This is a genomic window from Neobacillus terrae, assembly GCF_011393025.1.
Classification (GTDB): domain Bacteria; phylum Bacillota; class Bacilli; order Bacillales; family Cytobacillaceae; genus Neobacillus_A; species Neobacillus_A terrae.
The window spans coordinates 346,029-461,371 of the sequence record NZ_JAAOEO010000002.1; the positions used below are offsets into that span (position 1 = coordinate 346,029).

Sequence of the window (115,343 nt, forward strand, 5' to 3'; positions counted from 1 at the left end):
TATGGATAATGATATCCCGCTGATCGTTTTCTCAATTATGGAGAAGGGCAATATTAAACGTGCAGTAATGGGTGAAAATATTGGAACAATTGTGAGGGGGAAAAAATAATGCCAAAACAAGTTATCGCTAATACAAAGGATAAGATGACGAAAGCAATTCAGGCTTTTACTCGTGAGCTAGCTTCTATCAGAGCGGGAAGAGCCAGTGCATCCCTACTTGACAGAATTACAGTGGACTATTACGGTGCACCAACACCCGTAAATCAATTAGCAGGTATTTCAGTACCAGAAGCCAGATTATTGGTTATCCAGCCTTACGATAAAACTATTCTTGGCGAAATTGAAAAAGCTATTCTTAAATCAGACCTGGGACTTAATCCTAGTAATGATGGAAGCCTAATTCGAATCATGATTCCTCAGCTCACAGAAGAGCGCAGAAAAGAACTGGTTAAAGTAGTTAAAAAAGAGGCTGAAGAAGCTAAAGTAGCTATCCGGAATATCCGTCGTGATGGCAATGATGATCTGAAAAAACTTGAGAAAAACGGTGAAATTACTGAGGATGCACAAAGAGGCTACTCAGAAGACATTCAGAAGCTTACTGATGATCATATTAATAAAATTGATCAAATCACTAAAGATAAAGAAAAAGAAATTTTGGAAGTTTAAGCTGCAATAATGAGAACCCTTGCCGTCCGTATTGCCGGGCGGCTGGGTTATAAATTGTTGATCCTTCAGCGCCGCCAGCAGGCGTTTCTTTTTTGACAAGCCCTCTTTTTTTAGGGGGTTTTTTCACTATATTCAAGGGTTCTTTCAGTTAAATGTGTAATTTTATCTGTTAAATATGTCCCTTCTTATTTTGATTTCACCTACATATGGTATTTAATAGAGATATCTTATTGTTTTTTTGGTATGATTAAAACATGCTGAAAAAATAGTTACATACTTATTCAGACATTCAGGGGTTTGATCTGCTTTCGGAGGTAAGGATCAACTTTATTTGAAGGAGCAATGCTATGTTAAACAAAATAAAGCTATGGAAGAATCAATCTCAGTCTTCCACACTCCGAGAAAGAATAGAAGATATTAAGAAGCTGCCAGTGCCCCGCCATGTTGCTATTATTATGGATGGGAACGGCAGATGGGCGAAAAAAAGGGCTTTGCCAAGAATAGCCGGCCATCATGCAGGGATGAAGGTGGTACGGAAGACAACGAAACTGGCAAATGAACTGGGTATTGAAGCCTTGACACTCTATGCATTCTCGACTGAAAATTGGAAAAGGCCAAAGAATGAAGTTGAATATTTAATGAAATTGCCGGAAGAATTTCTTGGTACCTTTCTACCGGAATTAATTGAAGAGAATGTACAAGTAAAAATGATTGGGTATAAGGAACAACTGCCTTCACATACTTTAAGAGCAATTGAAAAGGCAATGGAAGATACAAAAAACAATGATGGAATGATTCTGAATTTTGCCCTTAACTATGGGAGCCGAGCAGAAATACTTGATGCCGTTAAGAGAGTCTTAAATGATTGCCAGGAGGGCATCATAGATATGAATGAACTTAACGAAGACAGTTTTTCTTCTTATTTAATGACTTCTGAATTGGAAGACCCTGATCTTCTAATCAGAACAAGCGGAGAAATAAGGCTAAGTAACTTTATGCTGTGGCAGTTGGCATATACCGAGTTCTGGTTTACTGAGGTTTTATGGCCAGATTTTGCAGAAGATCATTTAATTAAAGCAATTGAAGTGTTCCAAAAACGTCAAAGGCGTTTCGGAGGAGTATAATTATTAGCAATATTTATTCAATCACAGTGATTGTTAAAGAAGGTGTTGAAGCTTAGATGAAGCAGCGAATTTTAACAGGGGTTATAGCAGCCGCTCTTTTCCTTCCAATTGTTATATATGGAGGGATGCCAACAGTAATTCTGGCATATGTGCTGGCAACAGTTGGACTTTATGAATTGTTAAAAATGAGGAAGATTAATTTCCTGTCCATACCTGGTATACTGTCTTTTATTATTCTCTGGGTCATTATGATCCCGAAACAATATCAAGGAATATGGTCGGATTTCTACTATTCGAAAATAGAACTGGCCATCTTGGCCGTTTTTCTATATCTGATTTATACCGTCATAACGAAAAATAGGTTTACATTTGACGATGCAGCTTTTTGTATTTTTGCTGCTGTATACGCGGGCATTGGATTTTATTTCTTTTATGAAACCCGTGCTGCTGGCTTAGTTTACATCTTTTATTCTTTATTTATTATTTGGGCAACAGATTCAGGGGCCTATTTTTTAGGGAAAGCTTTTGGGAAAAGAAAGCTCTGGCCTGAAATCAGCCCGAACAAGACAGTGGAAGGTTCTCTTGGCGGTGTCATATGCGCCCTTATAGTGGCTGTCCTGTTTGTCATTTTTACTGACATTGATGCTGCATTGCTGGAACTGATGGGCATTACTGCTGTTTTATCTGTTTTTGGACAGCTTGGTGACCTGGTTGAATCAGCCTTTAAACGGCATTATAATGTAAAGGATTCAGGCAATATACTTCCTGGTCATGGAGGTATTCTGGACAGGTTTGACAGTCTTATATTTGTTTGGCCATTGCTGCACTTTTTCCATTTGCTTTAAAGGCAAGCAGCAATAGTGTTTTGTAGCCGATTTAGGTCCAGCATTTGCCGGGTTTTTGCTTTATTTTGTCTGGCATCAAATGCCCAGCGAGTTTTCACCTAAGAAATGCTTCATTAGGTATCTTGCATTAAATTGACCCTTGGTGATACTTGATGCAGCTAGTGTCAACCCTTCCCCTTCCTATGATAGGTCAACACCGAATCGCAACCGATTCTTGGATCCTTTATCACAGTGGAAGCGGGGCTCAGGCCATACGCCGCTAAAAGGGCATTTATGCTTTTCGTGTTAGGGAGTTGAGTTTTTTGAAGAAGATTAGTTTAATGGGAGCTACTGGATCTATTGGTATCCAGACCCTTGATGTCATCCGAGAGCATCCTGATATGTTCAGGCTTGTGGCGATGTCAGTAGGAAAAAATATTAATGGTGCTAGACAAATCATATCGGATTACCAGCCTGAACTTGTTTCGGTTCAGAAAAAAGACGATTGTGAAAAGCTTAAAACTGAGTTTCCCCAGATTCGCTTTACCTATGGGAGCGAGGGATTAACAGAAGTTGCTGTTTATGAGAAAGCAGATGTCTTAGTCAATGCGGTATTAGGAAGCGTTGGCCTTTATCCAACCTTGCAGGCGATAGAAAGTAAAAAAACGATTGCCATCGCCAATAAAGAAACACTTGTTACTGCAGGCCATCTTGTCATGGAAGCGGCCGAGAAGCATGGAGTTTCGCTTCTCCCTGTTGATAGTGAGCACTCTGCTATTTTCCAGGCACTCCAGGGAGAAAAATATAAAAATATCGAACGATTAATTATAACTGCATCTGGAGGAAGCTTCAGAGACAGGACCCGCGAAGAGCTAAAAGATGTTACAGTAGCGGATGCACTTAATCATCCAAACTGGTCAATGGGGGCAAAAATCACGATAGATTCCGCAACGATGATGAATAAGGGCCTTGAAGTGATTGAAGCGCATTGGCTGTTTTCAATGCCTTACGAAAAAATTGATGTTCTGCTTCATCGTGAAAGTATTATACACTCGATGGTTGAATTTCATGACAGCAGTGTAATTGCCCAGTTGGGAACACCAGACATGAGGGTTCCCATTCAGTACGCACTGACTTTTCCAGACAGGGCGCCGCTAAAAACCTCCAAAAGATTAAGTCTTGCGGATGTTGGTACACTGAATTTTAAAAAGATGGATTTTCAGCGATTCCGCTGCCTTCAGTTTGCTTTTGAAGCAGGAAAAATAGGAGGCACATTGCCTTCAGTTTTAAATGCAGCAAATGAAGCAGCCGTTGCTGCCTTTCTTGAAGGCCGAATAACATTTTTGCAAATTGAAGATTTGATTGAACAAGCATTGAGCTTTCATAATACAATTGCTAATCCAAGTCTTGAAGCTATTGGGGAAGCAGACAATGCAGCAAGAAAATATGTAACATCACTCGTTAGTAAAGCGTAAGCGCACGTTTAATCCGGTCTGAAGGTAGATGTTTTTCGTGAAAGAAGGAAATCATTTTCCTTATTTTTTAAAAAGGTGGTTTTAATTTGAGTACAGTAATAGCCTTTATCGTTATTTTTGGAGCCCTTGTGTTCTTCCATGAATTAGGCCACTTTGTATTTGCAAAACGGGCGGGAATTCTCTGCCGTGAATTTGCAATTGGCTTTGGCCCAAAGGTGTTTTCGCATAAAAAAGGGGAAACTGTCTACACAATCCGCCTTTTACCGATAGGCGGTTTTGTACGCATGGCGGGTGAAGACCCTGAAATGATTGAAATTAAACCAGGGTACCGCATCGGTTTATTATTCGACAAGGAAGAAATGGTTAAAAAAATTATCATTAACAATAAGGAAAAATTCCCTGATGCAAGAATAGTGGAAGTCGAAACAGCAGATATTGAACGGGATTTATTCATTAAAGGCTATGCCGAGGATGCTCCTGAACAATTGCAGACTTTCCGGATTAGCCCTGTTGCTAATATTGTAGAAGATGGAACTGAGACACAAATTGCTCCGATTGACCGACAGTTTGGTTCAAAAACACTTGGACAGAGAACTATGGCTATCTTCGCAGGCCCGATGATGAACTTTATCCTTGCTTTCGTTGTTTTTATCATTATCGCTTTTCTGCAGGGAGTACCATCTAATGATCCAAAGCTTGGAGAGTTGACCCCTGATGGAGTAGCAAGAGATGCTGGTTTGAAACAGGGAGATATTGTACAATCAATCGGCGGGGCTGAAATTTCCAGCTGGCAGGACGTTGTTGAAATCATTCGCAAAAGCCCAAATAAACCGTTGGAATTTGAGGTTAAACGTGGCGGCAAGGATGCAAATATAACAGTTACTCCAAAGGAACAAGAAGTGGATGGCAAAAAGATAGGAATTATCGGGGTTTACAGTCCGGTAGAAAAATCTCCTCTGCAGGCTGTTAAATTTGGATTTGATCAAACCTACTTTTGGACAAAAGAAATCTTTGTGATGCTGGGTAAATTGGTAACAGGCCAATTCTCTATAAACATGCTTTCAGGCCCGGTTGGCATTTACGTTTCTACTGACACTGTAGCCAAATCCGGAATTTATTACTTGATGAGATGGGCAGCGATTTTAAGTATTAACCTTGGAATCATGAACCTTCTTCCAATTCCGGCACTGGACGGCGGACGTTTAATGTTTTTTGCCGTTGAAGCTTTAAGAGGAAAACCAATTGACCGCCAAAAGGAAGGTATGGTCCATTTTATCGGATTTGCTCTCCTAATGCTTCTTATGCTGGTCGTTACCTGGAATGACATTCAGCGCTTTTTTCTAAAATAGAATACACAGTTTAAGTATTACAGAAGGTTCAACCCAAGCCGCTGTTCAATTAATTGTTCAGCGGCTTCCTGATGATTAATTATGAATATATTAAAGAGGTGCAATATGAAGCAAAGTATGACGCTTATTCCAACGCTAAGAGAAATTCCTGCAGACGCAGAGGTCAAAAGCCACCAATTATTGCTGAAGGCAGGGTTTATGCGCCAAAACGCAAGTGGAGTATACAGCTTTTTACCCTTAGGTAAGAGGGTTTTGCAAAAAGTTGAAAATATTGTTCGTGAAGAAATGGACGGAGCCGATGCAGTTGAGTTATTAATGCCAGCACTTCAACAGGCCGAACTGTGGCAGGAATCGGGAAGATGGTATACATATGGACCAGAGCTAATGAGATTAAGAGACCGTAACGATCGGGAATTTGCCCTTGGTGCGACTCATGAAGAAGTAATTACAAGCCTTGTAAGAGATGAAGTTAAATCGTATAAAAAATTACCTCTTACTTTGTATCAGATTCAGACCAAATTCCGTGATGAAAAGCGTCCTCGTTTTGGCTTGCTTCGCGGCCGTGAGTTTATCATGAAAGATGCCTATTCTTTTCATTCATCCAAAGAAAGCCTTGACGAGGTGTATAAAAAACTTTTTCAGGCTTATTCCAATGTTTTCAGCCGATGCGGTTTAAATTTCCGTGCCGTAATAGCTGACTCAGGGGCTATGGGCGGAAAAGATACGCATGAATTCATGGTCTTGTCAGACATTGGAGAAGATACTATTGCCTATTCTGATACCTCCAATTATGCAGCCAACATTGAAATGGCTCCGATAGTGATGGAATATAAACGTAGCAGCGAAGCTTTGAAGGAAATGGATAAGGTTAAAACGGAAAATCAAAAGACGATTGAAGAGGTAGCGGGCTTTCTTGAAGTAAGTCATGAAAACCTTATAAAAAGCCTTTTATTCAAAGTGGACGACCAGTATGTTTTGGTGCTTGTTCGCGGAGATCATGAAGTTAATGATGTTAAATTGAAGAATCTCCTGGAAGCAGGATCAGTTGAACTGGCAAGTGCCGAAGAAACAAAGACTGTTTTATCGTGTCCTGTAGGATCACTCGGCCCTGTAAGTGTAACAGAGGTAAGAATCGTAGCCGATCATGCGGTAGAGGCAGTTGTCAACGGCGTTTGCGGAGCAAATGAAGAACATTATCATTTTATTAATGTGAATCCTGGCCGTGACTTTAATGTTGAGCAGTATGCAGACCTGCGCTTTATTAAAGAAGGGGATCCATCTCCTGATGGAAGTGGAACCATCGTTTTTGCCAAAGGGATTGAAGTTGGCCACGTATTTAAATTGGGAACTAGATACAGTGAAGCAATGAACGCTACTTACCTGGATGAGAATGGAAAAAGCCAGCCGATGATTATGGGCTGTTATGGTATTGGGGTTTCGAGGACTGTGGCTGCAGTAGCAGAACAATATAATGACGAAAACGGCTTAGTTTGGCCTGCAAATATCGCCCCATATCAGCTGCACCTGATTGCAGTTAATATGAAAGACGAAACACAGGCACAGCTGGCTAATGAATTATATAAGGAGCTGCAGGGAGAGCGTTTTGAAATTCTGTTTGATGACAGACAGGAACGCCCTGGTGTAAAATTTGCAGATTCTGACCTTATTGGCCTGCCATTAAGAATAACAGTTGGGAAGAAAGCTTCTGAAGGAATTGTTGAAGTCAAAGTCCGCAAAACTGGAGAAGTAACAGAAGTTAATCGAAGCGAGCTAGCGGGAACATTGGCAAGCATGCTGAAAAGTATATAAAAATATGAGAGAGTGCCCTATTAGGTTGGGGCACTCTCTTTTCTTCTGTTGAATTTGCGAATTGAACTGATAATATGAGATAAAACGAAGGACCTTTTGTTGGAGTGAGCAGCCATATATCTATTTGAGCATGTGGCAAAAAGAAAAGAAAAGAAGTTTCAGATTTATTTAATTCTGTATGTTTTATTTATGGCTTTTAGTATATTTAGCCTTTTCAAAGAAGGCAGTTTTAAAAGGGGGATCATAACTCTTTTAATCTTTGCTGTTGTTTTCTACTTTGGACAGCGAAAAAAGAATTGGGCGGTTTTCATAATTAAAATCATTGTCTGGAGCAATGGCTTAGTCCTTTTATTGGCTGGTGCTGTTTTTCTCGTAAATTGGATTCAAGGGAATTAATTTCTTTATCATGTAGACTTCGTTGTCTGTATGAGGAAGTATGAGAGTTAGAAGTCGTAATTTTTTTGGTGATGGCTAGCGGACCCGCTTACACGAAAAAAAAGTTGCTTTTTCTTCGTGTAATTCTGTTGAATTTAAAAGGATATTTAGATATAAGCTAAAATCTGCGACACTCCAGCGGAAAAACGAGCCAGCCGAGACCCCGCAAGTGAGGTTACGAGCGAGGAGGCTCGGTGGTTCGTCCGTGGAAAGGGAGCGGATTATAGCGAATAAAAACACGATAGTTTAGGCTGGTTTTTTAAATAAAAATAGTATTAAAATTAAAATAGCCATTTTAAAGAAAATGTCGAAAAGAGCCGAAAAGGCAGCTGTATTATGCTATAATAAACTTTTGACAATAAGGTTATAACAGATAGATTAGTAAAGATGGGAGAGAGACCGATGAGCGATCATACCCAGGGCAAAAGGGAGCGATTCCAGCTTTTGCTCCAGCAGCTGCAATTGACAGAAGATGTAGTAGTACCGCATTTTCACAATGCACATATTGAAAAAATGATCGTTGAAAAAAAAGCGCGTAAATGGCATTTTGAATTTTTATTAGAAAAAGTATTGCCTTGCAGCCTTTTCAGCCGGTTTACTGCACAGCTTGAAAAGACCTTTTCCCAGATTGCAACTGTTTCCTTTAGTATCCAAGTAACAGATCAATCCTTTGATGAGGAGATTGTTCTTGATTATTGGAAAAACTGCATTGGAGAAATCGACGGAATTTCACCGCCGCTTTTAAAGCTATTACATGAACAAACACCAAGACTTCAGGGAACTAAGTTAGTTCTTTCTGTGAGAAATGAAACAGAAGGAATGACGATAAAGCATAAGTATGCAGGAATGATTACAAATATTTATCAGACCTATGGCTTCCCTTACTTTACAATAGATACAGAAATTAAAGTTCAGGAGCAGAATGAAGAATATGAAAAGTTCCTGAAGGAAAAACAAAAAGAGGACCAGGAGCGAGCTTTGCTTGCAATGGTTGAAATGCAGAAGCGTGAAGCTGAAAAAGACCAGGGCTCAGGAGATGTTCCTGATGGTCCACTTACTATTGGCCTTACCATTAAAGATGATGCTGATTTCCGCAGTCTTGCAGATATTGTGGACGAGGAAAGAAGAATTGCAGTTGAAGGCTATGTTTTCTTTGCAGAAACTAGGGAACTTAGAAGCGGCAGAACACTGTTAACCTTTAAGATTACTGACTATACAAGTTCTATCATGGTTAAAATGTTTTCCCGGGACAAGGAAGATGCTGCACAGTATCAGCGGGTACAAAAAGGAATGTGGCTGAAGGTAAGAGGAAGCATTCAAAACGATACCTTTGTTAGAGACCTTGTCATGATAGGAAATGATATTAACGAAATAAAACCACGGCAGCGCAAGGATACTGCTCCTGCAGGGGAGAAACGTGTAGAATTGCACCTTCATACACCGATGAGCCAGATGGATGCTGTTACCCCAGTGAGTGCATTGATCGGACAAGCAAAAAAATGGGGACATACAGCCATTGCAGTGACAGACCATGCTGTATGCCAATCGTTCCCTGAGGCTTTTGGCGCCGGAAAAAAGAATGATATTAAAATCCTTTACGGTGTAGAAGTTAACCTTGTCGATGATGGAGTTCCGATTGCTTATAATGATACAAAAAGGAATTTAGCTGAAGCCACTTATGTTGTTTTTGACGTAGAAACAACAGGACTTTCAGCCGTTTATGACACAATCATTGAATTAGCAGCGGTGAAGATTCATGATGGAGAAATTATCGACAGGTTTGAATCCTTCGCCAATCCGCACCATCGCCTTTCAGCAACTACCATAAACTTAACTGGTATAACGGATGATATGGTACAAAATGCCCCTGAAATTGGTGATGTACTGAAGAGATTCCACGAATGGGCCGCTGATTCCATTCTCGTAGCGCATAATGCAACCTTTGATATGGGCTTCTTGAATGTTGGCTATAAAAAGATCGGCATGGAAAAAGCACCGAATCCAGTAATTGATACGCTGGAGCTTGCCCGTTTCCTACATCCTGAAATGAAGAACCACCGCTTAAATACACTCGCAAAAAAATTCGATGTAGAACTAACGCAGCATCACCGTGCGATTTATGATGCAGAAGCAACAGGTTATTTACTATTAAAAATGCTTAAGGATGCTCTGGAAAAAGGTATCGAATCCCACGATCAGTTTAACGATAATATGGGTAAGGGAAATGCCTTTCAGCGTGCGCGCCCTCATCATATAACGCTTCTGGCTCAAAATGATACAGGACTGAAAAACCTGTTCAAACTTGTTTCCATTTCACATCTCAACTATTACTATCGTGTACCAAGAATTCCAAGATCCGTGCTGCAAAAATACCGTGAAGGTATACTTGTCGGATCCGGCTGTGATAGAGGTGAGGTTTTCGAAGGAATGATGCAGAAATCCCCTGAAGAGGTTGAGGAAGCTGCCCGTTTCTATGACTATCTGGAAGTTCATCCTAAGCCTATATATGCACCGCTGATTGAAATGGAATTAGTCCGCGACCGCACAGCGCTTGAAGAGATTATTGGAAACATAGTCAAGCTTGGAGATAAACTTGGAATTCCGGTAGTCGCAACAGGAAATGTTCATTATTTAAATGAAAACGATAAGATATACCGCAAAATCCTAATTAATTCCCAGGGCGGTGCTAATCCTTTAAACAGGCATCAGCTGCCGGATGTTCATTTTAGGACAACTAATGAAATGTTGGATGAGTTTTCATTCTTAGGCAAAGAAAAGGCAAAAGAAATAGTTGTAGATAACACAAATAAAATTGCTGATATGATTGACGCTATTAAGCCGATAAAGGATGATCTTTATACGCCCAAAATTGAAGGTGCCGAGGATGAAACACGTGACATGAGTTACGCAATGGCCCGGAGCATTTACGGCGAAGAACTTCCTGAAATAGTGGAAGCGCGGCTCGAGAAAGAACTTAAGAGTATCATCGGCCATGGATTCTCGGTTATTTATCTTATCTCTCATAAACTCGTAAAAAAATCGCTTGATGATGGCTATCTGGTAGGTTCCCGGGGTTCGGTTGGCTCGTCCTTTGTCGCAACTATGATGGAAATTACCGAGGTAAACCCGCTTCCGCCGCACTATGTCTGTCCGGCATGCAAGCATTCTGAATTTTTTAATGACGGTTCCGTTGGTTCCGGCTTTGACCTTCCTGATAAAGATTGTCCGCAATGCGGCGGAAAATACCGCAAGGACGGACATGATATTCCTTTTGAAACATTCCTTGGGTTTAAGGGGGACAAGGTCCCGGATATCGACTTGAACTTCTCAGGTGAATATCAGCCAAGAGCACATAATTACACGAAGGTTCTCTTTGGCGAAGATAATGTTTACCGTGCAGGAACCATTGGTACGGTTGCAGACAAAACAGCCTATGGTTATGTAAAAGCTTACCAGCAGGATAACAATCTCATGATCAGAGGGGCAGAAATTGACCGTCTGGCTTCCGGCTGTACCGGGGTAAAAAGGACAACAGGACAGCACCCGGGGGGAATCATCGTAGTACCTGATTATATGGATATTTACGATTTTTCTCCTATTCAATTTCCTGCGGATGACAGTTCATCTGAATGGAAAACAACACACTTTGATTTCCATTCCATTCATGATAACTTGCTGAAGCTTGATATACTTGGACACGATGATCCAACGGTTATCAGGATGCTTCAGGATTTGAGCGGAATAGATCCGAAAACCATTCCAACTGATGATCCTGAGGTTATGAAAATATTTAGCAATACCGTATCGCTGGGAGTAACAGAAGAACAAATCATGTGTAAAACAGGAACTTTGGGTATACCAGAGTTTGGAACAAGGTTTGTAAGGCAAATGCTTGAAGACACAAAGCCAACTACCTTTTCTGAATTAGTTCAGATATCTGGTCTTTCACACGGTACGGATGTATGGCTTGGAAATGCGCAGGAACTGATTCATAATAAAATTTGTAACCTGAGCGAGGTAATCGGCTGCCGTGATGATATCATGGTTTACCTGATCTATCAGGGACTGGATCCTGCCTTTGCCTTTAAAATTATGGAATCTGTACGTAAAGGAAAAGGTTTGTCCGAGGAAATGGAAGCGGAAATGCGGAAGAACGAAGTGCCAGAATGGTACATTGATTCCTGCAAGAAGATTAAGTATATGTTCCCTAAAGCCCACGCGGCCGCTTACGTTTTGATGGCAGTAAGGATTGCTTATTTTAAAGTCCATCATCCGTTGATGTATTACGCTGCCTACTTTACGGTAAGAGCAGAAGACTTCGATATTGAGGCCATGGCAAGGGGGTCCGAATCGATCCGTTCTAAAATTGAAGAAATTAATGCAAAAGGCCTGGATGCTGCTCCAAAAGAAAAGAGTTTGCTGACTGTGCTTGAATTGGCATTGGAAATGACGGAGCGAGGCTTGTCCTTCCAAAAGATTGATTTATATAAATCAGCTGCGGCCGAATTTATTATTGAAGGAAATACTCTAATCCCGCCGTTTAATTCAATACCTGGACTTGGTACGAATGCGGCAGTCAATATAGTGAATGCCCGCAAGAATGGAGAGTTCCTATCAAAAGAGGATCTGCAGCAGCGAGGAAAAGTATCAAAAACCATCCTGGAGTATCTGGATAAACAGGGCTGTCTGGGTTCACTCCCAGAACAAAACCAGCTCTCACTATTCTAAGTGGTGAGCGGCTGGAGCTGCTCCAATTCATTTGCATATAGAATATGGTTATGGTATAGTTTTATTGGAAATACTAAGAAATACTCTCGTATTCAAGAGTGGGGCAACCCGCTCTTTCGTATTGTATTGGGTTTTTTTAGCATGCTGATAGCCGTTAAAGGCATAAAACAATCCGTTTAAAAACGTAAAATAAGTAACGAGTTTACGAAAAAAGGAGGTCGGACATGAGCAAGGTAACAGAGACAGTGGAAGAACTTGTTTTACCGATTACAGATGAGCTGGGACTTGAACTTGTTGAAGTCGAGTATGTAAAGGAAGGGAAAAATTGGTTCCTCCGTGTATACATTGACAAGGATAATGGCGTGGATATTGAAGAATGCGGTGTCGTGAGCGAGAAGCTTAGCGAAAAACTTGATGCATTAGATCCAATTCCCCATAACTATTTTCTTGAAGTTTCATCTCCTGGAGCTGAACGGCCTCTGAAAAAGGATAAGGACTTTGAAAAGGCTGTCGGCAAAAGAGTATTTTTGAGAACATATGAACCTATTGATGGTGAAAAAACATTTGAAGGAACACTGGCTGAATTTGACGGCCAGACTGTTAAGGTGAACGTTCAAATTAAAACTCGCACCAAGAAGGTAGAAATCCCCTATGAAAAAATTGCAAGCGCACGTCTTGCGGTTTCATTTGGATGATTAAGAAAAGCGTAAGCACCCTAGCCTAGCTCAGGCTTGGTAAAAATTGAATATGAAGTTAAAGGGGGATAACCTTTTATGAGCAGTGAATTATTGGATGCTCTAACATTGCTGGAAAAAGAAAAAGGCATTTCCAGGGATGTCTTAATAGAAGCAATGGAAGCAGCGCTGGTTTCAGCATACAAACGTAATTTTAACCAGGCACAGAATGTGCGGATCGACTTGAATCTCGGGAACGGATCTATGAAAGTTTTTGCAAGAAAAGAAGTAGTGGATCAGGTATTTGACCCACGCCTTGAAATTTCTCTTGAAGAAGCAAAAAATATGAATCCAAATTACCAGGTTGAAGATGTAGTAGAGATGGAAGTAACGCCAAAGGACTTTGGAAGAATTGCCGCTCAAACTGCGAAACAGGTGGTAACACAACGTGTTCGTGAAGCTGAAAGAGGCATTATTTATTCGGAGTTTATCGACCGGGAAGAAGATATCATGACTGGTATTGTTCAAAGGCTTGATTCCAAATTTATCTATGTGAGCCTTGGCAAGATAGAAGCGTTGCTCCCAGTTAATGAGCAAATGCCAAATGAACGCTACAAGCCTCATGACCGCATTAAAGTGTATATTACAAAGGTAGAAAAAACAACAAAAGGCCCACAAATCTTTGTTTCGCGTACTCATCCTGGCCTGCTCAAGCGCTTATTTGAAATCGAGGTTCCAGAGATTTATGATGGCACTGTTGAAATTAAATCTGTAGCCCGGGAAGCCGGAGACCGCTCCAAAATCTCTGTTCATTCCGAAAATACCGAAGTAGACCCAGTAGGATCTTGTGTTGGTCCAAAAGGGACAAGGGTACAGGCGGTTGTAAATGAATTAAAGGGCGAAAAAATTGATATTGTTAAGTGGTCAGATGACCCGGTTGTTTTTGTCGCTAATTCATTGAGTCCTTCCAAGGTGCTTGATGTTATTGTAAATGAGGGTGAAAAGGCGACAACTGTTATTGTTCCGGATTACCAGCTTTCTCTTGCTATTGGTAAACGCGGTCAAAACGCACGCCTTGCTGCAAAGCTTACAGGCTGGAAAATTGATATAAAATCAGAAACAGATGCCCGTGATATTGGTATTTATCCTCGTGAAGAGTCATTCAGACTTTTGAAGGAAGAAGATACTGCGGACGATGATTTTGATCAGGATTTAGATTTGGATTAACGGGGTGAGGGATCGTGAAAAAAGTTCCAATGCGCAAATGTGTGGCAACCGGTGAAATGAAGCCGAAAAAAGAACTCGTTCGCATCGTTCGCACTAAAGAGGGAGAGGTTTCCCTAGATTTAACCGGTAAAAAATCCGGTCGGGGCGCTTATTTGTCAAAAGACAAAGACGCTGTCCTTCTGGCTAGGAAAAAAAACACCTTATCCAATCATCTCCAGACACAAATAGATGAATCATTATATGAAGAACTTCTTGAGCTCATAGAGAAGGAGAAACGACAATCCTAATGAGAACGAATCAATGGATGTCAGTACTTGGCTTAGCCAATCGGGCACGGAAGATCATTTCGGGTGAAGAGCTTTCCGTTAAGGAAATCCAACGCGGTAAAGCGAAGCTCATATTATTATCGGCAGATGCATCTGCAAATACAACGAAAAAAATTACAGATAAATGTAAATCTTACGAGGTTCCATACAAGATTGTGGAAGATCGCCATCTTCTAGGGCATGCGATTGGCAAAGAAGCCCGCGTAGTTGTTGCTGTAATGGATGCTGGATTTGCCAATAAGCTGGTTTCGATGCTCGATTAATTCTAGCGGGGGTGAAAGTATGACGAAAACTCGTGTATATGAATATGCGAAAAAATACAATATTTCAAGTAAAGATGTTATTTCAAAATTAAAAGATATGAATATAGAGGTATCCAATCATATGGCAACAATTGAAAATGAGGCACTCACAAAATTGGATGCCATTTATAATAAAAAAGCAGAAAAGAACGAACAGCGTCCTGCAAATACTCAGCAAAACAATGCTCAGGGCCAGCAGCAAAGGTCTGGAAATGGCCAGCAGCAAAAGCAGGGCCAAGGTCAGGCAAGCGGTCAACAGCGTCCAAATCAAAGCCAGAGACCTTCACAATCTCCTCAAAAACCGGCAGCTCAAGTAGTACCAAAGACAAAAGCACAGGCTTTTGATGACGATGATGAAAAAAATGTAGCTCCTTCAAAGGTTAAGGTAAATACTGCCGCTACCAAAGCAAAGGAAGCACAGGTTAAAAAGAGCGACCAGCCCCAAAATAGAGGCGGCTTCAACAAAGGAAAAGGCAGAAATAATAATTTTCAGCAAAGAAATAATAATAACAATAAGCGGCCGCAGCATCAAACTAACCATCAGCCGCCACAGCCTAAGAAAGAAAGAGAGCTTCCGGCAAAAATCACTTTCAGTGAATCATTAACAGTTGCTGAACTTGGAAAAAAACTTCACCGGGAGCCATCTGAAATCATCAAAAAGCTGTTCCTTCTTGGTGTAATGGCTACCATTAACCAGGAACTTGATAAAGATGCAATCGAATTAATTGCCGGTGAATATGGTGTCGAAGTTGAAGAAGAAATCAAGATCGATGTAACCGACCTTGAAGTTTACTTTACAGAAGATGAAACAGAAAATCTGGTTGAAAGACCATCAGTAGTTACAATCATGGGTCACGTTGACCATGGTAAAACAACCTTGCTTGACAGCATCCGTAACACAAAAGTAACGGAAGGCGAAGCAGGGGGAATTACCCAGCATATTGGTGCCTATCAGGTAGTTGAAAACGGCAAAAAGATTACATTCCTTGATACTCCAGGCCACGCAGCTTTTACAACGATGCGTGCACGCGGTGCAAAAATCACGGATATTACCATTCTTGTTGTAGCAGCAGATGATGGTGTAATGCCTCAAACAGTTGAAGCGATTAACCATGCCAAAGCTGCTGAAGTTCCAATCATTGTAGCGGTAAACAAGATGGATAAACCAGCTGCCAACCCGGATAAAGTTATGCAGGAATTGACTGAACACGGTCTAGTACCTGAAGCATGGGGTGGGGAAACCATTTTCGTTCCACTGTCTGCTAAAACAGGTGAAGGCATTGACTCATTGTTAGAAATGATTCTGCTTGTTGGTGAAGTGGAAGAATATAAAGCTAATCCAAACCGAAATGCAGTAGGAACAGTCATTGAAGCACAATTGGATAAAGGCAGGGGTTCTGTAGCAACATTGCTTGTCCAAAATGGAACTCTTAAAATTGGCGATCCAATCGTTGTCGGAAATACTTTTGGCCGTGTGCGTGCTATGGTAAATGACCTTGGCCGCCGCGTAAAAGAAGCAGGCCCATCTACACCTGTAGAGATTACTGGTCTTAATGATGTTCCTCAGGCAGGAGACCGTTTCGTAGTCCTTCCTGATGAAAAGACTGCCCGCCAGGTCGGAGAAGCCCGTTCCCAACAGGCATTGGTTGCACAGCGTGGAGAAAAATCTCGTGTAAGTCTGGATAACTTGTTTGAACAATTGAAACAAGGGGAAATGAAAGACCTAAACGTAATTATTAAAGCGGACGTACAAGGTTCTGCAGAAGCTCTATCTGCTTCTTTACAGAAAATTGACGTTCAGGGTGTCAATATCCGCATTATCCATACAGCAGTAGGTGCTATCAACGAATCTGATATCACACTTGCGGCTGCTTCAAACGCTATTGTAATTGGATTTAACGTTCGTCCAGATGCGAATGCAAAACGTGCAGCTGAAGCTGAAAAAGTAGATGTTCGTCTTCACCGCATTATTTACAAGGTAATTGAAGAAATTGAAGCTGCAATGAAGGGTATGCTGGATCCGGAATTCCAGGAAAAAATCATTGGCCAGGCAGAAGTCCGCCAGACCTTTAAAGTATCTAAAATTGGTACTATTGCCGGATCTTATGTAACGGATGGAAAGATTACCCGTGACAGCGGAATCCGCCTTATCAGGGATGGAGTGGTCACTTTTGAAGGTACAATCGATGCCCTCAAACGCTTCAAGGATGATGTGAAAGAGGTTGCCCAGAACTACGAATGCGGTATTACCATTAAAAACTTCAATGATGTTAAAGAAGGAGATATTATTGAAGCATTTATAATGGAAGAAGTAGAGCGTAAATGATCGTCGGCGTTGCCGAATGTGAATGCATCATTTATGACGCTCATTCTTTGAAAGACAAACGGGCAGTGCTACAGAGGATACTGAGCCGTTTGAGGCAAAGGTATAATCTTTCGGTTGCTGAGGCAGGCTATCAGGACGTATGGCAAAGAACGAAGATTGCCATTGCCGGGGTCTCCTCTTCGAAGGTTATGGTTGAAAAAGAACTTCAGAGTGCCCTTCAAATGATTGATTCGTTTCCAGAAATAGAGCGGACAATTACCGAAGTAGAATGGCTTTAAAGTTTGAGGTGAATAATAATGAGCCACAGAGCAAATCGAGTTGGAGAGCAAATGAAAAAGGAACTTAGTGACATCATTGGCCGCAAAATCAAAGATCCACGGATCGGTTTTGTCACCGTCACAGATGTTCAGGTCACAGGTGATCTTCAACAGGCTAAAGTTTATATATCCGTTTTGGGCGGCGAGGAACAGAGGGAAAATACTCTTAAGGGACTTGCTAAAGCTAAAGGCTTTATCAGAACGGAAATTGGCCAAAGAATCCGCTTGCGGAAAACTCCGGAAATTGTATTTGAATTCGATGAATCGATTGATTATGGAAACAAAATAGAAACAATTCTTCATGAAATTCATAAGGATGAATCTGATTCAAGTAATACGGAGAATGAAGAGTAATTACAGAATGGATAGACATTTGTCTATCCATTTTTTTCGGCTAATAAGAGATATACTAGTAAAGACCGTAAGCTGCAATTATAAAAAAATTAGTGTCAGCCTATCAATTTTCAATAAGGAGGGAACAACTTGGAAGGGATTTTACCATTATTTAAACCAGCAGGAATGACATCGCATGATTGTGTTTTTAGGCTTAGGAAAATCTTAAAAACCAAGAAAATTGGCCACACCGGAACCCTGGACCCGGATGTAACCGGAGTGCTCCCCATTTGCATTGGAAGAGCAACCAAAATTGCTGAATACATAACCGATGCAGGTAAATCATATGAAGGAGAAGCAACTCTTGGTTTTTCAACTACGACTGAAGATGCTTCAGGGGAGACAGTGGAAGAAAAAGCTGTAGACCGGGTTATTCCAAGAGAGGAGATTCTTGATGTACTTCAATCTTTAACAGGGCTGATTGAACAAACTCCTCCCATGTTTTCAGCTGTAAAAGTGAATGGAAAACGACTCTATGAATATGCACGGCAAGGAATTGAAGTAGAACGGCCGACTAGAAAAGTAATGATAAAAAGTATTGAACTGCTCGATTCACGATCGGAGTTTTCAGGAAGTACGATTTCCTTTAGATTCAGGGTACATTGCGGAAAAGGAACATATATCAGAACACTAGCTGTAATGATAGGGGAAAAGCTAGGCTGCCCTGCCCATATGTCCAATCTCGTAAGGATTGAATCGGCAGCATATACGATTGAGGACTGTCTGACTTTTGAACAAGTGGAAGAGAGGATGGAAACAGGCTGCATTCAAGAGGTTTTAAGGCCCATTGAAACAGCGCTTTCTCATTTGCCGAAATTAAGGATAAGTGATAAAGTAGCAGAGAAAGTGAAAAATGGTGCAGTACTGAATATTCCCGAAGAATTAAAGGAAATAGAAGGCCCGATTGTAGTAGAAGCTGAAAATGGTTTAGCTCTCGCAATCTATTCACATCATCCTGAGAAAACAGGGCTTATGAAGCCTATTAAGGTTTTACGAAATGATCAGGAGCTGTAGAGGTACTGAACAGAAAAGGTGACTTAAATCGTGGAAATCATCAAGCTAAATTTCCCTAATTATATTAATAAAACTGAAATGCCCCCGCTATCTATTGCCCTGGGCTATTTTGACGGAGTTCATCTCGGTCATCAAAAAGTAATACTGGAAGCTAAAAAGACAGCTCTGGAAAATGGCTGGAAAAGTGCCGTAATGACCTTTGATCCCCATCCTTCAGTAGTGCTTGGCAAGAGTGTACAGCATGTTGAGTACATAACTCCTTTACAGGAAAAAATCAGAGTGATTTCCGCTCTTGGCATTGATTTTCTTTTTGTTGTACATTTTACAGCTGAGTTTGCGAACCTCCTTCCACAGGAGTTTATTGATCAATATATTATTAATCTAAATGTTAAACATTTAGTTGCGGGTTTTGACTATACATACGGAAGAATGGGAAAAGGGACTATGGAAACAATACCCTTTCATTCGAGAGGCGAGTTCTCCTTCACTGTTGTACCCAAATTGACCATACATGAAGAAAAAGTTAGCTCCACTATAATTCGCCAGTTGCTGAGAGATGGCAGAACTGCCGAACTCCCTGAACTTTTAGGAAGATTTTATAGAACACCGGGCCCTGTTATCCATGGTGATAAACGAGGGAGAACGATTGGTTTCCCGACAGCTAATATTGGAGTAAGTGATGATTATATCCTTCCTCCGCTTGGTGTCTATGCCGTAAAAATGCATGTTAAAGGGTCCTGGTACGAGGGTGTATGCAATATCGGAAATAAGCCCACCTTTAAGAGCCAGGCTGAAAAACGTCCTTCGGTTGAGGTACATCTATTTAATTTCGATCAGGATATTTACGGGGAAGAAGCTATTGTGGAATGGCATCAGTTTATTAGAAGAGAACAAAAGTTTTCTGGTATAAATGAACTGGTCGCTCAAATCGAAAAAGATAAACAGACCGCACAGGAATACTTTCAGAATTACAATGCGCATTTAAAATATTAAAGCATATTGTTGATTTTGCGCTATGTTGATTGCAGCGGAAAGCAAGCGCCGAGTGCCGAAAATCAACAGTGAACTATAACCGAGCCAAATAGTAAACAAAAACATCTTCTTAATACTTGCATTTTTTAGCGAAAACCTGTATTCTTATAAACGTATTACAAAAGAACCTTTGCTTGGCAATGCGATTCACCAACGTTTGCTCAGTAACAGGGGATACGAAAATTAGGAGGTGAACAGGATGGCAATCTCTCAAGAGCGTAAAAATGAACTGATCAATGAGTATAAAACTCATGAAAGCGACACTGGATCTGCAGAAGTTCAAATCGCTGTCCTTACTGAATCAATCAACACTTTGAATGAACATTTACGTACGCATAAGAAAGACCACCACTCACGTCGCGGTCTTTTGAAGATGGTCGGTAAACGTCGTAATCTTTTAACTTACCTGCGTAATAAAGACGTTCAACGCTACCGCGTATTAATCAATAAGCTTGGTCTACGTCGATAGTCTGTTAAAGCGGGATTTTTTCCCGCTTTTTTATTAGCCTAAAAAAGATAAAGAATCTTCTATACATATATTTAAACTTCCTTGAAATTGTCCATACTAATAATAATTTGTCAAATAAAATCCAGTTTTTATGTAACAGTCAATGGCGCTATATACCTGAAATCATGCTTTGCCGTGATTCAGGCAGAGAGGGGTAAAATAAATGGAACAAAATAAACACGAATATTCCATAGAATGGGCAGGCCGCAAGCTTACTGTTGAAATAGGCCAGCTCGCAAAGCAGGCTAATGGAGCAGTTATGGTGCGTTACGGCGACACAGCTGTTTTAAGTACTGCTACAGCATCAAAGGAACCAAAAAATCTGGACTTCTTTCCTTTAACTGTAAACTACGAGGAGCGTTTGTATGCAGTAGGAAAAATCCCTGGTGGCTTTATTAAACGTGAAGGCCGTCCAAGTGAAAAAGCGATTTTGGCAAGCCGTTTAATCGACAGACCAATTCGTCCTCTTTTTGCAGACGGTTTCCGAAATGATGTCCAGGTTATCAGTATTGTAATGAGTGTGGATCAGGATTGTCCGCCGGAAATGGCTGCGATGTTTGGTTCTTCACTTGCTTTAAGTGTTTCGGACATTCCATTTGAAGGCCCGATCGCTGGGGTAATTGTTGGACGTATTGATGGTAAATTTATCATCAATCCAACTGTGGAACAAAGTGAAAAGAGCGATATTCATTTATCGGTTGCGGGAACAAAGGACGCAATCAACATGGTAGAAGCGGGTGCCCTTGAGGTTCCTGAAGAAGTCATGCTTGAGGCAATCATGTTCGGTCATGAGGAAATCAAGCGTCTAATTGAATTCCAGGAAAAAATTGTGGCTGAAATCGGTAAAGAAAAATTGAATATTGTTTTATTTGAATTAGACAAAGAACTTGAAGCAGAAGTAAGAGGAATGTGCGAAGGTGAAATGGTACAGGCTATTCAGGTTCAGGAAAAGCACGCCCGTGAAGCGGCCATAAAAGAAGTCAAAGCCAAAGTTCTGGAGAAATACACAGAGCAGGAAGCAAATGATGATACGTTAAAACAAATCAAGCAAATCCTTGATAAGATTGTTAAGGGTGAGGTTCGCCGTTTAATTACTGAGGAAAAGGTTCGCCCGGATGGCCGTGGATTAGAGGAAATTCGTCCGCTGTCTTCACAGGTTAATTTATTGCCTCGTACTCATGGTTCAGGCCTGTTTACCCGCGGTCAGACTCAAGCATTAAGCATATGTACGCTGGGTGCAATGGGTGACGTTCAAATATTGGACGGTTTAGGACTTGAAGAAGAAAAACGTTTTATGCACCATTATAACTTCCCTTCCTTTAGTGTAGGTGAAACAGGTCCAATCAGAGGACCGGGCCGCCGTGAAATCGGGCATGGAGCATTGGGTGAAAGAGCACTTGAGCCAATCATTCCTTCTGAAAAGGATTTCCCATATACTATCAGGCTTGTATCTGAAGTATTGGAATCCAATGGCTCCACTTCCCAGGCAAGTATCTGTGCTAGTACGCTTGCGATGATGGATGCTGGTGTACCTATTAAAGCTCCTGTTGCCGGAATTGCTATGGGTCTTATTAAGTCTGGTGAATACTATTCTGTTTTAACTGATATTCAGGGAATGGAAGACCACCTTGGGGATATGGACTTTAAAGTAGCAGGTACTGAAAAAGGTGTTACTGCACTTCAAATGGATATTAAGATTGAAGGTCTTTCTCGTGAAATTCTTGAAGAGGCGCTTCAGCAGGCTAAAAAAGGCAGAATGCAAATTCTTAAATCTATGCTTGCTACTCTTTCTGAACCAAAACCGCAGCTTTCCAAGTATGCACCTAAGATTTTAACCATGAAAATCAATCCGGATAAAATCCGTGATGTTATTGGGCCAAGCGGTAAGCAGATCAATAAAATCATTGAAGAAACTGGCGTAAAAATTGATATTGAACAAGATGGCACAGTGTTCATTGCTTCAACTAATGAAGAAATGAACCAAAAAGCTAAGCAAATTATTGAGGATATTGTTCGTGAAGTTCAAGTTGGTGAACAATACCTTGGTAAAGTAAAACGAATTGAAAAATTCGGAGCTTTTGTTGAAATATTCGCTGGAAAAGATGGATTGGTCCATATTTCCGAACTTGCTGAAGAGCGCGTAGGAAAAGTAGAGGATGTTGTTTCCATCGGTGATGAAATTTTGGTAAAAGTAACAGAAATCGACCGTCAGGGCCGTGTAAATCTATCACGTAAAGCTGTTCTGAAAGAACAAAAGGAAAGAGAGCAAAAAGAACAAAATCAAGAGTAACACAAAACAGGTATGAAAGGTTAACGTCTCCACGACATATGACAGTGCCTTTCACGCCGGCCGTTGTGCAGTGCTCCAGCTTGCTCTTATTGCTGCAAAATATATATGGAAGTCAGGGGCAACCCTGACTTTTTCCATGTAATAAACCTTACATAAAACGTTCTACCTTGTCCCTCTTCTTCATAATGTTTAAGGAAGGGGGATGTCTAAATGAGGAAAGCAATAAAGATAGCTATACTATTAACAGCAGTCTGGCTGGTTGCTGGCAGCCAAATAACCAATTTTTATAAGGGTGTTATAAAAGCGGAGGTACTTCCTGCTGTGAAACATGGAGACCCCTTGTACCAGGTAATTGTTAAAAACGCTCCCAAATATACGATAAACCCTTCTGATGCAAAAATTGACCGTGTTTGGAAGATGATCCCAGGCTATAATGGCATAAAAGTGGATGTGCCTTCGTCCTATAGAGCCATGAAAAAAAATGGACGGTTTGAAGAAAATAAACTGGTATATGAACAAATAAGACCCGGAATACATCTTAACGATTTGCCGCCTGCACCGATATATAAAGGGAACCCGGACAAACCAATGGTCAGTTTTGCGATAAATGTTGCGTGGGGAAATGAGTTTCTTCCTGATATGCTTGCTACACTTAAAAAGCATAATATCCATACAAGTTTCTTTCTGGAGGGAAATTGGGTAAAGAAAAACCCAGAGCTTGCCAAAATGATTGTTGAAGCAGGACATGAGGTTGGAAACCACTCCTATTCACACCCTGATTTAAAACATATGTCTGCTGAAAAAACGAGACAGGAGCTTCTTACCACAAATGAGGTAATAGAAGCTACAACTGAAGTGAAAGTAAAATGGTTCGCCCCCCCGAGTGGCAGCTATCGGGACGAGACTATTAAAATTGCCAATGATTTAAAAATGAAAACCATCATGTGGACTGTTGATACAATTGATTGGCAAAAGCCTTCTCCTGATACCATTATCGAACGTGTGGTAGGAAAAGCCGGCAATGGATCCATTGTCCTCATGCACCCTACCGCTTCAACTGCCAGGGCCCTTGATCGCCTTATCAGTGATCTAGAGAGAAAAAATTTAACAATTGGCACTATCTCTGATTTAATGAATGAAGAGAGGATTATCGAAAATAATCCGAAGAATTAGCAAAAAGTTGGAGAAAATAATTATAAATTGATTTGCTGCGAAGGCGGACAAATTGCCTATGAACAGGAGGACTTCTTTTGATCAAGAAATATACATGCCAAAATGGAGTAAGAATTGTACTTGAAAATATCCCGACTGTCAGATCCGTTGCGATCGGGGTATGGATTGGAACTGGGTCCAGAAACGAGTCACCTGAAAATAACGGGATTTCTCATTTCCTGGAGCATATGTTCTTTAAAGGTACCAAAACCAAATCTGCAAGGGAAATTGCCGAATCATTTGACAGCATAGGCGGCCAGGTAAATGCCTTTACGTCAAAGGAATATACCTGCTATTACGCAAAGGTGCTGGACACTCATGCTCAATTCGCACTAGATGTCCTATCTGATATGTTCTTTAATTCTACCTTTGTAGATGAGGAATTAAAAAAAGAGAAAAATGTAGTATTTGAAGAAATCAAAATGTATGAGGATACTCCGGACGATCTTGTTCACGATTTATTGGGCAAGGCTGTGTATGGCAGCCATCCGCTTGGATATCCTATTCTGGGAACCGAAGAGACACTAGAAACCTTCACTGGTGAAAAACTGCAGCAGTATATTCATGAGAGATACACACCGGACGATGTTGTTATTTCCATTGCAGGAAATGTTTCCGAAACCTTCATTAATGAAGTAGAAAAGTACTTTGGTTCCTATGAAGGCGGAAAAGGGGAAAGAGGAGAAACAAAACCTGAATTCCATGCCAATCGCATTGCAAGGAAAAAGGAAACAGAGCAGGCACACCTTTGTATTGGCTTTGAAGGTTTGCAGGTCGGCCATAAAGATATTTACAGTTTGATTACACTTAACAATATTTTGGGCGGAAGCATGAGCAGCCGTTTATTCCAGGATGTCCGTGAACAAAAAGGTCTTGCTTATTCAGTTTTCTCCTATCATTCTGCCTATCAGGACAGCGGTATTGTTACCGTTTATGGAGGTACAGGAGCTAAGCAGCTTGATACCCTGTTTGAAACCGTTCAGGAGACACTGGATAAGCTTAAGAAGGATGGCATCACGTCCAAGGAGCTTAATAACAGTAAGGAACAGCTAAAGGGAAGTTTGATGCTAAGCCTTGAAAGCACAAACAGCCGAATGAGCCGAAATGGTAAAAATGAGCTTCTTTTAAAACGTCACCGTTCACTTGATGAGATTACGGAGCAAATTGATGAGGTTACTGAAATTAGTGTAAATGATTTAGCTAATACTATTTTTACAGATCATTACTCTGTTTCTGTTATTGGACCTGAGGGTGAAATGCCTCAAAAATTAAGATAACCTAATTTCCAATCCTAAAACAGTCCTTTTATGGGCTGTTTTTTTGTAGTTTTTGCATGTTAACGAAGGCGGGGCGATTTTCTTGCATTTTATCCTATTACGAGTTTTTGTGCACTATATAGATGCTATAGAAAGGCAATCAAGTTTACTAAATTTTAAAGTGGCAAAATCCGCGACACTCCTCGAAAATGCATTCGCATTTCCTTCGTGCGGTGTTTTTCCAGGATGCTAATTCAATGTCCTGCGGAAAAACGAGCCAGCCGAGACCCCACAGTGAGCAACGAGCGAGGAGGCTCGGTGGTTCGTCCGCGGAAAGGGAGCGGATTTTTGAAAATATCAACAGCTGATTTTTACATGTTACAAAAAGATCATATGTAAAAAATAAGTCTCCTTCATTTAATAAGTCTATTTTTAAAAAAACACCGATAAACTAGTACTAAACAACATGGAGGGGGCTGCCTATATTGCGTTTGAGTGAATTGAGCGGCAAAGAAATTGTAGATGTGAAAAAGGCTGAGCGTTTGGGTATCCTTGGGCAGACAGATTTGGAAATTAATGAAGGAACCGGTCAAATACAAGCTCTCCTTATTCCTTCACTAAAGTGGTTTGGCCTTAGAAAGCAAGGGGATGAAATCAGAGTCCCCTGGAGCCATATCAAGAAAATTGGATCGGATATGATTATCATTGATGTAGCTGGCCAAGGACAAGAGGAATAGTTTTTTTAATAAAGAGTTTATTAACCCAGGCATGAGTCAGATGCCGGGGCTTTTTTTTTAGATAGGGTTTATATACTCACCGAAATGCCCTTACGTTCATAAGATGTTGAAGTAATAAAAGAATGTAATTAAGGATCTTTTGAAAAGAAGGTGAATGTTTTCATGCTGACAGGTATGCAGATTGCCGTTATCGGCGGAGATGCAAGACAGCTGGAAATTATCCGGAAGCTAACCGAGCTGGATGCCAAGATATCACTGGTTGGCTTTGAGCAGCTAGACCATGCCTTTACTGGTGCTGTGAAGGAAAAAATAGATGAAGTTGATTTTTCTAATATGGATGCCATCCTACTCCCCGTTCCAGGTACAAATCTTGAAGGGCAGGTTGAAACCATCTTTTCCAATGAAAAGGTGTATTTTACAGAAGAAATCTTACAAAAAACACCTGCACATTGTACGGTCTATTCTGGTATTACCAATAGTTATCTAAATGGGATTATCAGTAAGACAAAAAGAGAACTCGTTCAGCTCTTTGAACGGGATGATGTTGCCATTTATAATTCGATTCCTACCGTAGAAGGAACTATCATGATGGCCATACAGCATACAGACTTTACAATTCACGGTTCGAATGTTGCCGTTTTGGGTCTTGGAAGGGTTGGGATGAGTGTTGCCAGAACCTTTCACGCACTCGGAGCAAAGGTAAAGGTTGGAGCCAGAAAGAGCGAACATATTGCAAGAATTACAGAAATGGGCGTGGAACCGTTCCATTTAAGCGAAATAGAAAAAGAGGTTAGAGATACAGATATTTTAATTAATACCATCCCGTATTTAATCGTAAGCGCCTCGGTTTTATCCAAGCTGCCTGTGCATACTCTCATCATCGATCTGGCATCAAAACCAGGGGGAACGGATTTCCGCTATGCCGAAAAGCGTGGAATCAAAGCATTACTCGCCCCGGGGCTTCCGGGAATTGTTGCGCCGAAAACAGCTGGACAGATTTTGGCAAATGTTCTGTCTCAATTGCTGCATGATAAGCTGGATAATAGAAAGGGGAACGCTCAATGAGCTTAAAGGGTAAACGTATCGGTTTTGGATTGACTGGTTCACATTGTACGTATGATGCGGTATTTCCGGAAATAGAGAAATTGGTAAATGCAGGGGCAGAGGTCCTTCCGGTAGTAACTTTTACCGTTCAAAGTACAGATACCAGATTTGGTAAAGGTGAAGATTGGATAACAAGGATTGAGGAGCTTACAGGACATAAGGTAATCGACTCCATTGTTAAGGCGGAGCCCCTTGGACCCAGAATTCCTTTGGACTGTATGGTCATTGCTCCTATGACTGGAAATACAATGAGTAAGTTCGCGAATGCCATGACAGATTCCCCGGTTTTAATGGCTGCAAAAGCTACATTAAGAAACCAGAAGCCTGTAGTGGTCGGTATCTCTACCAATGATGCGCTGGGCTTAAATGGTATGAACTTAATGAAATTAATGGCAACGAAAAACATTTATTTTATTCCTTTTGGCCAGGATGATCCTGTTAAAAAGCCTAATTCAATGGTTGCCAGAATGACAATGCTATCGGAAACTATTGAGGAAGCAATAAATGGAAAACAACTGCAGCCAGTGCTGGTAGAAAGGTATAAAGATCAGGATTAAGATTCATTCTCTCGTAAGTTAAAAGGTTATCCTTTCGGAGGGAATATGGTAAAATAAATTAATGCTTTTTAACAAACAACAACCCAGTTAGGAAGCGAGTGTTAATTTTTATTTTTCAGGAGCTTAAAGCATCCTGTCGATATTCCCGAAGAAATAACCAAGAGATTTTTGAAACTGCAGAGAGAGTGGAAGGGGTTTTTGGAATGAAAAAGCAAAACGGATACCATGTTGCCGTTGTTGGTGCAACTGGCGCGGTTGGACAGCAAATGATTCAAACATTGATGAACCGGAACTTTCCGATTGAAAAATTAACATTATTATCTTCTGCCAGATCAGCTGGAACTACTAAAGTAATCAATGGCAAAGAATATACGATACAGGAAGCAAAGCCTGAAAGCTTTGAAGGCGTAGACATAGCTTTGTTCAGTGCAGGCGGCAGCGTGTCAAAAGAACTTGCACCTGAAGCTGCAAAACGGGGAGCAATTGTTGTAGACAATACAAGCGCATTCAGAATGGCAGAAAACATTCCTCTAGTGGTACCAGAAGTAAATGAAGAGGATTTGCACAAACATAATAATATTATTGCTAATCCAAATTGTTCTACCATCCAAATGGTAGTTGCTCTTGAGCCAGTGAGGAAAAAATATGGCTTGAAGAAGATCATTGTTTCAACTTATCAAGCTGTTTCCGGAGCGGGAGCAGTAGCGATCGAGGAATTAAGAGCCCAGACAAAAGCTATTGCAAATGGTGAAAAGCCAGAAGCAAACATCCTGCCTGTAAAAAGCGGTGAAAAGCATTACCAAATCGCATATAATGCTATTCCTCAAATCGATAAATTTGAAGAAAATGGCTTTACATTTGAAGAAATGAAAATGATCAATGAAACGAAAAAAATTATGCACATGCCGGAGCTGCAGGTTTCTGCGACATGTGTAAGGCTTCCGGTAGAGACAGGCCATTCTGAATCCGTTTATTTTGAAGTAGAACAGGATGGCGTTAGTGCCGAGGAAATTAAGGCACTTCTTAAAGATGCCCCAGGAGTAGTACTGCAGGACGATCCGGCTAACCAAGTATATCCAATGCCTGCAAACTGTGTTGGTTCAAACGATGTGTTTGTTGGCCGTATCAGAAAAGACCTGGATGAATCTCGCGGATTCCATATGTGGGTTGTTTCCGATAACCTTTTAAAAGGTGCAGCCTGGAATTCAGTACAGATTGCTGAAAGTTTAATGAAACTAGATATTATTTAAAAGAGATAGACAACACAAAGGCAGGTTTGAGGTGTAATAATGAAACTTATTGTTCAGAAATTTGGCGGAACGTCAGTAAAAGATGAAAAAAGCCGGATGCATGCCCTAAGGCATATAAAGCAGGCATTATCTGACGGATACAAAGCGGTTGTGGTTGTATCTGCCATGGGCAGAAAAGGAGATCCGTACGCAACAGACACCTTGCTTTCCTTAATTGGCGGGAACCTCAGCAAGATTAGCAAACGGGAACATGATTTACTTCTTTCCTGCGGGGAAGTTATTTCGAGTGTAGTCTTTTCCAATATGCTCCTTGAACATGGAATCAATGCTACAGCCTTAACTGGCGCTCAGGCAGGGTTCCGGACTAATGCAGACCATTCCAATGCGAAAATAATGGAGATGAAATGCGACCGCCTATTGCGGGAACTGGAGACTTCAGATGTAGTAGTAGTAGCCGGTTTTCAGGGAGCAGCCAAAAATGGTGATGTTACAACGATTGGACGCGGCGGAAGTGATACATCGGCTGCAGCCCTTGGTGCTGCCTTAAATGCGGAATGGATTGATATTTTTACCGATGTCGAAGGAATTATGACAGCAGATCCACGTATCGCTGAAAACGCCAGGCCATTATCTGTTGTAACTTATACAGAGGTTTGCAACATGGCTTATCAGGGGGCAAAGGTTATACACCCCCGTGCGGTAGAGATTGCGATGCAGGCGAAGGTTCCCATTCGGATTCGCTCAACGTATTCGGATAGTCCTGGAACTCTCGTAACTACTCTTAATAAGGAAAACAGGGGCAGTGACATAAAAGAAAGGCCTGTAACAGGGATTGCACATGTGTCCAATGTGACTCAAATTAAAGTTACAGCTAAAAAAGGGCAGTATGATCTTCAGGCAGAAGTCTTCAAGGCTATGGCAAATGAAAGAATCAGTGTAGACTTTATCAATATTTCTCCGAATGGAGTGGTTTACACGGTTTCTGAGGAAATGACCAATAAAGCAATTGAGGTATTGGAAAGCCTTGGCCATGACCCAGCCTTGGAACGTAATTGTGCGAAGGTATCAGTCGTGGGAGCAGGGATGGCTGGAATGCCAGGAGTTGCATCGAAAATTGTCGTTGCTCTTTCTGAACAGGGAGTGCGGATTTTGCAATCGGCTGACAGCCATACTACTATTTGGGTTCTGGTTAAACAAGAGGATCTGGTTAAGTCAGTAAATGCCCTCCATGATGCCTTTGAATTGGATAAAGAACATCTGGAGTACGAGAAGAAAGATTTGTAATCAGAACAAGTAATAATAAAAAGGATATCCTCCGGGCTGGTGAACAGTAATTTGTCCAATCAGCCCGGCCAGGTGGAGGGAGCAGAATAAATGGCGATTTTCGGACGAGTATCTACCGCAATGATTACCCCTTTTGATAAAAAAGGACATATTGACTTTGCAAAAACAACCCAACTTATTAACTATTTAATTGAAAATGGAACAGAATCACTCGTTGTTGCTGGAACAACTGGAGAATCACCAACCCTATCAAAAGAAGAAAAACTGGCTTTATTTGACCATGTTGTTAAAGCGGTTGATAAAAGGGTTCCAGTCATTGCGGGAACTGGAAGCAATAATACTTACGCCTCAATTGAACTGACCAAAAAGGCAGAGCAATTGGGCGTTGATGCCATTATGGTGGTTGCTCCATATTATAATAAGCCAAATCAGGAAGGGCTCTATCAGCACTTTAAAGCTGTGGCTGAGGCAACAACCCTGCCAGTAATGGTTTACAATATACCAGGCCGTTCAGTTGTAAATATTCTACCTGATACAATTATCCGCCTTGCGGAGATTCCAAATATTGTGGCCGTTAAGGAAGCAAGCGGCGATCTAAATGCAATGACACGGATTATTGCCATTACTTCTGATGATTTCTATCTTTACAGCGGTGATGACGGAATCACTCTTCCAGTACTTGCTATTGGCGGAGCAGGAATCGTTTCGGTTGCATCCCATGTAATAGGAAAAGAAATGCAGGAAATGGTTCAAGCCTTTTTAAACAAGGAAAATGAAAAGGCAGCTCTCCTCCATCAGAAGCTGCTCCCAATTATGCAAGGGCTCTTTGCAGCACCAAACCCATCTCCAGTCAAAACTGCACTGCAGTTAAAGGGATTGGATGTTGGTTCAGTCCGCCTGCCTATGGTGCCGCTAACCGAACAGGAAAGAGCTACATTGGCCTCACTTTTAAATTTGTAAATAATATACAAAGCCAGCAGGAAAAATCCCTGCTGGCCTTTCTTTAGCTAATTAGAATTTAGATCCATAAATTCTGAACGCACGACGGACAGGAGGTCCTAGTCAGGCGAAAGGCACAGGATGTGCCGTTTTGAGCGTGATAAGCAAAATTAGGGCATTCGCCAAAGGACTTGGTGTATTCCAAGTTTTTCCAAGCTAAATTTTAACGAATGCAGATGCGGACAACGTAAAGTCTGTTATTCGCCGGGTATCTTTATATTTGCGATTTATTTCCGATGGCTGTGTTATTAGCCTTGATTCGAAAACTATTAGCTATAACGAGCATGGCAATTACAGTTGTTATAAGCAGGCCATGCATGCTCGCAACCATTTCAGGCAGCGGCAGTTTTTTTAACAGAAGAGGTGCAACCAGGAATCCAAGTGCAAATCCCAGGGATTTCAACAAATTTCATACTCCAAAAATTCTTCCGCGAATCGAATTATCTGCTTTTTGAAGAATTGTGGAATAAAGCGTGGTAAATGCCGCATCAAAAATCCCAGTAAAAAAAGCAAAGGGAAAGACTACCAGGGGATTAACGGATGACAGAAAGGTGATAAAACCGGCAGACATTAGAGAAGCAGAGACAAAGCCTACTACATAAAGCCGATGCCCGTCAGCCACTTAAGCTTTGGCAGAATTATGGTGGATAGCAGAACCTACTCCCCAAAATCCCCAAATAAACCCGTAGTAGAGACTCAGCCGGACTGGATCCGTTTTTTCCGCCAGCAAGGGAATCCCGATATTGTGTGAACTTCCCGCGAAGGCTCCCACCAAAAATACAATATTTATCATGAGAAGATAGGGAGCTAATTTAATATAAGAATAAACCTCTTTAAGATCGAGACCAATGGCCTAATTTTATCTTTTACTCCATTTGCCAATGGCTTCATCTGAGTCTCCTCTTGATCCCATTTCATCTTCATTAATACACAGGCGGAAACGATGTAAGTAATAGCATCAATAAGAAGGGTGGCTTTGAATCCCAAAAAGCTGGTAATGATGCCGGAGGAGATAAATCCTGCAACCATACTTATGGAGGTCAGCCGTGAGATAAGAGAGTTCGTCTCGAGTACTTTATCTTCTCCAAAAATTTGAGGAGTTTCAGCACTGAAGCTGACGGCAAAAAAGCTTCCGCTTAACCCAATGAATAAAGAAACAGCTGTTATCATCACTGGATTAGGAAAAGGAATGACAAGGAGAATAATAGCACCCCTTAACCAGTCTGTTATAATCATAATTTTTCTTCTATCAAACCTGTCTGCCACCAGGCCGGACAAAATGCTGGAAATGACACCTCCGAAGGTGCGCAGTGCCATAGAGGCAGCAAGCCAGCCCGAGCTGTCTGTAGCGGCGTAAACAACCGCATTTAATGCGATCATATCCATAAAGGATCCCAGATCGGAGAAAGCTTTTACATATAAGTAGATTTTTCTGTTCATACTGTACATCTTTTTTTTATAAGTTGACTGTTAAAAGGAACTCTGCGACACTCCAGTAGAAAAACGGGCTTTTAAGACCCTACATCCAGGCACGAGACAGGATGCTTGACTGATTGCCCGCGGAAAGCGAGTCTATTTTTGCTTTAATTACACAACAAAGTTTAAAAAGAGCCTAAATAAAAACCAATAAAATTTAACAGTTAAATATTATTGTAAGGTTAGGGCACTTGTTTCGCAATGCGGAATTTGCCCTCTTTTATGAAATTTCTGATAAAGTTAAAAATCAAAAAATGAAAGGTATACGGTAATTGGTTGTAAAGCCTTTCAAATTTCAAGTATAATGGTTGTAACTGATTTCGATCGGCACAACATCAAAGTAGGAGGAAGCATAACTTGAGAAAGAGAAAGAATAATACCATCAAGCTTATAGCGCTTGGAGGAGTAGGAGAAATAGGCAAGAATATGTACGTGGTAGAAGTGGACAAGGATATTTTTGTCGTTGATGCCGGCTTAATGTTCCCCGAGGATGAAATGCTAGGCATTGATGTCGTAATTCCTGACATTTCCTACCTTACTGATAATAAGGAAAGAGTAAAAGCAATTTTCCTTACCCATGGCCATGAAGACCATATCGGAGCCTTAACCTATGTACTCCGCAAAATGGATGTTCCTGTATACGGAACTCGCTTAACACTGGCTCTTGCCAAGGCAAAAATGAAGGAACAGGACTTTAGGGGGAACCCGGAGTTTATTGAAGTGGATTCAAGTTCGGTTATTGAAATGGAGTCCGTTAGTGTAAGCTTTTTTAGAACCAATCACAGCATTCCTGATTCTGTGGGAATATGTTTCCATACGTCTGAGGGAGCGATAGTGCAGACAGGGGATTTTAAGTTTGACCAGGCAGCTACCAAATTGTATAAAGCGGAAATCGGAAAAATGGCTGGTATAGGAGAAAAGGGTGTACTATGCCTTCTTTCAGACAGCACAGATGCAGAAAAACCCGGTTACACAGTTTCTGAAGCAAATGTTGCACAGGAAATGAGCAAAGCATTTTTCAATGCACCAGGAAGAATTATTGCAGCTTGTTTCGCATCTGACGTAAATCGTATTCAGCATGTCTTTGATTCCGCGCTTGAAAGCGGCCGAAAAGTAGCTGTAGTAGGGAAAAGTCTTGAGCGCATTTACCATATCGCCCTTGATTTAGGCTATTTGAATGTAGCTGAAGATCTCATTATCCCAATTGCGGACATCTCCAACTATCCGGAAAGGGAAATTGTTGTTCTTACAACAGGCAGCCAGGGTGAACCGATTGAAGCTCTGCAAAAAATGGCCAAGCAAACTCATAAACAAGTAAATATTCAAAATGGAGATACTGTTATAATAGCTGCTTCTCCGTTAAAGGGCAGCGAAGTATTTTTGTTTAAAACCGTTGATATGCTTTTCCGCGCGGGTGCAAACGTGATTTCCGGAAGAAGAACCATTCACGCCTCGAGCCATGGCAGCCAGGAAGAATTAAAATTCATGATTAATTTAATGAATCCCAAATTCTTTATTCCCGTACATGGTGAGTATAGAATGCTGAAGGCTCATATGAAAGTAGCACAGGCATGTGGAATTCCGTCTGAGAATATCTATATTGCCGAAAAAGGGGAAGTTATTGAAATTAAGGATGGTAAAATGATGCCAGGAGGCAAGGTGCTATCTGGAAATGTTCTGATTGATGGCATTGGAGTAGGGGACGTAGGCAATATAGTTCTCCGCGACAGACGCCTTTTATCCCAGGATGGTATTTTAATTGTAGTTGTCACTCTTTCAAAAAAAGAGAAAAATATAGTTGCAGGGCCCGAAATCATCTCCCGTGGATTTGTGTATGTCCGCGAATCTGAGAAGTTAATGGATGATTCCGTAAAGCTGGTAAGAGACGTAGTAGAAAAGAATGTTGCAAAAGAGTCTTTTGACTGGTCCAGTTTAAAACAGGAAATGAGAGATGAGCTGAACAGGTTCTTGTTTGAAAAAACAAAAAGAAGACCAATGATTATGCCGATCATCATGGAAGTAGCAGAGAAAAAAGCATAAGGATATCGAGGAAAACGGCGGGCAGAAATGCTTTGCCGTTTTTTTTAGAGTCAGTATGGTGTTGGTAGAAAGGCTTGAGCACATTCTGCTTATAAAAAGGGGACTAAAAGTGTTCAATAATGGCTGCAGAGAGAACAACCCGCTTCAAGAAGAGTCGCCAAATTTCTAATAAGTAATTCATCATAATATTTTGTGCCAGTTGTTTCTAATTCTACAGGAATGAATTTACCCTAAAGGATAATACTAACCATATATTATGTCTGAAGGGAGAACTTAGGATGAATAATGACTATACACAAAATGACATGGAGCAGGAGCCACAAAAGGAAGAAAGGCCTGCTTCAGCTCTTATAGAAAAAATCCAGCAGCTTGGTCAGACAAATGTTCCGCAGCTTTCCAGTGATTCTAAGATCCATTGCCTTACAATAATTGGCCAGATTGAAGGTCATCTTGCACTGCCGCCGCAAAATAAGACGACTAAATATGAGCATTTGCTTCCACAACTGGTCGCTATCGAGCAAAACCCAAATATCGAAGGTCTGCTTGTTGTTCTAAATACAGTTGGCGGTGATGTGGAGGCTGGTCTTGCTATTTCAGAAATGCTTGCTTCGCTTTCGAAGCCTACCGTTTCCATTGTTTTAGGAGGAGGCCATTCGATTGGAGTGCCGATTGCAGTATCTTGCAATTACTCTTTTATAGTAGAAACAGCCACGATGACGATTCACCCAATTCGTCTTACAGGATTGGTAATAGGAGTTCCACAGACATTTGAATATCTTGATAAGATGCAGGAGCGCGTCGTAAATTTTGTAACGAAGCATTCAAATATAACAGAAGAAACGTTCAAGGATTTAATGTTTGCAAAAGGAAACCTAACAAGAGATATCGGTACGAATGTAATTGGAACAGATGCAGTAAATTCAGGCCTGATTGATGAAGTCGGCGGGCTGGGTTTAGCAATGAAGAAACTTAATGAACTGATTGATCTTCATAAATCGCAAAGTGCTGAGGGGCTGGTTCAATGATTCTATATACAGTTATGCCGCTTGAACAGGTTTTCCCTGAAGAAAGCACTGTTTACGGAAAAGTAAAGCAGGTAACATTTCAAGGAATCCCTCTCATGGTGGAAGCGGAAGATTTTCAATATGCCAGGGTTGTGCGGGTTTTAAGCACAAATCCACAGGATTTTCTGGATGAAAGATGCTGTCCGGGAACCAAAATTTCTTTTTCATTTCTGGAAGGTTTGTCCTCATAAAGGCGACATTATGGTATAATCAGGGTAGGGAGACAAAGGCAGCCATATGAGGCTGCTTTCTTCCTTTATTACATATTTATGAGGACTATGTGCGGTAAAACCAAACAAGAGAAGATATATTAAAAGAAACATAAGGTGATCAAATGGCCAAAAAAAAGCGAAGACAAACAAGAAAAAAAGATAATCCCTTAAAAAGAACAGCCCAATTTGAATTGACAGGGCTTGTTTTATTATCTTTATCCATCATTGCCGCAGCGGATTTGGGCCGGGCAGGGAAAGTTTTCATTAACTTTTTCCGTTTTTGGATGGGTGAATGGTACATAATTAGTGTGATTGGGCTAATGATAATTAGTATTTATTTAATGTGGAAAAGAGAAGTTCCTTTTTTCTTTAGCAGGAGATTAATAGGGCTTTATTTTCTTATTGGCTCTATTTTATTATTCGACCATATTTATCTCTTTCACTCTCTGTCTAAGGATGGAGCATTTGAGAATGCAAGTGTTATAAAAAGGACCTTTAATCTTTATAAAGATGAAATATACGGAAGAACCAGTACACATGAGCTTGGGGGCGGCATGATCGGGGCTGTGCTGTTTGCCATGACATACTTCCTTTTTGCTGAAACAGGGGCAAAGCTGGTTGCCGTTCTTTTTATCCTGATTGGGATTACTCTGCTTACAGGCAGGACGGTCGGGGATGCATTGGGAAGAATCCTTCCTGCCATGTTTGGCTTTGGGAAGGATCAGTGGGATGCATTTAAAACTGATGTTTCAGAATGGAAACAGAAAAGGCAGGAAAACCGCTCTGAGCAAAAAGAAGAGAAGAAAAAAGCACGGTCTGAAAAACCAGCCAGTGCTCAGGCACCAGTTACAACCATTCCTCAGGCCAATACAGAGGCTGTGGATGATATTATCCCTGAACCGATTATTTCGAGCTTTGCAGACCGTGCCTATCCGGAAGAACGGCAGCCCAAAGAAGTGCATGAAGAAGCCAAGGCGAAAAGTAAACCGGATAAGACAGAGGCTCAGGAGGAGGATAATACTCCTCCAATTACCTTTACCGAGGTTGAAAATCAGGCATATGAATTGCCTCCGTTACGATTGTTGAAGCTTCCGGGAAAAACTGACCAAAGCGGGGAATATGAATTAATCCATGCTAATGCTGCCAAACTTGAAAGAACCTTCCAAAGTTTTGGTGTTAAAGCACGTGTTACCCAGGTACACTTAGGCCCAGCTGTTACAAAGTACGAAGTGCATCCCGATGTGGGTGTTAAGGTTAGCAAAATAGTAAGCTTAAATGATGATTTGGCTTTAGCGTTAGCGGCCAAAGATATCCGAATAGAAGCCCCTATTCCAGGAAAATCAGCTATCGGAATTGAAGTTCCAAACTCAGAGGTAGCAATGGTATCATTGCGGGAGGTCCTAGAATCAAAGCAAAACGACAAACCTGATGCCAAGCTCCTTATTGGGCTGGGGCGAGATATTACGGGTGAAGCGGTTTTAGCCGAATTAAACAAAATGCCCCATCTTCTTGTTGCTGGTGCAACAGGAAGCGGAAAAAGCGTATGTATAAATGGCATTATAACGAGCCTCTTAATGAGAGCTAAGCCTCATGAAGTGAAACTGATGATGATCGATCCCAAAATGGTTGAATTGAATGTATATAACGGTATCCCTCATTTGCTTGCTCCAGTAGTAACCGATGCCAAGAAGGCATCTCAGGCTCTAAAAAAAGTAGTTAGCGAGATGGAACGCCGCTATGAATTATTCTCACATACGGGAACAAGAAATATTGAAGGCTATAATGACCACGTGAGAAAACACAATCTGGAAGAAAACGATAAGCAGCCGTTGCTTCCTTATATTGTCGTAATTGTCGATGAGCTTGCTGATTTAATGATGGTGGCCTCGAACGATGTGGAAGATTCCATTACACGTCTCGCTCAAATGGCCCGTGCTGCAGGTATACATTTAATTATCGCAACCCAGCGCCCTTCCGTTGATGTTATCACAGGTGTCATCAAGGCCAATATTCCCTCAAGGATTGCTTTTGCTGTTTCCAGTATGACGGATTCAAGAACCATATTGGATATGGGTGGAGCGGAAAAGCTTCTGGGCAGAGGAGATATGCTCTTCCTTCCTGTTGGAGCTTCCAAGCCTGTCAGAGTACAGGGAGCATTTTTATCTGATGAAGAAGTAGAAGATACAGTGAATTTCGTAATCTCCCAGCAAAAGGCTCAATATCAGGAGGAAATGATCCCTGATGATATTCCCGAAGCCAGTGGTGAAGTGGATGATGATTTATATAAGGATGCAGTTGATTTGATTGTGGAGATGCAAACTGCTTCTGTTTCTATGCTGCAGCGCCGTTTCCGGATAGGTTATACAAGGGCAGCCCGCCTCATTGACGAAATGGAGGCCAGGGGAGTTGTAGGGCCTTATGAAGGCAGCAAACCACGTGCAGTACTTGTAACAAAACCAAAAGAAGAAGCTAGTTCGTAAAAAAAGGCTGTATTCGTTTTATAGATGACAGAACGTGATCTTGTCCATTAGAAAAGGTCTTTCATACGGGGTATGAAAGACAAAAAGGGTCGAAGCACCAAAAATATCTTAAATCAATCAGCAAAGTTTTTCTAAACGCCGGCTTTTTTAGCTGGCGTTTATTTTGGCTAATAGAGTTTATATTCATAAATTCTGAACGCACGACAGAGACAAGGAAAGCTTCGTCCGCGATGTCATCGCACGAAGGAAAAGCACCAGTTTTTCCAAGGATATCCCAGTCAGGCGAAAGGCACAGAATATAAAAAGCTACGGTCAGCTTTGCCTCGCACGAAGAAAAAGCATAACTTTTTCGAGGATATGCCATTTTGAGTGTGATAAGCAAAACTAAGTTATCCGCCAATAGGACTTGACATATGGTAATTTAATAATATTTTTTTCAGAAATAAGGCTAATACCTTTTTTCTGAAACCCTACCTATTTATATAGAAATATCTAGTTAAAGGTTATAGTATTGTAAACCTTTTCATAATAGTGAAAAATGTTTAACCCAAATAAACAACTAAATGAAGGCATTTCCAAAATCTTATTATATCAAATAAAAGGATGCAGAATTACGTGAATTTTGACAATTAAAATCATTTTAGCTTTTTTCGACAAAATCAATAAATGCTATTTATTTATACCCTTAAAAATGTTATAGTATTTTCGATTAGTAGGAATGATTATACATCAGATGTCTGATGTCTTAGGAAAAAGAGCTGGAGGAACCTGCATGTCTATTAAGTCAGATAACCGACATTTGTACTTACAAGTTATCGATCGGTTAAAGCAAGATATTGAAGAAGGGAGATATAAAGAAAGAGAAAAATTGCCTTCCGAATTCGATCTTGCTAAACATCTGGGTGTAAGCAGGGCTACTCTTCGAGAAGCATTACGCATACTTGAAGAGGAAAACGTAATTATTCGGCGCCACGGCGTTGGAACATTCGTAAATGCCAAACCATTGTTTACCTCAGGGATCGAACAGCTTAACAGTGTCACGAACATGATTAAGCAAGCAGGCATGAAACCAGGGACGATTTTCCTGAGTTCATCAACCCAAGGGGCTACCGAAGAGGATATTCGCCGTTTTTCCTGCTCACCGGAAGAAGAGATTGTATTGATTGAAAGGGTTCGTACCGCCAATGGGGATCCGGTCGTATATTGCATCGACAAGGTTCCAGAACATATTTTTCCCGATAACCTTCCCAGAGGAGAAGAGTCTATCTTCAATATCCTTGAAGAAATGGCAAATCGGAGGATTACATACGCGGTGACCCAGATTGAGCCACTTGGCTATCATGAAAAAATATCTCCTATCCTGGAATGTGAGCCAGAAACAGCATTGCTCGTTTTGAAGCAAATGCATTTTGATGAGACGGATGAACCTATACTTTTTTCGGTAAACTACTTTAGGGCAGATAAGTTCAGTTTTCAGGTTCTGAGAAAAAGAGTTTAATTTTTTATTATTCTTGAAAACGCAAACAAGATTTTCTATTTAGACGTTTCTACTAAATCAAACAACATTCTCTAGGGGGAAAAAAACCTTGAAAAAGCGTAAATTTGGCCTAGCTTTATCGCTTGTCTTAGCTGCCGGAACACTGTTAGGTGCTTGTGGTAAATCAAATGATGACACTAAAAACAATGCATCCAAAGGTGAAAACAAAGAAAAAGCCTACACAGTTGCAATGGTTACTGACGTCGGTGGTGTTGATGACAAGTCTTTCAACCAATCTGCATGGAAAGGTCTTCAAGATTACGGTAAAGAAAATGGCCTGGAGAAAGGTAAAAATGGGTTTGACTACCTTCAATCCACATCTGATGCTGACTATTCCACGAACCTAAATACTCTTTCACGCCAAGGCTACAATTTAGTATTTGGTATTGGTTTCTTAATGCATAATGCTGTTGACGAAATTGCACAGCAGCAGCCAAAAAGCAATTTTGCTATCATTGATGATGAAGTAAAACAGCCAAACGTAGCAAGCGTTCTATTTAAAGAGCAAGAAGCTGCCTTCCTTGCTGGTGTAGCAGCGGCATTACAAACTAAATCAAATAAAATTGGTTTCATCGGCGGTATGAAAATTCCTGTTATCGAACGTTTTGAAGCTGGTTTCTTAGCTGGTGTTCAAGCTGCTAAGCCTGAAGCGAAAGTTGATGTTCAATATTCCGGAGCATTTGACAAAGCCGAGCTTGGTCAAACAATTGCTTCAAAAATGTATGCTTCTGGTGACGATGTTGTATTCCATGCTGCTGGTGCGACTGGAAACGGATTATTCAAAGAAGCTACTGACCTTAAGAAAAAGAATCCTGACAAAGAAATTTGGGCAATTGGTGTAGACCAAGACCAAAGCTTTATGGGTCCGGACGTAGTTCTTACATCTGCGATGAAACGTGTTGACCTTGCTGTTAAAGATGTTGCTGATAAAGCTAAAGATGGCAAATTCCCTGGCGGCCAAACAACAGTTTATGGCCTGCATGAAGATGGCGTTGGCTTAGCTCCTGTAAACAGCAAAGCTTCCGCTAAAGATGCAATTGATAAAGCAGTTAAAGAATGGACTGCCAAAATTAAAGATGGTTCAGTTAAAGTTCCGGGAACACTTAAAGAGCTAAAAACTTTTAAAGCACAATAATGAATCCATATGGAATAAGCGGGGAAATTACCGCCCGCCTATTCCTTTTTAATGAATTGAAACTTTAATTGAAGTGTAGAATCTGTGATTCTACCTTTCACTTAGAGTTTTAAAGAGGGAGGTTTCCCCTGTTTTTTTTAAGGAGAAAAGTCTGACCTCTTACTACTATGAATAATTTCCAAAAACCTTTATAAAAGGAAGTGAAAAATAATGGAATATGTTATTGAGATGCTTAATATCCGTAAAGAATTCGGCAACTTTGTTGCAAATGATAACATAACTCTTCAATTAAAGAAGGGCGAAATTCATGCACTGCTTGGTGAAAACGGTGCAGGAAAAACTACTTTAATGAATGTTCTTTTTGGTTTGTACCAGCCTGAACAAGGTGAAATTCGTGTTAAGGGTAAACCTGTTAAAATATCTAATCCGAATATTGCCAATGACCTTGGGATCGGAATGGTTCACCAGCATTTTATGCTTGTTGATAAATTTACAGTTACTGAGAATATTATTTTAGGGAAAGAAATTACAACTGGCGGTCGAATCAATCTTAAAAAAGCAGAAAAAGAAGTTCGGGATATTTCCGAACGTTATGGATTGGCCGTAGACCCTCAAGCGAAAATATCCGAAATTTCAGTTGGAATGCAGCAGCGTGTTGAAATCTTAAAAACACTTTATCGTGGAGCGGAAATTTTAATTTTTGATGAGCCGACTGCCGTATTAACACCACAAGAAATTAAAGAACTAATCCAAATTATGAAAACGCTAATAAAAGAAGGTAAATCCATCATTCTCATCACACATAAATTGAGAGAAATTATGGAAGTTGCCGATCGCTGTACTGTTATCCGTAAAGGAAAAGGGATTGGTACAGTTAATGTTAGTGAAACAAACCCGAATGAACTTGCTAACTTAATGGTTGGCCGTGAAGTTGTTTTTAAAACAGAGAAAAAAGAGGGCATTCCAAAAGAGGATGTACTTGATGTTAAGGACCTTGTCGTTAAAGATGCTCGGGGTATAGCTGTAGTTAATGGTTTAAATTTGACCGTTCGGGCGGGTGAGATTGTAGGAATTGCCGGTGTAGATGGAAACGGACAATCTGAATTTATTGAAGCCATTACCGGATTAAGAAAAGCTGAAAGCGGAAGTATTAAATTAAACGACAACGAGCTTATGGGTCTTACACCGCGTAAAATTACTGAAACTGGGGTTGGACATATTCCTCAGGACCGACACAAACATGGCTTAGTTCTAAATTATCCGATTGCTGAAAATATGGTTTTGCAAACCTATTATAAAAAGCCTTTTTCAAAAAATGGCATCTTAAACTTCAAGGAAATTTACTCAAAAGCCAAAAAATTGATTGCTGAATTCGATGTTAGGACTCCAAGTGAATATGCATTAGCACGCGCCCTTTCCGGAGGAAATCAGCAAAAAGCTATTATTGGACGTGAAGTAGATCGGAATCCGGATTTGCTTATAGCAGCACAGCCTACTCGCGGATTGGATGTCGGAGCCATTGAGTTTATCCATAAACGTTTGATTGAACAGCGTGATAACGGGAAAGCGGTATTATTGGTTTCTTTTGAGCTTGATGAAATCATGAATGTCAGTGATAGAATAGCGGTTATATATGAAGGAAGAATTGTAGCTGTTGTTAACCCTAAGGAAACGACGGAACAAGAACTTGGTCTATTAATGGCTGGCTCGAATCGGAAAGAAGCGGGGGAAGGAACACATGTCTAAACGCTTGCGTAATATTTTAACTCCACTTATCGCTGTAGTGTTAGGTATCATCGTTGGGACGATTATCATGCTAGTAAGCGGATATGATCCTGTGGCAGCCTATACAGCTTTGTGGAATGGTGCTTTTGGCGATGTTTATTATACCGGTGAGGTTATCCGCCAGGTAACTCCTTATATCTTAGCAGGTCTTGCGGTTGCATTTGCCTTCCGGGTTGGCTTGTTTAATATCGGTGTTGAAGGTCAATTTATTGTTGGCTGGCTTGCAGCGGTATGGGTCGGGGTTTCGTTTGATCTGCCTAAAATCATTCACTTGCCGCTTGCTATTATAGCCGCAATGGTTGCTGGTGGGATATGGGCGTTTATACCGGGCTTATTAAAAGCCCGTTTCCGGGTTCATGAAGTTATCGTAACGATTATGATGAACTACATTGCCTTGCACTCAGTCAATTACATTATCAATAATAAATTAAATCAAGGTTCTTCCAAAACAGGTATGATTCATGACTCAGCATCCTTACGGTCTCCGTGGCTTCAGGAAATTACGACACATTCAACCCTCCACTGGGGTATTATTATTGCCATTATAGGTTGTGTTTTTATGTGGTTCCTATTAGAAAAGACCACAAGAGGTTTTGAATTGCGAGCAGTAGGTTTCAACCAGGATGCAGCCCATTATGCTGGGATGAGCGTTAATAAAAATATTATCCTTTCAATGGTGATTTCCGGTTGCTTCGCCGGTGTAGCAGGTGCCATGGAAGGATTGGGTACTTTTGGATATATGGCCGTTCAGGGCGGATTTACCGGTGTTGGCTTTAACGGTATTGCCGTTGCTTTGCTTGGCGGCAATACAGCTATTGGGGTATTCTTCGCTGCGTTGCTCTTTGGTGCTTTAAAAATCGGAGCTTTATCAATGCCTCTTGAAGCAGGTGTACCAAAAGAACTTGTTGATATCATTATTGCCTTGATTGTATTCTTTGTTGCTTCCAGCTATATCATAAGGATAGTTCTTGATCGATTCGGTAAAAAGGAGGTGAAGTAAGTGAGCTTTATGCAAATTTTAATGATCGTTATTCCGTCCACATTATTATGGGCTGCTCCACTTGTCTTCACTGCATTAGGCGGTGTATTCTCGGAACGTTCAGGTGTTGTCAATATCGGTCTTGAAGGATTAATGGTAATTGGTGCATTCTCTGCCGTTGTATTTAACATTACATTTGCCGGCACATTTGGAGCTGCAACACCTTGGATTGCCTTATTGGTAGCGATGGCAGCAGGTGCAATATTTTCTCTATTGCATGCTGTTGCGGCAATTACATTCCGTGCTGACCATACTGTTTCCGGTGTGGCTATCAACTTACTGGCTACTGGTTTAACTTTGTTTTTAGTTAAGTTAATTTATAATAAAGGTGAAACTGATATTATCAAACAAAGCTTTAGTAAAATTGATATTCCGGTCCTAAAGGATATTCCGGTTATTGGAAAAATCTTTTTCCAAAATACTTACTGGACCTCTTTTGTAGCCATTATCGTTGCTGTAATTGCATGGTATATCATTTATAAAACTCCATTTGGATTACGTTTGCGTTCTGTAGGGGAACATCCAATGGCTGCGGATACAATGGGAATTAATGTTACCAAGATGCGTTATTTAGGCGTAATAATATCTGGTGCACTTGGTGGTATTGGCGGAGGCGTTTATGCAGAGTCGATTTCTTCAAACTTCAGCCATGCAACCATTAGCGGCCAAGGCTTCATGGCGCTTGCGGCGATGATTTTTGGAAAATGGCATCCACTAGGTGCTATGGGAGCGGCTATATTCTTTGGGTTTGCTCAAAGTATTAGTATTATCGGATCCAGCTTACCGTTCCTAAAATCAATACCAGATGTATATCTTTTAATTGCTCCTTACGTGTTAACCATTTTAGCGTTGACAGGGTTTATCGGCCGTGCAGAAGCTCCTAAAGCGGATGGAGTTCATTATATTAAAGGCAGCAGATAAGAACATAATAAAAATCCCTCCTTTTCAAAGGGGGGATTTTTTATTAATTCTATTTAATTTCTCCGGCGCTGTTAGAAAAAATTCTCCTTGCACATTCCACGCTTGTCAGAAACTTTGAATTCATGATAATGTTGATTTATAGGATTATAGAAAAAATTGGATAAAAAGGTAACAATAAAGCGCGGAGAGGGAAGACTTATGCGGTTTACACTTTATTTAAAGGATTACGAGACAGAAAAAATATTTTCATTCTTGCGCTGGATTTTTCTATTCATTTCTTGTGCTTTGTTTTACTATCCGCCGCTGGATGCCATCTTAAAATTTGATCATCGTTCCTTTCCCGCTCTCTTGATTACGGGAATTCTTTATATGGCCATTTCCCAAGCTGTTTTTATGAGGATGGATAGCAATCATAAGTATTTTCATCTTTTGATTAAATGCGGGATTGTCTTTGATTATATTGCACTAATGTGGTTAATGGTTTTAACCGGTGGAGTAGAAAGCATGCTTTTTCCTGTATCCTATCTTCTTGTCATGCACGCAACAATTTATTGGAAAACAAAAGGTTCGTTTATCTCTTCTGCTTTTGCAACTCTAGGTTATGCGGTTATATTCTTTTTTGAACAGCAGCATACTGAAAATATGTGGGTAATGTTTCTGATGAATATTACTTTTATTTGGATCATCGGACTTTTTGGAGCAATGATTGTCCTGAGAGAAAGAAAGCATATAAAAATGAAAGAAATATATCATGAACTTGTTGTTACCGACTACTTATCAGGTTTATATAATCATCGCCATTTTCAGGAGCAACTTAGGATGCTATCGGACAAAGAATCATCATTTGTTCTGATTATGGGAGATATAGACAATTTTAAGCCAATAAATGATCAATACGGTCATTTAGTTGGGGATGAAGTCCTTAGGTGCCTGGGGAAAATCTTTAATGATACCGCAGACAAACACGGTGGACTTGCCTTTCGGTACGGTGGGGAGGAGTTTGCCTTTTTAATTCCTTACTCGTCTCAAGAAAATATTCATGCCTTTGTCAACGAAATTTATCAGCATATCAATGAAAGACCATTTACAGAGAAAGGCTGGACAACAACCATAAGCTTCGGAGTGTCTATTTTTAATGGGTCTAAGACGGCCGATATCTTGCTTGCTTCTGCAGATGGTCTCCTTTATAAAGCTAAAAATGAAGGGAAAAACAGAGCCTGCTTTGAAGATGGCTCCACTCTGGAAAATAAAATTGTTCAAGTAATTCAGCCAGTATACGCTTAAAATTACCGGTCCTTTTAAGGGCCGGTTTTTGTTATCTATATTTTTACTGTTATTAATCCCGCCAGAATCCCACCCCAAGAGGGTGGAGGACAGTAAAAGGGGTATGGATAAGATCAGTATGGTGCCCCCAAATGGTTTGAAGCCTGCAAAAGGGGTAACGATAGTATCGTATACCCTCTCGTTTTAAGTCCGGGAAAGGGTTAACATTATCCGAAGTACTATGCCCCATTGGGCACAAGAAAGAAAAGTAGTAACTATTACATAAAGCTGCTTTGCCATCATCCATTTTTTTAGATAACAAACATTTTTTTTATAAAAAAGGAGTAAAAATTTGTATTGGCCTTGCATGACAAATTATAGTAAGAATAGGTTTTATTACAGTGGAAAAGATAGAGAATAACCGTATCAGTGGGCATGGCTGAAAAACTGGCATGCTTTACCCCGAAGGAGGACCGCAAATGGATGCATTGACAGAAAAAGTGTCAGAAATGCAGGGCTATAAGCTGCATGTTGTAAAGACTGACAAATATAAAACAAACAATATTGTATGGAGAATGAAAACACCACTTGCTAAAGAGGATTTAACGAAAAGGGCATTGCTTCCCCATGTTTTGCAAAGCAGTTCATTAAAATACCCTACTACAGCAAGTCTAAGATCATATCTTGATGAGCTTTACGGAGCAACTCTGTTTGTAGATCTGGCCAAAAAAGGTGAGTATCATGTCGTTAGCTTTTCTTTTGAGATAGCAAATGAAAAGTTCCTGAGCGATCCAAGCCCATTGCTCGAAAAGGGCTTAGAGTTTTTAGCTGAAATCCTGACAAATCCGAATGCCAACAATGGTGCATTTGATCAGGACACAGTTGAAAAAGAAAAAAGGACGCTCAAACAAAGAATACAATCTGTTTTTGATGACAAGATGCGCTATTCCAATATGCGTTTGATTGAAGAAATGTGCAAAGGTGAACCATATGCACTTCAGGTCAATGGTGAACTAGATGATGTTAATTCAATCACTCCAGAGAATCTTTATGATTACTTCCAAAAAGCATTTTCAGAAGATGAGATGGACTTATATGTAATCGGAGACGTGAATGTAGAAGAAGTAAAAAATGCTGCATCAAGACTTCTCCAATTTAAAGCTCGTGAACCGCAAAAGGCTCAGGCTGGAAGTACTCGCACGAAATCAGAAGTCAAGGAAGTTAAGGAAGCACAGGATGTTAAACAAGGTAAACTGAACATCGGATACCGGACAAATGTGGTTTATGGAGATAAGGACTATAATGCTCTGCAGGTATTTAACGGCATCTTTGGCGGATTCTCGCACTCAAAGCTATTTATCAATGTCAGAGAGAAAGCGAGCTTGGCCTATTATGCAGCCAGCCGTCTTGAAAGCCATAAAGGCTTAATGATGGTCATGTCGGGAATCGATCTTAAAAATTATGATCAGGCAGTGGGCATTATTAAAGAACAAATGGAAGCAATGAAAAAAGGGGATTTTACAGATAAAGAACTTGAACAAACCAAGGCCGTCATCCAAAATCAGATGCTGGAGACAGTCGATACGGCAAGAGGGCTTATAGAAATACTTTATCATAATGTCATTTCCGGCCAGGAAATTCCTCTTGATCAATGGCTTTCAGGCATGCAGAAAACTACAAAGGAAGAAATTGTAGCAGTAGCTGATAAAATTGAGCTAGACACCATTTACTTTTTAACAGGAACGGAGGCGGGCAAATAACATGGAAAAAATATCATTTGACCAGCTTCAGGAAGAATTATATTTCGAAAAAATGTCCAATGGACTGAGCGTTTATGTACTACCGAAAAAAGGATTCAACAAAACATATGCAACATTTACAACTAAATATGGTTCCATCGATAATCATTTTGTGCCGCTTGAAAAAAAGGAATTTGTGAAGGTCCCGGATGGCATTGCCCATTTTCTGGAGCATAAGCTGTTTGAAAAAGAGGATGGAGATGTATTTCAGCAATTCAGCCGCCAGGGGGCGTCTGCTAATGCCTTTACTTCATTTACAAGAACAGCTTACCTTTTCTCGAGCACTTCAAATGTAGAGCAAAACCTTGAAACCCTAATTGATTTTGTTCAGGAACCTTATTTCACAGAAAAAACAGTCGAGAAGGAAAAGGGGATTATTGGCCAGGAAATTACCATGTACGATGATAATCCTGATTGGCGCCTGTATTTTGGTTTGATTCAAAATCTCTATAAAAATCATCCTGTTAAAATTGATATTGCTGGTACAGTTGAATCGATTTCTCCTATCACAGCTGACCTTCTATATGAATGTTACCGGACTTTCTATCATCCAAGTAATATGCTTTTGTTTATTGTTGGACCTGTTGATCCAAAAGCCATTATGGACCAGGTCAGAGATAATCAAGGGAAAAAGGAATACAGCAGCCAGCCAGAAATTCAAAGGAAGTTTGATGAAGAGCCAATAGAAGCAGATCAAAAGAAACAAGTCTTAAAAATGAATGTACAAACATCAAAATGTCTGCTTGGAATAAAGGCACTCCATGTAAACCAATCCGGAGAAGAAATGCTGAAAAACGAATTGACAATGAATGTTTTTCTTGATCTGTTATTTGGAAAAAGCTCTGCTAATTATGAGAAGCTCTATAGCAGCGGGCTTATCGATGAGACGTTTTCATATGATTATACCCAGGAACAGGGCTTCGGTTTTGCGATGGTCGGCGGCGATACACGAGAGCCTGATAAGCTGGCAGAAACACTTGAAAATATGCTTATGGAAGCTAAGAAGGGCGGCATATTTAACGAAGAACAGCTTGGCAGAGCGATCAAAAAGAAAATTGGTTCATTCCTGAGGGCGGTCAATTCACCAGAATATATCGCCAACCAGTTTACACGTTATGCATTTAATGATATGAATTTATTTGAGGTTGTACCGGTACTTGAAAAAATAACTTTGCAGGATGTTGAGAAGCTTGCAGCAGAATTGGTTTCTGAAGACCGATTCTCCGTCTGCCAGGTGGTTCCTAATAAGTAATAGAAGCAGGGCGCCGTTCTCGGCGCTTTTTTTCATCGGTTAGGAAATTATAGATTTTCACCTTGTGGAAAACTCCGAACTAGGTTATTGTAATCCAGCTCCAGCGCCCAGCCCCTCGGGGTCATAAGCCAAATCACTTCAGAAATCAGGACAAGGAAAGCTTCGGAAGCATCCGCATCGCACGAAGGAAAAGCTTTAGCTTTTCCGAGGATGACTACGTGATTCGTCTTATGCCTGTTGGGGCTAACCAGGGCGCTTGCGCCTTTTGTTCATGATTAAGAAATTAAAAAGTTTTATTAAAATTGTCTAGCTCCAGCGCCCAGCGAGTTTCATCCTAGATAAGCTTCCTGGATTATCTTGCATCAAGTATGACCGTTAGGTGATACTTGGTGCAGCTAGTGTCCATACGTCGCTGAACGGGCGCTTGCGCTTTTCTTATAAGGAAGAGTGATAAAAAAGATGGGGAAATATGCATTAATCACAGGGGCTAGCGGAGGCATTGGACAGGCTGTTGCTTTAACCTTAGCCCGTGAAGGCTTCAACTTATATTTGCATTATAATAAGAACCTTAAAGCCATTAATGAGCTTCTGAAAAATCTTCAGGAATATGGGGGAGAGTATATTCCAATCCAGGCTGACTTAACAAATCCCCAGGGCTACAAACAGCTTGCTGAAGGTGTATTTTCTCTTGATGCGATGATACATGGAAGCGGCAGCAGCCATTATGGCCTTCTTATGGACCTCGAAACTGAGGAAGCTCAAAAAATTATCCAGCTCCATGTTACAAGTCCTTTGATGCTGACGAGGGAACTTCTGCCAAAGCTTATTTCCAAAAGATCCGGAAGCATTATTGTCATTTCTTCTATCTGGGGGCAGACTGGAGGTGCCTGCGAAGTGGCGTATTCAGCCGTAAAAGGTGCCCAGATTGCATTCGTAAAGGCCTTAAGTAAAGAAGTTGCATTGAATGGTATTCGCGTTAACGCCGTTGCTCCGGGTGCCATAAAAACGGCAATGATGGAGCAGTTCAATGAGGAAGAACTAAGCAGTATCACAGAGGAAATACCAATGGGCAGACTCGGCCTGCCAGAGGAAATTGCTGAGGGTGTTAGGTTTCTCGTTTCTCCGCAGTCCTCCTATATTACGGGGCAGGTTATTGGAATTAATGGCGGCTGGTATACCTAAAATGAAATTCTTTTTCCATCATGCATATTTTGAGCTCCTTTTTTGCAAAATAAGTTCGTACTACTTTAAAGGAGGATTAACAATATGTCAGTTTTAGACAACTGGAAACAATGGGAAGACTTCCTTGCAGACCGTATGCACCATGCTGAAGGTGAAGGAATGAGCAAAGGTACAATTGGTGATCTTGCTTACCAGGTTGGCGACTATTTAGCTAACCAGGTAGAGCCTAAGAATGAGCAGCAAAGAGTTCTTTCTGACCTATGGTCTGTAGCCAGTCCAGAAGAACAGCAGGCCATTGCAAATATTATGGTTAAACTTGTTTCAAATAATGGCTCACGCTAAGAGAGAGGGAAACCTCTCTTTTTTTTTGGCCTCTTCTCAAAAGACAGATTATTGGCAAATACATTAAGGTTTTGTTTTTCCTTTCATCTTGACATAAAATCATATATTATTAGGGGGATAGAGAAAATGAAGGAAATTGTCGATTTTCTTTTTCGAAATATTTCTTGACATGGAAATTTGATGCAGCTAGTACCTATCCCATTCCTCCCTACGATAAGTCAACAACGAACCGTACCCTGTGTTAGGTATACTTATGGTGCTCCTGCGCCGTCGCTTTTTCAGGGAAGCTTCGTCGTAAGCTGCAGGATGTTCCAATTAAAGCTGCTGGATGCAAGGATGGTTATCAGGCAGTAGCTTTGCTAAACCGGAGCTTCCACTTTTCTTTTAAACTGAGGAGGGGTTTTATGGAGAAAAAAGAATGGTATTTAGAATATGAGATTCAAATAAACCGGCCCGGTTTATTAGGCGATATCTCATCCCTGCTGGGAATGCTCTCTATTAATATTGTTACCATTAATGGGGTAGATGAAGGCAGAAGGGGCCTTCTGATTTTAGCTAAAGATGATGATCAGATTCAGAGACTTGAGTCAATTTTACATACAATGGATACAATAAAGCTTATCAAGCTTCGTGAGCCGAAGCTTCGTGACCGTCTGGCTGTCAGGCATGGCAGATATATTCAGCGGGATGCCGATGATAAGAAAACGTTCCGGTTTGTAAGGGACGAGCTTGGACTATTGGTAGACTTTATGGCAGAATTATTTAAGCAGGAGGGGCATAAGCTGATTGGAATTCGGGGGATGCCTCGGGTTGGTAAAACAGAATCAGTTGTTGCAGCAAGTGTTTGTGCCAACAAACGCTGGTTATTTGTGTCTTCGACTCTTTTAAAACAGACCATTAGAAACCAGTTAATTGAAGATGAGTACAACCAGGATAACCTTTTTATACTTGACGGGATTGTATCTACTAGGCGCGCCAATGAAAGACATTGGCAGCTCGTGAGGGAAATTATGAGACTACCCGCTATAAAAGTAGTAGAGCACCCTGATATTTTTGTGCAAAATACAGAATATACCCTCGATGATTTTGATTATATTATTGAACTTCGGAATAATCCCGAAGAAAAAATTACATATGAGATGGTTCATCAAAACGATATGTTCTCCGGTTCTGAATTCGGAGATTTTGATTTTTAAAAATGGAAGGTGTTATCGTGACAGAATTAGGTAATCGACTGAAAGAAGCCCGTCTGGCTAAAGGGCTTAGTCTGGATGATCTTCAGACAATGACCAAAATACAAAAGAGGTATCTCACAGGCATTGAGGAAGGCAATTATTCTTCTATGCCAGGAAACTTCTATGCCAGGGCTTTTATTAGACAATATGCAGAAGCGGTACAGCTAAACCCTGAAGAAATTTTTGAGACTTATAAATCAGAAATTCCGGCGACTCAGCATGATGAGCTTCCAGAGCAATTGTCAAGGGTTAAAACTCATAAACAATTGGCAGAACCAAGTCCCAAGGTGCTTGATTTATTGCCTAAAATATTGATAGGAATTGTTGCGGTAGGAATTGTTGCGCTTATTTATTATCTTTTCTCACAGCACGCAGACAAGAATTCCGACCAGGCAGTAAATAATAAAAAAGAACCGGCTGAGATTGTTAAATCAGATAATCTGAAAAATGATGAGAAAAAGAAAGATACAAAACCGAAAGAAAAGAAGAAGAAAGATACGACCAAGGGAAGTACTGCACCTCCAGCAGCAGAAACGCCTAAGCAGGATTTAGCTGTGGTTCAAAGTGTGGGAAGTAAGTCAACTTATGAACTGAAAAACGCCGACGCATTTGTAGTTAAAGTAGTTTCCAAGGGACAGACATGGGTAAATATTAAAAATGGCAAAGGGTATTCTTTCTTCCAGGGTATGCTGAAAGCAGGGGAAACTCAAAGTAAAGACCTCACGAAGGAAAGTGAAGCTGTTATTGTAGTTGGACGAACAATGGATACTGAAATATATGTCAATGATCAAAAATTGGAGTACGCTGTTCCGCCTAATAGTGTGGTTCGCCAGGATATTACCGTCCGGTTCGTTCCAAAACAATAGCTTTATCTTTTCACATATGTTTCTTTTGAATTTTAGTTGGAGGAAAGAAAATGAATTTACCAAATAAAATAACTGTATCAAGGATACTTTTAATCCCAATATTTATGATTCTTATGCTTGTTCCCTTCCATTGGGGAAAGGTTCATTTGCTTGGCGCTGATCTCCCTGTAACACATTTGGCCGGGGCTCTTCTGTTTATTATTGCGTCAGCGACTGACTGGGTTGACGGGTATTTGGCCCGTAAGCTCAACCTTGTTACCAATATGGGGAAATTCCTTGATCCTCTTGCAGATAAACTTCTCGTTTCTGCAGCTCTGATTATCCTTGTAGAACTTCAGTTTGCGCCTTCCTGGATCGTGATCATTATCATTAGCAGGGAATTTGCAGTTACTGGTTTGCGTTTGCTGCTTGCAGGAGAGGGCGAGGTAGTTGCAGCCAATATGCTTGGAAAAATAAAAACCTGGACTCAGATTGTTGCAATCTCTGCATTGCTACTTCATAACATAATTTTTGAAATGGTATCATTTCCATTCGCAGATCTTGCTTTATGGGTCGCAATGATTTTCACTATTTGGTCCGGTTGGGATTACTTTGCAAAAAATACGCATGTTTTCCGGAATTCTAAATAAGTTTCAGTTCTTTAAACTAAATAGGATCAAAAAAGAGGCTGGTGTTTATCGGCCTCTTTTCATTCAAATCAAGAGGTGAGTTTAATTGAATGCAGAAATTATTGCAGTAGGATCAGAATTATTGCTCGGACAAATTGTAAATACAAATGCGAGATTTCTATCTCAGCAGCTTGCCGGACTCGGAATAAACGTTTTTTACCATACGGTGGTTGGAGATAATCCGGACCGTCTTAAAAAAGCACTTGAGATTGCGGATGTTCGCTCTGAATTAATTATCCTCACCGGCGGGCTGGGTCCAACCAAGGACGACCTGACGAAAGAAACAATTGCCGGACACTTGGGGAAAAAATTAGTTATGGATGAAAATGCATTAAATTCAATAGAAGAGTACTTTAAGCGAACCAACAGAATAATGACCGATAATAACCGAAAACAGGCACTTATTTTGGAAGGTTCACATGTTCTTCCTAATGAACATGGTATGGCTCCTGGTATGAAGGCAAATGCCAATGGCCGGGTTTATATACTCCTCCCAGGACCGCCTAAGGAAATGGAACCTATGTTTTTAAAATATGGACATTCCGCTCTTCTTAATGAGCTGGAATCAGAAGATAAAATAATCTCCAGGGTGTTAAGGTTCTTTGGAATAGGCGAGTCCATGCTGGAAACTGAAATTGAGGATTTAATTGATAATCAAAGCAATCCAACTATTGCTCCTCTAGCCTCAGATGGTGAGGTTACATTAAGGCTTACTGCCAAGCACTCTGTTGTTGAAACAGCATTGGAACTTCTGGATTCAGCAGAAAAAGCAATCCAGGAGAGAGTGGGCCAGTATTTTTACGGGTATGATGACACTTCTCTGATGGAAGAACTGACAAAGGTTTTGAAGGAGAAGGAATTAACAATCTCTGCCGCAGAAAGTCTTACCGGAGGAATGTTCCAGCAGGAATTTACTTCTATTCCGGGAGCTGGGAGCCTGCTTAAGGGCGGAGTTGTCTGCTACACCAACGAAGTTAAACACGAGGTTTTAAAAGTAAAAAAAGAAACCATCGAGAATGATGGTGTTGTAAGTGCACAATGTGCAAAAGAACTAGCTGAAAATATCGCCGCTCTGACGAATGCTGATATCGGTATCAGTTTTACAGGAGTTGCAGGGCCTGATGAGCTGGAGGGCAAGCCGGTTGGAACGGTATACATTGGTATTGCCATTAAGGGACAGCCTGTCAGAGCAGAGAAGCTCAATCTTGGAGGAAGCCGTGCAGCAAACCGTGTAAGAACAGTTAAATACGGATGCCACTTCCTGATCGAGCAGTTGAAAAAAGGATAATCCAATTAAGCTCCTGGACGCCCGCATAAAGCAAGCGGCTGCAGCGAAGATCAAAAGGCAAGTTTAACAATAAACCTTTCTTATGGTGAATATCCTTCTATTAAAACCACAGAAAGCAAAGACTTGCATTCTGTGGTTTTTTGCCTTGTTTCGGAGTATTGAATCATGGATAAATATTAAAAGACAGATAATAGAGGGATTTTTAGTTTTAAGGGTTTTATTAACCACAAAAAGGAAGTTTCCTCTATAAAATCAGATGTTTTGAAGGTACTCCCTGGTTTTAAAAAAAACGAATAAATGTTCGATTTTTTGCTCGACAAAAACCCAAAAATGGTATATATTATTAATAGGTTAAAGAAAGGCGAAAGCGCCGTCTAGCAATGTATTTCGGCCTTCGCTGGACAATAATCAATCTTTTGATAGATACTAGATATTAACAGAGATAGTAACAACAAGCACAGTCTTTTTTATATATAAAAGGAGGAAACACATAGTGAGTGATCGTCAGGCTGCCTTAGAAATGGCCCTAAAACAAATAGAAAAGCAATTTGGTAAAGGTTCTATTATGAAACTCGGAGAACAGACAGACCGCAGAGTTTCTACTATCCCAAGTGGTTCCCTTGCATTGGATGCTGCACTAGGGGTGGGCGGATATCCAAGAGGACGTGTAATTGAAATTTATGGTCCTGAAAGTTCAGGTAAAACAACTGTAGCTCTTCATGCAATTGCCGAGGTTCAGGCACAAGGCGGACAGGCCGCTTTTATTGATGCTGAGCATGCTCTTGATCCTGCTTACGCACATAACCTTGGAGTAAATATCGATGAACTTCTTCTTTCCCAGCCGGATACAGGTGAGCAGGCGCTTGAAATTGCAGAAGCTCTTGTACGAAGCGGAGCTGTTGATATTATCGTTATCGACTCAGTTGCGGCTCTTGTTCCAAAAGCTGAGATTGAAGGCGAAATGGGTGACGCACACGTTGGTTTGCAGGCTCGTTTGATGTCCCAGGCTCTTCGTAAATTATCAGGTGCCATCAATAAATCGAAAACGATTGCCATCTTCATTAACCAGATTCGTGAGAAAGTTGGCGTTATGTTTGGTAACCCGGAAACTACCCCTGGTGGACGTGCGCTTAAATTCTACTCCACCGTTCGTCTGGAAGTGCGCCGTGCAGAGGCTCTAAAGCAGGGCAATGATATTGTCGGAAACAAAACAAAAATTAAGGTTGTTAAGAATAAGGTAGCTCCTCCATTCCGTACTGCCGAAGTAGATATTATGTATGGAGAAGGAATTTCCAAAGAAGGAGAAACCATTGACCTTGGTTCAGATTTGGATATCGTGCAAAAGAGCGGTTCCTGGTATTCCTATAATGAGGAGCGACTTGGACAGGGCCGTGAAAATGCCAAGCAATTCCTTAAGGAAAATCCTGCTGTTCGTCTTGAAATCTCAGGAAAAATCCGCAGCCATTATGGTCTGGATGAAGAGAAAGTGATTAATGAAACAGAAGAACCAGATCAGTTTGAGTTAATAGACTAATGTATGGAGCAAAGCCTGAACTTCGGCTTTGCTTTTTTATTGTTTAAAAAGTTTTATATTTTCACCTTATGGATAACTCTCAACTATGTTATTGTAATCTAGCTCCAGCACCCAGCCCCTCGGGGTCATAAGCCAAATCACTGCAGAAAACAGGACAAGGAAAGCTTCGGAAGCATCCGCATCGCACGAAGGAAAAGCTTTAGCTTTTCCGAGGATGACTACGTGATTCGTCTTATGCCTGTTGGAGGCCCACAGGATGTGGCGATTTTAGCCTTTCATCATCTAACCAGGGCGCTTACGCCTTTTGTTCTATACATAAAGTTGGATTATTATACATGGATTTTTTGAACAAGAGTTATTTTCTTGGGAAATAAATTCTAAATATTTAAAAAGTCAACAAGGACAAACCCTTGACAATATATAGACACATCGGTACAATTAACATGTATATTTTACATTTTTGGTAATATTACACCGTTTAAAAGTCATGGTGCTTGCAGTATGTTGAGCAAAACAATATACATGTCGACACTTAAAAAAACGTAATTAAAAGTTCATAGCAAGAGGAGGTGTAACGATGGAACCCATTACAATCATCTCCATTTTGCTTGGCCTTATCGTCGGTGCAGTTGTTGGATATCTAATACGTAAATCCATTGCTGAATCAAAAATAGCAGGCGCCAAAAGTGCAGCAGACCAAATCATAGAGGATGCAAAGCGTGACGCAGATGCTATGAAAAAGGAAGCCCTGCTTGAAGCAAAGGATGACATTCACAAGCTTCGTACTGAAGCTGAACGTGAGGTTCGTGAACGAAGAAGTGAGCTTCAAAAACAAGAAAACCGTTTACTGCAAAGAGAAGAGAATTTAGACCGAAAAGATGAAACGCTTAATAAGCGAGAAAATCTTCTAGAGAAAAAAGATGATTCTCTGAACCAAAGACAACAGCATATTGAAGAGATGGAAAGCAAAGTGGACGAGATGGTACGAGCACAACAAACTGAACTCGAACGGATCTCAAGCTTGACTCGCGAGGAAGCTAAATCAATCATTCTCGATAAAACTGAGAAGGAACTGACTCATGATCTTGCAATTATGATTAAGGAAAGCGAAAATCGCGCCAAAGAGGAAAGTGACAAAAAGGCAAAAGAAATTCTTTCACTCGCAATCCAACGTTGCGCTGCTGACCATGTTGCCGAAACAACTGTTTCTGTTGTTAACCTTCCAAATGATGAAATGAAAGGCCGCATCATTGGCCGTGAAGGACGAAACATCAGAACACTTGAAACGCTGACAGGTATCGACTTAATTATTGACGATACTCCGGAAGCAGTTATTCTTTCAGGATTTGACCCAATCCGCCGTGAAACAGCAAGGCTGGCATTGGAAAAATTAGTCCAGGACGGACGAATCCATCCGGCTCGAATCGAGGAAATGGTTGACAAGGCCCGCCGTGAAGTGGATGAGCATATCCGCGAAATTGGAGAACAAACAACCTTTGAGGTTGGAGTTCATGGCTTGCATCCAGACCTTATTAAAATTCTTGGCCGACTTAAGTATCGTACAAGTTATGGACAGAATGTACTAAAGCATTCTATGGAAGTAGCACAGCTTTCAGGTTTGCTTGCTGCAGAGCTTGGCGAGGACGAAACACTTGCCCGCCGTGCAGGCTTACTTCATGATATTGGGAAAGCAATTGACCATGAAGTGGAAGGAAGCCACGTAGAGATTGGTGTTGAACTTGCCACCAAGTACAAGGAGCATCCTGTTGTTATTAACAGTATTGCTTCCCACCATGGTGACACAGAACCAACTTCTACTATTGCCGTACTGGTAGCAGCTGCAGATGCTTTATCTGCTGCAAGACCAGGAGCACGCAGTGAAACACTTGAGAACTATATTCGTCGTCTTGAAAAGCTTGAAGAAATCTCAGAGTCTTATGAAGGTGTTGAAAAATCCTTTGCCATTCAGGCTGGCCGTGAAGTAAGAATCATTGTCAGACCGGAAGCGATTGATGATCTGGCCGCTCATAGACTTGCAAGGGATATCCGAAAGCGGATCGAGGAAGAACTGGATTATCCAGGGCATATTAAAGTAACGGTTATCCGGGAAACACGGGCCGTAGAATACGCAAAATAAAGCGGTGCATTTAGCACCGCTTTATTTTTTGCGGCCAGGGAATGTGGGTAATTCACATCCTATTGTGTTACAATTTTAATAAGGCAAATTTTAATTACGTTAGGGGCTTTAGCATGAATATATTATTTATCGGTGATGTGGTAGGTTCGCCTGGCAGAGATATGGTGAAGGAGTACCTGCCTAAGCTTAAAGATAAATATCGCCCGCAAATGACTATCATCAATGGTGAAAATGCGGCCGGAGGCAAAGGAATCACTGAAAAAATATACCGTTCATTTTTGGAATCAGGAGCACAGGCAGTAACTCTCGGCAACCATGCATGGGATAACCGGGAAATCTTTGAATTTATTGATTCTGCCAAGTACCTTGTTCGTCCTGGGAATTTTCCTGAGGGAACACCGGGAAAAGGAATTGTTTTCGTTAAAATGAATGATCTGGAAGTTGCTGTTATTAATTTGCAGGGCAGAACCTTTATGGCGCCACTTGATTGTCCATTTAGGAAGGCTGATGAATTGGTTGCGGAGGCAAGAGAAAGAACTCCATTTATTTTTGTGGACTTCCATGCTGAAGTAACGAGTGAAAAGCAGGCGATGGGCTGGTACCTCGACGGAAAAGTATCTGCTGTGGTAGGAACTCATACTCATGTACAGACGGCGGATAACCGCATTCTGCCGGGCGGAACAGCCTATCTTACAGACGTAGGAATGACAGGTCCTTATGACGGCATTCTTGGTGTGGAAAAGGAAGCGGTTATGAAAAGGTTTCTAACTTCCCTACCAGTCCGTTTTGAGGTGCCTACAGAGGGAAGGGCCCAGCTGAGTGCAGTTTATATTGAACTGGACCGTAAAACTGGCTTAGCTAAGAAAACCCAGCGAATCCTTATAAATGATGACAACCCTTTCTATTCATAAATGACAAGTACCCCGACATACACTAATGTCGGGGGTTTTCTCTTTTAGATGATGTTGTAGCTCATTGGTGATTTTTAACCATGTTGATGGGATTGGGTCTCCTCGAAAATGCATTTTGTATTTCCATCGTGCGGTGTTACTTCGAGGAGTGAGGCGAGGAATGGTGACAGGTTTCTAAAACGCCCGCGGAAAGCTAGCGCAAGAAGTGGAAAGCAACAGGAAAATTTAAAAGAGCCGTCTTTAAAAGTGAAAACTCCTAAAAAAAATATCCATACGCCTTTTTTTGACCAAGCCGGAATATGTCTTTTATTGGTCGAATATAGTAGCAGTGGAATGATATATATGCCTGATTTGGTTCATGAACTGTCATGCGGGATCGGGATTATACAAGGAGGAGCCAGGAATGGAAATATTAAAAGTTTCAGCAAAATCTAATCCTAATTCTGTAGCTGGTGCGCTTGCCGGAGTTCTCCGTGAAAAAGGGAACGCGGAAATCCAGGCAATTGGGGCGGGTGCATTGAATCAAGCTGTAAAAGCAGTTGCGATTGCTAGAGGGTTTGTAGCACCCAGCGGAGTTGATTTAATTTGCATCCCGGCATTTACAGATATTTTAATTGACGGAGAAGAACGCACAGCGATAAAACTAATTGTTGAACCTCGTTGAAAGAGAAAGGCCCGGTTTGAAAAAAACCAAAAAACTAGTTCTTAGCCTGCTTGGTATCAAGCAGGCTTTTTTTCGAATGAAAATAGATATGGAGAGCAGAAGAGGAACCGTTTTAGGCGTGTGATTCTAAGTAACTTTAAAAAGTGAAAAAAGAATGGTAATAATACTATTCTAAAATACAAGTTGATGGTTTTTAATATAAAAGTATTAAAAATAAAAACATTATTAATGACGGGGAAATATCCTGAAAAATAAGCTTTTTAGCTAGTAAATTTCTTAGCTTTTGGGAACAGGATTTGTACATTGTAAAAATATTCAAATTTTAGACAATATTTATCTTGAAAGGGTTGCAATTTCACTTCTATAGGTCTAGAATTGTAAGCGTTTAGTACATCTCCTGAAAATAATTTTTAGTCCTTTAAAGTGCTAGGTTAAAAGTCTACTTAATTTTTGGAGCGTGCTGTACAAATACAAATGTTTTTTACATATTTTCTTACGTATATAAAGGGGTGTAAGACATGATCAATCAACTTTCGTGGAAAGTTGGCGGACAGCAGGGGGAAGGAATCGAGAGTACAGGAGAAATTTTTTCCATCGCGTTGAATCGCCTGGGGTATTATTTATATGGATACCGTCACTTTTCTTCCAGAATTAAAGGCGGACATACAAATAATAAAATCAGAGTAAGCACAACTGAAGTACGTTCCATCTCTGATGATTTGGACATTCTAGTAGCTTTTGACCAGGAAACAATTGACTTAAACTATAAAGAATTACATAGCCACGGCGTTATCATGGCTGATTCCAAGTTTGATCCAAAACAGCCAGCTGATACACAAGCAGCAATGTATGCGGTACCATTTACAGAGATTGCCACACAGCTCGGTACTTCTTTGATGAAAAACATGGTTGCGATCGGTGCGACTTCTGCTGTTCTGGATCTTGATATTACTGTTTTTGTAGAAGTAGTTCAAGAGATTTTCGGACGCAAAGGCCAGCAGGTAGTAGACAAAAACATGGAAGCCATTAAAGCCGGTTTTGATTATATGAAAGATCAGCTTGGAGCAGGGGTAGAAACCATGCAGCTTGAAAAAGCAGATGGCAATAAGCGCCTGTTCATGATCGGTAACGATGCAATTGCATTAGGAGCTATTGCAGGAGGCTGCCGCTTTATGGCTGCCTATCCTATTACTCCTGCTTCTGAGATCATGGAATACCTTATTAAAAAGTTACCTGCCCTTGGCGGTACAGTTATCCAGACTGAAGATGAGATTGCTGCCTGTACAATGGCAATCGGCGCTAACTATGCTGGTGTTCGTACAATTACAGCATCTGCGGGTCCTGGATTATCTTTAAAAATGGAAGCAATCGGCTTGTCCGGTATTACAGAAACTCCGCTTGTTATCGTTGATACTCAGCGCGGCGGCCCATCTACAGGACTTCCAACCAAGCAAGAGCAATCTGACTTGATGGCTATGATTTACGGAACACATGGTGAAATTCCAAAAATCGTTCTTGCTCCAAGTACAGTAGAAGAAGCTTTCTACGATACTGCAGAAGCATTTAACCTTGCTGAAGAATATCAGTGTCCGGTTATTGTGCTTTCTGACCTTCAGCTTTCATTAGGCAAACAAACTGTTGAACCGCTTGACTTCAGTAAGGTTGAAATCAGACGCGGAAAGCTGGTACAGGGCGAAGTTCCTGCAACAGAAAACGGCGCTTACTTCAAGCGTTATGAAGTTACAGCTGATGGAGTTTCTCCACGTGTTATTCCAGGAATGAAAAATGGAATTCACCACGTTACAGGTGTTGAGCATGACGAAACAGGAAAGCCATCTGAATCTGCTGCGAACAGAATTGCGCAAATGGATAAGCGTTTCCGTAAAGTGGAAAACATCCGATTCAATACTCCAGTTTACAAAAATGCACCTCACGAAGATGCTGATGTATTGATTGTTGGATTTAACTCTACAAGAGGTGCTATCGAAGAAGCGATGCTGCGCCTTCAAAATGACGGATTGAAAGTGAATCACGCACAGATCCGCCTGATTCATCCATTCCCGACTGATGAAGTTCTTCCGCTTGTACGTTCAGCTAAGAAAGTAGTTGTTGTTGAAAATAACGCTACTGGACAGCTTGCAAATATCATGAAAATGAATGTTGGACATGCTGAGAAAATCGTTAAGCATGTAAAATACGATGGAAATCCATTCCTTCCTCACGAAGTTTACACAAAAGTAAAGGAGTTGTTCTAAATGGCCACTTTTAAAGAATTTCGAAACAATGTAAAACCGAACTGGTGCCCTGGCTGTGGCGACTTCTCTGTACAGGCTGCAATTCAGCGTGCTGCTGCAAATGTTGGTCTGGAACCTGAAAATCTTGCTGTTATTTCCGGTATCGGTTGTTCGGGCCGTATTTCGGGTTATATTAACTCTTATGGTTTCCATGGTATTCATGGCCGCTCACTTCCTATTGCACAGGGAGTTAAAATGGCAAACCGTGACCTTACCGTTCTTGCTTCCGGTGGTGACGGCGATGGCTTTGCAATTGGTATGGGACATACAATCCATGCAATCCGCCGCAATATCGACATCACTTATATCGTAATGGACAACCAAATTTATGGTTTGACAAAAGGGCAGACATCACCACGTTCTGCTGCAGGCTTTAAAACAAAATCAACTCCTCAGGGTTCAATTGAACAGGCTATTTCTCCAATGGAAATGGCACTTACTGCTGGAGCAACTTTTGTAGCACAAAGCTTCTCTACAGACTTAAAAGATCTTACTGCTTTAATTGAAGCAGGGATCAATCATAAAGGTTTCTCTTTAATCAACGTATTCAGCCCTTGTGTTACTTACAATAAAGTAAACACATATGACTGGTTTAAAGAAAACCTGACTAAGCTTAGCACTGTTGAAGGCTATGATCCTAACAACCGTGAACTTGCTATGCAGACTTTGATGCGGCATAACGGCCTTGTAACTGGCCTTATCTATCAAAATACTGAGCGTCAATCCTATCAGGAACTCGTTCATGGATATTCTGAGACTCCACTTAGCCAGGCTGACCTTCAGCTTGACCAGGCACATTTTGATAAACTTGTTGCTGAATTCATGTAAAAAGCAGAAAAACGCGGGAATCCTTCCCGCGTTTTTTTTCTGCAAATAAGGTTCATGTGATGGCTGTCACAGCGTAAATCGGATAAGAAAGATAGAATAGAATTCTTGTATATGAGAGTAATGCCTGCTGGGAATTTTTGCACATAAGGATCCTGGTTTCTGCGCTCCGCCATCTGCAATCGGCGCATAACTAGCGGCGTACTAGAACCTAATAATTATGGACAGCTAAACATGATCGGATTCGGGCGTATCCATCATGGGGATATAAAACTAGCTATAGAGTGCGAGTACATAAGAGCCAGCCTGTATTTGCTATTGTTTTAGAGCCTGATAGGCTATATACTATAATAATGTTCGTATATAACTTATAAATTCCACTAGTAAAGAAAGGGGATACAGAAAAATGAACGAAAAGCAGCGCTTAGAAGGCCAGCAGGCAAACACTGGTAATTCTTCGGACAAAAAATCCGTAAAGGATTACAGCAAATACTTCGAAACCGTTATTACTGCTCCTTCCTTGAAGGATGCTAAAAAGCGTGGTAAAGAAGAAGTTAAATATCATAATGACTTTGCTATTTCTGAAGAATTCAGGGGTATGGGCGAAGGCCGCAAATTTTATATCCGTACTTACGGCTGCCAGATGAATGAGCATGACACAGAGGTTATGGCAGGAATCTTTATGGCACTTGGATATGAGCCTACGGATAATACAGAAGATGCCAATGTGATTCTTTTGAATACTTGTGCAATCCGTGAAAATGCGGAAAATAAAGTATTTGGCGAGCTTGGCCATTTAAAGCATTTAAAAACTCAAAAACCTGATCTTCTTATTGGTGTCTGCGGATGTATGTCACAGGAAGAATCTGTAGTAAATAAAATTTTAAAGACGTATAACCAAGTGGATATGATTTTTGGAACACACAATATCCACCGTCTTCCTCAAATTTTGAATGAAGCGTATATGTCCAAAGAAATGGTGATCGAGGTTTGGTCCAAAGAGGGAGATGTCATTGAAAATCTTCCAAAGGTCCGCCGCGGAAATATCAAGGGCTGGGTAAATATTATGTACGGCTGCGACAAGTTCTGTACGTATTGTATCGTTCCTTATACACGCGGAAAAGAACGGAGCCGAAGACCAGAGGAGATTATCCAGGAAGTACGTCAGCTGGCCGCACATGGCTATCAGGAAGTTACTCTGCTTGGCCAGAACGTAAACGCTTATGGTAAAGACTTTGAGGATATGGAATATGGTCTCGGCGATTTGATGGAGGAAATCAGAAAAATCGATATCCCGCGTATTCGCTTTACAACAAGCCATCCGCGTGATTTTGATGACCATCTTATTGAGGTGCTTGCTAAACGCGGCAACCTGATGGACCACATCCATCTTCCTGTACAGTCAGGTTCAACTGATGTATTAAAAATCATGGCTAGAAAATATACAAGAGAGCACTACCTCGAGCTTGTACGCAAAATTAAAGCAGCTATTCCGGATGTCGCTCTTACAACTGATATTATTGTTGGTTATCCTAACGAGACAGAGGAGCAGTTTGAGGAAACACTCTCCCTGTATCGCGAAGTAGGCTATGATTCTGCTTATACCTTTATCTACTCACCGCGCGAGGGTACACCTGCAGCAAAAATGGTGGACAATGTACCGCTTGAGGTGAAGAAAGAACGTTTGCAGCGTTTGAATGCGGTAGTAAATGAGTTTTCTGCACTGGCCAATAAGAAATACGTAGGCCAGACCTTAAAAGTTCTTGTTGATGGGGAAAGCAAAAATAATCCTAATGTTCTTGCAGGATATACAAGTAAAAACAAACTTGTAAACTTTATTGGACCTAAAACTGCCATCGGAAAAATTGTTAAAGTAAAAATTACCGATGCAAAAACATGGTCATTAAACGGGGAAATGGTAGAAGAATTACAAACAGCAGAGGTGAAATAAGGTGGCTAAATATACAAAAGACGATATCGTTGCTCGTGCCATGGAATTGGCAGGCATGATCTCCGAAACAGAAGAAGTGGATTTCTTTAAACGTGCAGAAGCACAAATTCACAGCAATCAAAAAGTAACCAGCCTGATCAGTGACATTAAAGGCCTTCAAAAACAAGCTGTTAACCTACAGCATTACGGAAAGCAGGAGGCACGTAAAAAAGTGGAGGATAAAATTTCTTCCATTGAACAGGAATTAGACGATATTCCGGTAGTACAGGAATTTAAGCAGTCACAGCTTGAAGTCAATGAACTGCTTCAGCTCATTGCTTCAACTATTTCTAATACTGTAACCGATCAACTTATCGAGTCAACAGGCGGCGATGTTTTACGCGGTGAAACAGGAGCAGCGCTTCAAAATGATGAAGGCTGCGATCACGGCCATAATCATTAATATGCAGTGCTTGAACCAGGCTTATAAAAGCTCTGGTTCTTTTTTTTACACAAAAGTAAATTCTATATTAACCTCCTATTTCATACTATATCGTGACGAGCTGTGCTGAAACCCGATTGTGGTTAATGGGAACATCCCAAAAATCAGCGCATAAGATGAATTATGACTAAACTTTTATCCAGGGTATATAAATTTTATCGCACAACAATCGAGACAAACGCATAGGATGAAATGAAACTGAAAGAGGAGGGTTCGCTCGAAATGGGAGATTATAGAGAGATTATAACCAAAGCGGTCGTAGCGAAAGGACGTAAATTTACACAGTCCAATCATACGATTTGCCCGGCACACAATCCTACCAGCATTCTTGGCTGTTGGATTATCAACCATAAATACGAAGCGAAAAAACATGGTAAGACAGTAGAGGTAACCGGCCACTTTGACGTTAACCTTTGGTACTCCTATAACGATAATACCAAGACCGAGGTTGTCACAGAACGGGTTACTTATACCGATACCATTAAGCTTAAATATCGCGACCATGATGTAATGGGCGATAAAGAAGTAATTGCTAAAGTTCTGCAGCAGCCGAATTGTGTTGAAGCAGTGATTTCTCCAAATGGAAATAAAATCATTGTTAATGCAGAAAGAGAATTCCTTATTGAAGTAATCGGCGAGACAAAGGTTTGCGTAAAAGTAAATCCTGAAGCCTGCAAGGATTGCGAAGAAGAGGAATGGGGCACAGTGGTTGAAGACGAGGAGTTCGAAGAGTTAAATCCAGATTTCCTTATCGGATCCGAAGAGGAATAAAAGTTAACTAGGAAGGTTTGCTTCCTAGTTTTTCTTTTTTTTATAAAGTATCTCAGCATAATTTATCAGAGACGTCTACGACTAAAGAAGGAAGCCTCTCTTTATTGATCCTCCTATAATAAAAGCAAGGGAGTGATCGAAATGAAAATCTATCAGCTCAATATTAAGAGTTTCAGGCTTAAGGAAATGAAGGGATTTTATACGGATGTATTGAAAATGCCGCTTGTTAGCGAGTCAAAAAACCATTTTGCTGTAATGGCAGGAACCACCAAACTAGTTTTTGAAAAGGATGAAAGCATTACATTCTACCATTTGTGTTTCCGAACCAATGATGAATTTTTTGAAGACATGTTTGAAAAATTATCATCAAAAAAACTGCTTCTGCCCGACGAAGAGGGAAGCTACAGCATGTTTTGGAAGGGAAGGCAGGCGTATTTCACTGATCCGGACGGCAATATTCTTGAATTGCTTGAGCGCCCGTATACCTGGAGCGAAGAAGGCGTGGTAAAAGGCTGGCATGATGTCGGTGAAATCGGACTCCCAGTAGAGAATATCGCACAATTCCAATCTGAGCTGGAGGATTATAAGTTAAATATATTTAAGCGTGAAAGTGATACTTTTTCATTCTTTGGGGATGAAAATGGTGTGTTTGTGATGGTAAAGGAAGGCCGTCATTGGTACCCAACCGAGAACGAAGCTGCCGTTCACCCAATCAGCGTAATTGTCTCTGGAGAAATTCCGGGACATATCAGGCATAACCATTATCCATATGAAATTAAAATCCGAAAAGAGTGGGAAGGAACCATCCCAGCTGTCCAGGTAAGAATTGCCCGGCCAACTAATCAGATCGATCGGCTTTATGAGTTTTATCATGATGGTTTGGGATTGAAAAAGATTGGGGAGTTTCATGCTCATGAAGGATATGACGGAATTATGCTGGGGCTGCCGGATAACAGTGCTCATCTTGAATTTACACAAACCGAGCAGCCATCAGAACTTGCAAAGCCAACAAAGGAAAATCTTCTCGTATTTTATTTACCAAATGTATTTGAGAGGGACAGGATTGCAGAGAAGCTCCGTTTAATGGGGTATCCGGAAACGGAACCAGAAAACCCCTACTGGGGCAGGGGTGGAATGACCATTGAGGATCCCGATGGCTGGAGGATTGTTTTAATGAATACACCTGGAATCGGTTAAGTACACATAAATGGGAAAAAGTAATGCACTCTATTCTATGAGGAGGTGCATACTTTGGAAAAGAAAAACCCTGGAAACAGTGAAATGCCCGATTTCAAGGAGCTAAATGACCGAATTATCGAAGAAAGCCCTTCGACTCCAATGCTAGTAATCAAAACGAATCTTGATCCTAAAAATGTTGGGGAAGATAATCCGTATTATCAGGAGAAAAACTCAAAGGTATTCGAGGATTTTTTTGAAGGAAAATAAAAAAACAAGCCGGTGATATGCATCTCCGGCTTATTTCCATTCTAGGGCTAATATTGAATAACCAAAGACATCTTGGCTTTTCTGATTTTGAAACATATAACTCCGCAGCAATCCTTCTCTTTTAAAACCAAGCTTTTCAAGCAATTGCCAGGAAGGCTTATTTTCGGGATAGACGATAGCGCCAATTCTCGAGAAGCCCAAGGTGACAATACTATAGTCCAGAATTTCTTTTATAGCTTCATTGGCATAACCTTTTCTCCAATAGTTGGGATGAATTTCATAGCCAACTTCGGCTCTTTTATGTTTAAAGGAGCAAGCATTAAGTCCTGCGGTTCCCATCAGCTTTCCGTTTTCCTTTAATTCAAGTCCCCAGCGAATTCCTCTTTGCTCCGAATAATTGTTCTGAAACATCTCGATTAATTTCACTGCATCGTTCTCGCTGACGAATGGGTCAGTACCGTAAAATCTAGTCACTTTTTCGATTGATAATATTTCAAATAATTCAGGAGCATGTTTCTTTTTGAGTTCAATTAATCTAAGTCTTTTAGTCTCCAGTTCTGCAAATGCCATCTTATCTCTCCTTTTAGCTATCACACTTAATACTTCGCGAACAATTCTATGATTACCTGCCTATAAAAATAGCTATGAAAAAAGAATCATTTTTTAAAAGGATAAATTTACTTACTATTCGTGAAAACAGCCTTATTTGTGTAAAAAGTCTTTCTTTTTCCGAGTGCCTGACATTCTATTTTAAATTAATGAGGGATTAATACCTAGAAAAGTAAAAAGATTGTCTATTGTTTAGAAAAATGTATTTCTTGAGGATAATAGAAAAACAAATATAATGAATATTAAGAAAATTTAAGGAGGAATAGTATGAAGGCAAAGAAAAAATTAATAGGAAGTGCCATGGCCTTGGCATTAAGTGCTTCAGCCATTTTTGGAAGTGCTGCTTATTCCGTAAAGGCGGAAAGTGCTAGTAAGAATTACATAATTTTATTTAAAAATTCGGATAGCCTTCCAGCTGGTTACGAAAAGATGATTAAGGATGCTGGCGGTTCCATTAAAAGTCAGCTTGGCAAGCTTGGAACAGTTGAAGTAAGCAGCACCAATCCAAACTTTTTGAATGAGATGAGAAGTTCCTCTCTCGTATTGGAGGCAGGGGCTGAAAATACTGTTTACCCAGAAACGCCAGTGGACCAGGAAGCTGTTACATCTGATGCCATTGCGCAAAACGCCGATTTATACAATTCTCTTCAATGGGATATTAAACAGGTAACAAACAACGGGGCGTCATGGAATCTGCCAGGCGGAACCGGAAAACCAACTGCAGGAGATGATATTGTTGTAGCAGTTGTGGATACAGGAATTGACTATAATCATCCTGATGTAAAAGGTAACTATGCTTATGGAAAATCCTTTGTTCCTGGCTATTCCGATCCAATAGATCAAAACGGCCATGGAACTCACGTAGCCGGATCTATTGCTGGTAAAGGAAGAATTATGGGTGTTGGCCCAGACTTAAAGGTGGCTGCATACAGAGTGTTTGGACCAACAGGCGGAGCTGAAACATCAAATATCGCCAAGGCGTTAATGACTGCAGCCGATGACAATGTCGATGTTGTAAATATGTCCCTCGGGGGATATGACTGGTTCCAGGATCCTGCTTACGCTACAAAGGATGTTGTGGCGGATGTTCGTTTATTTAACAGAGCGATCCAATATGCAATTAAAAACGGAGTAACTGTTGTTGGTTCGGCTGGAAATGATGCAGTAGATATTAGCAGCCCCGGCAAGCTTTCCGGAGATGATAATGGCTCCACCCACCGCAGCCCAAGTAGTCAGACCATGATCCGTGTTTCTGCAGGTGGTGCACAGAAGAACCTAACTTTCTATTCCAACTATGGTGTGGGAAAAATTGATGTTATGGCACCGGGCGGAGACCTTGGTCCGAACTACGATCCTGTTAAAAAAACAGGAAGAGATAATTCATATCTTTGCTTGAGCTCTGTACCTGTTCTTGATGCTAATGCGAATGTTATAGGTCATGGATATGCATACTATGCTGGTACATCAATGGCAGCACCTAAAACAGCTGCACTTGCTGGTGTGGTCATTGCAAAATATGGTAAAGACAATCTATCTCCAGCACAAGTAAAGCACATCATTCAAGCTTCCGCTGAGGATGTATTCAAGCCAGGATACGATGAAAAAGCTGGATTTGGTCTTATTAATGCAGTAAACGCGCTTCAATAGTAAGAGGGGAAGAGGGTGGTTCCATTGTGGGACGCCCTCTTTTAATAACTTCATCATACCTCGATGGGTAAATTTGAATTGATCTCGTTGATTTTAAATGTTTTTAGTAAAAAAAACAGCTAATTGATTCCTTTTTTAAGAAAAAGGACCCTATTTTCTTAAAAAAGCTCGTTGGGTAGCCGGAAATTTAGATCTAATTTTATAGGAAATACTCTCCCTCATTCATGGAAATGCACGATTTTGCTCAAGGAATGCACGTTTTTTTTAAAAGAATGCACGAATTTAGAAAAGGAATGCACGATTTTCCCTGATGAATGCACCTCCATAAAAACTTATAACCGAGTATAAAGGGTTTTGCACGAAAGTAAGGGGTTATTGCCCACAGAAGAAACAAAATGCACATCTTCCCCAATTGGTTTAACTAACCATAAATAGAACCGCTAATGTTGATCCTATCTTATCCCGCACTAAGGGGGAGTAATCGCTTTAAAAGAATTAAATAAAGGCTTGGAAAACTCCCCCAAAGTACCCAATTGGTTCAACTAACCATCAGCCGGACGGCTGATGGAAGTTTCACTTTGTCCCGCATAAACGGCGAGTATTTCTATACCATTTTAAATAGCGGTGCAAAGATAAATATCTGACCATTACTTGGAAACTCCCCGTAAATGCCCGATTCATTCAACTAAACTTTCAGCGGAAAAACATCCCGCTGAAAGTAAGTTTCATCTTGTGTTATAATTATATGTCGAAGAGACTCGAATGATAGAAACCCATTTTTGGAGGAAGTTATGGCTGCTTATACGCCGATGATGCAACAATACTTAAAAGTGAAGGCAGAGTATCAGGATGCCTTTTTATTTTTTCGCTTAGGCGATTTTTATGAAATGTTTTTTGATGATGCCATTAAAGCATCACAGGAGCTTGAAATTACTTTGACTAGCAGAGAGGGTGGCATGGAGGAGCGAATTCCGATGTGCGGTGTCCCATATCACTCAGCTGCCAATTATATTGAACAATTGATTGAAAAAGGTTATAAAGTGGCGATTTGTGAGCAAACAGAAGATCCGAAGCAGGCGAAGGGTGTAGTCCGCCGTGAGGTTGTTCAGTTGATTACACCGGGAACCGTGATGGAGGGCCGTGGATTATCTGATAAGGAAAATAACTATCTCGCATCTGTGTCAGCCTTTACCGACGGAACCTATGGTTTTGCTTACAATGATTTATCCACTGGTGAAAGCCGGGTCACTCTATTAGCTGGCGGCTTTGATGAAGTGCTGAACGAGCTTGCGGTACTTGGGGCCAAGGAAGTCGTTATTAGCAGCAGCTTTGACGGGGAGCTTCAGAAGAAAATGCGCGAGCGGGATGTTCTTGCTCTTTCTTTTGAAGACAATACACAGGTAGAGCAGCATTTTGCCGAGTTAGCTAAAGGCTTGAATCAAGATAAAATGCTCGAGACAGCTGCAAGGCTGATTAACTATTTATACCGTACACAAAAAAGAAGTCTTGACCATCTTCAGCCAGTTGTTACCTATCAAATCCATCAATATATGAAAATAGATTATTATTCTAAACGGAATCTAGAATTAACAGAAACCATTCGTTCTAAAGGAAAAAAAGGTTCGTTGTTATGGCTTTTGGACGAAACGATGACTGCTATGGGTGGAAGAACGCTCAAGCACTGGATCGACAGGCCTTTAATTGACCGGGAAGAGATCGAGAGACGTCATGCACTGGTAGAAACTTTTATTAATGGTTATTTTGAGAGGCAGGAGCTTCGTGAAAAATTAAAAGAAGTTTATGATTTGGAGCGGCTTGCAGGACGGGTTGCGTTTGGAAACGTAAATGCACGCGACCTTGTTCAATTAAAGCGTTCTTTAATGCAAATTCCTTTTTTACAAGAGGTAATGGGAAGGTTTGGAACTGTAGAAACTCGCCAGCTTGCTGATAAGCTGGACCCTTGTGAGGATGTAACAGACCTCCTTGATAGAGCCATTGTTGAAAATCCGCCGCTATCTTTAAAGGATGGAAACATCATTCAGGACGGTTACCACGAACAGCTTGACCAGTACCGGGATGCGAGCCGAAACGGTAAGACCTGGATCGCTCAGCTTGAGCGCCAAGAGAGGGAAAAAACCGGAATTAAGTCCTTAAAGATAGGCTACAACCGCGTTTTTGGCTACTATATCGAAGTGACAAGAGCTAATCTTCATCTTCTCCAGGAAGGTCAGTACGAAAGAAAACAAACGCTGACCAATGCAGAGCGTTACATTACTCCTGATTTGAAGGAAAAAGAGTCATTAATCCTTCAGGCTGAGGAAAAATGCGGTGAGCTGGAGTATGAACTTTTTACAGAAATTCGCGAAACGATAAAAGAATACATTCCAAGACTGCAGGCTCTTGCCAAAACAGTCAGCGAACTAGATGTCCTTCAATGCTTTGCGGAGGTAAGTGAAAACAGGCATTATGTAAAGCCAGTATTCTCCAATGAACGCAGAATCGTCATTAAAGAAGGAAGGCACCCTGTTGTTGAAAAGGTTCTTAATACACAGGAATACGTTCCAAATGATTGCTTTATGAACTCCGAGCGGGAGGTCCTGCTGATTACAGGTCCGAATATGTCCGGTAAAAGTACTTATATGCGCCAGATTGCACTTACTGCGATTCTTGCTCAGATAGGCTGCTATGTACCTGCTTCCGAGGCAGTATTGCCTGTATTTGATCAGGTGTTTACACGGATTGGAGCTGCTGATGACCTGATTTCAGGACAAAGTACCTTTATGGTGGAAATGCTTGAAGCGAGAAACGCGATCCAAAATGCGACTCAAAGCAGTTTGATTTTATTCGATGAAATCGGCAGGGGCACCTCCACGTATGACGGAATGGCGCTGGCGCAGGCGATTATTGAATATATTCATGACAGAATCGGAGCAAAAACCTTATTCTCCACGCATTATCATGAACTGACCGTTCTAGAAGAGGAACTCGATAATCTTAAAAATGTCCATGTCAGTGCGATTGAACATAATGGAAAAGTTGTTTTTCTTCATAAAATCAAAGAAGGACCGGCTGACAAGAGCTACGGAATTCATGTAGCACAGCTGGCTGATCTTCCGCCAGAACTGATTAAGCGTGCGAATGAAATTTTAATGGCACTTGAACAGCCTTCTTATCAGGCAGTCCCAGTTGCTGCAGCTGTAATGGCCAGTGAGCCTTCAGCTGTTGCGGTGGAAGAAACGGTTCCTGTGCACGATACGAAAGAAACAGCACAGCTATCATTTTTTGATGAAGAGCCTAAAGAAACAAAGAAACATGAACCTTCTGCTAAGGAAAAAAGAGTCCTTGATCAAATAAAGCACTTGGATATACTGGACCTTACTCCATTGCAGGCGATCAATACACTTTATGAAATCCAAAAGAAACTAAAGAACTAACCGGGGGGTAAGAGGCCGTGGGTAAAATTATTCAGCTGGACGATGCATTATCGAATAAAATTGCAGCCGGAGAGGTTGTTGAACGGCCTGCTTCGGTTGTAAAGGAAATAGTTGAAAATGCCATTGATGCTGGAAGCACCGTCATCGAGATTGAGGTGGAGGAGGCTGGCCTTGCTAAAATCCGGATTACCGACAATGGAGACGGAATCGAAGAAGAGGATGTTCTCACAGCCTTCCAGCGGCATGCGACAAGCAAGATAAAAAATGAAACGGACCTTTTCAGAATCAGGACATTGGGATTTAGAGGCGAGGCTCTGCCGAGTATTGCTTCTGTTTCCCGTCTTGAAATGAAAACCTCGACAGGCGAAGGGGCGGGACACCGGGTTGTCATTGAAGGCGGCAAGGTGGAAACCTTCGAAAAATCATCAAGCCGAAAAGGCACCGATCTGACAATTACTGATTTGTTTTTTAATACTCCAGCACGGTTAAAGTATATGAAAACCATCCATACAGAGCTCGGAAATATTACGGATGTGGTTAACCGCTTAGCTCTTTCTCACCCGGAGATATCCTTTCGCCTGATTCATAATGAGCGTAAGCTGCTGCATACAAATGGAAACGGGGATGTCCGCCAGGTACTAGCAGCCATTTATGGCCTCAGTATCGCAAAACAATTAATCCCGATTTCCGGACGTTCCCTTGATTATACTATTTCTGGGTATGCATCCATGCCCGAAGTGACAAGGGCATCCAGAAATTATATTTCTACCATGATTAATGGGCGTTTTATCCGGAATTATGCTATGGCAAAGGCAATTCAGGAAGGGTACCATACACTTCTCCCAATTGGCCGGTATCCTATTGTTCTCTTAAACATCGAAATGGATCCGCTTTTGGTAGATGTGAATGTTCATCCATCTAAAATGGAGGTCCGCATCAGTAAGGAAGCGGAACTGAGTGAACTGATAACCAAGACCATTAAGGAAGCCTTTAAAAGAAAGGAATTAATTCCTTCAGGTGCTCCTGTTAACAAAAAAGAAAAGCCAATGTCAGAACAGACTACTCTGTCCTTTGATACTTATAATCCGACGCCAATGGCCAGGACGGAAACGGAAACTGTTCCGCCAGCAGTCATTATGTCTGGTCTGGACGCGGCTCTAAAGGTACTTGAAACTAAGGTGCCTATCCAAAGCGCAGCAGTTCAAAAAGAAGAAACAACCTTAGAGTCAGAGCTGGTAAATGATTTGGAGCCTGAAATCGAATCTTATGATTTTGATGAAGAAGAAACAGCCGATTTTGTAGAAGAGGAGACTCCTGTTCAGCAGCCTGAGAGCCGGGTGCCTCCGATGTACCCTATCGGACAAATGCATGGAACCTATATCTTTGCCCAAAATGAGCGGGGCCTCTATATTATTGACCAGCATGCAGCCCAGGAGCGGCTTAAATATGAATACTTCAGAGAGAAAGTGGGACAGGTGGAAAGGGAGCTTCAGGAAATGCTCGTTCCTCTCACACTGGAATACTCCTCTGATGAATGTATAAAGATAGTAGAAAACAGAGAAGAACTGGAACAGGTTGGGATTTTTCTAGAGGAATTCGGACTTAATAGCTTTATAGTCCGGGCTCATCCACAGTGGTTTCCAAAGGGCGAGGAAAAGGAAGTTATTGAGGAAATTATTGAACAGCTTTTATCCATGAAAAAAGTCGATATTAAAAAGCTGCGAGAAGAGTCGGCCATTATGATGAGCTGTAAAGGCTCGATTAAAGCAAACCGCCATCTTCGGAATGATGAAATTCAAACACTGCTCAATGATTTAAGGAAGGCATCCGATCCATTCACCTGCCCTCATGGAAGACCAATTATTGTCCATTATTCAATTTATGAAATGGAGAAAATGTTTAAGAGGGTAATGTAAATACTTAAATAGAAAGCATATGTATCTAACAGATACATATGTTTTTTTGACTTTTTTCATTAAAATTATTTCTGGAAGGTTTAGGAAACAATTGTAACGTAAGTGATATACTTAATATACAAAGTTAATCTGCTTGGGAAGAAAGAGGTGGGAGATTGTTTGTTTTTGGACTGCTGACAACAATTTTGCCCGTTGTGATTATTGTTTTTGCCATTGCATTTGTCGCGAAAAACAAAGAGAAGGGGGATGAAAGAGTGATTAGGCATTTATATACGTATTTAGTGCTGTTCGCAACACTGATGATGGTGATTGGCGGAGGAATTTCCATCTTTATGGCTGCGGCTGACATGGTAAGTCCGTCAGGTTATTACCAAAACTATCAGGATTATCATCAAATGAGAGTATCGGAAAAAGTGGGAACAAAAACGACTGTGTCCGAGGAGAAAATACGCAAAGATTATGACCAAATGGTGGAAGATGAAAAAGCGCGAACGAAGGAAAACGCCAAAAACCAAATAATAAAAAGCCTTGGATTCATCGTCATACCGCTGCCCATTTTCCTTTATTTTAATAAAATGAGAAAGAAACAAAGCGATATATAACGCAAAAAACTGCAGAGAGCGCTCTGCAGTTTTTTGTTTAGTTATCTTTTTCCGTGTCTAGCACCAGCACCCAGCGAGTTAATAAGTCAACACCAAGGTGCCCTGTACCATAGCTTGTTGCTGGAGGGGATGTTCAGCTCGCCAAGGTCAGGGAAGCATGTCCAGAAGTTTTTCAGGTAATTGCTTTACCGAAATGGTGCTTCCGATACTTATTTAATTGCTGTTTGCAGTTTGTTGATGTACTGAAGGGCTTTGCCTGTACCGATGGCTACAGATTCAAGCGGGCTAGGAGCTAAGTGTACAGGCACAACGATCTCCTTGCTAAGCCATTCTTCCATTCCTTTCATCAATGCGCCGCCGCCAGTTAAAATTACCCCACGGTCTACGATGTCACCGCTTAGTTCAGCTGGGCAGTCTTCAAGAGTTGCACGAATTGCTTCGAGGATATGAAGAAGTGATTCTTTAAGCGCGCCGCGAATTTCATAGGAAGATAAAGTGATTGTTTTTGGCAGGCCTGTTACAAGGTCACGGCCTCTAACCTCCATAGTAAGTTCGTCATGGTCAACAAGCCCATATCCGATTTCCATTTTAATATTTTCTGCCGTTCTTTCACCGATCAGCACATTATACTCTTTGCGGACGTATTGAATAATATCATCATCTAGTCTGTCTCCGCCGATGCGGATAGAATGGCAGGCAACAACACCGCCAAAAGAAATGATAGCAACCTCAGTTGTTCCGCCGCCGATATCAACGATCACGTTTGCAACAGGCTCATCAACAGGAAGTCCTGCACCAATCGCAGCAGCAACCGGCTCCTCGATTAAATGAATCTTTTTTGCACCGGCATTGCGGACTGCATCATGGATTGCACGGCGTTCAACAGAAGTAGAGCCTGATGGTGTGCAGACGACAACATTTGGCTTACGGATGGCAAACCCCAACTTTTTGGAAGCCTTTCTCATAATATGCTTCAGCAAATCAGTAGTCATATCATAATCGGCAATAACCCCATCTTTTAATGGACGGATGGCAACAATTTTACCAGGAGTTTTTCCGATCATTTCTTTTGCTTCGCGTCCAACAGCGAGGACATTCTTTGTTTCTGTATCAATGGCAACAACGGAAGGCTCATTTAGAGCAATTCCTTTATTTTTGCTATATACCAATATGTTCGCAGTTCCTAAATCAATTCCAATTTCAGAAGAAGATAACATTATTTTTCACCTTTTTTCACTTATTTTTTTCTGGAAAGGCCGCTCCCTAAGCAGACATTTTGCGGCTTTGGGATAATTAATATTCATAATAAAGTTATTAACATGATAAACTTCTAATTACTCTAACACGATTTTGGGGGTATTTTGTCGATTGTAACTAAAACGTTATTTAATTGTAATGAATCAAGAAAAAATTTCTTTTAAAGGAAAAATTGTAAGCTAAACAGCATAAAAACTGGATTTATAGCCAATAATAGTTTGATGTTCTACTGCTTTTCTATTTTTGTGTTACCATATTAAAATATAGGGAAAAAAGCCCGACAAGAAAAAGCAGATAAAGGCAGTGTGAGGGAAGTGGAAGCCAAGCAAAAATTAATTGTCATTATCGGACCAACAGCAGTTGGGAAAACGAAATTAAGCATTGAGCTTGCAAGGCGCTTTAATGGAGAAATTATCAGCGGTGATTCCATGCAGGTATACCGGAGAATGGATATAGGCACCGCAAAAATAAAGGAATCAGAGATGGAAGGGATTCCTCATCATTTAATTGATATTAAAGAGCCCGAAGAGTCTTTCTCAGCAGCGGAGTTTCAGGGGATGGTCCGAAAAAAAATTGCCGAAATTGCCCAAAAAGGCAAAATGCCTATTATAGTCGGCGGTACGGGATTATATATTCAGTCCGTCATTTATGATTATCAATTTTCAGATGCTCCTTCTGATCCCTCGTTTCGGGAAGAGCTTGAGCGTCAGGCCGGAGAAATCGGCAATGAGGCATTACATAAGAAGCTGGAAGCTGTCGATCCTGAGAGCGCCAGCCGCATTCACCCTAATAATGTAAGAAGAGTGATTCGGGCATTGGAAATTTATCATTGTACAGGGAAAAGGATGGGAGATTTTCAATCTAATCAAGAGCCGGAACTTCTATATGATACAGCCCTCATAGGCTTAACAATGGAACGTGAAAAATTATACGGCCGTATCAATTTACGTGTAGACCTAATGATGGAAGAAGGGCTTTTGGAAGAAGTGGAAAGCCTTTATCATCAAGGGATTTCAGGCTGTCAGTCCATCCAGGCAATTGGCTACAAAGAGATTTACGAATACCTGGAGGGGAAAAGTTGTTTGGAGACAGCTATAGAAAATTTAAAACAAAATTCTCGAAACTATGCAAAAAGACAGCTAACCTGGTTTCGAAATAAGATGAATGTGGAATGGTTTGATATGACAGATACTGATATGGCTTCAAAAAAAATAAATGAAATTTCTCAGTATGTGGAAGGAAAGCTACATCTGAAATCGAATACATATTAGTAGAGATAAAAGAGGAGGATTTACAGATGAAAACGACAATTAATATTCAGGATCAATTTTTGAACCAATTGCGCAAGGATGGCATAAGCGTTACCGTGTTCCTTTTAAACGGTTTCCAATTAAGAGGCCAAATTAAAGGTTTTGACAACTTTACTGTTCTGTTTGAATCAGAAGGCAAACAGCAGCTTGTATATAAGCACGCTATTTCCACTTTTGCTCCACAGCGCAATGTTCAGCTTGACCTTGAAGGACAACAATAATTTATTGAATAGTCAGGACCCCTTAGCAGCAAAGGGGTCCTTTTTATTTTGCGAAAAAGATTCAACTTGTGCTCGTCTTTGTTACTTGCCTGGCTACTGGTTCGGCGGCTATTGGCAATAACCTGTCTCAGCTGCAATTAGTCAACATAGACCTTCTCCAATGTATTGTGCCCCCAAATGCTCAGGAGGAAGGAAAAGGGGTAACTATTACCACTCCGTCTTGTTTCCCTGATTTCAATGGTGGCAACTGCCTGCAGCACAAAGAAGGCTTCACTAGCTTTTACATTGCATGTAGGAAAAGCACAGCTATTTCGAGAATATGGCGGATGTAATTTCATCAAGGCACTTACATAGCTAAACGGGCACCTCCGCCTTTCTTTTGCTCATGTTTTTCCCATATACAGAATACACATAGTATGAAGAAGTATTTCTCAGGAAAGCGCATGATTAGACAATTACAAGAAAAAGCAGCAGGAAAAAGCAGGATTTTGTCAATTAAAGAAGCCGTCCATCCTATTATATAGAGAAGGAAATGGGATACCACCGGGCTTTTGTCACGCATAAAGCATAATGGCGTATACTGTTTGCAGATTGAGAGGTGAAGGCTTTGGACCAACCAATGCGTATGAAAAGTAACGGTCAAATCAGCATAATGCTAAACTCACAAAAAAGAACCATTCATAAAGAAGCTCCTGAATCAATAGTCGTTCAAAAGGCAATACCCGCCGAGCACACTGCACTAAAGGAAATTGAAACAGAACTTGGTGCCCTTGTTGGCATGGAGGAAATGAAGAGAACCATTAAAGAAATTTATGCATGGATATATGTTAATAAAAAACGCGAAGAGAGTGGGCTAAAAGCCAAAAAGCAAGCGCTTCATATGATGTTTAAAGGAAACCCTGGAACAGGTAAAACAACCGTAGCAAGGCTGGTTGGAAAGCTTTTTCACAAAATGAATGTCCTTTCGAAGGGCCATTTGATTGAAGCAGAACGTGCCGACCTGGTTGGAGAGTATATTGGGCATACAGCACAAAAAACAAGAGATTTGGTCAAAAAGGCACTTGGAGGGATTTTATTTATCGATGAAGCCTATTCGCTTGGGAGGGGCGGCGAAAAGGATTTTGGGAAAGAAGCAATCGACACCCTCGTTAAGCATATGGAAGATAAACAGCATGAATTTATTTTAATCCTCGCGGGATATTCGGATGAAATGGAATATTTTCTTACCTTAAACCCCGGGCTCCATTCACGCTTTCCTCTGGTCATTGATTTCCCGGATTACAATATCGACCAGCTGATGGAGATTGCTCATATCATGCTGAAGGAAAGAGAGTATTCATTAAGCCATGAGGCGGAGAGAAGACTTCGTGAACATCTTGTCTGGATTAAAACGATCATCGGAGAGAATCACTTTTCAAATGGGAGATATATAAGGAACATCATTGAAAAATCGATACGGGCACAGGCCATGAGACTGCTGATGAATAACAGCTATGACCGTTACGAACTGATGACCTTAAGGAGTAATGATTTAATATTTGAAGAAGACTAAGACCCGGAATGGGTCTTTTTATTTTTACATACATAAAAAGCTTGCGACCTTATAGAAAGTCGGCAAGCTTCATTAGGAATTACTTATTTACGTACTGCATCAGCGTTTCTGGATCAAAACCCAGGACCCAGTGGCCATTTACCTTTGTCTGAGGTACGCCCATCTGTCCGGTCTCCTGTACTAGTTTTTGCGCTGCATCAGCATCCATCTGCACATTTACTTCTTTGTAGGTTAATCCTTGAGCCTCAAGGAATTCTTTCATCATTGTGCAGTACGGTCAAGTATTAGTTGAATAAACAGTAATATCATTCATTTTGTATGCCTCCTTAAATTTTTTATACCCTTAAAGGTATAGTAAAATGATCCGGTAATGCTGTCAATTAACCTAACCAGCTTTTACAAAAAAAGAATTACCTGCATACCCTTTGTTTTTCCCTTCTTTTAATAAAAAAAACAAACCCCGTTTCTATCCTGGGTTTGTCGACTACAACATTTTTTAATTCTCGTGAACCCGCTTAACGGGGAGCTTCCAATCATACGTGTACGATAGAACCCTTAAAGCTGTAATGATCACAAACAAAGAATACAGCTCGGCTGGACTGTCAGCAATTTTCAAACCAATCGCCATTCCCGCCATAATGGCCCACACGGCATATATTTCTGAACGCAGTACAATCGGCTTTCGGCCAGCGAGCAGGTCTCGAATGATTCCGCCGCCAATTCCTGTAAGAACTGCTGCAACAATGACGGCACTTAAAGGGTGGCCCATTTTTGATGCATATAAAGCACCCTGGATGGCAAAGGCAGACAAGCCGATCGCATCAAACAAATTGCCCCATTTTTGCCAGTGCTTTAATAGATTCATAGGGAATAAGAAAACAGCTGTCATCGAAAGCAAAGCAATTTGAAAAAATAACCCCTGGTTCCACAAAGCTGAAACCGGTACACCAATTAATAAATTTCGTATCGCACCACCGCCAAAGGCAGTGACAATCCCTAAAATATAAACTCCTAAAATATCATATTCTTCTTCCATGGCAATAATTGCTCCGCTGATTGCGAATGCCACTGTGCCAATCATGCTTAGTACTTCCCACGTCATTCCTTTTTATCTGCCCCTCGTAATCGTTTTCAAATACAAATTATATTGATTTTATCACGTGTCCCTGTATTTTCAATCTTTTTTTTTAAAAATGTTGAAAGAGGGCAAATAAGTGAAAAATTAGAGTATCCACAAACTTTTTGATATGATGAAAAAAGATTATTCAACGGAAAGTAGGGGTTCCATTGGAACAAAAAACAGATCTGGAAAAAGCAATACTTGTTGGCTGCCAGACAACCAATGAAGATGACCTGAGGTTTCAATATTCCATGGAGGAGCTTGTTTCCTTAACTGAGACAGCAAAAGGTGAAGTCCTGCTATCAGTTATTCAAAAGAGGGAGAGGGTTCATCCTGCAACATATATCGGAAAAGGGAAAGTGGAGGAATTAAAAGCACTCGTTGATGAAATGGAAGCTGATTTGGTTATTTTTAATGACGAGCTTTCTCCAAGCCAAAAGCGGAATTTATCATCAGCGCTCGAAGCGCGAATTATCGACAGGACCCAGCTAATCCTCGATATTTTTGCACAAAGAGCCCGCTCCAAAGAAGGTAAGCTTCAGGTAGAATTGGCACAGCTTCAATATTTGCTTCCTCGGCTTGCTGGCCAGGGTATAGCGATGTCCAGGCTGGGGGCGGGAATTGGAACAAGAGGTCCCGGTGAAACGAAACTGGAAGCGGACCGCCGCCATATCCGCCGCCGCATCGATGATATTAAATCACAGCTGAATGTGATTGTTCATCACCGCGATCGTTACAGGGAAAGACGGAAGAAAAATAAGACCTTCCAAATCGCTATCGTTGGTTACACAAATGCTGGAAAGTCCACACTTTTTAACCGTCTGTCAGAAGCAGATTCCTATGAAGAGAACCAGCTGTTTGCGACTCTCGATCCAATGACCAGAAAGGTCATTCTGCCAAGCGGATTTTTGGCTCTTATTACAGATACGGTTGGATTTATTCAGGATTTGCCAACTGCCCTCATTGCAGCCTTCCGCTCCACTCTTGAGGAGGTTAAGGAAGCGGACTTATTGCTGCATGTTGTCGATATGGCAAACCCGGACTATTTTCAGCATGAAAAAACGGTAAACCATCTATTAGATGAGCTTGATATTAAAGATATCCCGCAGCTGACTGTTTATAATAAAAGGGATATTCAGCATCCGGATTTTGTACCGACTGCGCAAACGCCAACAGCCTTTATCAGTGCTTATGACGTTGAAGATCGAAATGCGTTAAAGAAAAAGATAGAAGAGCTAGTAATAGAAGGGATGGAAGCCTACAGCGTGAAAGTTCCTTCAACAGAAGGCAAGCTCCTTTCACAATTAAAAAATGAAACCATCCTGAGGGAACTGACTTTTAATGAGCAATTTCAGCTGTATGAATGCAAAGGGTACTCTTTAAGAGACCACCATATAACAGGGCAGCTGCAAAAATATAGTGTTTAGATAAGGGGTCGCATCATGTTTCAACAATTAAAATACGGGGAGAAGCTTCAGACAATTGTAAAGGATGTTGAGATCCAGATTGCTGAGGTTCATAAAGAGATAGACGGAAGAATTGATACGAATCAATTCAGGGTGTTACAAAGCTTTCAAAAGCACAGGGTAAGCGACTCGCATTTTATCCCTTCTACCGGTTATGGATACGATGATACCGGAAGAGATACGCTTGAAGCCATTTATGCAGATGTTTTTGGAGGAGAGGCGGGGCTGGTCCGCCCGCAGATCATTTCAGGGACGCATGCCATATCCATTGCCTTATTTGGCGTATTAAGACCTGGGGATGAACTTCTTTATATCACAGGAAAGCCTTATGATACCCTTGAGGAAATTGTGGGCATTCGCGGGAACGGAGTAGGTTCTTTAAAAGAATTCGGAATCTCCTACAACAGCGTTTCTCTAACAGAAGAAGGCAAAATTGATTGGGGTGCTGTGGCGAACGCAATTAAGCCAAACACGAAAATGATCGGCATACAGCGGTCAAAGGGTTATGCGGTCAGACCGTCCTTTACGGTAGCAGAAATAGGGGAAATGATTCGTTTTGTAAAAGAAATTAAAAACGATGTAGTGGTTTTTGTTGATAACTGCTATGGCGAATTTGTGGAGGATATCGAACCATGCCATGCAGGGGCAGACCTGATGGCGGGTTCTTTAATAAAAAATCCCGGCGGAGGAATTGCTAAAACAGGCGGTTACATTGTTGGAAAAAAACAATGGGTGGAAGCTTGTTCCTACCGGATGACATCTCCGGGAATCGGTGCAGAAGCCGGAGCGTCACTGTACAGCCTCCAGGAAATGTACCAGGGTTATTTCTTGGCTCCCCATGTTGTGGGGCAGGCACTTAAGGGAGCCGTTTTTACTGCAGCCATGCTTGAACAACTAGGTATGAATTCTTCGCCAAAGTGGAATGCCAAACGGACAGATTTAATCCAATCCGTTCAATTCGATGATAAAGACAAAATGGTGGCTTTTTGCCAGGCAATCCAATTTGCTTCACCTGTAAACTCTCATGTGACTCCTTACCCAAGCTATATGCCTGGATATGAAGATGATGTGATCATGGCAGCAGGTACATTTATTCAGGGGGCAAGTATTGAACTAACCGCTGACGGGCCAACAAGGCCGCCTTTTGTTGCTTATGTTCAGGGAGGTCTGACTTACTCCCATGTCAAAATGGCGGTTTGTCTCGCACTAAGCTCTTTGGCGGAAAAAGGTTTAATTGATTTAAATTAGGTTAACTTAAAGGAGGGCTGCTTAGGTTGTCCTCTTTTTTTATTAATTTTTTCATGTCAGAAAACCTAACATAAGTTTGACATCTTACCTAACATGCCATATAATACCCCTATAAAGCAGTAAAAGGGAGGAGAAATCTTGGCCGGTAATGAAATTCGCCGTTCCATGCCGCTGTTTCCCATTGGAATCGTCATGCAGCTGACAGAACTGACAGCCAGGCAAATCCGATATTATGAAGAGCATAAACTGATTTCTCCCGCAAGAACAGAGGGAAACAGGCGGATGTTTAGTTTAAATGACATTGATAGGCTGCTGGAAATTAAAGACCTGATTGACCGGGGCATAAATATGGCCGGAATTAAAGAGGTCTTTGCCGTTAAGGAAAACCAGACAGCTACTGCCGAAATGGAAAAGCAGGCAGAAAAAGCAAGGCGCGAATTATCCGATGATGAATTAAGAAAAATACTGCGCAGCGAGCTGCAGCATGCTGGAAGATTTAATCGATCATCATTGAGGCAAGGGGATATGTCCCGATTTTTCCAATAGGGAAAACATGACATAGAAGCAAAGCAATTATTCTATTACTTTTTTTAACAGGAGGAATTTAGGAAATGGCAAAGTTTTCAAGAGAAGATATTCAAAGAATAACTAAAGAAGAAAATGTAAAGTTTATCCGCCTTCAATTTACTGACATCCTTGGAACTATCAAGAACGTGGAGATTCCGGTAAGTCAGCTTGAAAAGGCGCTTGATAATAAAATGATGTTTGACGGCTCTTCCATCGAAGGTTTTGTTCGTATCGAAGAATCTGATATGCTGTTATATCCAGATCTTAATACATTCGTAATCTTCCCTTGGACAGCTGAAAAAGGTAAAGTAGCACGTTTAATTTGTGATATCTATACTCCGGAAGGCGAGCCTTTTGAAGGAGATCCACGTAATAACCTGCGCCGAATCCTTGATGAAATGAAAGAACTTGGATTCACAAACTTTAACCTTGGACCTGAGCCAGAATTCTTCCTGTTTAAATTAGATCAAGCTGGGGAACCAACACTTGAATTAAACGATAAAGGCGGATACTTTGACCTTGCTCCAACAGATCTTGGTGAAAACTGCCGTCGTGACATCGTTCTTGAGCTTGAGGAAATGGGCTTTGAAATCGAAGCTTCCCACCACGAGGTAGCTCCTGGACAGCACGAAATCGACTTTAAATACGCAGATGCTTTAACAGCATGTGACCAAATTCAAACTTTTAAGCTTGTTGTAAAAACAATCGCTCGTAAGCACGGATTACACGCAACCTTCATGCCAAAACCATTGTTTGGCGTAAATGGTTCTGGTATGCACTGTAACCTTTCATTATTTAAAAACGGCGAAAATGCATTCTATGACACTTCTTCCGAATTGGAATTAAGTGAAAATGCCCGTCAATTTATTGCTGGTATCCTTAAGCACGCTCCAAGCTTTACAGCTGTAACAAACCCAACTGTAAACTCTTATAAGCGTCTGGTTCCTGGCTACGAGGCTCCATGTTATGTTGCATGGTCTGCAAGAAACCGTTCACCACTTATCCGTATTCCTGCATCACGCGGTCTAAGCACACGTGTAGAAGTGCGCAGCGTTGACCCAGCAGCGAATCCATATTTGGCGATGGCAGTTCTATTAAAAGCTGGACTTGATGGCATCAAAAACAAACTTACTCCTCCAGCTCCAGTAGACCGCAACATCTATGTAATGAACAAAGAAGAGCGCATTGAAGAAGGTATCATCGATCTTCCTGCAACTCTTGCACAAGCTCTTGACCAGCTGAAGAAAGACGAAGTTATTGTTTCAGCACTTGGCGGACACATCTTCGAACACTTCGTGGAAGCGAAAGAGATCGAATGGGATATGTTTAGAACTCAAGTTCACCCATGGGAACGCGAGCAATACATGAGCATGTACTAAGATATTTTAAGAACCCTCGGCACTTTGGTGCTGGGGGTTTTTTTATTTTTAAAAAAGAGGTTGAGAGCCGGTACAAGGGGGTAAATTTTAGACAAGCAGTTTACTTATTAAAAATTGACCGCTAATGCTGATAGATAGAAGGAGAAAGCGATGAAGAACCAGACGATGATGCAGTTTTTTGAATGGCACGTAGACGCAGACGGAAACCATTGGAACAGGCTCAAAGAAGCAGCCGCAGAATTAAAGATGAGAGGAATTGACTCCATTTGGATTCCACCCGCAACAAAAGGCCAGTCAGCAGAGGATACTGGTTACGGTGTTTATGATCTTTATGATCTTGGCGAATTTGACCAAAAAGGAACAGTAAGAACAAAGTATGGAACAAAAGAAGAGCTTTTGGCGGCGATTGATGAATGCCATATGAACAATATAAAGGTTTGCATGGATATTGTCATGAACCACAAAGCGGCAGCTGATGACACGGAGTTATTTAAGGTTATCGAAGTGGATCCTCATGACCGAACAAAGGAAATCTCAGCACCTTTTGACATCGAAGGATGGACCAAATTCGATTTCCCGGGCAGAGGTGATCAATACTCAACCTTTAAATGGAACTTTGAACATTTTAATGGAACAGATTATGATAATAAAACAGAAAGAGTCGGTGTTTACCGGATTTGCGGTGACGATAAGAATTGGAATGAAAATGTAGACAGTGAATTTGGCAACTACGATTATTTGATGTTTGCCAATATAGACTACAATCGCGAAGATGTCAGGGAAGAAATGACAAGATGGGGCAAATGGCTCTATGATGCAACTCATTGTGACGGCTTTCGTCTCGATGCTATTAAACATATAAACCATGATTTTATTAGACAATTTGTTATAGAAATGATGCTTCATTGCGGAAAGGATTTCTACGTTGTAGGAGAGTTCTGGAATCCTGAGTTGGAGGCATGCCGAAACTTCCTTGATAACATTGAATTTAAAATCGATTTATTCGATGTTTCCCTGCATTACAAGCTTCATGAAGCTTCTATAAAGGGCCGTGAGTTTGATTTATCAACGATTTTTGATGACACTCTTGTAAAATCACATCCACTTAATGCAGTGACATTTGTGGATAATCATGATTCACAGCCGCACGAAGCCCTTCAGTCCTGGGTTGAACCCTGGTTTAAACCGAGTGCCTATGCGCTCATTCTTCTGCGCCAGGAAGGCTTACCATGCATCTTTTACGGAGATTATTACGGTATCAAAGGGCCTGAACCTCGCGATGGAATGAAGGATATCATCGATAGGCTTCTCTATGCAAGACAGTTTAAAGCCTACGGAGAACAGGTAGATTACTTTGATCATTCAAATACCATTGGATGGGTGCGGAAAGGAATCCCTGCCGTGCAGAACTCAGGTTGTGCTGTTGTAGTATCCAATGGTGACAATGGTGAAAAAACAATGAATGTAGGCGAGGAACGAGCTGGCGAAGTGTGGGTTGATATCACCCATTCAAGGGAGGAGAAAATTACAATCGGGGAGGATGGCAGTGCCACATTCCCGGTAAATGGCGGCTGCTTGTCCGTATGGGCTGTGTGTGAGCAGGAATAAATGTTTGGTTCGGTGAGGCGTTCCTTTGGGACGCCTTTTTGACATACGTTACGGGGTATTTTGAGGTGGTAATACTAATTTATAATGGGTTTTTATAAAAAAATGTATTCAACATGAGACATTTTTGATAGAAAAAGAGTTTTTTAGTTTAATATTCAATACTTTTAATAAAGAAAAAGAGTTTTTCGTTGGTTATACCCTCTGGGTAGAGAAGAAATGCCCGAATTTATCGAAGAAATGCCCGATTTTTCTGAGGAAATGCCCGAGTTGATCGAGTAAATGCATGGCTTAGTCTAAGAATGCCTGTCTTCATTCGGTTATACCCGAATAAAGACAATTATAAGAACATCTGGTTATTTCTTTGGCAATCCGACTAATATGTACTTCCTGATTGTCTTCAGAATCAGGTAGTGATAGGGATTTATGATAAGGGGAGGAATCTAGAGGAACAAGTTATTAGGCTGGGGAGGGAAATGGAAGGTGGTATATGTATTTCCCTATTATTTTTAAAAAGAAGCAGCTGACACTTCCGGAAAGTTTTTTGATCCAGTCAGCAATTGATACTGATAAATAAAATAATCCAGCTCCTGGCTGGCTTCAACGGTTACTTCGTTAATTAAACCGAGCTGCTGTCCTTTGTCGATTAAATCAATTCTCAAGTATTCGATATAAATCTTTAGTTCAAAAGGAGAAAAAATCAGTGAGTTTTCCATCATCCAACCTCTTTTTACAAAAATAGACATCCGCACAACTGATTTTACCAAGTTCCGCTCCATTTTGAAACCCTTTATTGTAAACAAAAATCGACATAATCCATCATTCTTGCTCCGTGCACCGCGCCTTGAGCGCATCCCGCACTCCCTGGGATCAGTAATAAAGATCTCCTGCGCGATTTCTTAATCCAATAAGCTTATCTTCAGATTGTCGAAAAGCTGCATGTTTTCTAATCAAAAAAGGATCGGGTCACCATTGAATCTTTTATTCTCAAACAGAAAAGGATGTCCTTAATTGAGGGCATCCTTTTCAATTTTTCTTTTAAACCATTTCATTAATAAGGATGGTGATAACCGCCGCCATAATGGAACGGGCCATGGTGGTATCCTACAGGATAGTGTTGTGGGTATGGGTAATAAGGATGGTGATGATGGTATCCATATCCGTGACCATATGGGGGATAACCGTGATGCCAGCTTCCATGTGGCTGATATCCGGAAAACATATACGGGGGCATTTCCTCACCTCTTTTATTTATGGGTTAATTACACAGTATGAATAAAAGGTGAGCCGTGAGTTTGACCATTGCTAAAATCGGCGGTTAAGGGAAGTTGGGTTTTATCTCTATTTTCCGTGATGATTAGAGCCAAGAACATCAAATCTTCTTATGACAGCATCACCTCCATAACCCGCCAGGATCGAAAGGAAGGCCACCTGTACGGGTGAGGTTGGCTCCGCGTAGAGTATAACGAGGACAGAAGCGAGGGATCCCAAAGTCATTTCCAGTATAAAACCGGGGTACAAAAATTTCTTGGTGCGATAAGGCACTACAAGCTTTCCGTTCTTTCTCACATGACTGCAGATACCGACCATGCCACCTAATATGATTGAGAAAGCAATGTTGAAAAACATGAACTCCTCACACTCCCTTAAGCCTAAATATTTTTGTGACCTAAGGCTATTCGTGTTGTGTGTTCATTATATCGAAAAAGAAAAGTCTATACATGAGTTAAAATACTGAATTTTCCAAAAAGTAAAATAGTTCTAAATAACTGTATAAAAATACCAATCAGTTAAATTAGAATAATTTTAAACAAAAAAGGCGGGCATTTTGCACTGCCTCGCCTTAAATCGTTTAAAATCCTGGTTTTTATTATAAAGTCTATCTCCCTAGTGAATATCTCTATAAACACCAATAACCTTGCCCAAAATAGAGGCATTTCTTACAATAATCGGATCCATGGTTGAGTTCTCTGGCTGTAACCTGATATAGTCCTTTTCTTTGAAAAATCTCTTACAGGTTGCTTCATCTTCCTCGGTCATAGCGATTACGATATCACCGTTGTTAGCGGTGCTTTGCTGTTTAACAATAACATAGTCGCCATCCAGAATACCGGCTTCTATCATACTATTACCCATAATCTCAAGCATGAAGACATGCTCACTTGCTGCAGCGATTCGCTCTGGAAGGGGAAAGTATTCTTCTATATTTTCAATAGCAGTGATCGGCTGACCAGCTGTTACTTTACCGACAACAGGGACATTAATTACGCTTGCCCTAGGTATGTGCATACTTTCTTCAAGTTCCAATATTTCGATTGCTCTTGGTTTAGTTGGATCCCTGCGAATAAGCCCTTTGCTTTCCAGGCGGGCCAGGTGTCCGTGGACTGTAGAACTGGAAGCTAGTCCAACTGCTTCGCCTATTTCACGAACGGATGGCGGATATCCCTTTTTCTTAACTTCCCCTTTGATAAAGTCAAGGATATCCTGCTGCCGCTTTGATAATTTTGCCATTTTGATTGCACCTCGTCTGGTTTTTGTTGACTTTATTATAACATGTTCCCATTTTTGATACAAACATAAGTTCGAATATTTTTGTTGACGCAAAACACATGTTCGATTTATAATCAAATCAGCAAATGCGAACATATATTCTAATAGAGGTGCTTGAGATGAAGAAAATGTGGAAAAAGTATTCCTATGCTATTATTCTTGTAGGTTTAAGCTGTCTATCTGCTTTGGTTCTATCAATTACAATGGATTCTCCGGATGAGAACAATTACATAAAAGTCACTGTTTCTCAAGGTGATTCAATCTGGAAGATTGCTGATCAATATAAAGAGGAAAACAATATGTCAAAGGATCGCTTTGTAAGCTGGGTAAAGCTCCATAATGAAGTTAATGGGGACAAGCTTGTTCCTGGCCAGGAGCTTGTTATTCCGGTAAAAGAAGAAATCTTATCTACTGGTGAACTTGCCAGTGCGGCAGGAGAATAAACAATAAAAAGAAAGCGGGCTGATTGCTTCGTGAATGCTATTATATATTGCAGAGTCAGCACGGATAAAGATACACAGGAAACCTCCTTAATCAGGCAGGAGGAAGAATTAACCCAGCTGGCCAATCAAAATCAATTTCAAATTGCAGAAATTATAAGGGAGCAGGCCAGCGGATATGACCTGGAGAGGGAAGGTATCCTTCAGCTGCTGGATGAAATAAGGAAACCTGAAATTCATGCAGTATTAATACAAGATGAAACCAGACTGGGGAGAGGTAATGCAAAAATTGCCCTCCTTCATTGCATTTTAAAAGAAGGAATCAAACTCTATAGCATCTCCCATAACGGAGAGCTGCAATTATCCGAATCGGATTCGATGGTTTTAAAAATAGTTGGAATGGTGGAAGAATACCAGCGGAAGCTCCATAATATTAAAATCAAACGAGGAATGAAACGGGCTGTGAAAAATGGCTTCAAACCCGAGCGAAATTTAAAGAACCAAGGAGAGGGAGCAGGCAGGGAAAAGATTGAAGTGCCCATAGACGAAATAGTGCGTCTTAAAAGAAATGGCCTCACTTTTGCCGAGATTGCTGCTACGCTTAGGGGTTTTGGATACCAGGTTTCCAAAGCTACCGTACATAGAAGATATCAGCAGCATATGGAGGACCTAGCTGCTGAAGACTCATATAAATCGTAAAGACCCTTTGGCTTGCCAATGGGTCTTTTTTTTAGTAAAATCAGTTGTCATATTTAGAAAAATAATTTGATCGTGTTGATCTAATAATAGAAACCTCAAGAAAGAAGGGACAAGCATGCTTTCAAAAGAGAAAATGAAAAGAATAAATGAGTTAGCGAAAAAAGCAAAGGAAAGTTCACTTTCTGAAGCTGAGGCTAAGGAACAATCTGCCCTTAGAAAGGAATATCTTCAGACCTTTCGCTCGTCCATGCTGGATACTTTAACGAATACAAAGATTATTGATCCGGAAGGCAATGATGTAACACCTGAAAAACTGAAGCAGCGCAAGAGAAATCAAAAACTTCATTAATGAGTAGGGGTACAGAAATGTACTCCTTTTTTTTTTTTCATAAAATTGTTCTGTTTGTGCCATGATAAAGAGGGAATAGGCAATAATGACTAATATTTTACAGATTTTAACTTTAAATTTAAACATGACAGCCTTGGTTTAAAGTGGCTGCGCTTACAACATTCACTTTTGTTGTATTAATTGCTTTAGACCTATAATATAAGGATGTAACCAATATCCAAGGTTAAAGAAAGGATGTAATTTATGTTTGAAACTATTGATGAGTTATCAGTAACGTCTATTCGAACACTTTCAATTGACGCTATCGAAAAAGCAAACTCAGGACACCCAGGTTTGCCAATGGGAGCTGCTCCTATGGCATACACACTGTGGACTCGTTTTATGAACCACAATCCAAATAATCCACAATGGTTTAATCGTGACCGCTTTGTTTTATCAGCAGGACATGGTTCCATGCTTTTATACAGCTTGCTCCATTTATCAGGCTATAACCTGCCAATGGAAGAGATTAAACAATTCCGCCAATGGGGAAGCAAAACTCCAGGGCACCCAGAATACCATCACACAGAAGGTGTAGAAGCTACTACTGGTCCTCTTGGACAAGGTATTGCTATGGCTGTTGGTATGGCAATGGCAGAACGCCATCTTGCAAGTGTTTATAACAAAGAAAACTATGAACTTGTAAATCATTTTACATATGCACTTTGCGGAGACGGAGACCTTATGGAAGGCGTTTCAGCTGAAGCTGCTTCTCTTGCAGGCCACTTAAAGCTTGGCCGCCTTGTTGTGCTTTATGATTCAAATGATATTTCCCTAGATGGAGAATTATCTCAAGCTTTCTCTGAAAGTGTAAAAGATCGTTTCCTTGCTTACGGATGGCAATATGTTCGTGTAGAAGACGGAAATAATTTGGACGAAGTGGCAAAAGCAATTGAAGAAGCAAAAGGTGATCTTGATCGTCCAACTATTATTGAGGTTAAAACTGTCATTGGTTACGGTTCTCCAAACAGAGCTGGTACTTCAGGTGTTCACGGCGCGCCACTAGGTGAAGATGAACTGAAGCTTACTAAGGAAGCTTATAAGTGGACTTTCGACCAGGATTTCCATGTTCCTGATGAAGTTTATGCCCACTTCAAAAAAATGATCGTTGAAAATGGCGAGAAGAAAGAAAAGGAATGGAACGATTCTTTCACTCAATATAAAAACGCATTCCCTGAGCTCGGCAACCAGCTTGAAAAAGCAATGGCAAATGAACTTCCTGAGGGATGGGACAAGGATATCCCAGTTTATGAAGAAGGAAAAGCAGTTGCAAGCCGTCAATCCTCACATGAAGTGTTAAATGGCATTGCAAAAAATCTTCCAACCTTTATTGGTGGTTCTGCAGACCTTGCTGGTTCCAATAAAACCATGATTAAGGGATCTTCCGATTTCTTGCCAGGCTCATTTGAAGGCAAAAACATCTGGTTTGGTGTTCGTGAATTTGCCATGGGTGCAGCCCTAAATGGTATGGCGCTACACGGCGGTATCAAGGTATTCGGCGGTACATTCTTTGTATTCTCTGACTACCTGCGTCCGGCAATCCGACTTGCAGCATTAATGGGACTTCCAGTAACATACGTGTTCACACACGACAGTATTGCTGTTGGTGAAGACGGCCCAACACATGAACCAGTTGAACAACTGGCGGCTTTAAGAGCTATGTCAAACCTTTCAATCATTCGTCCTGCGGATGGAAATGAAACAGCTGCAGCTTGGAAGCTTTCTATTGAGTCTGAAAACAAGCCAACTGCACTTGTATTAACTCGTCAAAACCTACCAACGATCAAGGATACTGACAAGAATGCTTATGAAGGAGTTTCCAAAGGAGCTTATGTGATTTCACCTGCTTCTAAAGAAACTGCAGATGCTTTATTGCTTGCAACTGGATCCGAAGTTGGTCTTGCTGTAGAAGCACAAGCAGTACTTTCTAAAGAAGGTATTGATGTAGCAGTTGTCAGCATGCCTTCATGGGATCGCTTTGAAACTCAGTCCAAGGAATATAAAGAGTCTGTTATTCCTAAAACAGTGAAGAAGCGCCTTGCAATCGAAATGGGTTCTTCATTTGGCTGGCACAAGTACACAGGTGACGAAGGCGACGTATTGGGTATCGATACCTTCGGAGCATCAGCACCAGGAGAAAAAGTAATGGCGGAATATGGATTTACAACTGAAAATGTTGTATCTCGTGTAAAAGCTTTGCTAAATAAATAATTATTTTTCAAACTAAGCTGTTTCAGAGACTGCCGATAGGGTGGTTTTTGGTACAGCTTTTTTGTTTGGGATTTTAAAAAAGATATTCACGCGTGGAAATGTCTCTGCTATGGCCAAATTCAAGACTTAATGCGCGAAAATATCCCTGCTATGCGTCAAATTCAAGACTTAACGCGCGGAAATTTATCTCATACACGCCAAAACGTTAACCTTACGGGCGTGCGGGCTCCGTTTTAGAAGTGTCGCAGACTTCATCCAAAATAAAAAAACTATTGACATATACATGAACACTACACTCTCACACGTGACAAGTTTTGGAAAAGTCCGCTATAATAAAATAAATAGTTGAATATTATGAATTCGACATTTTTTTTGCCGCCTTAAGACAAAATTTTTACGAGTCTTTTTTTATAATGAAGAAAATAGAGTTGCCTGGCGAAGGAGAGATTGTGGTGAGAAAGTATCGGCTATATTTAATAGAAGATGAATTTGCAGCACATTACTTCGGAAGAGAACGCATGTTTTTTCAATTGTTCCGGGAAAGTGAATTTTCAAAGGGCGAGTTAAAGTATATAACAGAAAAACAAATTAAGTTCATTACCAAGCCGATACCGGTACTGCGCGTTCACCAGATGATTCAAAAAAAACTTGGAAATGATAAAGGATTTAGTGCAGAAAATGGCACATATTCCATAGAAATAAGCGGAAAGCTAAGCAGGGCAACATTGGAAGTCCGTGGAGAGGCAATATATGTTGAAGGTTTAGGAAGCTATGAAGCCGAAACGGTCTTTTTTGAAGTGCTGCGCAAATGTGAATCTTCTTTTTTAGCCATCGATCTCGAGAAAAGCCGTTTTGGGTGGCTTAAGCCTATAAAGGAAAGAAAATTTGTCTAAATAAAGGCTGATATTGTATAATTGTGCTTTGTTTAGTACACTGTATGTTAGACAACATGAAGGAGGAAATTTAAATGGGAATTAACATTCTAGTTGGTGTCCTGGCTCTGGTAGTCGGTATAGCACTAGGATTTTTCATTGCACGTAGATACATGATGACCTACTTGAAGAAAAATCCGCCAATCAATGAACAAATGCTTAAAATGATGATGATGCAAATGGGTATGAAACCATCCCAGAAGAAGATCAATCAAATGATGGCAGCAATGAACAAACAATCGAAATAATAACGGACAAGCATAATGATACTAGTTCTAAAAAACCACTTTTTCCGGCTGAAATGCGGGGTAAGGTGGTTTTTTATTTTGAAAAAAATAATGCTAATAATTGGAATTGACTATTGGCTATATAAGTAATAACATTGAAAAGGTTTTTTGAAAAGAAGCATCTAGAGGGGAAGAATACATAATGAAAAAGTTTTACAGTGTATTTCTATTGGTTGCCGTCATTTTTCTTTGTGCTGCATGCCAAAATGCGGACAAGGCAGCGAGGGCAAAGGATAAAACCAAACACAGCGCAGCTCCGGCTAAGGAAGAAAAGAAGATTTATAAGTTAAATGAGGAAGGCTTTATGAGCAATGCTAAAGGTGAAAAAATATACTCTGTTACCATCAATTCAGTTAAAGAAGTCAAGATACCTGCCGAAGACATGGAATATGTTCCAAAGGATAGTAAGCAGACTGTTGTGGTGGACTATACCTATAAATATCTGAAAAAAGAGCCTAAAATCAAATCCTTACTGGTATATCAAAGTGATTTAACGGTCTATGATAAGAACCAGATGGCTGGAACCCATATCGATTTGCTGGCAAGTGAGTATCCTTTTGATTCTGAGCCTACTGAAATTTTACCGGGCAGGGCAGCAGAAACACATGGAGCCTACTCGCTTAAAACAGTTTCAGACACAGTGCAAATTGATTTTATTTCTCCATCTTTCCATAAAACACTAACTTTTGAAGCACCTATTCAAAAATAATAAAATGTAAAAGGCACTCATACTTTATGGGTGCTTTTTTCGTTTTTAGTAAATTATATATTTTACCTTGTGGTCACTCCGTACAAGTTATTGTAATCCGGTTCAGCGCCAAGCCCATTCGGGGTCATAAGTCAAATCACTCCAGAAATCAGGACAAGGAGAGTTTCGTCAGCAACCACATAGCACGTTGAAAAAAATCTTAGCTTTTTCGAGGATGGTGCGAATTTAGCCTTTCATCATTAAAGTAAGGCGTTTGCACTTTTTGTATTACAAGAAAAAATTTTTAATCTTTATTATTGCAAAAATATTTGGTAAAATTAAAATTCGGCGATATGGTGTTTTTTTCCTTAGTTTTCCGAAATAAATACATAGAAACAAATCTTCTCAGGGGGTTACGGAGGCGTTATATGAAAATATTTTTAGATTTAAAGTGGTTTTTTCAGCAAGAGAAAAAAGCCTATATTTCAGGGGTTTTTCTGCTTTTAGTGGTTGCGATGCTGCAGCTGGTTCCACCAAAAGTAATTGGGATCATAGCGGATGAAATCAAAGAGGGAACCCTGACAAAGGGTATTCTCATTCAATGGATTCTTGTTCTGGCTGGAGCAGGAATCGGTATGTACACCCTTAGATATTATTGGAGAATCATGATATTTGGGTCAGCCGTAAAGCTTTCAAAGCAGCTGAGAAATAGTCTGTATCAGCATTTTACGACGATGTCGCCGGCATTTTATCAGAAAAGGAGAATTGGCGACTTAATGGCACATGCCACTAATGACCTTTCAGCAATTCAGCAGACAGCTGGGGCTGGGGTTCTTACGTTGGTAGACTCTTTATCAACAGGTGGATTTGTGATTCTGGCTATGGCGTTTACGGTCAGCTGGAAGCTAACATTAATTTGTCTAATTCCTATGCCGGTCATGGTGTTTTTGACCAGCTGGTTTGGAACCATGCTGCACCGCACTTTCCATAAAGCACAGGAAGCTTTCTCTGACTTAAATGATAAAACACAGGAGAGCATCACCGGTATTAAAGTAATTAAAACGTTTGGACAGGAAAAGGAAGATATTGAAGATTTCCGCAGGCAGTCTGAGGATGTTGTTCAGAAGAATATTGTCGTGGCAAAAATAGATTCTTTATACGATCCAACCATTTCAATTATTGTCTCTATTTCCTTCTTTCTATCCATTGCGATTGGGGCTAAGTATGTTATCAATGGAGATCTGACAATTGGCCAGCTGATTTCTTTTACTACTTATCTAGGTTTGCTTATTTGGCCAATGCTAGCTTTTGGATGGCTTTTTAATATTGTAGAGCGAGGCCGGGCTTCCTATGACCGGGTTGCTGCTTTGCTTGCTGAAAAGGTCGATATTGAGGATAAGGAAGGCTTAACGGATGAAGTTCCAAGTGGCGACATTCAATATAATATAGAAGAGTTTACCTATCCAGGTGAAAATGAACCGGTTTTAAGAGATACCCATTTTGAACTGATGCAGGGAGAGACACTTGGAATTGTCGGCAAAACGGGCTCAGGGAAAACGACTCTATTAAAGCTTCTCATCCGAGAGTTTGATATAACGAAGGGCCAAATCATGTTTGGTGATAAAAATATAAGGGATTATAAGCTTGAAAAGTTGCGGGAAGCGATCGGTTATGTCCCCCAGGATCATTTCCTATTTTCAGCGACTATTGCAGAAAATATCGCATTTACAGATCCAACTGTTCCCTTTTCGCAGGTTGAAAATGCGGCAAGACTTGCGAATATCCATGATGACATTACACAATTTACGGATGGTTATAAAACAGTTGTCGGTGAGCGGGGAGTATCTCTTTCGGGGGGACAAAAGCAGCGGATCTCGATTTCCCGTGCACTTCTGATGAACCCTGAGGTATTGATATTGGATGACTCATTATCAGCGGTTGATGCCAAAACAGAAGAAGCCATTCTTTCTGCCCTAAAAGCAAATCGGGAAGGCAAAACAACCATCATAACCTCTCACCGCCTAAGTGCCATCCAGCATGCTAATTTGATTATTGTCATGGATGAAGGAAGGATAACGGAGCGCGGAACGCATGAGGAATTGATGTTTGCCGGCGGCTGGTACAAGGAAATGTATTTACGGCAGCAGCTAGAAGAACTGGTAGAGCATGGAGGGCACTAAAATGGAAAAAACAGAAATGCTGACCGAAAAAGAACAAAGGAAAATCCTTTTCCGGCTGCTATCCTATACAAAACCGTATAAAAAAGATATCATTCTCGCGTTTACGTTCCTTCTGATCACGACGCTTGGTGATATTGTTGGCCCCTATCTCGTTAAAATTTTTATAGACGATTACCTGACACCGGGCAACCTTGCTTACAAGCCATTGCTCATGCTAGGGATCGCTTATATGGGAATACAAGTGGTTAAAATGTTCATCCTTTATTTCCAGCTTGTAAAATTCCAGGAGCTTGCGCTGTTTATTATCCAGCGGCTGCGGATAGACGTGTTTTCTAAGGTTCAGGCCCTCGGTCTTAAATATTTTGACCGGACGCCGGCAGGAAGTATCGTCTCAAGGGTAACAAATGATACCGAAGCGATTAAGGATATGTTCGTAACCGTACTGGCAACCTTTATTCAGAGCGGATTTTTGCTAACGGGTATATTAATTGCCATGTTCATTCTGAATGTAAAAATGGCGCTTCTATGCGTCGTGTTTGTTCCTATTATTATCTTGGTCATGGCAATGTACCGGAAATACAGTTCTAAGTATTATCTCGGTATGAGGGAAAGGCTGAGCCAGATGAATGCCAAGCTTAGCGAATCTTTGATGGGAATGTCGATCATTCAGGTATTCCGCCAGGAGAGAAGGCTAAGAAACGAATTTGAGGATATTAATAACCAGCATTACGATGCCGGAATGAAAAATATTAAAATTGACGGACTGCTGCTAAGGCCGGCGATCGACCTGATTTATACCTTCGGGCTGATTATGGTATTAAGCTATTTTGGTATTACGTCTTTCACTGCATCTGTTCAAATCGGGGTGCTGTACGCGTTTATCAATTACCTGGACCGCTTTTTCGAGCCGGTTAATCAGATGATGATGCGTCTATCCCTTTTTCAGCAGGCGATTGTTGCAGGTTCAAGGGTGTTTAAGCTTTTGGATGATACCAGCCTTGCACCAGCTCAAATCGTTGACCAGCCAGTGCAAATCGGGCAGGGAAAAATAGAGTTCCAGAATCTTTCTTTTTCCTATGATGGTAAAAGGGATGTTTTGAAAAATATCTCCTTTACTGCGAATCCCGGTGAAACCGTGGCCCTCGTTGGCCATACAGGCAGCGGCAAAAGTTCGATTATCAATCTGCTTATGCGCTTTTACGAATTTGAGCGCGGAAAGATTTTAATCGACGGTGTTCCTATTCAGGGCTATTCAAAGGATGAATTAAGAGAAAAAATGGGGCTTGTTCTGCAGGATCCGTTCCTCTTCTATGGAACGGTCAAAGACAATATTCGCCTCCACGATGAATCGATAACAGACGAAGAGGTAAAGGAAGCTGCCAGATTCGTTCAGGCTGATGCTTTTATCGAAAAACTGGAGGATTCCTACGAGCATAAAGTGGTCGAGCGAGGTTCCACTTTTTCAAGCGGCCAGCGTCAGTTGATAGCTTTTGCAAGAACGATGGCAGCCAATCCTAAAATTCTCGTTTTGGATGAAGCAACAGCCAATATTGATACTGAGACAGAAGAAGCCATTCAGACAGCCCTTGAAAAAATGAGGAGGGGTAGGACAACGATTGCGATTGCCCACCGCTTGTCCACCATCCAGGATGCGGACTTGATTCTGGTCTTACACCACGGAGAGATTGTTGAGAGAGGAACTCATCAAGAGCTCCTTGCGTTAAGAGGGCTGTATCATAAAATGTTCCTTCTGCAAAACGGTTCTGTTGAGCGGCTAGAGGATGTAGTGAATTAATAAATAGATATTATAAAAAGCCTGGGGCGTCCCCCAGGCTTTTTTCGCTAATGAGAATTTACTTGGCGAATGCCAAGTTTTTCTAATCAATTATCATATGAAATTGTCTGACCTTAATTTTTTTAAAAATGCTGCACTTGGACTTTTTTAAGGAATCGTTTATCGTACTCGTTCAAAAGGTGATCAAGTTCCTGGCTGTACTTGATGGCGATGGAGGAACTTAAACCGTTTTTGGTCGCTATCAGAATTAATTCTGACCGCTTTTTTTCAATAAGCTCTAGTAATTCCTGTTTTAACACGGCCGAAGTTCCTTTCTGCAATCTATTAAAATGGAGTCTAGTGGAAATCCATTTTCAAGCCTTTTCTAGTATACCTGATATTGGTAACCAATTCAAAAGATATATGTAAATAAATATCCAATCAAAGAACCCGAATTTTGTACAGGGCATTATTAACTAAGTAATTAACTGTGGGACACAAAAGTTTCAAATCAGACATTAACAACTTGGCGTAAGTTTTGTTAAAATGGAGACAGTGAACAAAGGAGTTGTTTGATATGCATACTGATGTGAATTTCTTCCTGGCGCTTGGTGCCGGTTTTTTAAGCTTTATCTCACCATGCTGTCTTCCCCTGTATCCAGCGTTTCTTTCTTACATAACAGGGATGTCAGTAGGGGAGCTGAAAACAGAAAATGCCATGCTTCAAAAAAGAAGTATTTTGCATACGTTCTTTTTCCTGATCGGGTTTTCAATTATTTTTGTTGCACTGGGTTTCACAACCTCTTTCCTGGGACGCTTTTTCTATAATTATCAGGATTTAATCCGCCAGCTTGGTGCCATCTTTATGGTGTTATTCGGATTAATGGTAGTTGGCGTATTTAAACCAGAATTTCTTATGAAGGACCGCCGTCTTGAATTCAAGCACCGTCCTTCCGGATTCATTGGATCCATCCTGATAGGTATGGCCTTTGCAGCCGGCTGGACGCCTTGTACAGGTCCGATTCTAGGGGCGGTTCTATCCCTTGCCGCAACCAATCCTGGCTCAAGTATGCTTTATATGAGCGGTTATATTTTGGGATTTGTGATTCCATTCTTTATCCTTTCATTCTTTATCGGTCGTATGAAATGGATTCGCCGCAACAGCGCGAAAATCATGATGGTCGGCGGCTATATTATGATCGTAATGGGAATCATGCTGTTCTTTAACTGGCTGACTAAAATCATTATTGCCTTCCAGAGCTTGTTTGGTGGATTTACAGGCTTCTAAAAAAGCTTACTGAACAAGGCAAAGCAATAAATTGAAATTATTCAAAAAATCCGATATATTAAAGGATATGGTTCTAAAAAAGGCTGAAATTAATAGATTGAAAGATGGCATAGCGGTCTGAATGGATATGCTAGGGGGGTAACGGCATTGGCAAGGATACTTGTAGTAGACGATGCAAAATTTATGAGAATGACGCTGACCAATATGTTAGAAAAAGCTAACCATGATGTCGTGGGAGAGGCTGAAAACGGCAGCGAGGCAGTAAAACTTTATGAAGAATTAAAACCAGACCTTGTCACAATGGATGTTACCATGCCTGAGATGAGTGGGCTTGAGGCAGTAAGAAAAATTAAACAGGGCGACCCCGAAGCGATTATCATCATGTGCTCGGCAATGGGCCAGCAAAAAATGGTGGTAGAAGCAATTGAAACAGGGGCAAAAGATTTTGTTGTAAAGCCTTTTGATGAAGGACGGGTACTGGACGCCATAAATAGAGTGCTGAAATAAAAAGCCGTTTTTAAGGCTTTTTTCTTCTTTAGAGTGAAATTAATTATTACTTAGGTTAAAATGTATGATATAAAATAGAGTGAAACCAGTTAAATACAGTGTTAATATTCGCTGTCAATTTTATTTCGATAGGGATGATCTATATGAGCCATGCAGTAATTGCTTCTTCTGTTGGTGCTGCCTTGATGGCCGTAGCTGTTATGTTTGTGAGACTGAAAGCTGCAAAAAGACCAGCTTCAGCAAGGAAAATAATTCTTCCTCCGTTTTTTATGAGCACAGGGGCCCTGATGTATCTTTATCCGCCATTCAGACTGACAGGAATGGAAATCCTAGAGGCCGTTGTAGTGGGAATGTTCTTTTCCATTTTTCTTATTAAAACTTCTACATTTGAAATCAAAGATAACGGCATTTATCTAAAACGTTCAAAAGCATTTGTTTTTATCCTGATTGGCTTGCTTATCATCAGGATTGTTCTAAAGACCATCCTGAGTTCTGAAATTGATGTTACCCAGCTCAGCGGCATGTTCTTCCTGCTGGCGTTCAGCATGATCGTACCTTGGCGTGTGGCGATGTACCGTAATTATCAAAAGCTATACAGAGAACTTCATAGTGGAAGAAAAGCTTAAGCACCTGTTGACAGGTGCTTTTGTTTTGGAAAAACAAAAAACTGCCAGGCAGCCTGACAGTTTTAAAATAAATGTTCAAATGGAGCAACGCTAATTTTATTTTCATTTAATTTTTTACGTAAGAATTTGTGATCCCGCTTTGGTGTTGCTAGTATATAGCCTCGGATAACGAGATCTTCAGTGATACGAGGTGCTTTTTCTTTAAGGGCAAGTTCACCAATCTTACCGGCAATTTTATGCTTCGCCACATCACGGAATAATTCAGGGACGGGGCTAACCAAATCATTTAGCAAGGCTTTTTCTTCGTCGTGCCACAAATGGAGGGATTCATTTACAAAATGTTCTTCCCAGTCCATAACAGACTTTCCATCCTGCTTTGGCAGCTTTTTCAGGAACTTCCTGAACATAAAGAAACCGCCAATTGCAAATGATCCAACCAGGAAAAGAACCCAAAACAATATAAACCATAGAAACCAACCGTGCAGTTGCATTTTTTTTTCACCTACAAAAAATAAATTCACTTTATTATAGACTGTTTTCACTATATTAGACAAGCAAACGTCTATTATTGGTAATTAAGTGAAATATATTGAAAGACTACCTACTTTATTAGTATAATAAAACATGTTCTCATATGGGGCTGAATGGGGTACTGGTGTCCTCCACGGTCTTCAAAACCGCTTGTGACCTGCGTGCCAGGTCAGGTGGGTTCGATTCCCACACAGTCCCGCCAACCCAGTAATATCAAGGCTTTTTAACTATCATACATAGAGCAGGAGACCGAGTAAAATCGGTCTTTTTTTATTAAGTGGTGCCATTTGTCATTGGCTTACTCAAGCAATCCGTTTAAATGGTCGACGGCAATAACTTCAATTGAATCAGTCAGGTGAGAATAGGTGTCCATCGTTACTTGAATTTTGGAGTGGCCTAAGCGCGCACTGACAATTTTGGGGTGGACATTCTCCTTCAGCAAAATCGTTGCATGTGAATGCCTGAGATCATGAAACCGAATATCCGGAAGGTTCGCCGCTTTTAAACACCTTTTAAGTGCTCTAGTTATTTCAGTTGGAGCCATAATATTTCCTTTTGTGTTGCAAAAGACCAAATTATGAGAGTTAAATGAATCTCCGAGAATTTTTTCCGGGTGGTCGTTTTCTTTCTTGAGGTTTTGCAGAAGCTTGAATAATTCAGAAGTTAACCTTACCCCTCTGGGTTTTTCATTCTTTGGGATACTATTAAAAAAATATTTCCCGTTCGCTTCTGTAATGGTTTGGCGGATATAAACCTTACCTGTTGTAAAATCAACATTTTCCCAAGAGAGTCCAATTAACTCGCTTTTTCGCATTCCAGTATGGGCAGCTGCATAGATAACCGGAAAGTATACCGGGGTTTTTTCCTTTGCCATTTTCAGCAATTCATTGAGCTGTTCTACACTAAGTGTTTTCATTTCTGGTTTAACTGGTTTTGGAGGCTTAGCTCCTTTGGTCACGTTTTTATTAATAAATTCCCAATCGATTGCATCATTTAGCGCCTTTGACAGAACACGGTGATGGTGCGTGACAGTTTGAGCCGACAATGTTTGTAATTTTTCCTTATAGTAGTTTTGCAGCTCTATAGGTTTTAATTCTCTCAATGGGATGCGACCTAAAGAAGGGTGAAGATGAGTTTTGATGATCTTCTCGTATTCAGCAAACGTTTTAGGCTTAAGATTCGTCTTAGCGTAGTTTTCCAGCCAGTATTCTAGATACTCCCCTAACAACAACTTCTTTTCAACTACCAAGTTGCCTTTTTGTATTTCGAGCATTAATTCGGCCATGGCTGCTTTTGCCTCGCTGATTTTTTTAAAGCCACGTCTTTTAATTCTCTTCCGATTGCCATTCGAGTCTGTTCCAGCCTCCAAAACAAAATAATATGTTCCATTCTTATCTTTCTTAGGATAACCAGCCATTATTTTTCCTCCAAATAAAGCTGGACACCAAGCATTTGCACCTATTGTTATCATAAATCAATAGGGATAACTGTTGCAAATATCACTTAGTGATTAGCTTTAACAATTTTTCACAAAAAAGAATAGAGTTCGTAGACTGTATGGATTTGTATGAAAGGTTAGTTGATATCAGGAAAATAAGTACATGGGAATATTTATTGGAAAATAAAATAACCTTACCAACAATAGCAGAACTACCAGATAAACAATTAGATGACCCATCCTATATGGCCGAATGGTTGATGGCCGCTGTAATTAGATTTGACAATACTGAAGCGCCAATTCCAATGAAGATACAAGAAATTGATAAGCTAATCGATAATATTCTAGATAAGATGGAAAGAGATAAACGGAAATACAAAATAAAAGAGATCTCTCTAATTCCATATAGCCCGTGGAAAATTTTTGCAATACCAACACCAAATAGTGAAGAATCACACGCGTTTTCTGCAGAGTTTGAGATTAAGGTGCCATTCGCTCAAAATGATGTGATTGAATTAGAATTAACCCCTGATATTTTGCTTATTATTATAAATTTAATAAGGCAGCATATTTCTAAATACTTTTCAGAGTATGAATTGTTTATGGACCTGTTTCTGCAGTATTATACTTCGATTAATTTAGCTAAAACAAAGGTTGAAAAACCAGAGATTTATGATGAACAGTTTAGAAAAGATCAAATAGATAACTTAAAGAAATGGAAATTGGTTCTAAGAGAGTGGGTTGTTGAGCAGTCTGAAGAACTTTTTTACTAAGTGCCTTTAAGTGGTGTGTGAGGCGTCAATAACGCCTCATTTTTATTTTAACTATCATGAATATTTGTTTAAATATAAAAAAGAAGGATTTTAAAAGTATTTGTCGAACACTTAAGCAGCAAATTGTTGGAGGGGAGATATATTGACTGAAGTTAAAGTATGTTTGCATTGTGGAAATAAAACTCAAATGGAATTAATCAATTCCCATGAACATGAAGAAGGGGAATTTGAATATGACGATGAACAAGGGCCTTATCAAATAGGAGCATACTTTGAGAAGTATAATTTTTATAAGTGCCCGGTATGTAATAGGTTTACCTTAGAGCTAGAGGAATCTAATACATTTTATATAGAGTCAAATGGGGCTATGCCGGTAACAACAAAAATTCTTTATCCCGCTATAGAAACTTCCTTAAGTAAGTTGCCTTCAGGGGTAAAAGCAGCATATCAAGCAGCTCAAAAAGTAAGAAATATTGATGGGGCCATATGTGCGATAGCTATTAGAAGGACATTAGAGAAAATGTGTAAGGATCAAGGGGTAACTGGTAGGGACTTGTATACAAAATTAAAACAGTTATCAGAAAAGGGAATTATCCCGCCCATTTTGGATGAAATGTCCTTTCTCATCAAAGACATTGGGAATCAAGCTGCACATGCTGATGAAGGGGAATTTGATGAGCACTTAATAAACTCACTTCTCAAATTTACAAGTATAATTTTGGAATATGTTTATGCATTACCCAGTGAAATAAAAAAAATCCAAAGATATATGAGTACATTAACAGAGGAAAAAGAAGAGAAAGTGATTGGGGAAAATAGAAAGGATGGGGAATAATGGATAAATGTTTAAATTATATAGAAAACAGAATGATTCTTCCGCTAACTTATGATGGAGACTTCTTTAGTTTTATATCAGAATACATGGATAAATACAGAAATGATTTAGCAGACTTAGGTGCAGAGTTAGGAAAAGAGACAATCGATAAAATTAAAATGGTCAGTTTAGCTGTTAGTAGCGCTGTTGAAGAATATTTTAAGGGGAATCCTGCATTAGCCTACGAGAATTTTAGACAAGTTTTAGATTCTATTGAAAGTGAACTTACAGGGTTAAATGTAGTAAAAAACCCGTCCACATTTTTCCGTTTGAGAGAAAATAATCAAGGTCATAGTCATAGTTTTTCAAGGGGAGAAATGTTTCATATTCCCTTTGAGTTAAGGTCCATGGTTAGCACCCAGCGTTTTAGTATTCCGGGATTACCCTCCATATACTTGGGAAGTACATTGTATGTATGCTGGGAGGAGATGAATCGCCCCAACTTAAAGAATCTGAATTGTTCCTTATATAAAAGCACAGAAGGACTAACCCTAATTGATTTAGGGATTCCGCCTTTATACGTGGCAAAATACTCTTATCATCTACTAGAGGGAGAAGCAAATAAGAAAAAAGTGGAAGAGCTGCTGAAGACTTACTTTATACTTTGGCCACTTATTGCAGCTAGTTCGGTAAAGGTAAATAATAAACATCATCCTTTTAAACCGGAATACATTATTCCTCAATTACTTCTTCAATTCGTAACTAACGAAAAGGAAATCTTAGGTATAAGGTACTTGTCTGTCAATACGAGTAATTCAGTTAATAACTTCCCACTTCACCATAATTTTGTTTTTCCTGTCAAGACAGTAGCTGAAAAGGGGCATTGTAAAATTCTAAATGATTATTTTGAACTCACACCCGGTATACCATGGCAAGTTTTTGAAATTCATAATTCCTTAGGTTTACCTTCAGGTGAAACAAATAATCATGTGATGGAGTTGGCTATAGAAGGAATGCCACCAATACAGTATGGTAGAACAGACTTTGGGAAATTCGAACGCTTATTAGAAGAAAAGGTTTCTACTGGTAAGGTCAATATTTAACTCTGTAACAGATATATAGTTAATAAATGCATCTGTTTTGGGGAGGAGGAACAACAGAATAACAGAATGTTCATAATTCAACAATTCGACACCTTCCGATTAAGTTACAAAAAATGTATAATTTAGAAGGTTTTTCTTTTTGTATAGATTTCAATTCATCAACATATACAGCCAAGATATACTTCAAGAGCATACCTACGATAAACCAAATCATATCGAAAGGATAATTAAAACGCTTGAAAACCGTCCATCAGTTGGCCCCAATTATTTATATCACAATTATAGAAGGACAATAGAAACTGAATTTACACAATGTCGAAAGAAGAAAAAGCGTACTTGTACAGAATATTTTTCAAGACAAGGTTGTGCAAATTCCAAGCAAAAATAAAAGAAAGCCAACTCTAGGAATATGGGCTCTAGACATTCATCGGTCTAGGGTATTTTTTATGGCCCCCTTAACTGTTTGAAGTATATAGATTTGTGCAAAGAAACTACGATAGTATTTACTAACCGCTATGGCGAATGATCCCATATTCGGTAAGTTGGCACGTAAGAATAATGATATTGCTGGAGATGAAATATTTAATATAGCTAAAAACCAAGCAGAATTATTGAAGTTATATACTTGGGTAGTCGAGATTGGTACGATAGACAGCAGTGGTTTTACCCCCTGGGAACAGGGAACCGGATTTTTTTAAAGAGGAGTAGGCTTCGTCACTAATGCGCATGTTGTTAGGATTTATAAAGAAAATAAAAATTCGGTTGACCCTTTGCACATTCGAATTCATAGATCTCGCTATGCTCCTGAAAGGGTTAATGCTGATCTGGTTAAATATAATGCGGAAAAAGATATCGCGATTTTAAAAGTCGAAGGTTATGAAAACGACTACGGTTTTGAATATAATACCCATAATGAAAGTGAACAGGAAATCAGGGTTATCGGTTATCCAAATCATAATATTGTAGATTCTTTAGGAGTGGATCAAGGCCATATAAGACAATATAGGAATCATTTTATGGAGTTTACATTTAACCAAGAAACAGGAGAATTAGACGCATTCCAAGAACGTTTTATTGTAAGTGCAAGAATTGTTTATGGTAACAGTGGTGGTCCGATAGTAAATAGCTGCAATGAAGTTGTCGGTGTTGCCACCAAAGGATTCAAACGGCTCACTGAAAGCGGGATAGATGAGGATACAGAAGTAAGTTTGCTGTGGAAATTTGAGATGTAGTGGAATTTGCCCAACGTGGAAATTCAACACCTACTACTGTATAGATTCAGTAATAGTATAACTCTATTGAATAATGGCCATATTCTGGTGGCAAAATGGTGGCGAAAATTAGCCTGTTGCCACACATTCTACCAACTAAAACGTATTTCACAGGAATAAAACTAACTATAACAATACACGCATATATGATCTGTTATATTCTTACTCGTTTTTCTAGCTTGACAGGGTTGTGCTAAATATAACAAACGATTGAAATGAATTGACACAAAAGCTTGACATCTATTTTAACCAACGGTGTCATAACTTAAAAGTTTTGACACTGAAAATGATAACCAGTATAATCAATGATTATAACGGTGTCATAAATTAGTGTCATAATTAAGAGGTGTATTTATGAAATATGGTTATGCACGTGTATCAACACAGGGGCAGGATTTGCAGGCGCAATTAGAGGCATTAGAAAAAGAAGTGTGTGAGAAGATTTATTCGGAGAAGTTCACCGGAACAAAGGCAGATAGACCACAATTTAAAGCTTTGCTGTCTACGTTAGAGGAAGGGGATACTTTAGTTGTAACGAAACTGGACCGCTTTGCCAGGTCGACATCTGAAGCTTTAATGATTGTCAAAAAGCTCTTTGAGCGTGGCGTAAAGGTGCACGTATTAAATATGGGCCTGATTGAAAATACACCAACGGGGCGTCTTATATTTACCATAATGAGTGGCTTTGCTGAGTTTGAACGAGATCTTATCGTAGAACGGACACAAGAAGGAAAGGCAATTGCGAGGCAACGCCAAGACTACCGTGAGGGAAGGCCGCGCAAATTTACAAAGAGACAGATAGAGCACGCACTGGCGTTGCTTAAAGAACATTCGTATAAGCAAGTGGAGGATATGACAGGAATTTCAAAAAGCACATTAATAAGAGCAAATCGTAAGGCCGTCCATTGATGGGCGGTTTTTATTTGCATAGCATACGGTTCTGAATCTTTCGGAACAACAAAGCTTTTTTCAAACCCTTTTGAAACTTTCAGAACTGGTTATATCAATAAAAGCGTTGACCATATTGAACTAAGTCAGACTAACGGATGGGCTCTAACGCACCATAGTTCATCGACCTTCCTCTCCCAGCCGTAGAATCAGTATTGAGTCCATTTTCATTCTCTGTGGTGAAGCGCAGATTTTGCGATTCATGGATGGCTAACGGGGGCTTATGTTGAGTATTGGTGCTCACTGCGGCAGCATCTTTTTTCTTTGTATGCTAACGGGCAGTATTGTTAAATAAGCTAAACTGTTTTTTTGAATTTGTTGAATTATATTCCTTAAAAAACGACCTGAGTCCGTTACAAATATGGACTAAGGTCGTTCGGGTTTTCCAAAAACATTGTTGACTATTCCAAGTTCCTATCTAACAACGCTCCTGTTTGTTCTGCAATGACTCGAGCTGGTAGAGGCATTCCATTCCTGAACCACCATTCCACTGCCCCTACGATTGCTGAACCAAAAAATTGAAGAATAACTTCTATATTTAACCCTTTATTTTTTCCTTCGGTATTATCTACTTCAGCCTTATACTCTTCGATGACTAAATCAAGAAACCGACTACGAAAATAAGGGGCACCTTTACTGGCTAACATCGTTGAAAAGAAAAAATAATTACGCTCAAAGTATTCGAACCAGACATAATTTCCTTCTTGAAATGTCATCTCAGATGCCGATTGGCATAGCTCTCGGAGATTTTCCATGTGTTCTTCAATCATCTTATCCAGGAGATCGTATTTATCTGTGTAATGAAGATAAATTGTTCCTCTATTCACATCGGCCCTGTCAGCAATATCCTGAATGGTAATGTCATCAAAACTTTTTTCAGACATCAGTTCAGTTACTGCTTTTTTTATAGCTACTTGGCTCTTGGCTATTCTTCTATCTACTTTTGACATTTTAATTCACCAATCTTTCTGCCGATAATCAACAATTTTGATTGATTTGTTGAGTAATCAACGAATTGCGCGAAATTAACCATTGATAGTATGAAGGGTTTTTTTATAATTATAAACAGATGTTGATTAATCAATCAATATTAATTTTTAAAAGCATCAAGTTGCAGCTGATTTTTGGAATAAAAAAAGTAAATTAAATTCAGACAGGAGGTTTTTTATGGACCGCATTGAAAAAAGCAAAGAAAAATATAAACAACTATTTGGAAATGGAGTACCAGCCGCATATGCTACCGATCCTGATTTTCAGGACATCCTTAGCCGTTTCATTTTTGGGGAAGTATTCTATCAAGGAAATCTGGATGATAAGCAACGCGAGTTAATCACATTGGTTGTGCTTACCACGAACCAGACATTGCCTCAGCTTAAAGCACATGTAGTTGCCTCACTGAACGTCGGGCTTACACCTGTAGAAATCAAAGAGGCAGTTTATCAATGTGCTCCATACATCGGATTTCCCAAAACATTAAACGCCATCAATGAAGTCAATGAGGTTTTCAAAGCTATGAATATCGCATTACCAGTTGAAAGCCAAAAGACTGTAGATGAAAAAACTCGCTTTGACAAGGGACTTTCCGTACAGGTAGAGATTTTTGGTGATGTGATTGCAAAAATGCAAGAAAGTGCCCCGTCAAATCAAAAGCATATGCAGGCATACCTTTCCGCATTTTGTTTCGGAGATTTTTACACTCGCGGCGGACTGGATTTGAAAACACGTGAGTTGTTGACACTCTGCATCATAAGTGCACTGGGAGGTGCGGAAAGCCAAGTAAAGTCACATGTACTTGGTAACAAAAATGTAGGTAATAACAAAGAAACAATGATCACTGCTCTCACTCACTGCCTCCCTTATATTGGATTTCCGAGAACGCTTAACGCATTAAGTTGTGTTAATGAAGTTATTCCTGAAAATTAAAAAGTATATAACAATGCAAAGGAGACAAAATCATGTTTAATGAAACTTATAAATTATCAAATGGTGTAGAAATTCCAAAATTAGGTCTTGGTACCTGGCTGCTTGATGATGCACAGGCAGCACAGGCAGTGCGTGATGCGGTATCGATCGGATATCGTCATATCGATACTGCTCAGGCTTATATGAATGAAACTGGTGTAGGCGAAGGAATCCGTTCCTGCGGTGTCACAAGAGAAGAATTTTTCATCACGACAAAGGTTGCAGCAGAAGCAAAGACCTATGATGCAGCTGCTCTGTCCATTGATGAGTCTTTAGCAAAATTGGGACTGGATTACATTGACCTTTTGATTATCCACAGTCCACAGCCCTGGAAGGAGTTCCGTGAGGAGAACCGTTACTTCGAGGAAAACAAAGAAGTATGGAAAGCGATGGAGGATGCTTATAAGACAGGCAAGGTAAAGGCAATTGGTCTTTCTAACTTCCTTCAGGATGATGTAGAGAATATTCTTGCAAGCTGTGAGATCAAGCCTATGGTAAATCAGATATTGGCACATGTGAGCAATACTCCTTTTGAACTAATTGAATTCTGCCAGAAGAATGACATCCTGGTAGAGGCATATTCGCCAATTGCACACGGAGCAGTTCTCGATAATGCAGAGGTAAAGGTAATAGCTGATAAGTATGGAGTATCTGTAGCCCAGCTTTGCCTGCGTTATGATATTCAGCTTGGTCTTGTAGTAATACCTAAGACGGCAAATCTGGATCACATGAGAAACAATGCAGAACTTGATTTTGCAATCAGCGATGCAGATATAGAGACTTTGAAGAATGTAGAGCAAATCCAGAATTATGGTGAGCATAGCTTCTTCCCGGTATTTGGTGGGAATTTAAAATAAACCAGATACTAAATGAAGGTCGGACAAAAACCTGCTTGTAAGTTGGTTAATAAAAATAAAATTTATCGGAGGAATTAAAATGGCAAAACATGAAGAGGTAAAAAACGGTGTTATTTTCCCAGCAGGAGAAAAAAATCCATTTTCACAATTTTTCGTAGGACAAAGTTATCTTAAAGGATTAGTTTTTGATCCTAAAATAAGTGTCGGTGTTGGGAATGTCACTTTTGAACCGGGATGCCGTAATAACTGGCATATCCATCTTGATGGATATCAAATTTTACTAGTAACTGGCGGGGAAGGTTGGTACCAAGAGGAAGGAAAACCTGCTCAATTATTAAAAGCTGGTGATGTTATTGTTACTCATGATGGTGTGAAACACTGGCATGGTGCCACAAAAGATAGCTGGTTTGTACACATTGCAATCACTGCAGGTACACCGGAATGGTTAGAACCTGTCGATGACGAAACGTATAATAAATTATAATAATTAAGTTAACGCATCGGGTCTAATGATTCGATGCGTTAATTTATGTTGATCATTTAAACCAAGGGCTGAAACGGTATTGGAAAAACGTGTGATTGAAAATAATATTTCCGTTACCTTAAGCCAAAAAGTTTTTTATAATAATCCACAATTTTAATTGATTTGTTGATTAATCAACGAACTGCGTTAATTTAACCATTGAATGCAATCAGTTTCTCTTAAGGAAAGGGATTATGGGTTTATAATTTGCTGCTCATAGGTTTCTTTCAATCGCTTAATATCCTCTTTAGGCGGTAGACCAAACATCCTAGAGTATTCTCTGCTGAATTGAGATGGACTTTCGTAGCCGACTCGGAATGCAGCATCGGTGGCATCTGTTGACTCGGATAATAACAGGCGACGAGCCTCCTGTAGCCTTAGTTGTTTTTGAAACTGAATAGGACTCATTGCTGTTACCTCTTTAAAGTGCCTATGAAAGGAAGAAACACTCATGTTCGCAATTTCTGCAAGATCATCAATCCGAAAAGACTGGTCATAGTTTTTCATGATATGTTCAATAACATCCCCAATTAGATGAGCTGAACTTCCTTCTAGCCCTATTTGCCCTAATGTAACTCCATGCTGCCCCTGTAAAACCCTATAGATAATTTCCTTTGTAATAAGAGGTGCAAGAACCGGTATATCGTTGGGAGTTTTCAGCAAATGTACTAACCTGGTTACAGCGTCCAACAAAGAATCCTCGATTTGGCTTACATACATGCCTCTTCTGGCATTTTCTTTTGGGTTAACTGTAAGGTGTGAATCCTGTAATACCTCCAATATTTGGTTTTGCGTAAATTCAAGTTTGAGTGCCAAATACGGATTTTCAGAAGAAGCTTCCGTAACTATACCGGTAACTGGCAAGTTCACGGATGCCACAAGGTAATTTGCAGGACCGTACACATAGGTCTCCTGTGCCAGTAATACCTCCTTCCTACCTTGAACGATTATACATAAGGAGGGCATGTAAACTCCGTAAGCTGGACCTGTAACATCAGAGAACCGAGAGAATGATAAAGAAGATATAGCAGTCTCATGAGCCCCATCCTTACCTGTGTACCTCTCAATAATTTGGGTGAGTTCCGAACGCCGTTTGTCGATTTGTTTGGACATAAAAACCTCCTGTGTCCCAGTATTTTATAGTTCCATATTAATACATATTCCTCCGAAGTGTTAGTGGTGTGAAAGGATTAGGCAATGATTTGATAGGAATGATATAAGGGTTTCCTGTTTTTTTATTGCATAATAAGGGAGTTAAAAGTTTTCTATACATCTTGACTGGGAGGAGTTGAATCATCATGAAAAAGCGTAAATTAGGAAAGGCTGAATTGGAGGTTTCCTCCATAGATCTTGGTTGCATGGGAATGAGCCATGGGTACGGGCCTGCCTCGGACAAGCAAGAGATGATTACGCTTATTCATAAGGCTCTTGACCGGGGTATTACTTTCTTCGATACGGCCGAAGTATATGGTCCGTTTGTCAATGAGGAATTGGTAGGGGAAGCCCTTGCTCTTTTTAAGGGTAAAGTGGTTATCGCGACTAAATTTGGCATCCAGATAATTAATGGCAAGCAGGTGCTTGATAGTAAGCCGGAATGTATTAGGCAGTCAATCGAAGGCTCGCTTAAACGCCTTAAAGTCGATACCATTGATCTTTACTATCAGCATCGGGTGGACCCAAGTGTTCCAATTGAAGAGGTAGCAGGAGTAATCCAAGACCTAATCAAGGAAGGGAAAATTAAGCATTGGGGACTTTCTGAAGCAGGAGTGGAAACGATTCGCCGTGCACACTCAGTTCATCCACTGACTGCGGTTCAAAGTGAATACTCAATGATGTGGAGAAGCCCTGAAGACGACTTGTTGCCTACCCTTGAGGAGCTGGGAATCGGCTTTGTTCCTTTCAGTCCGTTGGGCAAGGGATTCCTTACCGGCACAATTAAAAAGGATGCAAGGTTTGTCAGTTCAGATTTCCGCAGCATTGTTCCTCGCTTCAAACCTGAGAATATCGAGGCAAATCAGGTATTAGTTGATTTGATAAACAAGGTTGCTGTTGAAAAAGACGCAACGCCCGCTCAAATTGCACTTGCGTGGGTTCTTGCTCAGAAGCCATGGATTGTTCCGATTCCAGGCACGCGAAAGTTGGAGCGTCTCGAAGAAAACCTTGGGGCGGTTGATATTGAACTGAATCGTGAAGAGCTCAAAGATTTAAATGATGCCTTATCGAATATTGATGTCTCGGGAGAACGCTATCCGGCTGAATATGCAAATAGGGTAGGGAAATAATTTACGATAAACACAGGAGGATTTTATATGCAAAAAGTAACGTTAAATAATGGTGTAGAGATGCCAATCCTTGGCTTTGGGGTTTTTCAGATTCAGGATGAAGATGAATGTGAGCAGGCCGTTTACGATGCGATTTTGGCGGGATATCGTCTGATTGATACTGCAGCGTCTTATTTAAATGAAGCAGCAGTAGGAAGAGCAATCAAGCGTAGCGGTGTACCAAGAGAGGAATTGTTCATCACAACAAAACTTTGGGTTCAGGATACTGGTTATGAAAACACAAAGAAAGCATTAGAAAAATCATTGGAAAGGCTGGAATTGGATTATTTGGATCTATACCTAATCCATCAGCCTTTTGGTGATGTATACGGTTCTTGGCATGCCATGGAGGAATTGTACCGTGAAGGAAAAATCAGGGCAATTGGAGTAAGTAACTTCCATTCTGACCGCCTGATTGATCTGATTATCCATAATGAAGTTGTTCCAGCGATTAACCAGGTTGAAACACATGTGTTCAATCAG

At 40.5% G+C, this 115,343-nt stretch carries 104 protein-coding genes, 1 tRNA gene and 2 pseudogenes (2 of these 107 cut by a window edge); 93 read left to right on the forward strand and 14 right to left on the reverse strand.

Features of this window, described 5'->3' with window-relative positions:
• The 27 genes from pyrH to dapA form a co-directional block, all read left to right on the forward strand.
• On the forward strand, window positions 1-109 hold the end of the coding sequence (gene pyrH, locus G8761_RS04210) for a UMP kinase (RefSeq protein WP_166023970.1). Its footprint begins 617 nt before the window's first position; 109 of the gene's 726 nt are visible here — the last part of the coding sequence; its start codon lies off the left edge, out of view; it ends in the stop codon at window positions 107-109.
• Window positions 109-666 (forward strand): ribosome recycling factor, encoded by a 558-nt coding sequence (gene frr, locus G8761_RS04215; RefSeq protein ID WP_166023972.1) that lies wholly within the window; start codon window positions 109-111, stop codon window positions 664-666. Before pyrH ends, frr begins: the two co-directional genes overlap by 1 nt.
• 347 nt (window positions 667-1,013) lie before the next feature.
• Complete coding sequence (locus tag G8761_RS04220; RefSeq protein WP_166023974.1) at window positions 1,014-1,790, forward strand: isoprenyl transferase; 777 nt, start codon at window positions 1,014-1,016, stop codon at window positions 1,788-1,790.
• 56 nt (window positions 1,791-1,846) lie between these two features.
• Window positions 1,847-2,635 (forward strand): phosphatidate cytidylyltransferase, encoded by a 789-nt coding sequence (locus G8761_RS04225; RefSeq protein WP_166023976.1) that lies wholly within the window; start codon window positions 1,847-1,849, stop codon window positions 2,633-2,635.
• Between the two features lie 302 nt (window positions 2,636-2,937).
• Window positions 2,938-4,089, forward strand: a complete 1,152-nt coding sequence (locus G8761_RS04230) for a 1-deoxy-D-xylulose-5-phosphate reductoisomerase (RefSeq protein WP_166023978.1) — start codon at window positions 2,938-2,940, stop codon at window positions 4,087-4,089.
• 86 nt (window positions 4,090-4,175) lie between these two features.
• Window positions 4,176-5,438: an RIP metalloprotease RseP gene (gene rseP / locus G8761_RS04235; RefSeq protein ID WP_166023980.1), complete on the forward strand. Its 1,263-nt coding sequence runs from the start codon at window positions 4,176-4,178 to the stop codon at window positions 5,436-5,438.
• Window positions 5,439-5,543: 105 nt separating this feature from the next.
• Window positions 5,544-7,247, forward strand: a complete 1,704-nt coding sequence (locus tag G8761_RS04240; RefSeq protein ID WP_166023982.1) for a proline--tRNA ligase — start codon at window positions 5,544-5,546, stop codon at window positions 7,245-7,247.
• A gap of 837 nt (window positions 7,248-8,084) precedes the next feature.
• Window positions 8,085-12,410 carry a PolC-type DNA polymerase III gene (locus G8761_RS04245; protein WP_166023984.1) on the forward strand — a complete coding sequence of 1,442 codons (4,326 nt, stop codon included), beginning with the start codon at window positions 8,085-8,087 and terminating at the stop codon, window positions 12,408-12,410.
• A gap of 224 nt (window positions 12,411-12,634) precedes the next feature.
• Window positions 12,635-13,105 (forward strand): ribosome maturation factor RimP, encoded by a 471-nt coding sequence (gene rimP, locus G8761_RS04250; RefSeq protein ID WP_166023986.1) that lies wholly within the window; start codon window positions 12,635-12,637, stop codon window positions 13,103-13,105.
• Between the two features lie 78 nt (window positions 13,106-13,183).
• A complete protein-coding gene (nusA, locus tag G8761_RS04255) occupies window positions 13,184-14,311 on the forward strand; it encodes a transcription termination factor NusA (RefSeq protein ID WP_166023988.1) in 1,128 nt (375 codons plus the stop codon).
• A 29-nt stretch (window positions 14,312-14,340) separates the two neighbouring features.
• Window positions 14,341-14,598, forward strand: coding sequence for an RNase P modulator RnpM (rnpM, locus tag G8761_RS04260; RefSeq protein WP_166024202.1), 258 nt, complete (start codon window positions 14,341-14,343; stop codon window positions 14,596-14,598).
• Window positions 14,598-14,900 carry a YlxQ family RNA-binding protein gene (locus G8761_RS04265; protein ID WP_166023990.1) on the forward strand — a complete coding sequence of 101 codons (303 nt, stop codon included), beginning with the start codon at window positions 14,598-14,600 and terminating at the stop codon, window positions 14,898-14,900. Before rnpM ends, G8761_RS04265 begins: the two co-directional genes overlap by 1 nt.
• A 19-nt stretch (window positions 14,901-14,919) precedes the next feature.
• Window positions 14,920-17,265: a translation initiation factor IF-2 gene (gene infB / locus G8761_RS04270; RefSeq protein ID WP_166023992.1), complete on the forward strand. Its 2,346-nt coding sequence runs from the start codon at window positions 14,920-14,922 to the stop codon at window positions 17,263-17,265.
• Window positions 17,262-17,543, forward strand: coding sequence for a DUF503 domain-containing protein (locus G8761_RS04275; protein ID WP_166023994.1), 282 nt, complete (start codon window positions 17,262-17,264; stop codon window positions 17,541-17,543). The genes infB and G8761_RS04275 overlap by 4 nt, the downstream gene beginning before the upstream one ends.
• Window positions 17,544-17,561: 18 nt before the next feature.
• Window positions 17,562-17,936, forward strand: coding sequence for a 30S ribosome-binding factor RbfA (gene rbfA / locus G8761_RS04280; protein WP_166023996.1), 375 nt, complete (start codon window positions 17,562-17,564; stop codon window positions 17,934-17,936).
• 129 nt (window positions 17,937-18,065) lie between these two features.
• Window positions 18,066-18,989 carry a tRNA pseudouridine(55) synthase TruB gene (truB, locus tag G8761_RS04285; RefSeq protein WP_166023998.1) on the forward strand — a complete coding sequence of 308 codons (924 nt, stop codon included), beginning with the start codon at window positions 18,066-18,068 and terminating at the stop codon, window positions 18,987-18,989.
• Between the two features lie 30 nt (window positions 18,990-19,019).
• Window positions 19,020-19,982, forward strand: coding sequence for a bifunctional riboflavin kinase/FAD synthetase (gene ribF / locus G8761_RS04290; protein ID WP_166024001.1), 963 nt, complete (start codon window positions 19,020-19,022; stop codon window positions 19,980-19,982).
• A gap of 238 nt (window positions 19,983-20,220) precedes the next feature.
• Window positions 20,221-20,490, forward strand: a complete 270-nt coding sequence (gene rpsO / locus G8761_RS04295; RefSeq protein WP_027322387.1) for a 30S ribosomal protein S15 — start codon at window positions 20,221-20,223, stop codon at window positions 20,488-20,490.
• 202 nt (window positions 20,491-20,692) lie between these two features.
• A complete protein-coding gene (gene pnp, locus G8761_RS04300; RefSeq protein WP_166024003.1) occupies window positions 20,693-22,819 on the forward strand; it encodes a polyribonucleotide nucleotidyltransferase in 2,127 nt (708 codons plus the stop codon).
• 210 nt (window positions 22,820-23,029) lie between these two features.
• Window positions 23,030-23,992 (forward strand): polysaccharide deacetylase family protein, encoded by a 963-nt coding sequence (locus G8761_RS04305; RefSeq protein WP_166024005.1) that lies wholly within the window; start codon window positions 23,030-23,032, stop codon window positions 23,990-23,992.
• A 77-nt stretch (window positions 23,993-24,069) separates the two neighbouring features.
• Entirely contained in the window at window positions 24,070-25,308 is a 1,239-nt protein-coding gene (locus G8761_RS04310; RefSeq protein ID WP_166024007.1) for a M16 family metallopeptidase, read from the forward strand.
• Between the two features lie 464 nt (window positions 25,309-25,772).
• Window positions 25,773-26,024, forward strand: a complete 252-nt coding sequence (locus G8761_RS04315) for a YlmC/YmxH family sporulation protein (RefSeq protein ID WP_166024009.1) — start codon at window positions 25,773-25,775, stop codon at window positions 26,022-26,024.
• Window positions 26,025-26,186: 162 nt separating this feature from the next.
• A complete protein-coding gene (gene dpaA, locus G8761_RS04320) occupies window positions 26,187-27,089 on the forward strand; it encodes a dipicolinic acid synthetase subunit A (protein ID WP_166024011.1) in 903 nt (300 codons plus the stop codon).
• The gene (dpaB, locus tag G8761_RS04325) at window positions 27,086-27,685 is read left to right on the forward strand and encodes a dipicolinate synthase subunit B (protein WP_166024013.1); all 600 of its coding nucleotides are present in this window, start codon (window positions 27,086-27,088) and stop codon (window positions 27,683-27,685) included. The genes dpaA and dpaB overlap by 4 nt, the downstream gene beginning before the upstream one ends.
• A 203-nt stretch (window positions 27,686-27,888) precedes the next feature.
• Complete coding sequence (gene asd / locus G8761_RS04330; protein WP_166024015.1) at window positions 27,889-28,935, forward strand: aspartate-semialdehyde dehydrogenase; 1,047 nt, start codon at window positions 27,889-27,891, stop codon at window positions 28,933-28,935.
• Window positions 28,936-28,974: 39 nt separating this feature from the next.
• Window positions 28,975-30,219 carry an aspartate kinase gene (gene dapG, locus G8761_RS04335; RefSeq protein WP_166024017.1) on the forward strand — a complete coding sequence of 415 codons (1,245 nt, stop codon included), beginning with the start codon at window positions 28,975-28,977 and terminating at the stop codon, window positions 30,217-30,219.
• Between the two features lie 90 nt (window positions 30,220-30,309).
• Window positions 30,310-31,179 (forward strand): 4-hydroxy-tetrahydrodipicolinate synthase, encoded by an 870-nt coding sequence (dapA, locus tag G8761_RS04340; protein ID WP_166024019.1) that lies wholly within the window; start codon window positions 30,310-30,312, stop codon window positions 31,177-31,179.
• Between the two features lie 253 nt (window positions 31,180-31,432).
• On the opposite strand, the gene G8761_RS26980 is transcribed toward dapA, so the two are convergent.
• Both G8761_RS26980 and G8761_RS26985 read right to left on the reverse strand, forming a co-directional pair.
• Window positions 31,433-31,624, reverse strand: coding sequence for a hypothetical protein (locus G8761_RS26980; RefSeq protein ID WP_243449883.1), 192 nt, complete (start codon window positions 31,622-31,624; stop codon window positions 31,433-31,435).
• A 401-nt stretch (window positions 31,625-32,025) separates the two neighbouring features.
• Window positions 32,026-32,658 (reverse strand): MFS transporter, encoded by a 633-nt coding sequence (locus tag G8761_RS26985; protein ID WP_243449884.1) that lies wholly within the window; start codon window positions 32,656-32,658, stop codon window positions 32,026-32,028.
• A gap of 393 nt (window positions 32,659-33,051) precedes the next feature.
• Here G8761_RS26985 and G8761_RS04350 point away from each other — a divergent pair, with 393 nt between their 5' ends.
• From G8761_RS04350 to G8761_RS04490, 30 genes and pseudogenes are all read left to right on the forward strand, one after another.
• Window positions 33,052-34,734, forward strand: a complete 1,683-nt coding sequence (locus tag G8761_RS04350) for a ribonuclease J (protein ID WP_166024021.1) — start codon at window positions 33,052-33,054, stop codon at window positions 34,732-34,734.
• Between the two features lie 305 nt (window positions 34,735-35,039).
• Window positions 35,040-35,759 (forward strand): ClpP family protease, encoded by a 720-nt coding sequence (locus tag G8761_RS04355; protein WP_166024204.1) that lies wholly within the window; start codon window positions 35,040-35,042, stop codon window positions 35,757-35,759.
• Entirely contained in the window at window positions 35,756-35,989 is a 234-nt protein-coding gene (locus G8761_RS04360) for a YlzJ-like family protein (RefSeq protein ID WP_166024023.1), read from the forward strand. Before G8761_RS04355 ends, G8761_RS04360 begins: the two co-directional genes overlap by 4 nt.
• Window positions 35,990-36,132: 143 nt before the next feature.
• On the forward strand, window positions 36,133-38,490 hold the full coding sequence (locus G8761_RS04365) for an FtsK/SpoIIIE family DNA translocase (protein WP_166024025.1): 2,358 nt from the start codon (window positions 36,133-36,135) through the stop codon (window positions 38,488-38,490).
• 772 nt (window positions 38,491-39,262) lie between these two features.
• Window positions 39,263-39,988: a GntR family transcriptional regulator gene (locus G8761_RS04370; RefSeq protein ID WP_166024028.1), complete on the forward strand. Its 726-nt coding sequence runs from the start codon at window positions 39,263-39,265 to the stop codon at window positions 39,986-39,988.
• Between the two features lie 88 nt (window positions 39,989-40,076).
• Window positions 40,077-41,162: a BMP family lipoprotein gene (locus G8761_RS04375; protein ID WP_166024030.1), complete on the forward strand. Its 1,086-nt coding sequence runs from the start codon at window positions 40,077-40,079 to the stop codon at window positions 41,160-41,162.
• 210 nt (window positions 41,163-41,372) lie between these two features.
• Window positions 41,373-42,908 (forward strand): ABC transporter ATP-binding protein, encoded by a 1,536-nt coding sequence (locus G8761_RS04380; RefSeq protein WP_166024031.1) that lies wholly within the window; start codon window positions 41,373-41,375, stop codon window positions 42,906-42,908.
• Entirely contained in the window at window positions 42,901-43,947 is a 1,047-nt protein-coding gene (locus G8761_RS04385; protein ID WP_166024033.1) for an ABC transporter permease, read from the forward strand. The genes G8761_RS04380 and G8761_RS04385 overlap by 8 nt, the downstream gene beginning before the upstream one ends.
• Window positions 43,948-44,907, forward strand: a complete 960-nt coding sequence (locus tag G8761_RS04390) for an ABC transporter permease subunit (protein WP_166024035.1) — start codon at window positions 43,948-43,950, stop codon at window positions 44,905-44,907.
• A 198-nt stretch (window positions 44,908-45,105) separates the two neighbouring features.
• Window positions 45,106-46,191: a GGDEF domain-containing protein gene (locus G8761_RS04395; RefSeq protein WP_166024037.1), complete on the forward strand. Its 1,086-nt coding sequence runs from the start codon at window positions 45,106-45,108 to the stop codon at window positions 46,189-46,191.
• A gap of 458 nt (window positions 46,192-46,649) precedes the next feature.
• A complete protein-coding gene (gene yfmF / locus G8761_RS04400; protein WP_166024039.1) occupies window positions 46,650-47,930 on the forward strand; it encodes an EF-P 5-aminopentanol modification-associated protein YfmF in 1,281 nt (426 codons plus the stop codon).
• 1 nt (window position 47,931) lies between these two features.
• The gene (gene yfmH / locus G8761_RS04405; RefSeq protein WP_166024041.1) at window positions 47,932-49,221 is read left to right on the forward strand and encodes an EF-P 5-aminopentanol modification-associated protein YfmH; all 1,290 of its coding nucleotides are present in this window, start codon (window positions 47,932-47,934) and stop codon (window positions 49,219-49,221) included.
• A 459-nt stretch (window positions 49,222-49,680) separates the two neighbouring features.
• Entirely contained in the window at window positions 49,681-50,403 is a 723-nt protein-coding gene (gene ymfI / locus G8761_RS04410) for an elongation factor P 5-aminopentanone reductase (protein WP_166024043.1), read from the forward strand.
• Between the two features lie 84 nt (window positions 50,404-50,487).
• On the forward strand, window positions 50,488-50,745 hold the full coding sequence (locus G8761_RS04415; RefSeq protein WP_166024045.1) for a DUF3243 domain-containing protein: 258 nt from the start codon (window positions 50,488-50,490) through the stop codon (window positions 50,743-50,745).
• Between the two features lie 404 nt (window positions 50,746-51,149).
• A complete protein-coding gene (locus tag G8761_RS04420) occupies window positions 51,150-51,941 on the forward strand; it encodes a DUF3388 domain-containing protein (RefSeq protein WP_166024047.1) in 792 nt (263 codons plus the stop codon).
• 17 nt (window positions 51,942-51,958) lie between these two features.
• Complete coding sequence (locus G8761_RS04425) at window positions 51,959-52,846, forward strand: RodZ domain-containing protein (protein WP_166024049.1); 888 nt, start codon at window positions 51,959-51,961, stop codon at window positions 52,844-52,846.
• A 50-nt stretch (window positions 52,847-52,896) separates the two neighbouring features.
• Complete coding sequence (gene pgsA, locus G8761_RS04430) at window positions 52,897-53,475, forward strand: CDP-diacylglycerol--glycerol-3-phosphate 3-phosphatidyltransferase (RefSeq protein ID WP_166024051.1); 579 nt, start codon at window positions 52,897-52,899, stop codon at window positions 53,473-53,475.
• An 85-nt stretch (window positions 53,476-53,560) separates the two neighbouring features.
• The gene (locus tag G8761_RS04435) at window positions 53,561-54,802 is read left to right on the forward strand and encodes a competence/damage-inducible protein A (RefSeq protein ID WP_166024053.1); all 1,242 of its coding nucleotides are present in this window, start codon (window positions 53,561-53,563) and stop codon (window positions 54,800-54,802) included.
• A gap of 493 nt (window positions 54,803-55,295) precedes the next feature.
• Window positions 55,296-56,336: a recombinase RecA gene (gene recA / locus G8761_RS04440; RefSeq protein WP_166024055.1), complete on the forward strand. Its 1,041-nt coding sequence runs from the start codon at window positions 55,296-55,298 to the stop codon at window positions 56,334-56,336.
• A gap of 577 nt (window positions 56,337-56,913) precedes the next feature.
• The gene (rny, locus tag G8761_RS04445) at window positions 56,914-58,473 is read left to right on the forward strand and encodes a ribonuclease Y (RefSeq protein WP_166024057.1); all 1,560 of its coding nucleotides are present in this window, start codon (window positions 56,914-56,916) and stop codon (window positions 58,471-58,473) included.
• A gap of 113 nt (window positions 58,474-58,586) precedes the next feature.
• Complete coding sequence (locus G8761_RS04450; RefSeq protein ID WP_166024060.1) at window positions 58,587-59,384, forward strand: TIGR00282 family metallophosphoesterase; 798 nt, start codon at window positions 58,587-58,589, stop codon at window positions 59,382-59,384.
• A gap of 403 nt (window positions 59,385-59,787) precedes the next feature.
• Complete coding sequence (gene spoVS, locus G8761_RS04455; RefSeq protein WP_166024062.1) at window positions 59,788-60,048, forward strand: stage V sporulation protein SpoVS; 261 nt, start codon at window positions 59,788-59,790, stop codon at window positions 60,046-60,048.
• Window positions 60,049-60,566: 518 nt separating this feature from the next.
• The gene (locus tag G8761_RS04460) at window positions 60,567-62,303 is read left to right on the forward strand and encodes a 2-oxoacid:acceptor oxidoreductase subunit alpha (protein ID WP_166024064.1); all 1,737 of its coding nucleotides are present in this window, start codon (window positions 60,567-60,569) and stop codon (window positions 62,301-62,303) included.
• Window positions 62,304-63,170: a 2-oxoacid:ferredoxin oxidoreductase subunit beta gene (locus G8761_RS04465; protein WP_166024066.1), complete on the forward strand. Its 867-nt coding sequence runs from the start codon at window positions 62,304-62,306 to the stop codon at window positions 63,168-63,170.
• A gap of 403 nt (window positions 63,171-63,573) precedes the next feature.
• Window positions 63,574-65,118, forward strand: a complete 1,545-nt coding sequence (gene miaB, locus G8761_RS04470; protein ID WP_166024068.1) for a tRNA (N6-isopentenyl adenosine(37)-C2)-methylthiotransferase MiaB — start codon at window positions 63,574-63,576, stop codon at window positions 65,116-65,118.
• Window position 65,119: 1 nt separating this feature from the next.
• Window positions 65,120-65,560: a YlbF family regulator gene (locus G8761_RS04475; RefSeq protein WP_166024070.1), complete on the forward strand. Its 441-nt coding sequence runs from the start codon at window positions 65,120-65,122 to the stop codon at window positions 65,558-65,560.
• A 261-nt stretch (window positions 65,561-65,821) separates the two neighbouring features.
• The gene (locus G8761_RS04480; protein WP_027322423.1) at window positions 65,822-66,370 is read left to right on the forward strand and encodes an outer spore coat protein CotE; all 549 of its coding nucleotides are present in this window, start codon (window positions 65,822-65,824) and stop codon (window positions 66,368-66,370) included.
• Window positions 66,371-66,556: 186 nt separating this feature from the next.
• Window positions 66,557-66,826: pseudogene (locus G8761_RS27805) on the forward strand (VOC family protein); the annotation flags it as partial.
• 324 nt (window positions 66,827-67,150) lie between these two features.
• Entirely contained in the window at window positions 67,151-67,567 is a 417-nt protein-coding gene (locus G8761_RS26990; protein ID WP_420800226.1) for a VOC family protein, read from the forward strand.
• Window positions 67,568-67,621: 54 nt separating this feature from the next.
• Window positions 67,622-67,816, forward strand: coding sequence for a hypothetical protein (locus G8761_RS04490; RefSeq protein ID WP_166023352.1), 195 nt, complete (start codon window positions 67,622-67,624; stop codon window positions 67,814-67,816).
• Window positions 67,817-67,846: 30 nt separating this feature from the next.
• Here the strand turns inward: G8761_RS04490 and G8761_RS04495 are convergent, their stop codons facing one another.
• Window positions 67,847-68,386, reverse strand: coding sequence for a GNAT family N-acetyltransferase (locus tag G8761_RS04495; protein ID WP_166024074.1), 540 nt, complete (start codon window positions 68,384-68,386; stop codon window positions 67,847-67,849).
• 306 nt (window positions 68,387-68,692) lie between these two features.
• Here G8761_RS04495 and G8761_RS04500 point away from each other — a divergent pair, with 306 nt between their 5' ends.
• From G8761_RS04500 to G8761_RS04515, 4 genes are all read left to right on the forward strand, one after another.
• Complete coding sequence (locus G8761_RS04500) at window positions 68,693-70,072, forward strand: S8 family serine peptidase (protein WP_166024076.1); 1,380 nt, start codon at window positions 68,693-68,695, stop codon at window positions 70,070-70,072.
• A gap of 791 nt (window positions 70,073-70,863) precedes the next feature.
• A complete protein-coding gene (gene mutS / locus G8761_RS04505) occupies window positions 70,864-73,506 on the forward strand; it encodes a DNA mismatch repair protein MutS (protein ID WP_166024078.1) in 2,643 nt (880 codons plus the stop codon).
• Window positions 73,507-73,523: 17 nt separating this feature from the next.
• Window positions 73,524-75,422 carry a DNA mismatch repair endonuclease MutL gene (gene mutL / locus G8761_RS04510; protein ID WP_166024079.1) on the forward strand — a complete coding sequence of 633 codons (1,899 nt, stop codon included), beginning with the start codon at window positions 73,524-73,526 and terminating at the stop codon, window positions 75,420-75,422.
• 155 nt (window positions 75,423-75,577) lie between these two features.
• The gene (locus tag G8761_RS04515) at window positions 75,578-76,024 is read left to right on the forward strand and encodes a hypothetical protein (RefSeq protein ID WP_166024081.1); all 447 of its coding nucleotides are present in this window, start codon (window positions 75,578-75,580) and stop codon (window positions 76,022-76,024) included.
• A 209-nt stretch (window positions 76,025-76,233) separates the two neighbouring features.
• On the opposite strand, the gene mreBH is transcribed toward G8761_RS04515, so the two are convergent.
• Window positions 76,234-77,241, reverse strand: a complete 1,008-nt coding sequence (gene mreBH, locus G8761_RS04520) for a rod-share determining protein MreBH (protein WP_166024084.1) — start codon at window positions 77,239-77,241, stop codon at window positions 76,234-76,236.
• Between the two features lie 345 nt (window positions 77,242-77,586).
• Here mreBH and miaA point away from each other — a divergent pair, with 345 nt between their 5' ends.
• From miaA to spoVK, 3 genes are all read left to right on the forward strand, one after another.
• The gene (miaA, locus tag G8761_RS04525) at window positions 77,587-78,552 is read left to right on the forward strand and encodes a tRNA (adenosine(37)-N6)-dimethylallyltransferase MiaA (protein WP_166024086.1); all 966 of its coding nucleotides are present in this window, start codon (window positions 77,587-77,589) and stop codon (window positions 78,550-78,552) included.
• Window positions 78,553-78,578: 26 nt separating this feature from the next.
• Window positions 78,579-78,812, forward strand: coding sequence for an RNA chaperone Hfq (hfq, locus tag G8761_RS04530; protein WP_027322433.1), 234 nt, complete (start codon window positions 78,579-78,581; stop codon window positions 78,810-78,812).
• 607 nt (window positions 78,813-79,419) lie between these two features.
• The gene (spoVK, locus tag G8761_RS04535) at window positions 79,420-80,364 is read left to right on the forward strand and encodes a stage V sporulation protein K (RefSeq protein WP_166024088.1); all 945 of its coding nucleotides are present in this window, start codon (window positions 79,420-79,422) and stop codon (window positions 80,362-80,364) included.
• A gap of 79 nt (window positions 80,365-80,443) precedes the next feature.
• Here spoVK and G8761_RS04540 read toward each other — a convergent pair whose 3' ends face one another.
• Together G8761_RS04540 and G8761_RS04545 are read right to left on the reverse strand one after the other, a co-directional pair.
• Window positions 80,444-80,677, reverse strand: coding sequence for a glutaredoxin family protein (locus G8761_RS04540; RefSeq protein ID WP_166024090.1), 234 nt, complete (start codon window positions 80,675-80,677; stop codon window positions 80,444-80,446).
• 183 nt (window positions 80,678-80,860) lie between these two features.
• The gene (locus G8761_RS04545; protein WP_166024092.1) at window positions 80,861-81,466 is read right to left on the reverse strand and encodes a trimeric intracellular cation channel family protein; all 606 of its coding nucleotides are present in this window, start codon (window positions 81,464-81,466) and stop codon (window positions 80,861-80,863) included.
• A 185-nt stretch (window positions 81,467-81,651) separates the two neighbouring features.
• On the opposite strand from G8761_RS04545, the gene hflX reads away from it, so the two are divergent.
• The 5 genes from hflX to G8761_RS04570 all read left to right on the forward strand — a co-directional run bounded on the left by hflX (window position 81,652) and on the right by G8761_RS04570 (window position 87,752).
• Window positions 81,652-82,911: a GTPase HflX gene (gene hflX / locus G8761_RS04550; RefSeq protein WP_166024094.1), complete on the forward strand. Its 1,260-nt coding sequence runs from the start codon at window positions 81,652-81,654 to the stop codon at window positions 82,909-82,911.
• Between the two features lie 15 nt (window positions 82,912-82,926).
• Entirely contained in the window at window positions 82,927-84,198 is a 1,272-nt protein-coding gene (locus tag G8761_RS04555) for a methionine gamma-lyase family protein (protein WP_166024096.1), read from the forward strand.
• Between the two features lie 138 nt (window positions 84,199-84,336).
• Window positions 84,337-84,744: a MerR family transcriptional regulator gene (locus tag G8761_RS04560; RefSeq protein WP_166024098.1), complete on the forward strand. Its 408-nt coding sequence runs from the start codon at window positions 84,337-84,339 to the stop codon at window positions 84,742-84,744.
• Window positions 84,745-84,809: 65 nt separating this feature from the next.
• On the forward strand, window positions 84,810-86,144 hold the full coding sequence (gene glnA, locus G8761_RS04565; RefSeq protein ID WP_166024100.1) for a type I glutamate--ammonia ligase: 1,335 nt from the start codon (window positions 84,810-84,812) through the stop codon (window positions 86,142-86,144).
• A 150-nt stretch (window positions 86,145-86,294) separates the two neighbouring features.
• Window positions 86,295-87,752 (forward strand): alpha-amylase, encoded by a 1,458-nt coding sequence (locus G8761_RS04570; protein ID WP_166024102.1) that lies wholly within the window; start codon window positions 86,295-86,297, stop codon window positions 87,750-87,752.
• Window positions 87,753-88,258: 506 nt separating this feature from the next.
• On the opposite strand, the gene G8761_RS04575 is transcribed toward G8761_RS04570, so the two are convergent.
• Entirely contained in the window at window positions 88,259-88,528 is a 270-nt protein-coding gene (locus G8761_RS04575) for an aspartyl-phosphate phosphatase Spo0E family protein (RefSeq protein WP_166024104.1), read from the reverse strand.
• A 232-nt stretch (window positions 88,529-88,760) separates the two neighbouring features.
• On the opposite strand from G8761_RS04575, the gene G8761_RS04580 reads away from it, so the two are divergent.
• Complete coding sequence (locus G8761_RS04580; RefSeq protein ID WP_166024106.1) at window positions 88,761-89,024, forward strand: hypothetical protein; 264 nt, start codon at window positions 88,761-88,763, stop codon at window positions 89,022-89,024.
• Window positions 89,025-89,090: 66 nt separating this feature from the next.
• On the opposite strand, the gene G8761_RS04585 is transcribed toward G8761_RS04580, so the two are convergent.
• Both G8761_RS04585 and lexA read right to left on the reverse strand, forming a co-directional pair.
• The gene (locus G8761_RS04585) at window positions 89,091-89,378 is read right to left on the reverse strand and encodes a DUF4257 domain-containing protein (RefSeq protein ID WP_166024108.1); all 288 of its coding nucleotides are present in this window, start codon (window positions 89,376-89,378) and stop codon (window positions 89,091-89,093) included.
• A gap of 258 nt (window positions 89,379-89,636) precedes the next feature.
• Window positions 89,637-90,260, reverse strand: a complete 624-nt coding sequence (gene lexA, locus G8761_RS04590) for a transcriptional repressor LexA (protein ID WP_166024110.1) — start codon at window positions 90,258-90,260, stop codon at window positions 89,637-89,639.
• A 158-nt stretch (window positions 90,261-90,418) separates the two neighbouring features.
• On the opposite strand from lexA, the gene yneA reads away from it, so the two are divergent.
• The 9 genes from yneA (at window position 90,419) to G8761_RS04635 (ending at window position 99,919) form a co-directional block, all read left to right on the forward strand.
• Window positions 90,419-90,742: a cell division suppressor protein YneA gene (yneA, locus tag G8761_RS04595; RefSeq protein ID WP_166024112.1), complete on the forward strand. Its 324-nt coding sequence runs from the start codon at window positions 90,419-90,421 to the stop codon at window positions 90,740-90,742.
• Between the two features lie 30 nt (window positions 90,743-90,772).
• Entirely contained in the window at window positions 90,773-91,438 is a 666-nt protein-coding gene (locus G8761_RS04600; protein ID WP_166024114.1) for a YneB family resolvase-like protein, read from the forward strand.
• 115 nt (window positions 91,439-91,553) lie between these two features.
• Window positions 91,554-91,787 (forward strand): DUF896 domain-containing protein, encoded by a 234-nt coding sequence (locus G8761_RS04605; RefSeq protein WP_166024116.1) that lies wholly within the window; start codon window positions 91,554-91,556, stop codon window positions 91,785-91,787.
• Between the two features lie 243 nt (window positions 91,788-92,030).
• Window positions 92,031-94,037, forward strand: coding sequence for a transketolase (tkt, locus tag G8761_RS04610; protein WP_166024118.1), 2,007 nt, complete (start codon window positions 92,031-92,033; stop codon window positions 94,035-94,037).
• A 452-nt stretch (window positions 94,038-94,489) separates the two neighbouring features.
• Window positions 94,490-94,930: a sporulation inhibitor of replication protein SirA gene (gene sirA / locus G8761_RS04615; RefSeq protein ID WP_166024120.1), complete on the forward strand. Its 441-nt coding sequence runs from the start codon at window positions 94,490-94,492 to the stop codon at window positions 94,928-94,930.
• 74 nt (window positions 94,931-95,004) lie between these two features.
• Window positions 95,005-95,217 (forward strand): YneF family protein, encoded by a 213-nt coding sequence (locus tag G8761_RS04620; protein ID WP_166024122.1) that lies wholly within the window; start codon window positions 95,005-95,007, stop codon window positions 95,215-95,217.
• Between the two features lie 181 nt (window positions 95,218-95,398).
• The gene (locus G8761_RS04625; protein WP_166024124.1) at window positions 95,399-95,965 is read left to right on the forward strand and encodes a hypothetical protein; all 567 of its coding nucleotides are present in this window, start codon (window positions 95,399-95,401) and stop codon (window positions 95,963-95,965) included.
• Between the two features lie 407 nt (window positions 95,966-96,372).
• Window positions 96,373-98,124 carry an ABC transporter transmembrane domain-containing protein gene (locus G8761_RS04630; RefSeq protein WP_166024126.1) on the forward strand — a complete coding sequence of 584 codons (1,752 nt, stop codon included), beginning with the start codon at window positions 96,373-96,375 and terminating at the stop codon, window positions 98,122-98,124.
• Window position 98,125: 1 nt separating this feature from the next.
• A complete protein-coding gene (locus tag G8761_RS04635; RefSeq protein WP_166024128.1) occupies window positions 98,126-99,919 on the forward strand; it encodes an ABC transporter ATP-binding protein in 1,794 nt (597 codons plus the stop codon).
• Between the two features lie 122 nt (window positions 99,920-100,041).
• Here the strand turns inward: G8761_RS04635 and G8761_RS04640 are convergent, their stop codons facing one another.
• A complete protein-coding gene (locus G8761_RS04640) occupies window positions 100,042-100,218 on the reverse strand; it encodes a Spo0E family sporulation regulatory protein-aspartic acid phosphatase (protein WP_166024130.1) in 177 nt (58 codons plus the stop codon).
• 257 nt (window positions 100,219-100,475) lie between these two features.
• Here G8761_RS04640 and G8761_RS04645 point away from each other — a divergent pair, with 257 nt between their 5' ends.
• The 3 genes from G8761_RS04645 (at window position 100,476) to G8761_RS04655 (ending at window position 102,319) form a co-directional block, all read left to right on the forward strand.
• Complete coding sequence (locus G8761_RS04645; RefSeq protein WP_166024132.1) at window positions 100,476-101,186, forward strand: cytochrome c biogenesis CcdA family protein; 711 nt, start codon at window positions 100,476-100,478, stop codon at window positions 101,184-101,186.
• Window positions 101,187-101,333: 147 nt separating this feature from the next.
• The gene (locus tag G8761_RS04650) at window positions 101,334-101,693 is read left to right on the forward strand and encodes a response regulator (protein WP_166024134.1); all 360 of its coding nucleotides are present in this window, start codon (window positions 101,334-101,336) and stop codon (window positions 101,691-101,693) included.
• 143 nt (window positions 101,694-101,836) lie between these two features.
• On the forward strand, window positions 101,837-102,319 hold the full coding sequence (locus G8761_RS04655) for a CcdC family protein (RefSeq protein ID WP_166024136.1): 483 nt from the start codon (window positions 101,837-101,839) through the stop codon (window positions 102,317-102,319).
• 62 nt (window positions 102,320-102,381) lie between these two features.
• On the opposite strand, the gene G8761_RS04660 is transcribed toward G8761_RS04655, so the two are convergent.
• Window positions 102,382-102,810 carry a DUF2621 domain-containing protein gene (locus tag G8761_RS04660; RefSeq protein ID WP_166024138.1) on the reverse strand — a complete coding sequence of 143 codons (429 nt, stop codon included), beginning with the start codon at window positions 102,808-102,810 and terminating at the stop codon, window positions 102,382-102,384.
• Between the two features lie 145 nt (window positions 102,811-102,955).
• Between G8761_RS04660 and G8761_RS04665 the strand changes: the two genes are divergently transcribed.
• Window positions 102,956-103,052: transfer RNA gene (locus tag G8761_RS04665), tRNA-Sec, on the forward strand.
• A gap of 96 nt (window positions 103,053-103,148) precedes the next feature.
• Here G8761_RS04665 and G8761_RS04670 read toward each other — a convergent pair.
• Entirely contained in the window at window positions 103,149-104,267 is a 1,119-nt protein-coding gene (locus tag G8761_RS04670; protein WP_166024140.1) for a site-specific integrase, read from the reverse strand.
• A 140-nt stretch (window positions 104,268-104,407) separates the two neighbouring features.
• Between G8761_RS04670 and G8761_RS04675 the strand changes: the two genes are divergently transcribed.
• The 5 genes and pseudogenes from G8761_RS04675 to G8761_RS04695 all read left to right on the forward strand — a co-directional run bounded on the left by G8761_RS04675 (window position 104,408) and on the right by G8761_RS04695 (window position 109,158).
• Window positions 104,408-105,061 (forward strand): hypothetical protein, encoded by a 654-nt coding sequence (locus G8761_RS04675; protein WP_166024142.1) that lies wholly within the window; start codon window positions 104,408-104,410, stop codon window positions 105,059-105,061.
• A gap of 142 nt (window positions 105,062-105,203) precedes the next feature.
• Window positions 105,204-105,896: a DUF4145 domain-containing protein gene (locus G8761_RS04680; protein WP_166024144.1), complete on the forward strand. Its 693-nt coding sequence runs from the start codon at window positions 105,204-105,206 to the stop codon at window positions 105,894-105,896.
• On the forward strand, window positions 105,896-106,978 hold the full coding sequence (locus G8761_RS04685; RefSeq protein ID WP_166024146.1) for a hypothetical protein: 1,083 nt from the start codon (window positions 105,896-105,898) through the stop codon (window positions 106,976-106,978). The genes G8761_RS04680 and G8761_RS04685 overlap by 1 nt, the downstream gene beginning before the upstream one ends.
• Window positions 106,979-107,697: 719 nt before the next feature.
• Window positions 107,698-108,210: pseudogene (locus tag G8761_RS04690) on the forward strand (S1 family peptidase); the annotation flags it as partial.
• 393 nt (window positions 108,211-108,603) lie between these two features.
• Window positions 108,604-109,158: a recombinase family protein gene (locus G8761_RS04695; RefSeq protein WP_166024149.1), complete on the forward strand. Its 555-nt coding sequence runs from the start codon at window positions 108,604-108,606 to the stop codon at window positions 109,156-109,158.
• 440 nt (window positions 109,159-109,598) lie between these two features.
• Here G8761_RS04695 and G8761_RS04700 read toward each other — a convergent pair whose 3' ends face one another.
• Window positions 109,599-110,147, reverse strand: a complete 549-nt coding sequence (locus G8761_RS04700; RefSeq protein WP_166024152.1) for a TetR/AcrR family transcriptional regulator — start codon at window positions 110,145-110,147, stop codon at window positions 109,599-109,601.
• Window positions 110,148-110,364: 217 nt separating this feature from the next.
• Here G8761_RS04700 and G8761_RS04705 point away from each other — a divergent pair, with 217 nt between their 5' ends.
• From G8761_RS04705 to G8761_RS04715, 3 genes are all read left to right on the forward strand, one after another.
• Complete coding sequence (locus G8761_RS04705; RefSeq protein WP_166024154.1) at window positions 110,365-111,120, forward strand: carboxymuconolactone decarboxylase family protein; 756 nt, start codon at window positions 110,365-110,367, stop codon at window positions 111,118-111,120.
• Window positions 111,121-111,152: 32 nt separating this feature from the next.
• Window positions 111,153-112,016 (forward strand): aldo/keto reductase, encoded by an 864-nt coding sequence (locus G8761_RS04710; RefSeq protein WP_166024156.1) that lies wholly within the window; start codon window positions 111,153-111,155, stop codon window positions 112,014-112,016.
• Window positions 112,017-112,095: 79 nt separating this feature from the next.
• Complete coding sequence (locus G8761_RS04715) at window positions 112,096-112,500, forward strand: cupin domain-containing protein (protein WP_166024158.1); 405 nt, start codon at window positions 112,096-112,098, stop codon at window positions 112,498-112,500.
• A 231-nt stretch (window positions 112,501-112,731) separates the two neighbouring features.
• Here the strand turns inward: G8761_RS04715 and G8761_RS04720 are convergent, their stop codons facing one another.
• Window positions 112,732-113,652, reverse strand: a complete 921-nt coding sequence (locus G8761_RS04720; protein WP_166024160.1) for an AraC family transcriptional regulator — start codon at window positions 113,650-113,652, stop codon at window positions 112,732-112,734.
• Window positions 113,653-113,837: 185 nt separating this feature from the next.
• Here G8761_RS04720 and G8761_RS04725 point away from each other — a divergent pair, with 185 nt between their 5' ends.
• Window positions 113,838-114,821 (forward strand): aldo/keto reductase, encoded by a 984-nt coding sequence (locus G8761_RS04725; protein ID WP_166024162.1) that lies wholly within the window; start codon window positions 113,838-113,840, stop codon window positions 114,819-114,821.
• Window positions 114,822-114,848: 27 nt separating this feature from the next.
• A protein-coding gene (locus G8761_RS04730; protein ID WP_166024164.1) for an aldo/keto reductase crosses the window boundary here: on the forward strand, window positions 114,849-115,343 show its 5' portion. It continues 357 nt past the right edge of the window; the window shows 495 of its 852 coding nt (coding positions 1-495); the start codon lies at window positions 114,849-114,851; its stop codon lies off the right edge, out of view.

Excerpts from the sequence above, each read along its gene's own strand:
- frr (WP_166023972.1), top strand. The coding sequence starts at position 109 with ATGCCAAAACAAGTTATCGCTAATACAAAGGATAAGATGACGAAAGCA.
- G8761_RS04220 (WP_166023974.1), top strand. The coding sequence starts at position 1,014 with ATGTTAAACAAAATAAAGCTATGGAAGAATCAATCTCAGTCTTCCACA.
- G8761_RS04225 (WP_166023976.1), top strand. The coding sequence starts at position 1,847 with ATGAAGCAGCGAATTTTAACAGGGGTTATAGCAGCCGCTCTTTTCCTT.
- G8761_RS04240 (WP_166023982.1), top strand. The coding sequence starts at position 5,544 with ATGAAGCAAAGTATGACGCTTATTCCAACGCTAAGAGAAATTCCTGCA.
- G8761_RS04245 (WP_166023984.1), top strand. The coding sequence starts at position 8,085 with ATGAGCGATCATACCCAGGGCAAAAGGGAGCGATTCCAGCTTTTGCTC.
- rimP (WP_166023986.1), top strand. The coding sequence starts at position 12,635 with ATGAGCAAGGTAACAGAGACAGTGGAAGAACTTGTTTTACCGATTACA.
- nusA (WP_166023988.1), top strand. The coding sequence starts at position 13,184 with ATGAGCAGTGAATTATTGGATGCTCTAACATTGCTGGAAAAAGAAAAA.
- rnpM (WP_166024202.1), top strand. The coding sequence starts at position 14,341 with ATGCGCAAATGTGTGGCAACCGGTGAAATGAAGCCGAAAAAAGAACTC.
- G8761_RS04265 (WP_166023990.1), top strand. The coding sequence starts at position 14,598 with ATGAGAACGAATCAATGGATGTCAGTACTTGGCTTAGCCAATCGGGCA.
- infB (WP_166023992.1), top strand. The coding sequence starts at position 14,920 with ATGACGAAAACTCGTGTATATGAATATGCGAAAAAATACAATATTTCA.
- G8761_RS04275 (WP_166023994.1), top strand. The coding sequence starts at position 17,262 with ATGATCGTCGGCGTTGCCGAATGTGAATGCATCATTTATGACGCTCAT.
- rbfA (WP_166023996.1), top strand. The coding sequence starts at position 17,562 with ATGAGCCACAGAGCAAATCGAGTTGGAGAGCAAATGAAAAAGGAACTT.
- rpsO (WP_027322387.1), top strand. The coding sequence starts at position 20,221 with ATGGCAATCTCTCAAGAGCGTAAAAATGAACTGATCAATGAGTATAAA.
- pnp (WP_166024003.1), top strand. The coding sequence starts at position 20,693 with ATGGAACAAAATAAACACGAATATTCCATAGAATGGGCAGGCCGCAAG.
- G8761_RS04305 (WP_166024005.1), top strand. The coding sequence starts at position 23,030 with ATGAGGAAAGCAATAAAGATAGCTATACTATTAACAGCAGTCTGGCTG.
- dpaA (WP_166024011.1), top strand. The coding sequence starts at position 26,187 with ATGCTGACAGGTATGCAGATTGCCGTTATCGGCGGAGATGCAAGACAG.
- dpaB (WP_166024013.1), top strand. The coding sequence starts at position 27,086 with ATGAGCTTAAAGGGTAAACGTATCGGTTTTGGATTGACTGGTTCACAT.
- asd (WP_166024015.1), top strand. The coding sequence starts at position 27,889 with ATGAAAAAGCAAAACGGATACCATGTTGCCGTTGTTGGTGCAACTGGC.
- dapG (WP_166024017.1), top strand. The coding sequence starts at position 28,975 with ATGAAACTTATTGTTCAGAAATTTGGCGGAACGTCAGTAAAAGATGAA.
- dapA (WP_166024019.1), top strand. The coding sequence starts at position 30,310 with ATGGCGATTTTCGGACGAGTATCTACCGCAATGATTACCCCTTTTGAT.
- G8761_RS26985 (WP_243449884.1), bottom strand. The coding sequence starts at position 32,658 with ATGAACAGAAAAATCTACTTATATGTAAAAGCTTTCTCCGATCTGGGA.
- G8761_RS04355 (WP_166024204.1), top strand. The coding sequence starts at position 35,040 with ATGGAGCAGGAGCCACAAAAGGAAGAAAGGCCTGCTTCAGCTCTTATA.
- G8761_RS04360 (WP_166024023.1), top strand. The coding sequence starts at position 35,756 with ATGATTCTATATACAGTTATGCCGCTTGAACAGGTTTTCCCTGAAGAA.
- G8761_RS04365 (WP_166024025.1), top strand. The coding sequence starts at position 36,133 with ATGGCCAAAAAAAAGCGAAGACAAACAAGAAAAAAAGATAATCCCTTA.
- G8761_RS04370 (WP_166024028.1), top strand. The coding sequence starts at position 39,263 with ATGTCTATTAAGTCAGATAACCGACATTTGTACTTACAAGTTATCGAT.
- G8761_RS04380 (WP_166024031.1), top strand. The coding sequence starts at position 41,373 with ATGGAATATGTTATTGAGATGCTTAATATCCGTAAAGAATTCGGCAAC.
- G8761_RS04385 (WP_166024033.1), top strand. The coding sequence starts at position 42,901 with ATGTCTAAACGCTTGCGTAATATTTTAACTCCACTTATCGCTGTAGTG.
- G8761_RS04395 (WP_166024037.1), top strand. The coding sequence starts at position 45,106 with ATGCGGTTTACACTTTATTTAAAGGATTACGAGACAGAAAAAATATTT.
- yfmF (WP_166024039.1), top strand. The coding sequence starts at position 46,650 with ATGGATGCATTGACAGAAAAAGTGTCAGAAATGCAGGGCTATAAGCTG.
- yfmH (WP_166024041.1), top strand. The coding sequence starts at position 47,932 with ATGGAAAAAATATCATTTGACCAGCTTCAGGAAGAATTATATTTCGAA.
- ymfI (WP_166024043.1), top strand. The coding sequence starts at position 49,681 with ATGGGGAAATATGCATTAATCACAGGGGCTAGCGGAGGCATTGGACAG.
- G8761_RS04415 (WP_166024045.1), top strand. The coding sequence starts at position 50,488 with ATGTCAGTTTTAGACAACTGGAAACAATGGGAAGACTTCCTTGCAGAC.
- G8761_RS04420 (WP_166024047.1), top strand. The coding sequence starts at position 51,150 with ATGGAGAAAAAAGAATGGTATTTAGAATATGAGATTCAAATAAACCGG.
- pgsA (WP_166024051.1), top strand. The coding sequence starts at position 52,897 with ATGAATTTACCAAATAAAATAACTGTATCAAGGATACTTTTAATCCCA.
- rny (WP_166024057.1), top strand. The coding sequence starts at position 56,914 with ATGGAACCCATTACAATCATCTCCATTTTGCTTGGCCTTATCGTCGGT.
- G8761_RS04450 (WP_166024060.1), top strand. The coding sequence starts at position 58,587 with ATGAATATATTATTTATCGGTGATGTGGTAGGTTCGCCTGGCAGAGAT.
- spoVS (WP_166024062.1), top strand. The coding sequence starts at position 59,788 with ATGGAAATATTAAAAGTTTCAGCAAAATCTAATCCTAATTCTGTAGCT.
- G8761_RS04460 (WP_166024064.1), top strand. The coding sequence starts at position 60,567 with ATGATCAATCAACTTTCGTGGAAAGTTGGCGGACAGCAGGGGGAAGGA.
- G8761_RS04465 (WP_166024066.1), top strand. The coding sequence starts at position 62,304 with ATGGCCACTTTTAAAGAATTTCGAAACAATGTAAAACCGAACTGGTGC.
- miaB (WP_166024068.1), top strand. The coding sequence starts at position 63,574 with ATGAACGAAAAGCAGCGCTTAGAAGGCCAGCAGGCAAACACTGGTAAT.
- G8761_RS04480 (WP_027322423.1), top strand. The coding sequence starts at position 65,822 with ATGGGAGATTATAGAGAGATTATAACCAAAGCGGTCGTAGCGAAAGGA.
- G8761_RS04495 (WP_166024074.1), bottom strand. The coding sequence starts at position 68,386 with ATGGCATTTGCAGAACTGGAGACTAAAAGACTTAGATTAATTGAACTC.
- G8761_RS04500 (WP_166024076.1), top strand. The coding sequence starts at position 68,693 with ATGAAGGCAAAGAAAAAATTAATAGGAAGTGCCATGGCCTTGGCATTA.
- mutS (WP_166024078.1), top strand. The coding sequence starts at position 70,864 with ATGGCTGCTTATACGCCGATGATGCAACAATACTTAAAAGTGAAGGCA.
- mreBH (WP_166024084.1), bottom strand. The coding sequence starts at position 77,241 with ATGTTATCTTCTTCTGAAATTGGAATTGATTTAGGAACTGCGAACATA.
- hfq (WP_027322433.1), top strand. The coding sequence starts at position 78,579 with ATGAAAACGACAATTAATATTCAGGATCAATTTTTGAACCAATTGCGC.
- G8761_RS04545 (WP_166024092.1), bottom strand. The coding sequence starts at position 81,466 with ATGACGTGGGAAGTACTAAGCATGATTGGCACAGTGGCATTCGCAATC.
- G8761_RS04555 (WP_166024096.1), top strand. The coding sequence starts at position 82,927 with ATGTTTCAACAATTAAAATACGGGGAGAAGCTTCAGACAATTGTAAAG.
- glnA (WP_166024100.1), top strand. The coding sequence starts at position 84,810 with ATGGCAAAGTTTTCAAGAGAAGATATTCAAAGAATAACTAAAGAAGAA.
- G8761_RS04570 (WP_166024102.1), top strand. The coding sequence starts at position 86,295 with ATGAAGAACCAGACGATGATGCAGTTTTTTGAATGGCACGTAGACGCA.
- G8761_RS04575 (WP_166024104.1), bottom strand. The coding sequence starts at position 88,528 with ATGGAGCGGAACTTGGTAAAATCAGTTGTGCGGATGTCTATTTTTGTA.
- G8761_RS04585 (WP_166024108.1), bottom strand. The coding sequence starts at position 89,378 with ATGTTTTTCAACATTGCTTTCTCAATCATATTAGGTGGCATGGTCGGT.
- lexA (WP_166024110.1), bottom strand. The coding sequence starts at position 90,260 with ATGGCAAAATTATCAAAGCGGCAGCAGGATATCCTTGACTTTATCAAA.
- yneA (WP_166024112.1), top strand. The coding sequence starts at position 90,419 with ATGAAGAAAATGTGGAAAAAGTATTCCTATGCTATTATTCTTGTAGGT.
- G8761_RS04605 (WP_166024116.1), top strand. The coding sequence starts at position 91,554 with ATGCTTTCAAAAGAGAAAATGAAAAGAATAAATGAGTTAGCGAAAAAA.
- tkt (WP_166024118.1), top strand. The coding sequence starts at position 92,031 with ATGTTTGAAACTATTGATGAGTTATCAGTAACGTCTATTCGAACACTT.
- G8761_RS04620 (WP_166024122.1), top strand. The coding sequence starts at position 95,005 with ATGGGAATTAACATTCTAGTTGGTGTCCTGGCTCTGGTAGTCGGTATA.
- G8761_RS04625 (WP_166024124.1), top strand. The coding sequence starts at position 95,399 with ATGAAAAAGTTTTACAGTGTATTTCTATTGGTTGCCGTCATTTTTCTT.
- G8761_RS04630 (WP_166024126.1), top strand. The coding sequence starts at position 96,373 with ATGAAAATATTTTTAGATTTAAAGTGGTTTTTTCAGCAAGAGAAAAAA.
- G8761_RS04635 (WP_166024128.1), top strand. The coding sequence starts at position 98,126 with ATGGAAAAAACAGAAATGCTGACCGAAAAAGAACAAAGGAAAATCCTT.
- G8761_RS04645 (WP_166024132.1), top strand. The coding sequence starts at position 100,476 with ATGCATACTGATGTGAATTTCTTCCTGGCGCTTGGTGCCGGTTTTTTA.
- G8761_RS04655 (WP_166024136.1), top strand. The coding sequence starts at position 101,837 with ATGAGCCATGCAGTAATTGCTTCTTCTGTTGGTGCTGCCTTGATGGCC.
- G8761_RS04660 (WP_166024138.1), bottom strand. The coding sequence starts at position 102,810 with ATGCAACTGCACGGTTGGTTTCTATGGTTTATATTGTTTTGGGTTCTT.
- G8761_RS04670 (WP_166024140.1), bottom strand. The coding sequence starts at position 104,267 with ATGGCTGGTTATCCTAAGAAAGATAAGAATGGAACATATTATTTTGTT.
- G8761_RS04675 (WP_166024142.1), top strand. The coding sequence starts at position 104,408 with ATGGATTTGTATGAAAGGTTAGTTGATATCAGGAAAATAAGTACATGG.
- G8761_RS04685 (WP_166024146.1), top strand. The coding sequence starts at position 105,896 with ATGGATAAATGTTTAAATTATATAGAAAACAGAATGATTCTTCCGCTA.
- G8761_RS04695 (WP_166024149.1), top strand. The coding sequence starts at position 108,604 with ATGAAATATGGTTATGCACGTGTATCAACACAGGGGCAGGATTTGCAG.
- G8761_RS04700 (WP_166024152.1), bottom strand. The coding sequence starts at position 110,147 with ATGTCAAAAGTAGATAGAAGAATAGCCAAGAGCCAAGTAGCTATAAAA.
- G8761_RS04705 (WP_166024154.1), top strand. The coding sequence starts at position 110,365 with ATGGACCGCATTGAAAAAAGCAAAGAAAAATATAAACAACTATTTGGA.
- G8761_RS04710 (WP_166024156.1), top strand. The coding sequence starts at position 111,153 with ATGTTTAATGAAACTTATAAATTATCAAATGGTGTAGAAATTCCAAAA.
- G8761_RS04715 (WP_166024158.1), top strand. The coding sequence starts at position 112,096 with ATGGCAAAACATGAAGAGGTAAAAAACGGTGTTATTTTCCCAGCAGGA.
- G8761_RS04720 (WP_166024160.1), bottom strand. The coding sequence starts at position 113,652 with ATGTCCAAACAAATCGACAAACGGCGTTCGGAACTCACCCAAATTATT.
- G8761_RS04725 (WP_166024162.1), top strand. The coding sequence starts at position 113,838 with ATGAAAAAGCGTAAATTAGGAAAGGCTGAATTGGAGGTTTCCTCCATA.